General features: G+C 43.8%; 100 protein-coding genes and 2 tRNA genes (1 of these 102 running past the window's edge). 40 read left to right on the top strand and 62 right to left on the bottom strand.

The genetic code is table 11. The features are described from left to right. Positions 1-165 precede the first annotated feature (165 nt). From rlmF to AAEY80_RS05560, 3 genes are all read right to left on the bottom strand, one after another. On the bottom strand, positions 166-1,203 hold the full coding sequence (gene rlmF / locus AAEY80_RS05550; protein ID WP_101211925.1) for a 23S rRNA (adenine(1618)-N(6))-methyltransferase RlmF: 1,038 nt from the start codon (positions 1,201-1,203) through the stop codon (positions 166-168). Positions 1,204-1,268: 65 nt separating this feature from the next. Further along, a complete protein-coding gene (locus AAEY80_RS05555; protein ID WP_350588009.1) occupies positions 1,269-1,967 on the bottom strand; it encodes a LysE family translocator in 699 nt (232 codons plus the stop codon). Positions 1,968-2,021: 54 nt separating this feature from the next. Beyond that, a protein-coding gene (locus AAEY80_RS05560; protein WP_149038738.1) for an IS3 family transposase occupies positions 2,022-3,580 on the bottom strand; the annotation gives its coding sequence in 2 pieces (ribosomal slippage) (positions 2,022-3,115 and positions 3,115-3,580; 1,560 coding nt in all). A 239-nt stretch (positions 3,581-3,819) separates the two neighbouring features. Here AAEY80_RS05560 and AAEY80_RS05565 point away from each other — a divergent pair. Next, the gene (locus AAEY80_RS05565; protein WP_350588010.1) at positions 3,820-4,620 is read left to right on the top strand and encodes a crotonase/enoyl-CoA hydratase family protein; all 801 of its coding nucleotides are present in this window, start codon (positions 3,820-3,822) and stop codon (positions 4,618-4,620) included. A 97-nt stretch (positions 4,621-4,717) separates the two neighbouring features. On the opposite strand, the gene AAEY80_RS05570 is transcribed toward AAEY80_RS05565, so the two are convergent. Beyond that, positions 4,718-7,459: a TrlF family AAA-like ATPase gene (locus AAEY80_RS05570; RefSeq protein ID WP_350588012.1), complete on the bottom strand. Its 2,742-nt coding sequence runs from the start codon at positions 7,457-7,459 to the stop codon at positions 4,718-4,720. A gap of 202 nt (positions 7,460-7,661) precedes the next feature. After that, positions 7,662-8,159 (bottom strand): cupin domain-containing protein, encoded by a 498-nt coding sequence (locus AAEY80_RS05575; protein ID WP_350588013.1) that lies wholly within the window; start codon positions 8,157-8,159, stop codon positions 7,662-7,664. Positions 8,160-8,341: 182 nt separating this feature from the next. Between AAEY80_RS05575 and AAEY80_RS05580 the strand changes: the two genes are divergently transcribed. Beyond that, the gene (locus AAEY80_RS05580; protein WP_350588014.1) at positions 8,342-9,508 is read left to right on the top strand and encodes a MalY/PatB family protein; all 1,167 of its coding nucleotides are present in this window, start codon (positions 8,342-8,344) and stop codon (positions 9,506-9,508) included. A gap of 104 nt (positions 9,509-9,612) precedes the next feature. On the opposite strand, the gene AAEY80_RS05585 is transcribed toward AAEY80_RS05580, so the two are convergent. Continuing rightward, the gene (locus AAEY80_RS05585; RefSeq protein ID WP_350588015.1) at positions 9,613-10,452 is read right to left on the bottom strand and encodes a hypothetical protein; all 840 of its coding nucleotides are present in this window, start codon (positions 10,450-10,452) and stop codon (positions 9,613-9,615) included. 369 nt (positions 10,453-10,821) lie between these two features. Here AAEY80_RS05585 and AAEY80_RS05590 point away from each other — a divergent pair, with 369 nt between their 5' ends. The 3 genes from AAEY80_RS05590 (at position 10,822) to AAEY80_RS05600 (ending at position 14,088) form a co-directional block, all read left to right on the top strand. Then, entirely contained in the window at positions 10,822-11,991 is a 1,170-nt protein-coding gene (locus tag AAEY80_RS05590) for a MalY/PatB family protein (protein ID WP_350588016.1), read from the top strand. Between the two features lie 293 nt (positions 11,992-12,284). After that, complete coding sequence (locus AAEY80_RS05595; RefSeq protein WP_350588017.1) at positions 12,285-12,971, top strand: hypothetical protein; 687 nt, start codon at positions 12,285-12,287, stop codon at positions 12,969-12,971. Between the two features lie 193 nt (positions 12,972-13,164). Continuing rightward, positions 13,165-14,088 (top strand): DUF8370 family protein, encoded by a 924-nt coding sequence (locus AAEY80_RS05600; RefSeq protein ID WP_350588018.1) that lies wholly within the window; start codon positions 13,165-13,167, stop codon positions 14,086-14,088. 367 nt (positions 14,089-14,455) lie between these two features. Here AAEY80_RS05600 and AAEY80_RS05605 read toward each other — a convergent pair whose 3' ends face one another. The 3 genes from AAEY80_RS05605 to AAEY80_RS05615 form a co-directional block, all read right to left on the bottom strand. Then, a complete protein-coding gene (locus AAEY80_RS05605) occupies positions 14,456-16,021 on the bottom strand; it encodes an FGGY-family carbohydrate kinase (RefSeq protein ID WP_350588019.1) in 1,566 nt (521 codons plus the stop codon). Positions 16,022-16,053: 32 nt separating this feature from the next. Then, a complete protein-coding gene (locus AAEY80_RS05610) occupies positions 16,054-17,715 on the bottom strand; it encodes a glycerol-3-phosphate dehydrogenase/oxidase (protein ID WP_350588020.1) in 1,662 nt (553 codons plus the stop codon). A gap of 162 nt (positions 17,716-17,877) precedes the next feature. Next, positions 17,878-19,638 carry an FAD-binding oxidoreductase gene (locus tag AAEY80_RS05615; RefSeq protein ID WP_201616372.1) on the bottom strand — a complete coding sequence of 587 codons (1,761 nt, stop codon included), beginning with the start codon at positions 19,636-19,638 and terminating at the stop codon, positions 17,878-17,880. Positions 19,639-20,356: 718 nt separating this feature from the next. On the opposite strand from AAEY80_RS05615, the gene guaA reads away from it, so the two are divergent. Both guaA and AAEY80_RS05625 read left to right on the top strand, forming a co-directional pair. Continuing rightward, complete coding sequence (guaA, locus tag AAEY80_RS05620) at positions 20,357-21,976, top strand: glutamine-hydrolyzing GMP synthase (protein WP_350588021.1); 1,620 nt, start codon at positions 20,357-20,359, stop codon at positions 21,974-21,976. Between the two features lie 48 nt (positions 21,977-22,024). Continuing rightward, positions 22,025-23,011, top strand: coding sequence for a tetratricopeptide repeat protein (locus AAEY80_RS05625; protein ID WP_102076599.1), 987 nt, complete (start codon positions 22,025-22,027; stop codon positions 23,009-23,011). A 60-nt stretch (positions 23,012-23,071) separates the two neighbouring features. Here AAEY80_RS05625 and AAEY80_RS05630 read toward each other — a convergent pair whose 3' ends face one another. From AAEY80_RS05630 to AAEY80_RS05680, 11 genes are all read right to left on the bottom strand, one after another. Continuing rightward, a complete protein-coding gene (locus AAEY80_RS05630) occupies positions 23,072-23,878 on the bottom strand; it encodes a hypothetical protein (RefSeq protein WP_025652918.1) in 807 nt (268 codons plus the stop codon). Positions 23,879-23,886: 8 nt separating this feature from the next. Continuing rightward, positions 23,887-24,417, bottom strand: a complete 531-nt coding sequence (locus AAEY80_RS05635) for a hypothetical protein (RefSeq protein WP_025652919.1) — start codon at positions 24,415-24,417, stop codon at positions 23,887-23,889. Continuing rightward, positions 24,414-25,205 (bottom strand): TIGR04255 family protein, encoded by a 792-nt coding sequence (locus tag AAEY80_RS05640; RefSeq protein ID WP_025645354.1) that lies wholly within the window; start codon positions 25,203-25,205, stop codon positions 24,414-24,416. Before AAEY80_RS05640 ends, AAEY80_RS05635 begins: the two co-directional genes overlap by 4 nt. 164 nt (positions 25,206-25,369) lie before the next feature. Further along, complete coding sequence (locus AAEY80_RS05645) at positions 25,370-26,374, bottom strand: YhdH/YhfP family quinone oxidoreductase (protein ID WP_350588022.1); 1,005 nt, start codon at positions 26,372-26,374, stop codon at positions 25,370-25,372. A 55-nt stretch (positions 26,375-26,429) separates the two neighbouring features. Next, positions 26,430-27,410 (bottom strand): zinc-binding dehydrogenase, encoded by a 981-nt coding sequence (locus AAEY80_RS05650; RefSeq protein WP_350588023.1) that lies wholly within the window; start codon positions 27,408-27,410, stop codon positions 26,430-26,432. 275 nt (positions 27,411-27,685) lie between these two features. Continuing rightward, on the bottom strand, positions 27,686-28,663 hold the full coding sequence (locus tag AAEY80_RS05655) for a zinc-binding dehydrogenase (protein WP_201582655.1): 978 nt from the start codon (positions 28,661-28,663) through the stop codon (positions 27,686-27,688). Between the two features lie 57 nt (positions 28,664-28,720). Continuing rightward, the gene (locus AAEY80_RS05660; protein ID WP_350588024.1) at positions 28,721-29,662 is read right to left on the bottom strand and encodes an NADP-dependent oxidoreductase; all 942 of its coding nucleotides are present in this window, start codon (positions 29,660-29,662) and stop codon (positions 28,721-28,723) included. A gap of 142 nt (positions 29,663-29,804) precedes the next feature. Then, positions 29,805-30,482, bottom strand: a complete 678-nt coding sequence (locus AAEY80_RS05665; protein ID WP_201578142.1) for a GDYXXLXY domain-containing protein — start codon at positions 30,480-30,482, stop codon at positions 29,805-29,807. Further along, positions 30,479-31,669, bottom strand: a complete 1,191-nt coding sequence (locus AAEY80_RS05670; protein ID WP_201567410.1) for a DUF4401 domain-containing protein — start codon at positions 31,667-31,669, stop codon at positions 30,479-30,481. Before AAEY80_RS05670 ends, AAEY80_RS05665 begins: the two co-directional genes overlap by 4 nt. Then, positions 31,666-32,817 (bottom strand): DUF2157 domain-containing protein, encoded by a 1,152-nt coding sequence (locus AAEY80_RS05675; protein WP_350588025.1) that lies wholly within the window; start codon positions 32,815-32,817, stop codon positions 31,666-31,668. Before AAEY80_RS05675 ends, AAEY80_RS05670 begins: the two co-directional genes overlap by 4 nt. Before the next feature lie 94 nt (positions 32,818-32,911). After that, a complete protein-coding gene (locus AAEY80_RS05680) occupies positions 32,912-33,166 on the bottom strand; it encodes a DUF2798 domain-containing protein (protein WP_025652927.1) in 255 nt (84 codons plus the stop codon). A 280-nt stretch (positions 33,167-33,446) separates the two neighbouring features. Here AAEY80_RS05680 and AAEY80_RS05685 point away from each other — a divergent pair, with 280 nt between their 5' ends. Further along, positions 33,447-34,166, top strand: a complete 720-nt coding sequence (locus tag AAEY80_RS05685; RefSeq protein WP_350588026.1) for an aspartate/glutamate racemase family protein — start codon at positions 33,447-33,449, stop codon at positions 34,164-34,166. 43 nt (positions 34,167-34,209) lie between these two features. Here AAEY80_RS05685 and AAEY80_RS05690 read toward each other — a convergent pair whose 3' ends face one another. Then, positions 34,210-35,742 (bottom strand): MATE family efflux transporter, encoded by a 1,533-nt coding sequence (locus tag AAEY80_RS05690; protein ID WP_173239026.1) that lies wholly within the window; start codon positions 35,740-35,742, stop codon positions 34,210-34,212. A 588-nt stretch (positions 35,743-36,330) separates the two neighbouring features. Here AAEY80_RS05690 and AAEY80_RS05695 point away from each other — a divergent pair. Next, complete coding sequence (locus tag AAEY80_RS05695) at positions 36,331-37,278, top strand: alpha/beta hydrolase (RefSeq protein WP_201567404.1); 948 nt, start codon at positions 36,331-36,333, stop codon at positions 37,276-37,278. A gap of 100 nt (positions 37,279-37,378) precedes the next feature. On the opposite strand, the gene AAEY80_RS05700 is transcribed toward AAEY80_RS05695, so the two are convergent. Then, entirely contained in the window at positions 37,379-38,422 is a 1,044-nt protein-coding gene (locus AAEY80_RS05700; RefSeq protein ID WP_201567402.1) for an NAD(P)H-dependent flavin oxidoreductase, read from the bottom strand. A gap of 200 nt (positions 38,423-38,622) precedes the next feature. On the opposite strand from AAEY80_RS05700, the gene AAEY80_RS05705 reads away from it, so the two are divergent. Next, complete coding sequence (locus tag AAEY80_RS05705; RefSeq protein WP_201567400.1) at positions 38,623-39,813, top strand: ATP-binding protein; 1,191 nt, start codon at positions 38,623-38,625, stop codon at positions 39,811-39,813. Beyond that, positions 39,803-41,884, top strand: coding sequence for a MarR family transcriptional regulator (locus tag AAEY80_RS05710; RefSeq protein ID WP_201567398.1), 2,082 nt, complete (start codon positions 39,803-39,805; stop codon positions 41,882-41,884). The genes AAEY80_RS05705 and AAEY80_RS05710 overlap by 11 nt, the downstream gene beginning before the upstream one ends. 69 nt (positions 41,885-41,953) lie before the next feature. Here AAEY80_RS05710 and AAEY80_RS05715 read toward each other — a convergent pair whose 3' ends face one another. From AAEY80_RS05715 to AAEY80_RS05730, 4 genes are all read right to left on the bottom strand, one after another. After that, a complete protein-coding gene (locus tag AAEY80_RS05715; protein WP_201567396.1) occupies positions 41,954-42,331 on the bottom strand; it encodes a DsrE family protein in 378 nt (125 codons plus the stop codon). Positions 42,332-42,497: 166 nt separating this feature from the next. After that, a complete protein-coding gene (locus tag AAEY80_RS05720) occupies positions 42,498-43,040 on the bottom strand; it encodes an acyl-CoA thioesterase (protein WP_201567394.1) in 543 nt (180 codons plus the stop codon). Positions 43,041-43,101: 61 nt separating this feature from the next. Further along, positions 43,102-44,151, bottom strand: a complete 1,050-nt coding sequence (locus tag AAEY80_RS05725; protein WP_201567392.1) for a YheT family hydrolase — start codon at positions 44,149-44,151, stop codon at positions 43,102-43,104. 128 nt (positions 44,152-44,279) lie between these two features. Further along, a complete protein-coding gene (locus tag AAEY80_RS05730; protein ID WP_173239020.1) occupies positions 44,280-44,876 on the bottom strand; it encodes a YigZ family protein in 597 nt (198 codons plus the stop codon). Positions 44,877-45,122: 246 nt separating this feature from the next. Here AAEY80_RS05730 and AAEY80_RS05735 point away from each other — a divergent pair, with 246 nt between their 5' ends. Continuing rightward, positions 45,123-45,827 (top strand): pseudouridine synthase, encoded by a 705-nt coding sequence (locus tag AAEY80_RS05735; RefSeq protein WP_101211929.1) that lies wholly within the window; start codon positions 45,123-45,125, stop codon positions 45,825-45,827. 406 nt (positions 45,828-46,233) lie between these two features. Then, the gene (locus AAEY80_RS05740; RefSeq protein ID WP_350588027.1) at positions 46,234-47,298 is read left to right on the top strand and encodes a thioredoxin fold domain-containing protein; all 1,065 of its coding nucleotides are present in this window, start codon (positions 46,234-46,236) and stop codon (positions 47,296-47,298) included. A 137-nt stretch (positions 47,299-47,435) separates the two neighbouring features. On the opposite strand, the gene AAEY80_RS05745 is transcribed toward AAEY80_RS05740, so the two are convergent. Continuing rightward, entirely contained in the window at positions 47,436-48,257 is an 822-nt protein-coding gene (locus AAEY80_RS05745) for a PaaX family transcriptional regulator (RefSeq protein ID WP_201567390.1), read from the bottom strand. 70 nt (positions 48,258-48,327) lie between these two features. Here AAEY80_RS05745 and AAEY80_RS05750 point away from each other — a divergent pair, with 70 nt between their 5' ends. Next, on the top strand, positions 48,328-49,977 hold the full coding sequence (locus AAEY80_RS05750) for an isovaleryl-CoA dehydrogenase (protein ID WP_350588028.1): 1,650 nt from the start codon (positions 48,328-48,330) through the stop codon (positions 49,975-49,977). Between the two features lie 388 nt (positions 49,978-50,365). Here the strand turns inward: AAEY80_RS05750 and AAEY80_RS05755 are convergent, their stop codons facing one another. Then, on the bottom strand, positions 50,366-51,016 hold the full coding sequence (locus AAEY80_RS05755) for a DUF2939 domain-containing protein (protein ID WP_201616417.1): 651 nt from the start codon (positions 51,014-51,016) through the stop codon (positions 50,366-50,368). 427 nt (positions 51,017-51,443) lie between these two features. Between AAEY80_RS05755 and dnaJ the strand changes: the two genes are divergently transcribed. The 3 genes from dnaJ (at position 51,444) to AAEY80_RS05770 (ending at position 54,680) form a co-directional block, all read left to right on the top strand. After that, on the top strand, positions 51,444-52,580 hold the full coding sequence (dnaJ, locus tag AAEY80_RS05760) for a molecular chaperone DnaJ (protein WP_350588029.1): 1,137 nt from the start codon (positions 51,444-51,446) through the stop codon (positions 52,578-52,580). Between the two features lie 239 nt (positions 52,581-52,819). Further along, entirely contained in the window at positions 52,820-53,650 is an 831-nt protein-coding gene (gene dapB, locus AAEY80_RS05765) for a 4-hydroxy-tetrahydrodipicolinate reductase (protein WP_350588030.1), read from the top strand. Between the two features lie 103 nt (positions 53,651-53,753). After that, positions 53,754-54,680 carry a secretin GspD/PilQ domain-containing protein gene (locus AAEY80_RS05770; RefSeq protein WP_350588031.1) on the top strand — a complete coding sequence of 309 codons (927 nt, stop codon included), beginning with the start codon at positions 53,754-53,756 and terminating at the stop codon, positions 54,678-54,680. Between the two features lie 279 nt (positions 54,681-54,959). On the opposite strand, the gene AAEY80_RS05775 is transcribed toward AAEY80_RS05770, so the two are convergent. From AAEY80_RS05775 to erpA, 9 genes are all read right to left on the bottom strand, one after another. Beyond that, complete coding sequence (locus tag AAEY80_RS05775; protein ID WP_350588039.1) at positions 54,960-56,135, bottom strand: type III PLP-dependent enzyme; 1,176 nt, start codon at positions 56,133-56,135, stop codon at positions 54,960-54,962. Positions 56,136-56,245: 110 nt separating this feature from the next. Further along, entirely contained in the window at positions 56,246-56,800 is a 555-nt protein-coding gene (def, locus tag AAEY80_RS05780; protein ID WP_025652947.1) for a peptide deformylase, read from the bottom strand. A gap of 252 nt (positions 56,801-57,052) precedes the next feature. Then, positions 57,053-57,307, bottom strand: a complete 255-nt coding sequence (locus tag AAEY80_RS05785; RefSeq protein WP_025652624.1) for a GlsB/YeaQ/YmgE family stress response membrane protein — start codon at positions 57,305-57,307, stop codon at positions 57,053-57,055. A gap of 328 nt (positions 57,308-57,635) precedes the next feature. Beyond that, the gene (gene mpl / locus AAEY80_RS05790) at positions 57,636-59,129 is read right to left on the bottom strand and encodes a UDP-N-acetylmuramate:L-alanyl-gamma-D-glutamyl-meso-diaminopimelate ligase (RefSeq protein ID WP_173239016.1); all 1,494 of its coding nucleotides are present in this window, start codon (positions 59,127-59,129) and stop codon (positions 57,636-57,638) included. Positions 59,130-59,461: 332 nt separating this feature from the next. Further along, positions 59,462-60,091 (bottom strand): copper resistance protein NlpE N-terminal domain-containing protein, encoded by a 630-nt coding sequence (locus tag AAEY80_RS05795; protein ID WP_201567546.1) that lies wholly within the window; start codon positions 60,089-60,091, stop codon positions 59,462-59,464. Positions 60,092-60,654: 563 nt separating this feature from the next. Then, entirely contained in the window at positions 60,655-61,182 is a 528-nt protein-coding gene (locus AAEY80_RS05800) for a disulfide bond formation protein B (RefSeq protein ID WP_173239014.1), read from the bottom strand. A 342-nt stretch (positions 61,183-61,524) separates the two neighbouring features. Further along, positions 61,525-63,108 carry a glutamate--cysteine ligase gene (gene gshA, locus AAEY80_RS05805; protein ID WP_037025887.1) on the bottom strand — a complete coding sequence of 528 codons (1,584 nt, stop codon included), beginning with the start codon at positions 63,106-63,108 and terminating at the stop codon, positions 61,525-61,527. Positions 63,109-63,521: 413 nt separating this feature from the next. Continuing rightward, positions 63,522-63,878 (bottom strand): roadblock/LC7 domain-containing protein, encoded by a 357-nt coding sequence (locus AAEY80_RS05810; RefSeq protein ID WP_025652619.1) that lies wholly within the window; start codon positions 63,876-63,878, stop codon positions 63,522-63,524. Between the two features lie 305 nt (positions 63,879-64,183). Next, positions 64,184-64,564, bottom strand: a complete 381-nt coding sequence (erpA, locus tag AAEY80_RS05815) for an iron-sulfur cluster insertion protein ErpA (protein WP_025652618.1) — start codon at positions 64,562-64,564, stop codon at positions 64,184-64,186. A 418-nt stretch (positions 64,565-64,982) separates the two neighbouring features. Between erpA and AAEY80_RS05820 the strand changes: the two genes are divergently transcribed. Then, positions 64,983-67,010 carry an ABC-F family ATP-binding cassette domain-containing protein gene (locus AAEY80_RS05820; RefSeq protein ID WP_350588032.1) on the top strand — a complete coding sequence of 676 codons (2,028 nt, stop codon included), beginning with the start codon at positions 64,983-64,985 and terminating at the stop codon, positions 67,008-67,010. 87 nt (positions 67,011-67,097) lie between these two features. On the opposite strand, the gene AAEY80_RS05825 is transcribed toward AAEY80_RS05820, so the two are convergent. Then, complete coding sequence (locus AAEY80_RS05825; RefSeq protein WP_025652616.1) at positions 67,098-67,460, bottom strand: septal ring lytic transglycosylase RlpA family protein; 363 nt, start codon at positions 67,458-67,460, stop codon at positions 67,098-67,100. Positions 67,461-68,332: 872 nt separating this feature from the next. Between AAEY80_RS05825 and AAEY80_RS05830 the strand changes: the two genes are divergently transcribed. After that, positions 68,333-69,364, top strand: a complete 1,032-nt coding sequence (locus tag AAEY80_RS05830) for a DnaJ C-terminal domain-containing protein (RefSeq protein WP_201567540.1) — start codon at positions 68,333-68,335, stop codon at positions 69,362-69,364. Positions 69,365-69,475: 111 nt separating this feature from the next. Continuing rightward, complete coding sequence (locus tag AAEY80_RS05835; protein WP_025652614.1) at positions 69,476-69,802, top strand: chaperone modulator CbpM; 327 nt, start codon at positions 69,476-69,478, stop codon at positions 69,800-69,802. A 90-nt stretch (positions 69,803-69,892) separates the two neighbouring features. On the opposite strand, the gene sstT is transcribed toward AAEY80_RS05835, so the two are convergent. The 4 genes from sstT to AAEY80_RS05855 all read right to left on the bottom strand — a co-directional run bounded on the left by sstT (position 69,893) and on the right by AAEY80_RS05855 (position 74,817). After that, complete coding sequence (gene sstT, locus AAEY80_RS05840; RefSeq protein ID WP_101211375.1) at positions 69,893-71,095, bottom strand: serine/threonine transporter SstT; 1,203 nt, start codon at positions 71,093-71,095, stop codon at positions 69,893-69,895. 316 nt (positions 71,096-71,411) lie between these two features. After that, entirely contained in the window at positions 71,412-71,903 is a 492-nt protein-coding gene (locus AAEY80_RS05845; RefSeq protein WP_025652612.1) for a DNA polymerase III subunit chi, read from the bottom strand. Between the two features lie 49 nt (positions 71,904-71,952). Next, entirely contained in the window at positions 71,953-73,602 is a 1,650-nt protein-coding gene (locus tag AAEY80_RS05850; RefSeq protein WP_201567532.1) for a leucyl aminopeptidase, read from the bottom strand. A 609-nt stretch (positions 73,603-74,211) separates the two neighbouring features. Beyond that, positions 74,212-74,817 carry a cysteine hydrolase family protein gene (locus AAEY80_RS05855; protein WP_025652609.1) on the bottom strand — a complete coding sequence of 202 codons (606 nt, stop codon included), beginning with the start codon at positions 74,815-74,817 and terminating at the stop codon, positions 74,212-74,214. A gap of 544 nt (positions 74,818-75,361) precedes the next feature. Here AAEY80_RS05855 and AAEY80_RS05860 point away from each other — a divergent pair. Continuing rightward, complete coding sequence (locus tag AAEY80_RS05860; protein WP_201567530.1) at positions 75,362-76,642, top strand: LPS export ABC transporter permease LptF; 1,281 nt, start codon at positions 75,362-75,364, stop codon at positions 76,640-76,642. Beyond that, entirely contained in the window at positions 76,642-77,874 is a 1,233-nt protein-coding gene (gene lptG, locus AAEY80_RS05865; protein ID WP_201567528.1) for an LPS export ABC transporter permease LptG, read from the top strand. Before AAEY80_RS05860 ends, lptG begins: the two co-directional genes overlap by 1 nt. 121 nt (positions 77,875-77,995) lie before the next feature. On the opposite strand, the gene AAEY80_RS05870 is transcribed toward lptG, so the two are convergent. After that, positions 77,996-78,604 carry a class I SAM-dependent methyltransferase gene (locus AAEY80_RS05870; protein WP_101211381.1) on the bottom strand — a complete coding sequence of 203 codons (609 nt, stop codon included), beginning with the start codon at positions 78,602-78,604 and terminating at the stop codon, positions 77,996-77,998. Positions 78,605-78,712: 108 nt separating this feature from the next. Between AAEY80_RS05870 and AAEY80_RS05875 the strand changes: the two genes are divergently transcribed. Then, positions 78,713-78,943 carry a hypothetical protein gene (locus tag AAEY80_RS05875; protein WP_037031154.1) on the top strand — a complete coding sequence of 77 codons (231 nt, stop codon included), beginning with the start codon at positions 78,713-78,715 and terminating at the stop codon, positions 78,941-78,943. Positions 78,944-79,041: 98 nt separating this feature from the next. On the opposite strand, the gene AAEY80_RS05880 is transcribed toward AAEY80_RS05875, so the two are convergent. The 9 genes from AAEY80_RS05880 to recN form a co-directional block, all read right to left on the bottom strand. Then, complete coding sequence (locus AAEY80_RS05880; RefSeq protein ID WP_025652604.1) at positions 79,042-79,719, bottom strand: cupin domain-containing protein; 678 nt, start codon at positions 79,717-79,719, stop codon at positions 79,042-79,044. Between the two features lie 310 nt (positions 79,720-80,029). Beyond that, positions 80,030-80,767 (bottom strand): hypothetical protein, encoded by a 738-nt coding sequence (locus AAEY80_RS05885; RefSeq protein WP_025652603.1) that lies wholly within the window; start codon positions 80,765-80,767, stop codon positions 80,030-80,032. Between the two features lie 54 nt (positions 80,768-80,821). Further along, positions 80,822-81,760, bottom strand: coding sequence for a site-specific tyrosine recombinase XerD (xerD, locus tag AAEY80_RS05890; protein ID WP_037025884.1), 939 nt, complete (start codon positions 81,758-81,760; stop codon positions 80,822-80,824). 38 nt (positions 81,761-81,798) lie between these two features. Then, positions 81,799-83,019, bottom strand: coding sequence for a methyltransferase (locus AAEY80_RS05895; protein WP_201582613.1), 1,221 nt, complete (start codon positions 83,017-83,019; stop codon positions 81,799-81,801). Positions 83,020-83,130: 111 nt separating this feature from the next. Continuing rightward, positions 83,131-83,457, bottom strand: a complete 327-nt coding sequence (gene tusA / locus AAEY80_RS05900) for a sulfurtransferase TusA (RefSeq protein WP_201582612.1) — start codon at positions 83,455-83,457, stop codon at positions 83,131-83,133. Between the two features lie 82 nt (positions 83,458-83,539). Further along, complete coding sequence (locus tag AAEY80_RS05905) at positions 83,540-84,016, bottom strand: hypothetical protein (protein WP_025652599.1); 477 nt, start codon at positions 84,014-84,016, stop codon at positions 83,540-83,542. 78 nt (positions 84,017-84,094) lie between these two features. Then, the gene (gene ruvX / locus AAEY80_RS05910; protein WP_374189988.1) at positions 84,095-84,625 is read right to left on the bottom strand and encodes a Holliday junction resolvase RuvX; all 531 of its coding nucleotides are present in this window, start codon (positions 84,623-84,625) and stop codon (positions 84,095-84,097) included. 40 nt (positions 84,626-84,665) lie between these two features. Further along, positions 84,666-85,229, bottom strand: coding sequence for a YqgE/AlgH family protein (locus AAEY80_RS05915; RefSeq protein WP_025652597.1), 564 nt, complete (start codon positions 85,227-85,229; stop codon positions 84,666-84,668). Between the two features lie 267 nt (positions 85,230-85,496). Beyond that, complete coding sequence (recN, locus tag AAEY80_RS05920) at positions 85,497-87,185, bottom strand: DNA repair protein RecN (protein WP_201607559.1); 1,689 nt, start codon at positions 87,183-87,185, stop codon at positions 85,497-85,499. 629 nt (positions 87,186-87,814) lie between these two features. On the opposite strand from recN, the gene ppnP reads away from it, so the two are divergent. Together ppnP and rlmB are read left to right on the top strand one after the other, a co-directional pair. After that, on the top strand, positions 87,815-88,150 hold the full coding sequence (gene ppnP / locus AAEY80_RS05925) for a pyrimidine/purine nucleoside phosphorylase (RefSeq protein WP_010197725.1): 336 nt from the start codon (positions 87,815-87,817) through the stop codon (positions 88,148-88,150). A 200-nt stretch (positions 88,151-88,350) separates the two neighbouring features. Continuing rightward, on the top strand, positions 88,351-89,121 hold the full coding sequence (rlmB, locus tag AAEY80_RS05930) for a 23S rRNA (guanosine(2251)-2'-O)-methyltransferase RlmB (RefSeq protein ID WP_025652595.1): 771 nt from the start codon (positions 88,351-88,353) through the stop codon (positions 89,119-89,121). On the opposite strand, the gene coaE is transcribed toward rlmB, so the two are convergent. The 4 genes from coaE to pilB all read right to left on the bottom strand — a co-directional run bounded on the left by coaE (position 89,084) and on the right by pilB (position 93,945). Continuing rightward, positions 89,084-89,776: a dephospho-CoA kinase gene (coaE, locus tag AAEY80_RS05935; protein WP_025652594.1), complete on the bottom strand. Its 693-nt coding sequence runs from the start codon at positions 89,774-89,776 to the stop codon at positions 89,084-89,086. The genes rlmB and coaE overlap by 38 nt on opposite strands. Before the next feature lie 60 nt (positions 89,777-89,836). Further along, positions 89,837-90,736, bottom strand: a complete 900-nt coding sequence (locus AAEY80_RS05940; protein ID WP_025652593.1) for a prepilin peptidase — start codon at positions 90,734-90,736, stop codon at positions 89,837-89,839. Positions 90,737-90,761: 25 nt separating this feature from the next. Further along, a complete protein-coding gene (locus AAEY80_RS05945; RefSeq protein WP_025652592.1) occupies positions 90,762-91,985 on the bottom strand; it encodes a type II secretion system F family protein in 1,224 nt (407 codons plus the stop codon). Between the two features lie 250 nt (positions 91,986-92,235). After that, positions 92,236-93,945, bottom strand: coding sequence for a type IV-A pilus assembly ATPase PilB (gene pilB, locus AAEY80_RS05950; protein WP_025652591.1), 1,710 nt, complete (start codon positions 93,943-93,945; stop codon positions 92,236-92,238). 339 nt (positions 93,946-94,284) lie between these two features. On the opposite strand from pilB, the gene tpiA reads away from it, so the two are divergent. From tpiA to pnp, 14 genes are all read left to right on the top strand, one after another. Then, complete coding sequence (gene tpiA, locus AAEY80_RS05955; RefSeq protein ID WP_101211167.1) at positions 94,285-95,085, top strand: triose-phosphate isomerase; 801 nt, start codon at positions 94,285-94,287, stop codon at positions 95,083-95,085. Positions 95,086-95,308: 223 nt separating this feature from the next. Continuing rightward, entirely contained in the window at positions 95,309-95,617 is a 309-nt protein-coding gene (gene secG, locus AAEY80_RS05960) for a preprotein translocase subunit SecG (RefSeq protein WP_025652589.1), read from the top strand. A 215-nt stretch (positions 95,618-95,832) separates the two neighbouring features. After that, positions 95,833-95,917 (top strand) — tRNA-Leu (locus tag AAEY80_RS05965). Between the two features lie 124 nt (positions 95,918-96,041). After that, positions 96,042-96,118, top strand: a tRNA-Met gene (locus tag AAEY80_RS05970). A gap of 457 nt (positions 96,119-96,575) precedes the next feature. Next, positions 96,576-97,076 carry a ribosome maturation factor RimP gene (gene rimP / locus AAEY80_RS05975; RefSeq protein WP_025652588.1) on the top strand — a complete coding sequence of 167 codons (501 nt, stop codon included), beginning with the start codon at positions 96,576-96,578 and terminating at the stop codon, positions 97,074-97,076. A gap of 136 nt (positions 97,077-97,212) precedes the next feature. Continuing rightward, positions 97,213-98,697, top strand: a complete 1,485-nt coding sequence (gene nusA, locus AAEY80_RS05980) for a transcription termination factor NusA (RefSeq protein WP_025652586.1) — start codon at positions 97,213-97,215, stop codon at positions 98,695-98,697. A 166-nt stretch (positions 98,698-98,863) separates the two neighbouring features. Next, positions 98,864-101,584: a translation initiation factor IF-2 gene (gene infB, locus AAEY80_RS05985; RefSeq protein WP_350588033.1), complete on the top strand. Its 2,721-nt coding sequence runs from the start codon at positions 98,864-98,866 to the stop codon at positions 101,582-101,584. Between the two features lie 185 nt (positions 101,585-101,769). Beyond that, positions 101,770-102,183 (top strand): ribosome-binding factor A, encoded by a 414-nt coding sequence (locus AAEY80_RS05990; protein ID WP_025652584.1) that lies wholly within the window; start codon positions 101,770-101,772, stop codon positions 102,181-102,183. After that, positions 102,180-103,238, top strand: a complete 1,059-nt coding sequence (gene truB, locus AAEY80_RS05995) for a tRNA pseudouridine(55) synthase TruB (protein WP_025652583.1) — start codon at positions 102,180-102,182, stop codon at positions 103,236-103,238. Before AAEY80_RS05990 ends, truB begins: the two co-directional genes overlap by 4 nt. 408 nt (positions 103,239-103,646) lie before the next feature. Continuing rightward, positions 103,647-104,171 (top strand): type 1 glutamine amidotransferase domain-containing protein, encoded by a 525-nt coding sequence (locus tag AAEY80_RS06000; RefSeq protein ID WP_201566977.1) that lies wholly within the window; start codon positions 103,647-103,649, stop codon positions 104,169-104,171. 74 nt (positions 104,172-104,245) lie between these two features. Further along, complete coding sequence (locus tag AAEY80_RS06005) at positions 104,246-104,407, top strand: hypothetical protein (protein ID WP_156915649.1); 162 nt, start codon at positions 104,246-104,248, stop codon at positions 104,405-104,407. Positions 104,408-104,582: 175 nt separating this feature from the next. Then, on the top strand, positions 104,583-104,756 hold the full coding sequence (locus AAEY80_RS06010) for a hypothetical protein (RefSeq protein WP_198015448.1): 174 nt from the start codon (positions 104,583-104,585) through the stop codon (positions 104,754-104,756). A 405-nt stretch (positions 104,757-105,161) separates the two neighbouring features. Continuing rightward, positions 105,162-105,428, top strand: coding sequence for a 30S ribosomal protein S15 (gene rpsO, locus AAEY80_RS06015; protein ID WP_025652581.1), 267 nt, complete (start codon positions 105,162-105,164; stop codon positions 105,426-105,428). Between the two features lie 658 nt (positions 105,429-106,086). Continuing rightward, positions 106,087-108,207, top strand: a complete 2,121-nt coding sequence (gene pnp / locus AAEY80_RS06020; RefSeq protein ID WP_201632913.1) for a polyribonucleotide nucleotidyltransferase — start codon at positions 106,087-106,089, stop codon at positions 108,205-108,207. A gap of 583 nt (positions 108,208-108,790) precedes the next feature. On the opposite strand, the gene AAEY80_RS06025 is transcribed toward pnp, so the two are convergent. From AAEY80_RS06025 to AAEY80_RS06050, 6 genes are all read right to left on the bottom strand, one after another. Next, complete coding sequence (locus tag AAEY80_RS06025; RefSeq protein ID WP_350588034.1) at positions 108,791-109,435, bottom strand: hypothetical protein; 645 nt, start codon at positions 109,433-109,435, stop codon at positions 108,791-108,793. A gap of 200 nt (positions 109,436-109,635) precedes the next feature. Continuing rightward, positions 109,636-110,556 carry a haloalkane dehalogenase gene (locus AAEY80_RS06030; RefSeq protein ID WP_350588035.1) on the bottom strand — a complete coding sequence of 307 codons (921 nt, stop codon included), beginning with the start codon at positions 110,554-110,556 and terminating at the stop codon, positions 109,636-109,638. A gap of 139 nt (positions 110,557-110,695) precedes the next feature. Next, a complete protein-coding gene (locus AAEY80_RS06035; RefSeq protein WP_350588036.1) occupies positions 110,696-111,319 on the bottom strand; it encodes a hypothetical protein in 624 nt (207 codons plus the stop codon). Positions 111,320-111,347: 28 nt separating this feature from the next. Then, positions 111,348-111,917 carry a hypothetical protein gene (locus AAEY80_RS06040; RefSeq protein ID WP_350588037.1) on the bottom strand — a complete coding sequence of 190 codons (570 nt, stop codon included), beginning with the start codon at positions 111,915-111,917 and terminating at the stop codon, positions 111,348-111,350. Between the two features lie 145 nt (positions 111,918-112,062). Beyond that, positions 112,063-112,320: a YheV family putative zinc ribbon protein gene (locus AAEY80_RS06045; protein WP_025652575.1), complete on the bottom strand. Its 258-nt coding sequence runs from the start codon at positions 112,318-112,320 to the stop codon at positions 112,063-112,065. Next, positions 112,321-114,528, bottom strand: coding sequence for a M3 family metallopeptidase (locus AAEY80_RS06050; RefSeq protein WP_350588038.1), 2,208 nt, complete (start codon positions 114,526-114,528; stop codon positions 112,321-112,323). Positions 114,529-115,028: 500 nt separating this feature from the next. Here AAEY80_RS06050 and AAEY80_RS06055 point away from each other — a divergent pair, with 500 nt between their 5' ends. After that, positions 115,029-115,343, top strand: the 5' end (the start) of a protein-coding gene (locus tag AAEY80_RS06055; RefSeq protein ID WP_201566993.1) for an AOC03_06830 family ribosome hibernation factor. Its footprint extends 798 nt past the window's final position; only the first 315 of its 1,113 coding nucleotides appear in the window; the start codon lies at positions 115,029-115,031; the stop codon falls past the right edge of the window.

Below are 115,343 nucleotides of genomic sequence, written 5' to 3' on the forward strand. Positions count from 1 at the left end.
ATGGCTTTGATTCCTTGCAAATATAGACAGTATATAGCGTTAGACCCTACGCCAGCATGAATAATGTCCATTACACCTATTTTCTCAATAAAAAGCACCGCTCTGGGTTCCAGAGCGGTGCTTTTTTGTTTCACGTGAAACTTTAAGAATTAAAAACAGCAACTACTATTCTTCATCAGTGTTAAAACGCCATGCCAATATACGGGTGTTTTTCTGTCCTTGGCTCATCTCAATAATGCGCATCTGTGTGACATCAAGCTGCTTTAGCAATAGCTGTAAAGGTTTTACGTTTTCAGACTTCGAGACTAAGCTAGTAAACCAGCCAACATGCTCAGCGAAATCTTGGCTCTCTTTTATCATCTTAGTCAAAAAGGTAATCTCGCCACCTTCACTCCATAGCTCTTTATGCTGACCGCCGAAGTTTAGGTTTTGTGCCGCATTGCCAGATTTCGTTGAATGTCGGCTTACTTGCTCGTTTTCATTCTTGCCACGATGGCGTTGCAAATTATGCTGCTTGCGGGTATTGGATTCCATCGCTTCTTCTAGTGACGCATGGAATGGCGGGTTGCACACGACCACATCGAAGTAATCTTGACGACCGATGATACCTGCAAAAAACTTCTTCGGATTGGGTTGTAGTTTTACTTTCACTGCGCCTTTTAGCTTTGGATTGGCTTCACAAATCAATGCCGCGGTATTGACCGAAATAGGGTCGATATCGCTCGCGGTAAAGCGCCAACCGTAGCTTTGGCTGCCGATAATAGGGTAAATAGCACTGGCACCAGTACCAATATCTAAGGCATGGATTTCTTTACCCATCGGCGGTGTATTATCGTCATTCATGTGCGTGGTTTGCGCCAATAAGTCAGCGATGTAATGAATATAATCGGCACGCCCCGGAATCGGTGGACACAAATAACCTTCAGGAATGTCCCAAAATTTAACGCCATAATAATGGGCCAATAGCGCCTGATTAAGCACTCTTACCGCTTGATGATCAGAGAAGTTAATCGTTGGCTCGCCATTAGGATTGGTAATCGTATGCTTGGCAAGCTCAGGCAAAGCGCGGGTCAATACCGCAAAGTCATAGCGGCCTTGGTGCGGATTGCGTGGATGCAGCTGGCCTAATTTTTTGGCAGTCTCAGGTGATCTGTTTCTGTGATTGTTAGCGGTCGGGCGACGGTTCATAGGCTTACTGGTCATAGTATCGGGCTTTGATGTTTGAATATAATCAACCATTTTAGCAGATTTCGCGGCTAACGAATGTCTTATCGGCTACGTAAAATCAGGTTTAATCCCAATACGATCATCGCGGTACCTAAGACGCGGTCAATCCAATGCTCAAAGCGTTGAAAGCGACGATGTATCGCAGGAATGGAGAGTAACATCACTACGGTGCTAAACCATGCCATCTGTAAGACCATCATCCATACGCCATAAATGGAAAGCTGCCAAAGTGGTATATTAGGTGACAATACCAAGGTAAATATAGCGACAAAATAGACGGGCGCTTTTGGGTTAAATACATTACAAAAAAAGCCGCGACGTAGAATGGCGAAAGTTGAGTCGCTATTAATAGAAGGTTTTTTGGTAGAAGGCAGCGGTGTTTGCTCGGTAGACTTAGTGTTTGAAGTATCAATGCCTACATTTTCTGAAGCTGCTAAATCTAATGGTTTTTTCGGTTTGGCCTGAATGCCTTGCCACCCTAGATAAATCAGATAACCACCACCCAGCCATTTAATCGCTGTCAGTAACGGCTGCGAATGGGCGATGACCGTTGCCAAGCCCAGTACAGAATAGACAACGTGTATGCCTAGGCCAAGCGTGATGCCAAGACTACAAATCAGACCCGTACGCCGACCCTTTGACAAGGTTTGCTGCGAGACCAAAACGAAGTCAGGGCCGGGCGAGGCGGCTGCCAATAAGTGAACGCCTGTAATCAGCAAAAACCCATGCCAAAATTCCATAACACTCTCTAAAAAAGCGGAGTTTTTCAAGCTAGTTGTCACCATCAAGCCCAATTAAGCAGCTTGTAATCTCATCTTTTCTGGCTCTTTTGCAGGATTCAATGTCGTCGGACCCACAGGCTCGCAATCTCTCACCTCTTGACTGCCCCAACGTATTGGATTTTGAGCTTTAGCTTGCTGCATCGTCAGCTTACGTTTTGCCAGTATTTCCTTATCCTCACCCGTATGGCGCTGACTCGGCGTCACAAAGTTCAGCTGACTGTGTTTGTGCTCATTATTGTACCAGCGCGTGAAGCTCAGCACCCAGTCACGAGCCGCCTCTAAGCTTTTAAAGCCTTGGGTGGGCCAACTAGGACGATACTTGCACGTCTTAAACAAAGACTCTGCAAAGGGGTTGTCATTACTCACACGCGGTCTGCTATATGACGTCACAACGCCTAATTCATAGGCCTTCATCCTCATAGTTTGCGCCTTCATCGGTGCCCCATTGTCTGAGTGTAATACCACACCGCTATGTAGCGCCTTTTCACGGATGAGGGTACGCTCAAGCAGCTGAGCTGCTAATACTCCTGACTCACAATCATACACCTCCTGACCGACAATCTTACGGCTATAGACATCCTCTATCATGTACAGGTAATAGAACTGCCCCCGTACGGGACTTGGCAAATAAGTGATGTCCCAGCACAGCACCTGACCTGGAGCGGTCGCAGTAAAGGTTTGTGGTGCCTTTGATGCGCTAGGGGCTAAGCGACGACCTCGATGGTTGAGCTGATTATGCTGCTTAAGTAGTCGGTAAAAGGTAGACTCTGAGCCATGATATATGCCTTCATCAAGTAAGGTGGGTACGATTTGGGTGGGCGGTAGACTGGCAAAGCGGGGCTGATTGCAGACGGCTATAATGGCGGCTTGTTCCGCTACGCTCATCTTGTTAGCCGGTACAGGGCGGATAGCTTCAGCACGCTTATCTTGCTGCACTTGAGAATCTTTATACCAGCGCCGATAGGTACGCACGCTGATGCCAACCTCACAACAGGCAGGGTTGAGCCTAGCGCCTGCTTGGGTGGCGTCTTGTATCCATTCTATATATTGGATGCGCTCTGGGAGTGAGGTTAGTCGTCCTCGGGTTCGGTCTCCCAAAACGCATCCAGCTTTTTTCTGAGCACCAGTAAGGCGGCGGTCTCAGCCAAGGCTTTTTCTTTTCGAGCAAGCTCTCGGGTGAGTTGCTTAATCTGCTTGCGGTCTGTCTGCTGTTGACGCTTGTCTTTAAGGCTCTGTTGTTTGCTGCTGCTAAAGCCCTTAAGAGCGTCAGTGCGCCACGCTTTTATTTGCTCAACATAGAGACCTTTACTACGGCAGTATTCGCTAAGCTCGGTCTCGGATAAGCCGCCTGTTTCGATGACGGTGGCAAGTTTGGTCTCGCTTGACCAGTTATCAGGAGTACGTTTATTTGTCGGCATGGGCTGACCTTGTTCTCTGGCGTGATTGCGCCAATTATACAGGGTCTGAAGACCGATGCCTTCCTCTCTTGATACTTGAGCCACGCTTAGGTTTAATGGGGGTTGCAGTTTGCTGAGTATGGCTTGTTTACGTTCATTACTATATCTTGGCATGATTGGTCCTTGTGCCCCCCATTTGGATTAATATTTAGGGGTGACAACTATCCTGCCATAGGGGGAAAGTCAGAAGTTAAATAATAGTTGCACTTATCATAAATCAGGTCAATGTTTATTGATGCGTACTGTATTCGCAGCAGTTCTCTTGCTTGTTTTATAGCGTAGGGATGTCTATATTAAAAGTGCACTAATGACCATACTTGAGCCAATAATCCTCATTTAACAAGGACGAAATCATGACGACGGACAGTAATCATCCAGACAATCGAATCACTTATGAGATCCAAGACCATATTTGTCTGATTGGGATCAATCGAGAAAAAAAGCGCAACGCCTTTGACAGTCATACGATCAGACAGTTGTCTCAAGCGTTGACTCGCTACGAAGATGACGACCAGCTACGCTGCGCTTTGATATTTGCTCATGGTGATCATTTTACCGCGGGGCTCGATTTGGTCGAGCTACAAGACAAGCTAGACGAGGGTGTCTTTGAGTTTACTGACAACCAAATTGATCCATGGGGCATTGGTGGACGCTTGCGTACCAAACCTGTGGTGGTGGCGGTAAAAGGCACTTGCTTTACGGTGGCTATCGAGCTGATGCTCAATTGTGATGTGGTGATCGCCAGTGATAACTGTAACTTTGCCCAAATGGAAGTCCAGCGCGGCATCATGCCATTTGGCGGTGCAACGGTACGGTTTGTCGCGGCGGCAGGCTGGCAAAAAGCCATGCCATATCTACTCACAGGAAAAGCATTCGATGCGCAAACGGCTGATCGACTGAACTTGGTCAGTGAAGTGGTTCCCAATGGTAGTGAGTATGAGCGTGCGTTGACATTAGCAAAAGAAATCTGTCAGGCCGCACCGCTTGGTGTAAAAGGGGCAATCTCATCAGCCCAAGATGCGAGCCGCAATGGTGCTGCTAGTGCACTTGCTAATATCCATACCTATTTGCCGCCGCTCTTCAATTCAGAAGATGCCAAAGAGGGCATGATGGCGATGGTTGAGAGACGTGAGGCTGAGTTTAAGGGATGTTAAATATGAGGTTGTACTTTAGTAATTGATAGTTTTTTTACATCATTTAGATGACTATTTAATTTGTTTAAGCTTGTTGAGTAGTTATCTAATAAAATAATCAAATGCTGAACATACGGTTATACCGTTTTTGTAATGCTATCTTACCACCCTCCATTATTTCGCAAACATTTTCTCTAACATTTACTTCTTGTAGAGCTCCAGATGCATTTATATTGATCTGTCCTTTCTCCTCAAGTGCAACAACGTATTCAGAGTCTCCATTAACTACTATATTAGGATTGTGCGTTACAATGATTATCTGCCTTTCTTTCTTCGATTCATGAAGTTTCGAAACAAGCAAGCTTGAGATCAAACCATTATCAAGGTCATCCTCAGGTTGATCTAGAATCAGAGGCTCTGATCCATATGATAAAAGAAATGAAAGTATAGCAGAAGCTTTCTGACCAGCAGACCCATGAGCTACATCTTTAAACCTTCTTCCATCATGGAACTTTATTGTAAGATTATCTTCTGGAAACCAAGTTTGAATTGAGTCTTTAGTAGACGGATTTAGATTATTCAATAAATCTTTAAAACGCTTACTTAACCTTAAGTCAGATGCTTCATCTAAAGAGTCTGTTGTAAGAGACTTTTTGAGTGCATCCAAAATTGCAAATATATCTTCAATACTAGAGGTGTTCATTTTACCTATAGCTTCTAACTCTTCATTCAATTCATAAAGCATTCCTGATTTTTTATCAAAGTCATATATGTCTGAAACAAAAGTATTATCAGTTTTACCGATTATATCTCTAAATGTACTATCTAAATGATACCTATCACAAAGCGGGAGTATCTGAATTTGGATTGCATCGTTACCATTTATATATCTATTTAGAAATTCTATTCTGTTTTCTGTCAGTTCAATTCTTATATCGATGATTGATTGGTACGAATTTTGAATCTGACCGTTTACTTCCTGAATTCTTTTTTCAACTTGATTCAATGAGTCGATACTTTTCTCTAAAGACAACTTGGTATCTATTAAACTTTCATATTGATTAGAATTTTCTATACCTTGACTTATAAAGGTTTGACTAAGGTTTGTCTGAGCAGCTACAGCTGCCGATTTTTCAGATATGAAGTTACTTTGACTATAGCTTTTGTCGAAAGCGTCTAGCTGACTTTCTAAGGTGTAAATTTTATTTAGTATATCTTGTTTGAAAGTTTCTAACTGTTCTGAAAGAAGTTCCAAGTGATTAGCTATTTCAACTTCACTTTCTAATATAGGTTTAAACTCATTCAGGTTCAATTTAGGCGATTGCTCATCGATTAAATTAGTAAATAGATTAGAAAAATTTACGATACTACTTTGATATTCTGAAATAATCCTACTTTTGTTTGCATAGTTCTGATATTTGGTTAATACTTCTTGATGTGAAGAGTTTTCTAGAACAGATATTTTTTGCTCGATATCTGCCAACTGACCTACTAGAGTTGGCTTATGAGATATTTGAAGTTCTAGTTCTCTCTTTTGTGCGCATAATGAGTAATAACGACTGATTTCATCTCCCCATCGCATGTTCCATTCTTTATATTGTACACTCGAAGACTGATCTATTAAGTTGAGAAGCGCATTAGGGTTTTTTGCAAAATCATAGACCTGCTTTTGACTAAATATTTTTATTGGAAAACGAGAGTAAGCATCTCCATCTTCTACAATCCAGTCATCCTCTACCTTCTTTTTAATTTCTACTTTGGGATTAATCTGACTCCACTCAAGTGAATAAAGTGCTGAATCTTTATGATATAAGCATACAATATGAGTGTCTTCTAATAACACACCTTCTGAACCTTTTGTATTGCAAATCTTTATAAAGTTTTCAAAAGTTCTGCGAACTTCATTGTTAGGATTTAAGTTTTGAATATCACGAGCTCTATCCATACCTAATCTTATAAACTCTAATACTGAAGATTTGCCACTTCCTCTACCACCGATCAATGTATTCAGCCATGGGCTAAAAGATATTGTTAAAGGAGTAGAACGACCAGCATACTTTGTATTACGTATAGTGATTGATTGGAGCCTATTGTTTGAAGTTTGATTAGGGTTTTGGTTTTCAGAGTCTGAACGTATAATTGATGATTTATCATCTATTAAAGCAAGTCTCAAACCTTCTATAGAGGGAGTTGACATTTTGAACCAAGTAAAACCTTTGTTTATACGGTCAGGATGATGAGCATCTGAACCTATAACAGACGGTAGAACGATGTTTGTATTTATATATCTAGATAAAGGAGCTTCTTCTCGCTCTTGATCAGGAAAAATAATTTCAACTGCATCAGCTATTTCACATACCTGCTTTATTGTATGAGAAGAGCTTTGAGTGCAAATACCAGAATATAAATCGATATGAGCAGGAATAGCCAAGCCCCCTGCTTTCTTTATTTCTTTTATAATAAGTTCAGCACTGAGTTCAGCAACAGCATCACTATTACCTCGTGTACCTCTGAACCTTGAATGAGTAATAACTGCTTCTATATCTGATGATGTAAAGGATGGATCAAATATTCCAAGTACATGAATATTTGAATTCGCAGTAATTTCTACACCCGGAAATACATGTATTATCTTACCTTCATCTCTCAGTTCACTAGCAGCTTGTTTTAACAAATCTATCCAACTACCACTATTATGGTCAGTTACGGCCACACATTCTATTCCGTGTTCTATGAAACCTATTAACCAGTCTTTAGGTGTGATGTTTTTTAAATTTTTATCGCCTCCTCCATAATCGAAGGAAGCAGGAGTATGAGTATGAATATCAAATTTCCACCAACGGGCACCTACGACATCCATATCTTTTCCTTTCAATTAATATATGTGATATTGATTGCTTATTGACCTATAGTACATTATCCAATTAGACAAATGTTAAACTAAATAGCTGATATGAATTGAGCTAGAAATACAATTTCTTGTTCTTACAATAGATGAGCCACGCCTAGATAAGCAGATAATAGCGGATGGCAGGATTGGCTACTTTTCACCATTACACACCTCAAACCTCACCCAAATTCTCCAAATCCACATACTCTTTTTTACCATGAATCTTATACATCTTACGCTTGATCTCTGGATACAGGGTAATATCGATATCAGGTCGGCTGCCGCCCATTAGATAAGTGGCATCGGCATCGCTATCATTACGCATCGAATGCGCCGCGCCATGGGCAGGGAAGCCCACAAAATCTCCAGCACTTAGTTGATATTGCTCATCGCCGAAGCGCAGCGACAACTCACCTGACAGCACATAAATGAACTCATCGGACTCCTCATGATAGTGATGTGTCGTCGTCTCATCGCCTGCCTCTACCCGCACCAGATGCAAGCCAAATTTGGTCAGACCGACGATGTCACTGAGCGACACCGTATGGCGAATGGCGTGTTCATTGAACTGATGGACGTGTTTGGTCTCAGGTGTATTGACGATATCGGATTTTGTTAGGACGTAAGCGCGCGTATCCGTAGGCGGCTTTTGCTCTGGTGTGGTCATCATCTCTCTCCGTGATTGATATTTTGAGTGTACCTCACTATTTGCCACTAGTGCTAGGGGTTAAACCGCACAAAGGAGGCGCGATTTAAACATATAGCGACTTTCATTATTCCTCATAAAGCGATTGGTGCAAGCCCATTGATGTTGTACCCTAAGTCATTATTTTTTGATTAAGGAGAGGGTGGATGCAATACAACTTTGATGAGGTCATCGACAGACGGGGCACGGGATCATCCAAATGGCACTATAGCGATGACACGATTGCGCTATGGGTGGCGGATATGGATTTTAAGGCCGCACCGCCTATCTTAAACGCGATTGAGCAAGTCACGCAGCATGGCATATTGGGCTATACCAAACCCACAGCAGCATTGTATGACGCTATTATTGAGTGGCATAGCAGTCGCTATGACTTGCGATTGGATCACGAAAATATCCTATTCTCTCCCGGTGTGGTGCCAAGTTTGGCGCTAATGATGCATGTATTTACCGAAGTAGGGGAGGCAGTACTGGTCAATGATCCTATTTATGCGCCATTTATGAGTAAGGTTGAGCAAAATGGTCGCACGCTTGTGACCTCAGCGCTCAAAGAAGTGGACGGAAAATATCATTTGGATTTGGCTGATATCGAAGCCAAGATCATTGAGCATAAGGTTAAGCTTTATTTATTGTGCAATCCGCACAATCCGGGCGGGCGAGTGTGGACAGCTGATGAGCTTGAAGCGTTTCTTACGCTTTGCAAAAAGCACGATGTGGCGATTGTCAGTGATGAGATTCATCAAGACTTGACCTTGAGCGGTCATACATTCACGCCGTTTTTGACGCTGGCAACAGGTTATGAGCATAAGGTAGTCAGCCTAACCTCCATGACCAAGACCTTTAATATCGCTGGTATCAAAGGCTCGATGATCTTTGCTAAAGATAAAGGATTAATCCAAAAAATCAGCCAGCAGCAGCAGTTAAATGATGAGTACGAGCTCAATTTATTTGCTTATACGGCCATGCGTCATGCGTACGAGCAAGGTGGCGCATGGCTCACGCAAGCACTTGAATATATAGAGGCCAATATTGATTTCACAGTGCGCTTTTTAGCAGAGCACTTGCCTGAGATCAAGATCATGCGCCCAGAAGCATCGTATTTGATTTGGCTGGATTGTTCAGCGTATGGGCAAGAGGATCAAATGCTTTATGACACCTTGCGAGCTGCTAAAGTTGAGCTCAATGCGGGCATTAAATATGGTAATGAAGGACACCTGAAAATGCGTCTGAATGTGGCGTGTCCTAAAGAGCTGCTGACAGAAGGATTAAATCGTATTTATACCGCTTTGGGTAAAGACAGCAAGCATGGATAAGATTGATTTAAATTAGATAAGTGTAAATAGCAAAAACCCCGCGATGGCGGGGTTTTTATTGGCTTTGATTAAAGTAAATAATAGTCTCTACTTCTACAATCGGCTTACTGAGCGGGCTTGTAGTAGTCAACCATCATCGTACCCAACGTGCCGTTTTCATCAATCGTCACTATCCTGACCGTACCTGTCTGTGAAGCTGTACTAGAGCTGACTTGACCTGCGTTGCCCAAGACGATCTGATTGGCATTGGCAGCTTTTACCCCATTACCGATAGCGATGCTGTTTAAACCGCCCGCCATCGAGATATTACCAATCGCAATAGAAGATTCGCCTTGTGCCATGGCCGCCTCACCGACGGCGGTTGCACGCATACCACTGGCATTGGCTAAATGACCAAAGGCTTGTGCGCGTTCGGCGGTGGCTTTGGATTGCCAACCGATAGAGGTTGAGCCAAGACCTGCGGCGTTGGCTTCACCACCAACGGCGGTTGCGGAGTTTAGACCTGCATTGGCTTTGTTACCGACGGCGACGGTGTCGTTAGTGCCACCAGCCATGGCGGCTTCACCGACTGCGGTAGAGCGAACACCGCTAGCATTGGCTAAGTGACCAAAGGCTTGCGCGCGTTCGGCAGTGGCTTTTGACTGCCAACCGATAGAGGTTGAGCCTAGGCCTGCGGCATTGGCTTGACCACCGACAGCGGTTGCTGAGTTCAGACCTGCATTGGCCATATTACCGATAGCAACCGTGTCGTTAGTGCCGCTAGACATAGCACTATTGCCTAAAGTAATGGCAGTAGAGTTAGCGTTTGCCATCATTTGAGCGTTTGCAGTAACAGGTTGAGCCTCAGCGCCTGTGGTCATAGCTGTACATGCAGAGGTCGCGGCAACGGCGAGAGTAAGCACGCTCATTTTGAGTGCTGAATGTAGTGAAAAGTCCATTTTCATTGATAAATCCTTTTTAAAAGCCCAAAAGGCTAATTGGTTTGGTTTTGCTAGAGTTGATGTATATTTTAACGCTCGCACTATCAACGTACTCTGACGTAAACAACTGAAAACCATTCAGAGTTCGCAGTTTAAATGTAGCACTAATGGTGAAGGGCAATTCAACTATTGTTAGTATTATTCCTCCAAAGGTCGTTTAAGCCGATGGATAGATAATGACGGTTGAGTAAAGCTTAGATTTCTAAGGCGTGTCCTCATTTTTAGCTCATTTAGGCGCTTTCGTCCAGATTGAAGATAGGCCCTAATCATTTAAACAGTAAAGACAACGCTATTATCTAGACTTATAATAAGTGACCACTATCTTTTAGGAAAATGTCAGTGCTATACAACTTTGATGAAATAATCGACAGACGAGATACGGGATCGGTCAAATGGCATTACTTTGATGACACGATTCCGCTATGGGTCGCGGATATGGATTTTAAGGCTGCCGCGCCAATCTTAAACGCGGTTGAGCAAGTCGCACAGCATGGCATATTGGGCTATACCAAACCCACTGCGACCTTGTTTGATGCGATTATTAACTGGCATGGCAGTCGTTATAATTTACAGCTAGATAAAGAAAACATCTTGTTCTCGCCGGGTGTCGTGCCAAGCCTCGCGCTGATGATGCACATCTTTACCGAAGTAGGCGATGCGGTACTGGTCAATGATCCCATTTATACCCCATTTATGACTAAGGTGAAGCAAAATAATCGCACGCTAGTGATGTCGGCATTAAAGGAAATTGACGGTAAATATCAACTGGATTTGGACGATATCGAAGCTAAGATAATTGAGCATGACGTCAAGCTTTATCTACTCTGTAATCCGCACAATCCGGGCGGGCGGGTGTGGACGAGAGAGGAGCTTAAAGCGCTGCTTACGCTATGTAAAAAGCACAATGTAGCGATTGTCAGTGATGAAATTCATCAAGATTTAACCTTAAGTGGTTATACGTTTACGCCTTTGTTAAAGCTAGCAGAAGCCGAAGGATACGCGCATAAAGTGGTCAGCTTAACCTCCATGACTAAAACCTTTAATGTAGCGGGTATCAAAGGCTCGATGATCTTTGCTAAAGATGAAGCGTTACTGAAAAAAATCAGTCAGCAGCAGAATTTAAATGATGAATACGAGCTGAATTTATTTGCTTATACGGTGATGCAAAGTGCTTATGAAGAGGGCGGAGAGTGGCTAGAGCAGGTGCTGGCTTATATTGAAAAAAATATTGAGATCACGATAGATTTTTTAGCAGGGCATCTGCCGGATATCAAGGTGATGCGCCCTGAGGCGTCGTATTTGATTTGGCTTGATTGCTCGGCGTACGGTGAGGATAATCAGGCGCTTTATGACAAACTGCGCGACGCTAAAGTTGAGCTAAACGCGGGTATCAAATACGGTAATGAGGGACATCTGAAAATGCGTATTAATGTGGCGTGTCCTGAGGCGCTACTGCGTGAGGGGTTAAGTCGGGTTTATGCGGCTTTCAAAGGTAGGGTTTGATCTCAATACTTTCTGTATAAAACTTGGGCTTACATCAGCAACAGCGCAAAAGTAGGATTAACTAATATTTAGTGCCTTTATCTATCTACAGTTAAATTTGTCGACGGTTTAGAATAGCTTTAAGTTTATGAAGTTATTTAGCCCATCTAATTATTTATATTCTAATACTGATTGTTTCTATGTAAACAACTGATTATGAAAGATATTTTATATATTCTATTTGAAACTTCTGTATTTTCTAATTTTTGCTCTTTTACTCATCAACTGAATTCGCTCAGTTTTCTAATAGGATGGTGTCTTACTATAAAAAAGTACTTGACAATCGAAGTAAAAAATATTACATTGTAACAATAGAAAAAGCCCATGCACACTCCAACTTATCAGGGGAGAAGTGTACATGGGCTTTAGAGTCACTTGGAGGATATTTAAATGAACAAGTTCATACCACCTTTTTGTTTTACTGCGGAGCAGTGATGAATACTATACATGACGCTATAAACTTTGTCAAATCTCAGGCTGACTATCAGGACTCACGATCTTCTCATTTTGATTCACAAGGTGATGAGGTTAGAGCACGAGCCTATCAGTCTCGATCCCAAGAATTCTCTAATCTATTAAAGTTTATTGAAGAAAACTGTGAGAGCAACTCTGTCTCAAATTCAATATACATTACTCCAGAAGATCTCATAGGTCTTCCTGAAGAAGTCATAAAAGAACTTAATATTTCCGAATCGGATCGCCATGAATTTTTTATAATGAGAATTATAGAAAAGCTTGGTGGTGTCGCAAGCATTGATAAAATTATTATTGGCGCTTACAGGGATAGTAAAGAAATTCTTGAACGTCAAAAATTGAATGCAAAGCTCTATCGTATGTCATCTAAAGGTCTAATATATTCACATCCTAACAAGAAGGGTGTTTACAGCATAAAAGAGGTAAAGGGCGAACTGGAAGATTCAGATTGGCTAGAAGAGTTATAAGAATTAGCGACTTCGCGTCAGCAAAGTCGCTTAATACACAGACTAGTATATGTCGAGTAAACTAAAAGAGCAGTGTATTATCTCGGGGGAGAGATACGCTTATCTTAGTACAAATGTTTCGATAAAGCAATGATTAGCATTTGTATGTCTGTGTCAACAATGTGCTCGACACAACTGCATAGGAGTAAATTTTATGCAAAATAAAAGTAAGCTATTTAGTGAGTATTTCGGGTTAAAAGCGCCTGAAAATGGGTTTGAGTTCTTTGATTTAGATTTATATGAGGATACTAAGCTGTTTATAGATCCTTACTATTTATCTCGGATTAAGGATAGTAATTATGTATCAAGTATAAATAAAACCTTAAAAATTTTTATGCATGATCTATTACAGCTTGTAAGTAATAACCAAAGAGTAAAAGCTCATGATCTTTGCCCTCACTTTTCAGAGACTAAAGGAACAGGGATTGGTTATGCTAAAGGTAAAATTAGTGGGAGTGGAGCTGGTGAGGTCTTGTCCACTCACTTAGTAGATATAATGTTCGACTCCAAGGCTATAACCTCTAATAATGTGAAAAGTTTAGAAGAGTGTGCTGTAGTATGTGAGGGTATTGGAAAAGACAGGGCTTCTGATATTGTTTTAAGCGTAGGCAAGCTAGGTTTTATTGAGTTTACTCAAGCACAATGTCGGAAACATTCGGTTCCTATGAAATCAACACAGAAGAAACTGAGGTATTTTTGCCCATTAACAAAGCAGTGGCAAGCAGATTACTTTGATTTACCTCATGTTGTGAACTCTAGCTCTAGAGAAGAGCAGCATGTTATATTGATACCTGATAAAATTTTATCTACTACTGTAATATATGATCATAAGTATTTTATACGTCACGTTTTGATACCTTATTTTAAGAAAGATGCAATAAATCGAAACCTAAGCTGCGTCAAGACTCGTCAGAATGGTGATAAGTTTGTTACTAATGATGACTTGCTTACTTATCCTGAGTATAGTGCAATTGGCAAATTAGATATTAATGATTTCGTTGAATTACATCCTGAATCGTTTGAGCAGTTTAAAAGAATTTATGCGCCTTATCGTTACAGCCGATTGAAAGCTGCATAAGATTTTTCTAGATTTGATTTTAGAGATGGACTAAGTTATTGCTTAGTCCATTTTTTTTGAATGGAACTGTGATCCAATCTACAACCTAAACCTATTTGCCTTAATACTACTTTAAATTAACTATCAATAGTCGCCTTGAGGCGCGTTTTAGCCGTGACTGACGCGGTATCCTGTGCGACTAAGCGAGTTGCGGGCACTTGGCTGAGGGTAGTGTCGAGAATACAGGAATGCCATCAGCCATTAGTGCCCGCCACGCTTAGGGGTACAGATACAAGCAAAAGGCGCGATTAGCTCCCACAACATACCAACCAAAATCATCCCACCTTTTGACCACTCCTAATACGCCAACAATTTAAACTCGCGCAGACTACTTGGCGGGGTATCCTGTGATGTCTTGAATGCTTTGATATAAGGGTTTTAGGCGCTCGTACATCTTCAGATAGACTTCGTTATACAGACGCTTGTAGAGTTGCACGTTGGCTTCAATAGGTAAGAATTCGTCGCCTAAATGGGTCATAGCTTTGCTGGCTGCGGCGTGGTCAGGATAGACGCCGAGACCCACCGCGCAGTTGATGGCAGCGCCGAGGCCAGTAGCTTCAAAAGTGTGCGGGCGGTAGGCGGGCATGGCAAAGATGTCGGCGGTGAGCTGCATGGCGGCGTCACTTTGGGAGCCGCCGCCTGAGACGCGCAGGTGTTTGATGGGTTTGCCGGTACGTTTTTCGATGGTATCAAAGCCAAGTTTAAGCTCGTAAGCCAGCCCTTCTAAGATGGCGCGATAAATATGCGCGCGTGTATGCACATCACCAAAACCGATAAGTGCGCCTTTGCCTTCAAGCCCCGGATGACGGACACCGGGTGACCAATACGGCTGCATGATGAGTCCCATACAGCCGGCTGGAATGTCTTTGACGGCGGCATCGAGGAGTTTTTCGGTGTCGATACCTTGGGTTTTGGCGAGTTGTTGCTCGTAGTGGGCGAATTGTTCTTTAAACCAGCTGACCATCCAAAAGCCGCGATAAATCATGTACTCGTGGTTGTAGTAGTGCGGGGCGGCGGCGGTGTAGGCGGGCATGTGTTTGAGGATTTCGACGTAATCGGGGGAGATGGTATTGATAGTGGCGGTAGTGCCAAAGCTAAGACACGCGGTGTCGGCGGCAAGTCCCGCTGCGCCTAGGGCTTCGCAAGCTTTGTCACTGGCGGCGGCAATCATCGGTGTGCCTTTTAAGATACCCGTAGCTTTGGCTGCTGCCGCGCTAATTTGACCGAGCTTTCGCCCCGGCGGAATAATTTTGGGCATTTGCTCTGGTCGACAGCTGAATAAGCGCCACTTTAAATCTTTAGGTTTTAGCCATGCTTGCGCTTTGAAGTCATAAGGCAAGTAGCCAACCGAGTGCCCTGTCGAATCGGCAAGCTCTCCTGTGAGCTGATAAGTCAGGTAGGCAGAGAGATTGACATAGTGCGCAGTCTTTTTCCAGATTTCAGGCTCGTTTTGCGCGAGCCAATTACAGCGCGCTTTTTGCTGCGCTTCTTGCACCAGCTCGCCCATACCGATGATTTTGGTCAGCGGGTTTAAAAAACCAATGTCATGAGTTTCAGCGCGGCGCAAATCCATCCAGACGATAGCGGGGCGAAGCGGCTGTTTGTCTTTATCCAAACAAATCATCGTATAACGCTGAGTGGCGAGACTGACGCCGGCGATTTGCTCAGGTTTAATATCGCAGCTTTGCCAGAGTTGCTGGCAGGCCTCAGACAGCTTTTGCCAATAGTAGTCGGCGTGCTGCTCGGCATAATTGGGCTGCTCGGAGAAATACGGCTCGATAGGCACGCGCGCTTTAGCAATCTCAGTGCCAAATTGATCAAAGATAAGCGCTCTGACGCTTTGGGTACCATTATCAATGGCTAAGAAATAAATAGGGTCATCAAGGGTGGTCATAGTCGTCCTTAACTATGTGGTGATAAAAAATATTAAGCTGCAGGCAGATGATAATAATGCTGCCATAAGTCTTGATAGCGAGCGACTTCTTGCTGCCACTTTTGCTCATCCCAGCCAAGCTCTTGCTGACAAATTTGCTTCAGTCTGGCACTGATTAATGGCGTCATCGCACCATGCGGCAGTATCAACCCTAAGCGCGTACGACGCAGTAGTAGGTCATCCAAATGAATGACTTGCTCATAGCGTGCAGCAAAACGAATCTCCGCCCAAATGGTATTGCTGTCGGTGACATAAGCCAGATCGTCTTCATGGGCAAGTTCAAGCAACCTATCAAGTTGTAGACCGTAAAACCCTTGTAAGCGCTGTTGTAGAGATTTTGGTAAAGTGGCGAATTTAGGGTTGGTTGGGATTTGATTGCTAAAGACTTGGTCGCTGTCTAGGTTGTTGTTTTGAACAACTGACTCATCAAGGGCGAGCACTTCTTGACACTTTTTAAGGACATCAAGCGCAATGAGGCGAAAGGTCGTGAGCTTACCACCGCTGACGGTCACTAGGTTATTATCCAACCACACGCTATGATCGCGCTTTTCTTTGCTCGGACTGACGCGCTTACCGTCGCCACCTTCTGAAATCAGTGGACGCACGCCCGCCCACGTGCTGATGACATCCTCTCGATTGAGATCGGCATCATCAAACAGCGCATTGGTCGCCGCTAGTAGGTAATCGACCTCTTCGCTAGTAATACCGACCTCTTCATCGCCTAATGGTGGATGATCCAAATCGGTGGTGCCAAGGACGGTGCGGTTTTCCCACGGAAAGACGAACACCGCTCTTTTATCGACAGGGTGTAAAAAAGTATAGGCCTGATGAATAGGCAAGCGCTCTTGACTGACTACCAAATGACTGCCGCGTGAGGGACGGATCTGCTTATTAAAGGTTTGCTCCGTTTGCTTACTGGCTTGCATACGTAAGGTATCGGCCCAAGCACCTGTGGCACTGACGACGACTTTGGCGTGAACTTTATAGGTTTGATCTTTATTAGCAGATATAGAATCCGCCTCGGCGGTATCTTTAAGAGTTGCACCAACGACTAAGCCTTGCTCATTGGTGATAAGTGACTCCGCTTTTAGATAGTTAATCGCCTGCGCACCGTCATTGATTGCTTCGTCTAAAACGCGCATAACTAAGCGCGAATCATCGGTGACCGCATCGCTAAACTGGCTAGCCCCCAAAAACTTATCTTGCTTGATATGAGGATTAAGACGCAAAAAAGCGTCCTTTTTAAAGTAGGTAAAATAGCGCTTGCCTGCGAGCCTATCGTAGACACGAAGCAAAGTATTAAATATCCATGGCGGTGGGAACTTGCCTTTATAATGCGGCATGACGAAATGCATCTCGTTGACCAAACCGCCAGCCTCACTCAGCATGCGCTCACGTTCACGCACGCTAAGCAAAGTCGTTTTATAATCGCCTGAGGCAATATAGCGCAGCCCACCATGTACCATTTTACTAGAGCGGCTGGACGTGCCCCAAGCAAAGTCTTTTTGCTCGATAAGTAATACCGCCAAGCCGCGCCGCGCTGCTTCGCGGGCAATCCCAGCACCAGTAATACCGCCGCCAATAATGAGCATATCCCAAGGCTGCGTTTGAGATAAAGGTGCTAGGGCTTGCTGGCGTTGTTTGGTTTGGTTCATAGATGATTCATCTTAGTTATCCATTGATATGACATAGGCAGTTTTAAACAAAAAAGCGTCATGATTACGGTGTGCGACAGCAATATTTTTTCTTGCGTGCTGCGCCAGAAGAGGCTGCTTAAAAATATCGCTATAGTACTTATCATTCCTCTTTTTAAGCAATCACTCTTCGAGCAACACACCCGGATTCATACGCTGCTCAGGATCTAAGCTTTTGATCATATCGCTGGTGACTTGCAGACCAAGCTCGCCTTTTTCGGCAACGAGATAAGGCGCGTGATCACGGCCAACACCATGCTGATGCGATATTGTCGCTGTACCATTGGCCAAACTTAAACTGGCCGCCTTTTTAATTTTTTGCCAGCGTTTTAAGGTAGCAGCATGATCTTTTGCCGCTCTAAAAAAGTAAGTCGTATAAAGACTGGCACCTTGTTTATAAACGTGCGAGATATGAGTAAACGCCATGACGTCTTCGCCTTCATCTGCTAGCGAAGTTTTCACCGCATCCTGCATCTGTGCCATTTGCTCATCGATATTAATCCAGTTGGTCGCGGTCTCAAAGGTATCGACCATGATGCCTTTTTCCCACAGAGTGCCACGAAGATAAGGAAACTTAAAACGCCCGTGTGCCCAGATATTGCCCATGATATCGGTCAGCTTACCCGTGACACTGCCGTGCTGCTTTAATAATTTATTGAACTGGGTCAGCGCGAGTTTATTCTGCGCTTTATCGCCTGAGACGCCGTAAGTCAGCATGACTTTATCTGAGCTAAGCCCGCGCGCTTTTAGATAAGTGCTAATAGCCAAGAATTGACTAGGCGTAGTGCCCAGATGTAAGTGTGCATCGGTCTCGACTGCATTACTGAGACGTAGCATAGACAGACGAACATTGCTCTGCACCGCTTGTTTTAGTACGGCTTTACCTGCTGCCCAATTGGGTAAAAAGGCAACTTTAAATAGCTCTTGTTCCGGTTGTGACTGTACGCGCATTTTTACTGTCGTAAAGATGCCGGCGCGACCTTCGGTGCCCATCATCATCTCACGCAAATCAGGCCCTGCCGATGAAGCCGGAATATCAGCGATATTTAGCACACCTTGCGGCGTGACTAGCGTACCGCCCGCAAACATTTGCTCGATGCGCCCGTAGCCCAACGACTGCTGACCACTAGAGCGCGCGGCGATCCAACCGCCAAGGGTTGACAGCTCCCAAGACTGCGGATAATGTCCCAAGCGGTAGCCATGCTCGTCCAGTTGTTTCTCAACGGCTGGCCCTTGCGTACCCGCACCAAAGGTTGCGATTTGACTCTCATTATCTAAGTCCATCAGCTGATCCATCTTGCTCATAGCGACGGTCAATACGGGGCGCGAGCCCTTTTGTGGATTGATATGACCAACGACGGAAGTACCACCACCAAAAGGAATGACGATAAGATCATGCTCTTGGGCTAATTTAAGTAATTGCTCGACATCATCAGTCGATTCAGGGAAAGCGACACCATCAGGGAAGACTTCAAAGTCACCACCGTGCATAGCGATCCAATCGGGAAAACTTTGCCCACGGGCGTGTCTAAGTCTCACTTCGTTATCGACAGATACGGTATCAAGCTCAGTCATAGCAACAGGCAAGCGGGATTTGGGGACGGTTTTAAGTACTTGCTGCAAGCTGACAGACTTTAGCTTATTGGTTTTGCCGATGTGTGATTTGATTAATTTCGCACCGTGTGGTGAGACTTTTTTATTGATACTGACATTGCCCCAGCCATTCCAGCGCGTTTGCTCGATGGGTGTATTTAAGGAGGTATTATCTTTTGAGACGCTATCTACACTGATGTTATCGATATTTTTATTATCAGAATTTACGGCGATAGGTGCAGACTGGTCAGATTTAGGGCTTTTACGGATAAGGGATTTGATTTTGCTCATAGAAGTTTAGCCTTTCGATTTATTATATAGTCACATTTTATATAAATCGGATGCGAGGTCAGGCGCGCTCAGTCTACTATCCTGTAGACACTTCACTCGTCTTCCCTGTATCCAAATTATCCTGAACCGACTATCACTTTTATTTAGGTTTGGATTGAGATCTGGTGTTAATCATTAGAGCCAATATAACGATCGCTTAACGGCAGATAGTGAGCGACAGCTAGCGATGCTATAACCTACCTACTATCAAATCATTACAACGTCAACCTCGCTGACCATACTAATGTATAGCTTGTACTCGATTGCTTTGTATTAATATATATTGATATCATTTGCGAATGACTATATATCTACCGTGCTAACGTTAAACTGCTTATCATTTGAGCATATCACAATATAAACAAAACGTTTATACGTACTCGTCATTTGTATAATAAAAAATTATCATTTTTGTTAAACAGTCCTATTATTAGGACTTACTCGAATATAAATGTCATCTCCACCTAGCTATTTATTAAGAATTATTTATTGAGCTTGCTGTCTCTTTTTTCCCCACGCTTGCCTTCTGACATTCAAATAATCGTCAATATTCGCTAATAACGGGTCATCGCTATTGATAACTAGCAAAAATCGTCAATAATTAACCATCTAATAGCCAATAGAGGACGTAAACTTGTTAAAATAGGCCACCAATTTATTTATTGATGGACATCGATTTATGACCACTGCCGCTGCCACTCCTGCATTACCTACTATCAAGCAAGACCGTATCCTCATTCTCGATTTTGGCTCGCAGTACAGCCAGTTAATCGCTCGCCGTGTGCGCGATTCTGGCGTTTTCTGTGAGATGTTCCCTTACGACATCGACACTCAGCGTATCACGGATTTTGGTGCCAAAGGTGTCATCCTATCGGGTGGTCCTGAGAGCGTACACGCAGAGAATAGCCCACGTATCAACGATGCCGTGTTTGACTTGGGCGTGCCAGTATTGGGTATTTGCTACGGTATGCAGGCGATGGCGGATCGTTTCGGTGGGCAGGTTCATGCCAGTGATATTCATGAGTTTGGTGCGGCGACCATCGAAGTAAATGGTCACTCGCAGCTGACTGACGGTATCGAAGACAGCAAGACTGACGGCGCGGCTGCCAAGCTAAACGTTTGGATGAGCCATGGTGATAAAGTCATCGAAGCGCCTAAAGGCTTTGACATCGTTGCTAGTACGCCAAGCTGTCCGATTGCGATTATGGCCGATGATGCCAAACAGTACTATGGTCTACAGTTCCATCCTGAAGTGACGCACACTCTACAAGGTCAAGCGTTATTGGGTCGTTTCGTACATCAGATTTGCGACTGTGCGGGTGATTGGACGCCAGACAATATCGTCGATATGCGCGTGGCACAGTTAAAAGAGCAAATCGGTGACAAGCAAGTATTGCTTGGTCTATCAGGCGGCGTTGATAGCTCAGTGGTTGCGGCGCTATTGCATAAAGCGATTGGTGATCAGCTAACGTGTGTGTTCGTTGATAATGGTCTGCTACGTCTGCACGAAGGCGATCAAGTGATGCAAATCTTTGCTGAAAACATGGGTGTAAAAGTCATCCGTGTCGATGCCGAAGATTTATTCTTAAACGCCTTAGCAGGCGAGTCTGATCCAGAAGCCAAACGTAAAATCATCGGTAAAACCTTTATTGATGTCTTTGCCAATAGTGCGCGTGAAATCAGCGAGCAAAGCGACGGTAAAGTCATTGAGTTCTTGGCGCAGGGTACGATTTATCCTGATGTTATCGAATCAGCCAAGTCGCATCAAGGCAAGGCCCACGTGATTAAGAGCCATCACAACGTCGGCGGTTTGCCAGATGATTTGGCGTTTGAGTTGGTCGAGCCATTACGCGATTTGTTTAAAGATGAAGTGCGTAAACTTGGTATCACCTTGGGCCTGCCAGCAAAAATGATCTATCGTCATCCGTTCCCAGGTCCAGGTTTGGGCGTGCGTATCCTTGGCGAAGTCAAAAAAGAATATGCCGATATCTTACGCCTTGCCGATGCGATCTTTATGCAAGAGCTGGAGCGCTCAGGCTGGTATGACAAGACCGCGCAAGCATTTGCGGTATTCCAACCAATCAAATCGGTCGGCGTGGTTGGCGATGGTCGCCGCTATGCGTGGGTCATCGCGCTACGTGCCGTTGAAACTGTAGACTTTATGACCGCGCGCTTTGCCCATCTACCGTATGATTTGATCGAGACAGTATCGAATCGCATCATGAATGAAATCGCGGAAGTATCTCGCGTGACGTATGATGTGTCGAGTAAGCCGCCGGCGACGATTGAGTGGGAATAATTATTCATATGCTATGATTGTAATATCAACGCAAAGGAGTGATGGACTATGAAACTGGTTCATGTGGGACAAAACGAGTGGATGTTTGAAGATGACGTTAGCGATAAGTCGGCTGACAATAGATCAAATGCGCTTGGCGCTGGTAGAGCGCTTAATCTTAAAATAAAAGCCTTTGTAGATGCCGAGGTAAAAAGAGGTCGTGATATCAACGATATTATGAATGAAGTCATGACCAAATTTCAGCATGAAATTGTGCAAGACTTTGATGAGCAGCCGCCAACCTCATTCCAAGTGATACAGATGACGCTGGAGAAAGAAGGTTATGAAGTGGCTCGTGATATTGCTCAGTTTTTAGTATTAGAGAATATGAATGACCCTGATGCTTACTTTAACTTAGCATTTTTGTGTGAGCAGCATGATGACAGCTTTTTAGCACTATTGAGTAGCCGCGAATGTATGCGCCTATACTTAGAGTATTTCCCCAAAAACTTTAATTGGCAAAAAAGTAAGCTGCCATGGGGCATTATGGAGAACCGTCCCTTTTTGCGAGCGCTGTTTCAGCTGGCAAATGTCTATGCTGACAATATGAGCTTTGATGAAGCCTGCGAGCAGGGAGAAAGGCTGCTACAAGTTTGCCCTAATGACAACCTAGGTATGCGTGAAGCGCTGATAGAATGGTACATGTTTACCGAAGAGTATCAGAAAATAATTCGAATTTGCGACAACTATCCAGAGGATATGCTTGCAAATATCGCTTTCGGTAAGGTGCTGGCTTACTGTTATCAAGATAAATTAGATAAGGCTGAAAAAGAGTGGGATATCGCAAAAGATAACTTGCCTGAAGTGGCGCATGAAATTCTTAAAAAGCGTCATCCTAGACCACGCGGTATGGGTATCAATAGTTATGGTATCGAAATTGGTGGTAAAGAGCAGGCTTATCTCTACTGGCAAGATATGGGCGATTGGTGGGAAGAAAATACTACCGCTCAAACCCTGATTGAGAAAAAACGTGCTGAGAAAAAGAAGAAAAAATAATTTGATTTAGCGGCACTTCTCTTTAGTTAAAACACTCAACTTGGTTGGGTGTTTTTTTGTCTAAATTCCTGTATCAGGTGGTATAGGGTTATTTTCTTCGTACGAAAGATAGTCAAAATTGATACGTTGATATTGGCGTAAAGTACCTACAGAAATTTTAAATTCAGTGCCTACTTTAGGAACAGAGACGTCCATTCCTGCATCTTTTAATATATCGGCATATTCATTAAGTGCATCAGTAGCAGAAGCAATAGACTGATCATTAGAAGCTATACCTAACAAATTAACTGAATAAGTTTCTTCATCCTTAATATCTCGATTTGGATAAATCTCAACATATATACCAGTTAGATGTTCATTAGCTCGCTTAGCAATCTTTTTTCTTTTACCTTTCTTATCAGAAGACGCGATTAGCTGATCGAATTTAGTAGGTAATGCTGGTCTTTTATAACGACCAGCTAGCCAATCAATATACTGATTTAGATTCCCTTCTAAAAAGTTAATTGAAGAATCAGGTTTAAATTCTTCAAGAAGTGACTTTTTTATTTGAATTTTTTCGTGAGCTTTTAGCTCTAAAATAACCTTCTCATCAGAGCTGTTTGAGATGGCTTCTATATGCAATATTCTAGGATGACGATTATGGCTATACTGTTTATTAAACGCTTCAACTGATAAAAGCCGGACAATAGAGAGCTCGATGTATTCTTCTTGCGAGGAGGCAACGTCGCATGATTGTGAGGCAACAACCAACAAGTTGTTAGCAGATATAGTGAACGTACTATCTATATCACCTATTAGCTTTGCAACTGATTCAGGTTTGACAAAGCTGCCTTGTCGCCATCCTAATGCTTCGAGTATACGCTGCATTTAAACCTCTAAATCAAACCTACTTCAGGCGTCAGTGATTGATGAGTAAGACGTCGACCTGCAAAAATTATTTTTTCTCTATCAAGCTTTTCGTCTGTCAACATTTGCATCACGCTAGTAGAACCTAGGATAGGGGTAAACAGCTTTTCTTTATCAGTAGGAAGCTTGTTATAACTCCAGTCTTCTGCGATAACGCTTAACTCAAACACTCTTTGTCTATCTTTTTCTTTACTAATCCCTTGCTTCTCCCAGTTGTACAGTGTTTTTCTTGAGACACCAACAAGGTTAGCAAGCTCTTCATCACTCAAATCAAAATACTCTTTTATTGTCGAAAGCTGAGACTGGCGAGTATTGTACTTAACATTAATACTTGATCCGCTTGCTTGGCTCATTTTGTCAATTATATAACGACTGTTATCGTAACTGGTTGATTTCTTAAAAGCATAGGCTGGAGTAGTGGCAAGAATAGAAGCGCCTATAAAAGCGGTAGTAATATTCTTATTTATCCAGCTATTTGCTCCATAACTGTTTTGTCTCATTTCCATGCCTCCTTGGCTTGTTCTGTTGTTACATTCCAAAATGCTTTTCGACTGATTTTATGCATGTTTGATAGTTTACTAAGTATTAATCCTTTATTAAAATCTAGTGGACCGGACTCTTCTTCCTGAGCATTCCATACATGGTCGATATCCAATAGTAGTCTTTTGACAGGCTTATCAGAAGATTTTTCTATTGCAATGGGTAAATTCTCTGCATCAGGCCAAACTAAAACTTTATCCTCACCGTATATCGAACGAATAAAAATAGCCCCTTCTGTCGTTCTCCATAAAGTTTCATTAGTCTGTCTTAGTAAGCTCCCTGACAGTTTTAAATCATCGTTGTTGTATAGTCTAGGCTGAACAAAATCTTCTATTGAACCTTTGCCTTCAATGTTAAAAATGGTATCGCTATAACGTAAGCCAAGACCTAAACAGAGGCTTGGGTTAATAACATCTATGATAGTTTGTAATAAGAAATCACAGTTCTCTTCAAATCCATTAAAGCGTTCATATTCACTAGTCATAAACAATAAACGATTCTGGTTAACCGAAGCTGCGGTATGACTATTTTTAGAGATAAACTCCCAGTTGGCTTGAGCCTCTAAGCTTATACCGTTAGGCGACACCGTAATTTCTTGGGTCTCAGTGTTTCTTAGAATTGGTAGCTTATTTCTCAAAGCATCTTGAATCTTAGGTATGTATTCCTTTATACCTAGTATAGGAGAAAATCTAAATTCTGCTAATACAAAGACCAAAGGTTGATTCGATAACTTTTTATAGTCACACATGTTGAACTCTCAGTAAGCTGATAAGTCTATTTAAAGTTATTATATAATACACACTATGTGTAATTAGTTGTGTAATTTTTGGAAAACAGTTGAGAATTCCAAAAAAAGCAGCGCTCCAAAAAAGAGCACTGCCATTATATAAAAACTAAGTTCTAAGCCAAACCCTAACCCCGCACATTCACCACATAACGCCCAACTACCTTACTCGACATAAAGCGATCCAGATATTCTGGCGTTTGCTCAAGCGTAATCTCTTCGCCATAGCTCTCTAGATTAGGCAGTTTCATATCGGTGGCGACACGTTGCCAAATAGCTTCTTTATCAGCTAGCGGGATATAAACCGAGTCGACACCCAATAATGACACTGCTCTGGTGATAAATGGCATAACCGTCATCGAAAACTCCGCACCGCCCGCTAGGCCGCAACTGGTCACTGCGCCGCCCGCTTTGGTTTGCTTGAGCAAATTAGCTAGATAATCGCCACCGAGCGTATCAATGGCATTGGCCCACAGCTCACGACCGATAGGTTTGCTACCGATTTCATTGATCGTATCGCGATGACGGACTTCACTCGCGCCCAGCTCTTTTAGATAATCGCTTTGTTCTGGCTTACCTGAGAAAGCGATAACCTCGTAGCCCAATTGACTTAATATCGCGATACTGATACTACCGACGCCGCCCGTAGCGCCCGTGACCGCGACTGGGCCATCACTGGGTTTTGCGCCCATTTTTTCTAACTTTTGCACACTTAACGCTGCGGTGAGACCGCCCGTACCGTAAATCATCGCTTCTTTTAATGTCAGCGACGACGGGCAGGGGAGCGCCCAATCGGCAGGGATAGAAATCATCTGACCCAGACCGCCATCCGTATCCATACCCAAATCATAGCCAAATACCAATACTTCTTGCCCCGCGGTAAACGTACCTGATTTGTCACTGACCACGACGCCTGCCGCATCAATACCAGGGGTATGCGGATATTGTTTGGTAATTCTTTTATTGCCCGATGCCGACATGGCATCTTTGAAATTTAACGAGGAATAATGCACCTCGATCAACAGATCGTTCTCAGGTAAATCACTGACGTTACGTGTTTGAATGCTTTTATCGAACGTACCGTCGCTGGTTTCTTCGACGACTAAGGCTTTAAAGGTTTTGTTATTAGACATTGTCTGGATCCTCTTGTATTGCTCTTTTATTTGAGTGGATTTATAACGAACTATATTAAGGTTTTAACAATACTTTGCCCTTTTTGCCAGATTGCACCTTACCAGATACTGCTTCTTTAATATTATCCAGCGTATAGATGCCGCCTGTTGGTAGCTTTAACTTACCGCTAGCGGCGCGCTCGATAAGCTCTTTTATTAAACGGCTTTTATTATCTGCATCCATCTTTTGCATCAATGCACCGCCCCAAAATCCTTTGAGTGTCGCTTGCTTAAAGATGAGATGAGTCGGATTGAGCGCGAGTGGCTGACCAGACATCGCACCCACTGCTGCTATGATGCCGCCATGACCGAGCAAGCTTAGTAAGTCACCACCAGACTGACCGCCGACAGAGTCGACCGCACCGCTGATTTTTGCATCACCGATAATTTGACGGACTTGATCTTTCCAGTCATCATCATCGCTCACCACGTTGTTTTCGGTGATACCAATTTCGGTCAGCTCGTTTGCTGATTCTTTACTACGCACGACGTTGATGGTATTGATACCGCGCTCAGCTGCCAACATCGCAAGCGATTCACCAACTGCGCCATTGGCGGCATTTTGAATGACCCATTGACCTTTTTCTAGTTCTAAAAACTCAATGAGCATCAAGGCGCTCATCGGCATGGCAATAAGCTGCGCGGCCATTTCATCATCGATGGCGTCCGGTATAGGAATGACGCTACTGGCAGGCGCGGTGAAGTACTCGGCCCACGTGCCTTCGACACCGGTGACCACCACACGTTGACCCGCTTCCATACCTTTGACGCCATCGCCGATAGCATCAACAGTACCCACGGCTTCGCTACCAGCAAGTGCGGGCAGTTTTGGCTTGGTGCCATATTGGCCTTGGATAGTGATGAGGTCGTGGTTATGGATGGAGGATAAAATAGTCTTGATACGGACTTCGTTTTCTTTTGGCTCCGGCATTGGGCTGTCAATGATCGTTAGTACGTCTGACGGTTTGCCAAATTCGTTGTAGGTTACGCTGCGCATACTTATATCCTTTTTTATTGTTAGATAGCTATCGTTAATTATTAATCTTTAAATGATGGTGATTAATCACTCATCAACCTTAACAAGTAGGGCTTGATACCCGCAACCTGACTTTGGTAAATGAACGTTGCCCGCTGTTTATCAATATACTACTAGGTAAGTTATAAGCGGTAAGCTATAAAAAACTGTCATAAAAAATGGCAGCGCTCTCACTGTAAAGAACGCTGCCATTATCAATAAAAGTAAGGCTGGCTAAATGACAAGTTAACGACAGTTTAAGGTTTTAGCAGTACTTTACCTTTTTTGCCTGATTGCAATTCGCCATCGACTGCTTTGGTGATATCAGCCAAATCAAAAGTGGCCTCAACAGGTAGCTTTAATTTGCTATCGACCGCTCGTTCGATGAGTTCATTCACTAGGCGCTGCTTATGCTTCACGCTCATCTCTTGGCTGAGTTTGCTGCCCCAGAAGCCTTTCATGGTGGCTTGTTTAAAAATCATATCGGTAGGATTGATGGCCATGGGCTTACCTGACATCAGACCAAAAGAGGCCAAAGTACCATAGTGACCTAGCAAGGATAATAGCTCGCCACTGTTTTCACCGCCGACAGAATCAACCGCTGCACTGATTGCCTCATCACCGATGATATGACGGACTTGATCCTGCCAGTCTTCATCTGAGGTATTGATATTGTTTTTAATCCCCAATGCTTCCAATTCTTTTATTGCGTCACTATTGCGCACGACGTTAATGGTTTTGATACCGCGCGCCGCTGCCAGCATCGCAAGTGACTTGCCGACCGCGCCATTAGCAGCGTTATGGATGACCCACTGACCCGGTTGTAACTCTAGGAATTCAATCATCATTAGAGCGCTGAGCGGCATCGCGATAAGTTGCGCGGCCATCTCATCGTTCAGACTGTCGGGCACAGGAAATATCATGTTGGCTGAGGCGACGAAGTATTCCGCCCACGTCGCTTGTACGCTCGCCGCTGCCACACGCTGACCGACTTTTAAGCTTTTAACCTCACTGCCAACCGCATCGATAATGCCAACTGCCTCAGAGCCACCAATCGCTGGCAATTCTGGTTTAAAGCCATATTGACCGCGAATAGTGAGCAAGTCATGGTTATGAATAGAGGCGAGGATAGTTTTGACCCGTACCTCATTGGCTTTGGGTTCTGGAGTGGGACTGTCGCCTAAACTGAGGACTTCTGTTGGTTTGCCAAATTCGTTATAAGTTGCACTACGCATAATAAATCCTTTATTTATTGTTTATAAGTATTTTTAGATTAGTAACAGTTTGAAGGTTTAAACCTCAACCACCACCTTACCTACGGTACGATTGGTCTCGACTTGACGGTGTGCTTGTGCTAAATCGGTAAAGGCAAAGGTTTTGAATACGTGTGGTTTTAGTGTCCCTTTTTCCAGCATCTCTTTTAGCGTCTGCATATCATCGCCGTTTGAGGTCACGTTAAAAAACGCAATATCGATATCATGCTGCTTAGCATAGCTTTTTGCTTTATCGGAGAACTGCGGCGTCGGTAAAGAGATGATCGATTTACCATCCTTGGTGACTTGTAATGACTTCTCAAGCACGTCACCGCCAATAGCATCTAATACAAAATCTAGATCCGAGACCAGCTCTTCAAAATCCTGAGTTTCGTAATCGATATGCTCATCCGCACCTAACGATAATACAAAGTCTTTATTATCAGCAGAAGAGGTTGAGATAACGTAAGCGCCAATATCCTTGGCAATCTGTATCGCAAAGTGGCCAACCCCGCCAGAACCAGCATGAATGAGGACTTTATCACCCGCCTTTATCCTTGGGCTTAATACTTGTAGTGCGGTCAAAGCGGCGAGTGTGGTAGCGGCCGCTTCTGCAAAGGAAGTGCCATTAGGTATCTTGACTAAATGCTCAGCTGGCGCGGCAACATATTCGGCATAAGCATTGCCGTGACCAGGGAAATTGACGAGTCCGAAGACCTTGTCACCCACTTTAAAATTGGTAACGTCGTCTCCTATAGCAGTGACTACGCCTGCGATATCCCAACCTAAAATCAGCGGTCTGTCAGTGCCATAGACTTGATCGAGGAGCTTGGGCATCTCGCGTATTTTTACGTCGACGGGATTAATGCTAATAGCTTTGACTTCAATCAATAGCTCATTGGCTTTTGGCTTCGGCTTATCAACATTGCTCAAAATTAGGTTTTCAATACCGCCCGCTTTATGGAGAAGGTAGGCTTGCATAAGATGTTCCTTTATTATCGTTATAAGTAATAAAAATAAGTAGCAATTACCTTAGCAAATTGTCCTGAGGACTAACAAGGCAACTTTGGTTACCTGATGTTGTCACTGTTTGTAGGGATTAAACTTTGAGCATTTATTAGGTTTAATTATCAAAGGTTTTGTCATCATCAAAGACTTTTTCATTGTCAAAGCGATTAGTCTCGAAATTATTGGTCTCAAGGTCGTTAACTTCAGGCTTAATTACTTTAAACACTCCGTCCACCATATCTGTGAGTAGCGGTTCACCACTATCATTCACGCGAAACAAGCCATACTCTGCCACCTCAAACGCTTCAGCATGACCTTCTTGAAAGAAGAAAGCATTAGTCGCCAGCTTCAATTCGTTATTGCGCACGCGGTAGTAAAGCGCCATCTCATTAGCGGCTAAATCGCTCGGTATGACATTGACTAGACGGGTAAACGTACCGACGTTATTTTCATCCAAAGCGACAATGACGTAGCCTTCACTAGCGTTAATGTAGTATTCATTTTCTGGAAATTTTTCGTTTAATTCGTTGAGTACCTCACCTTCTAACGCATAGCGCAGGGTCATATAATCGCCTTGCATAAAGCCGCGCGGATCAACGGGCGCAAGCTCTAATAGCACGGTGTCGCCAGTAGCTAAATGGGTCTCAAACTTTGCGACATTAACGGTCATTATGACTAATATTATGATCAAACCCAGTAGCGCAACACCGATGGTAAATGTACGCTTTTGCCACCACGGTAGCGGCTTGGCTACAGACTTTTGCCCCAGCAATGGATTATTTATCTTGCTCATGACAAGCGCTCCTTCTCGTTAGCCACTGTCAGTGCTTCGCTACTCCTTTTACTAATCGCAAAATAACGTTTTATGAGTAACCAGCGCATCAATAGTAAACCGATACCGATGCTTAGCAGGGAGGCGGATTTGATCAATAAAGAGGTATCGAGCTGATAGTAATACCAAAATATATAGCCGACTAATGCTGTAATACCTAGCCCTAATAGCACGCGCTGACTGTTGGCAACCGCGATGACGATGATAAGGCTGGTCGTCAGCAATCCTGAGACATAGATCGACATAACGCCCAATATAGCAATGGCGAAAATAATGATGAACCCTGCTGCTGATAGCAGTTTGACTTGATAGCGCTTAAGGATAAGCAAAGCTGCATAAAGGCTGGCGAGCGTCAGTAAACCTTGTGCGAGGTAGTAGTTATAGCTAAAGGTGTCGCCATAACTATCAAGGCTGCCAAAGCTATCAGGGCTACCCCCATATTCAGCCGTGATAAAATACACCGAAACACTGAGCAACATCAAAGCGCTGGCGTAGGAGAGCGCTTTGCTAATATCCAAGGCCGCCGACCGCCATTTAACAGAAATGTGCTGTAATATTGAATAGCGCTGTAAGTTGGCAACGGCAGTCATAAGCGCCAGTAGCCCTAAGCTTAACTCGGGCAGGTGATAGAAGTTGAGTAGATAGATGACACAGCCCAGCGCTACCATAGCGCTTAATAGACGGTAAATAAAATTGGGCGTGACGATCGTCATAAATAGCTGTATAAGTAGCAAGATGACTACATTTACGGGTTGTTCAAGCTCATTAGTCAATAAGGCAAAGGCGATATACGCTTGACCAGCGACAGTAATCGCAAAGGCTAAGCTGTTCCAGAATGGGCTATGACGTAAATGGGCATTATAAAATAAAGACCAGCCAATAGCGCTCAATATGCTGCCAGTAAGCAATACTCCAATGATACTGTCAAAAATCTCAGTCTCAAATAATATCAACGTCAAAAACCCAATGAATAATAAACTGGCAAATATCCCACTAAAACCAAAAAGGATGTTGATAAACCAAGGGGTATGCTCTCCAGATTCAGTCTGGTTTAACAAGCTATCGTTCCCATTTTGCTTGTTAATTAATCCGTGCTGTTGTAATAGCAAAAGGCGACGACGTTGCTCATCGTTCATATCATTAGTCATAATTGCTCCCCTTTAACGATGGTATGGGGCACATTGTTTTCTTTTTTAAGACGTGCAACTTTGCGTAGCCAGACGACGGCATAGGAGCTCATACCGATCAGTACCAGCCCTAATAATAAAAAACCGCCAGCGTCAAAATCACTCAGCAGTGCTTTGCCTAAAATAAAGACAACAACCGCAATCACTGAGCCTGACAAGTAAGTCAACATCAGCAAATCAGTCGTACGCTTGCGGAAACGCCAATGCATAAATACACACCAACCTAGCCACAAGGAAACCGCGACTAAGAACAGCAGAATATTTTTATTATCAAAAAAGGTGCTTATCGTCAGATAAGTGATGGTATACGTACTGAGTAGACCGACGACATAGGTACTCCAATGTAGGCTGGATTTGGCGGCAGTGCTGGCAAGATTGAAGGTGTCTAATTTGCTATTGGTAGTGATATCAGTAGTAACGCTAGACAGGCTCAAGTCAGAAAGGCTTAAATTAGATGTCTTTAAATTAGAAAGTCCTGAACCACGTTTGTCTTCGAAGCAGATCAGCCATAAATAAAAAGCGATAAAATTAATGATAGTGATTGCAGTGAATTGCCAAAAATCTTGATAGTAGTAACCTATGCCAAAAAACAATGAGGTGTCGATATAAAATAAAGTTACAGCATTAATAAGCCCAAGCCACAGCAGCCAAAGCGCAGGGAAACGGGCGATGATGACCCAAGGCGTAATCAATACGGCCCAACCAAAGAACAGCTGCCACGTATCAGCGCCAGTCTGATACACCTGCCCAAACAGCGCTAATAAGCTACCGGTAATGATGCTAGCGATCAGCAATAACAACTGCCGAACAAAGGCAAAACGACGCCGAAAGGACAGCGCCACATACAGCGCGATAGTGATGACCAAAGCGCCTTCGACCAAAGCGAACTTGGCCAATTTGCCCATATATAGCCAGTTATAGGCAATAAAGAGCACAAGGGATAATACCAACGCTACCGCGCCGATAATCAATAGCGCTTTATCAAAAAACTGCAGCCATGTGCGCTTGCTGGGATAAACGTCTAAAAATAGTGCGGCGGTATCTGCCTTTTCTATGGGCAGTGTACCTTGGCTGAGCAACTGCTCGATTGTACGCCTTGATTGGGTCATAGCGCCCTCTATATAAAAATGGTATGGCTTATCTTAGCTGTTTTTATATGGTAGGGGTGGACTTAAGTTTTAAAATTCATCTTGCTCGTTTAATTCAATAAAACTCAATTCTACTCAACACATGCTCTTGCACTAGGTAGGCGCAGATATAAGCGCTGGGCCACGCAAAAATAAAGGCCAGCCCCCACGAGTGCAATAGCTCCGTAAAGAAACCATCTATAAAGCCTACTTTGACCAATATCAATGCCGTCGAGATAATGAGCGACATCATCAATGCCATGAGTCCAGTAAAAATTAGTCGATAGTACTTACGACGGGTACGTATCTTAAAGGTAGAGGTCTCTGCCATAATATTATGTAGTCCTACACAGTTAGCATCATGCTTAAATAGCTGAATCAGCATGATTTTTTGATGGAGTAAAGGGTTTTGTGCCACTTTATTAATTATTGGCGACTATCATATCGTGGGATGAGGCATTGGTAAAATCGTTATTACTCATCTTAAAGTTTGCCATATCTTAACGACTCTAGTTTTTTCTTGAGAAAGCATATTTTTGATAATTAGCATACTAAAGCCCGCTAGTTTTGCTAAGATAAAATCGATCACCACAAACCAATAAGGCAGTAAAATGACCGCTAAAAAGCAACGACACTCTCAACAAAAAACATTAGGCATCATCGGCGGTATGAGTTGGGAAAGTACCGAGAGCTATTATCGTCTGATTAATGAAGGGATAAAGGATAAGCTGAGCGGATTACATTCAGCAGATTTGCTCATACATAGCGTAGACTTTGGCCCCATTAATGAGCTGCAAGAGCAAGGAGCGTGGGAAGAGTTGGGCGTACTCATGGCTAATAGTGCCAAACGTTTACAAGCCGCAGATGCCCAAGGATTAATGATCGCCTCTAATACTATGCACAAGCTGTTTAATGCGGTGCAAGACGTGACCGACTTACCTTTGATTCATATCGCTGATGCCACTATTCAAGCAATTAAGGCGCAAGGTCTGACGAAAATTGCCTTACTGGGCACTCAGTTTACGATGACTGAGGATTTTTATAAGCAACGTTTGCTTGACGCAGGCTTACAAGTAGCGATACCAGAGAGTGATGCGCGTACAGAAGTGCATCGCATTATTAAGAACGAGCTTTGCGTAGGGGCATTCAAAGACAGCTCAAGAGCCTATTATATAAAGGTCATTGAGCAGTTAGCGGATGAAGGATGCGAAGGTGTGATTTTGGGCTGTACCGAGATTGGCTTGCTGATTAAACAAGCCGACAGCCCCATCCCTGTATTTGATACCACTGCTATTCATGCGGCAGCGGCAGTCAGGTTTTTACTTGGGTAATATTAAAGCCAGATCATCACTACTACGGTTTATTATGATTCGTTTAATCGCTACCCTGAAATTTTTGGCGCAAGCTTGCAACACTGAGTGAAGGTAAGCGCTTCCATGAAGTGGTCGGTGCCAGATCACGGCACGACGCCGAAGTGCCTATCTGAGCACGATAGCCCTCGCACCCTTGCGCGGCTTCTTCTTTTGACAAGTTTTCGCCTTTGCGCCAGCCACCGTATAGATATAATCCTGCCCCCATGACCGCGGTGGCTACCATACCTGCAGGGAATGATAACCAAAGCGCATCGGCACCCAGTAGTGGATACATGCCAAAAGCAAAACCAAGTCGCACAGGATACATCGAAATTACCATGACTAACAGTGGCCAGATCACATAGCCGTTGGCACGCATCGTGCCAAAGAACACTTGCGCTATCCCAAAAAAGAGAAAGCCCCACGTCGCCATGGTTTGGATATGCCGACCGACCGGCACCGCTGCACTGTCACTACCCAAAAACAAGCTTAAAATAGTTTTATCAAAAATAGTCAGTATCCCAATCATAGTGCCTGTCAATATCACGTTAAAGATAAGCCCCCAGCGGGTAATCCCTGCCACTCGGCTCCATTGATTGGCACCGATATTCTGAGCGACCATCGCACTAGCGGCGGCACTTAGCGCCATGGCGGGCATCTGCACGTAAGTCCAAAGTTGCTGGGTGGCGCTATAAGCAGCGGTCGTCTGTACGCCTTCGCGGTTGATGAGCGATAGCATGGTTAGCGCTGCCGTAGAGATGACGATCATCTGCAAACCCATCGGCAAGCCCTTGGAAAACATCGACTTTAAGATGCCAAGGTCTGCCCGCAAAAAGCGCAGCTCTGGCATACTGAGTGTCAGCACCGAACCACGCCAGTACATAGTGACGACCATACCGATAAGCGCTAACGTATTAGCAACTGCCGTTGCAACGGCTGAGCCAAAGATACCCCATTCAGGAAAAGGGCCTAAACCCAAAATAAGCGTCGGCGTCAAAATCAGATCAATCACGACCGACATCGCGATAAACCAAAGCGGCGTGGTGGAATCCCCCGTACCGCGCAGTGCCATCATCATCAGCGTAAAGGTTAGGGTGACGGGCATCGCAATAAAGATCATCCGCAGATAAGTCAAAGCAAGCTCAAAAGCAGTTGGCGGCGTACCGAGCAGATCGAGTAGCGTTGGGGCAAATATCCAGCCTATTGCTGATAACAATATACTGATTGGAATAATGCTCCCTAGCGCCGTCCCCATGGTACGCTTAACCTTAACGTCATCGTTTTGACCCATGGCTTGACCAATAAAAATAGTGGCCGCCATACCGAAACCAAACACGAATGAAATCATGATAAACATTAAGATATTGCCGTTCGCCGTTGCGGCAAGTGCCTCTTCCCCCAAAAACCGGCCGACCCAAACAGCATTGATCGAGCCGTTTAATGACTGTAGTGCCGAGGAGCCAAGGGTTGGCAAGGCAAACAGCAGCATGGTTTTGGCAATCGACCCCTCGGTAAGGTCACGCGATTTGTCAGTGGAAGTAATAGTGTCGCTCAATGTGCATCCTTTTGCGCCATCCAAATGGGCTTCGGTTGATGGTAAAAAAGAGTCCTAACAGAAGATTAAGTAGCTAATCTAATAGTAGGGTCTGTTGAACATTCAAATGTGGCACTGGCAGTGGTTATTTTTTAGACAATACGCAGTGAAATTTTTGACGCCTAGTCATTCTAGGTTAGATAATTTAGCCATGTATTGGCAAAAAATAGCCCTGCCCTGAAAGGCTGATACTAAAATCACCCCAAACGTTGTTGTAAACCTAGCTAAGGTCTCGACATTATTGTCGGTTTACGCCTGATTTGATAAAAGGTTTGGGACGATTTTAGCAATCAGCAGTCCTGATATTTGAATGTTCAACAGACCCTAATGAAATAAACGTTAATGTAATAAAAACGCTCATTATAAATGACAATGTGTGTGGCATCTTGATTAGAAAGGTAATCAGGGAAGCGGTAGTCTTGTTTATCAAATGCAAAGGGATAATGTTTTGACTGCAAAGTTATCAATTAAAAAATATAAGCATAAGTTTGCCGTTAGAATCATGGTCTACAAGACACTTTCATATTACCTCTTAATAAGGATGTTTCGATGCTATTAAAACGCTTAGGCCTTGCCGCTCTATTCAGTCTATCAGTGGTGGGTTGTACGACTGCCCCCAATTCTTTAGCGGTCAATACCACGCAAAAAATTATCCAGTATGAGCGCAATAAGTCAGATTTAGAAGTCAAATCGTTGACCCTAGCTTCTGGCGACAAAATGGTTTATGCCGAAAACGCGAATGTGACGGGCGAGCCGTTACTATTGATTCATGGCTTTGGCGGTAATAAAGATAACTTTACGCGCATCGCCAGTCAGCTAGAGGGCTATCATCTGATCATTCCTGATCTGCTGGGCTTTGGTGAGTCTAGCAAGCCTATGACCGCAGATTATCGCTCGGAGGCGCAGGCCACGCGTTTGCATGAGTTGCTGCAAGCCAAAGGTGTCGCGTCAAACATTCATGTCGGTGGCAATTCGATGGGCGGGGCGATCAGTGTCGCTTATGCGGCAAAGTACCCTAAAGACGTCAAAAGTCTATGGTTAGTGGACACAGCAGGGTTTTGGTCAGCAGGTATTTCTAAATCGCTAGAAGGCGCGACTTTAGAGAACAATCCGCTACTGGTCAATAACAAAGAAGACTTCTACAAAATGTTTGATTTTGTGATGTATAAGCCGCCTTACTTGCCTAAGTCTGTCAAAGCAGTATTTGCCCAAGAACGTATCGCTAATAAAGAGCTACACGCCAAAATCCTTGAGCAAATCGTCACAGATAGTGTCGAGGAACGTGCCAAAGTCATCGCGCAATATAATATTCCGACGCTAGTGGTTTGGGGTGATAAAGATCAAGTCATTAAGCCTGAAACGGTCAAGGTGATAAAAGAAATCATCCCACAATCACAGATTATTATGATGCCAGAAGTCGGTCATGTACCGATGGTCGAAGCGCTTGACCAAACAGCGGATGATTATAAAGCGTTTCGAAAAGGACTAAAGAAGTAGTTGTTTAGGTCAAAAATACTTGTTCTAAACCAAAAAAGAAACATCAGGTAGACTGGTGTTTCTTTTTTTTGGTTAGAATATTGTTTCTACATCAAGAAAACTAACACTCTTTTACCAGCCGCTCTAATAATTCAATCGTCCGTTCTTGTCTGACCAAAGCCACGCCTTGCCCTGCCCATAGAGACTGATATTCTGCATCTAGGTTTTGTTTCGCATGTGCACGTAAAACTTTGGTCATTGCATTTAATTGAGGGTAGGGCGGTAGTTCATACGCGCTTTCAAATTGAGCGAAGTCACGCAAATAATCGTTCAATAAACCGCGAGCCTGCTTACCTGAGAATAGTTGTGTTAAGCGCGTCTCGCTACTGCGTTTATTCTCGCTAGCGTCGAGCAATGCTTGTTTATAAGTGTCATTGATACCACATGTATCGGTGGTCAAAAACGCCGTGCCGATTTGCGCCAGTTCGGCACCGGCTGTTTGAATTGCTTTGATCGCTTGTCCCGTCATAATGCCACCAGCCGCAATTAAAGGAATATCGGTGCAGGCACGCGTTTGACTTATTAGCGTCAATAATCCCAATGGATCGTTTTCACTTTGCGGCAACCAACCACCGCGATGCCCACCAGCCTCCACCCCTTGCACACATACCGCATCGACGCCAATCTCTGCCCATGCTTTCGCTTCCAATGGGTGATTGGCAGTACCGATGACACGTGTGCCTAAATCTTTTAAGCCTTGCACTTGCTCGGCGCTAATAATGCCAAAGGTAAAACTAGCGACAGGGACAGGATTGTCATAGAGCACTTTTAGCTGCTCTGCAAAGTTTGGCGCGGGGCGGTCAGGTAGCGCCATGTCTATATTGTTTTCTTGATAATAATCACTTAGCCAAGCAGGAATTGCGCTATCCAACGTAGTAGAATCATGCTCAGACAACACCATTAGATTGACCATAAAGGGGCGGTCGGTCAGCGATTTAAGGCTATTAATGTGATCATGCAAAACATCTGGTGCGGTCGTCCCACTCCCTAACGACCCCAGTCCACCAAAGTTACTGACAGTTGCTGCCAGCTCAGGGGTGGTTGCGCCTGCCATCGGTGCTTGCACGATGGGATGGATCAGATTAAGGGTATTCATTAAGGTCATGACTGGCGTCCTTTTTGTTTTGTTAGGTTTTTTATCTCACTTACTTTAACAGAGGTAAGCAATGAGTATGTTGGATAGTGTTTATTTAGTTGCTGAATAGGGTGATGGATTTTGACTACGATTTTGTAGTTAAAATATTTGACTACGATTTTGTAGTTAAGTATTATGACTATAAAATCGTAGTCATAATTGGATGAGAGATGAGCACAGGAAACATAGCGACAGGCGATAATTACTTTCCAAGACCTGCTGATGAAAAAAAACTATGGAGACACTTGTCAGATGGTGCTCATGTTTTATTGCTTGCACCTAGACGGGTGGGAAAGTCTTCACTGATTACTCATATTAAAGATCAGCCTAAATTAGGATACGCTGTTATATATGTTTTCGTACAAGCTTGTGATAACGAGCAGAGTTTTTATCAAAAAATGTTACGTGAAATATATAAGTCCAATCACATAAAAAAATCTGACAAGATAAAGGGCAAACTTGTAGAGTGGGCAAAAAGCATAAATTTTAGCCTATCAGTTAGTCCAGCAAATATTGAAGTTGGGATGAGTAAAGAACAGAGCGTTACCAAAATCATTACTCATGAGATGATTCGAGATGTATTGTATGAGAGTCTGAAATTGAGTGAAGAGACTATCATTATTGCGATTGATGAATTCCCTGATGTACTAGAAAAGATATTTAATGAACAGGGCAAAAAAGGTGTAGAGCAGTTTTTATCTGGTATTCGTGCACTATGTCAAGACCCTGAGTTCAACGAGAAAGTTCAGTTTATCTTAACAGGGTCAATAGGGTTAGACACATTAGCAGAAAAGTTGGCAGTTACTGACTTGATTAATATGCTAGTGACTATGAGTGTTCGTCCTTTTAAAGATAACCGAGCCATAGAGTTTATAGAATTTTATATTAAAAAGCATTGTCCAGAAATTGTTCTAGACAAAGAGACTAAGCAAACTATCATTGATGAAGTGAGTTGGAATATGCCCTATTATTTAGGGTTAGTATGTGAACAGCTTATTGAAATTTTTGATGAAGAAGAACGCCAAATCGAACATAGCGATGTAAAAGTAGCTATCGATAATTTGTTTAGTCCAGCAATGAAAACCGTCTTTTCTCATTGGCGTGATAGATTAAACCGACTAGAAAAAATTGAGCGTTCTTATGCCCAACAAGTTCTAGACTTGGTAAGCCAAGTAAATAACAGTGTGGTTTATGGCGAGTTATTTAACCTATCACAGCAGGCTGACTTTAAAGACCAAGTGGATAGTAGGTATGTCATTAACTGCCTGCTACACGATGGTTACCTCTATCAACCTGATGATAGTACCTATCAATTTACCTCTCCTCTCCTAAAACGCTGGTGGATTCGTTATGGAAAATAATACGAAAAGTCATTCAGTCTTACTTTATAACACGCAAAATATAGATGCCCAGCTGTTAAAAGCAGGTTTTAGCATACGTAAAAAAGAGTATCAGCGAATTTGGAAAGATATTCAAAAAGGGTCAATGGCGAAGCCCGAGACACATTATCTTATCCAAGGTGTACGTGGCGCTGGCAAGACAACACTGTTATCACGCCTAGCAAATGAAGTGGGTGAAGATGAAGAGTTAAATAGCTGGTTAATTCCTATTCTACTCAATGAAGAAGAGTATGGCATCTTGTCACTATTCACTTTTTGGTTACGTATTACTGAAAAGCTTGCAGAGCAAAGTGCTGATATATACACGGAACTATTTGAGCAAGTCTCAAGTTTAGATGACAGTGCCGAAATTGCTTGGGAATTGATACAAAGCCATTTAGTTAAAAATAAGCAAAAAATAATCGTCTTCGTTGATAATTTAGGAGAGTTATTTAAAGATTTTGATGACATTGAACATGCACAGCTTCGTGAAGTACTGAGTTTACATCCACACATTCGTCTAATTGGTGGTTCCAGTCAGTTGCTGGAAGCACATTTTGACGGTGCAGCGCCCTTTTATCAATTCTTTAAATTGGTTAATTTAAAACCAATCAGTGAAGACGAAATGCACGAGTTGTTACGCTCTCTGGCGAAACAAACTGGTGAAGAAGCAGTGAAAACGATTGAAGAAATCATTACTGAGCATCCTGAACGTATAGAAGCAGTCAGGCGCTTAACGGATGGTGTACCGCGTACCATTGTTTTGCTATTTCAAATTATTATGGAAGGGGCAAAAGAGAGTAGCTATGCTTATTTAGAAGAAACCATAGATAAAACGACACCTTTATATAAACATCGGATGGATGATTTATCACGGCAGCAAAAAGCGATTGTACATGTGATAGCGATGAATTGGGATGCGATGAGCACCAAAGAAATTGCGGAACAAACGCGCTTACCGAGTAAGACAGTATCCGCACAACTGGTCAAACTTCAAAAGCAGTGGATAATTGATAAAGTTGAAACGGATACTAAAAATCACCTGTATATAGTTAAAGAGCGTTTTTTTAATATTTGGTATTTGATGCGCTATGGCAATCAGAATGACAAGCGTCGTGTGTTATGGCTTACAAGATTTTTAGAGAGTTGGTATGGTGATAAAAACTTATCAAATATATTAGTAGAAGTATCATACAAATTATCAACTCAAGCTGATAATAGAGCTAGTCATATGCTTCTAGATGCACTATTAGCATCTGAGAAAATAGATAATAACATCAAAAAAATAATGGCTTTAAGTCAATCTAAAAATGTTAAGTCAATAGATTTTCATGATACGGATGCAGAGTATGAAGAACTTATACAGAATATAAAAAGGCTCACAGATCAGGGAGAAGATAGAAAGCTATTCGACTTGTTGGAAGAAAATTTAGATAAACTAACTATATTAGAGTATTTAGTGTATTCACATAATTTGTTCGTATTGGATTCAATATACTTTGATTCATTAAATATAATTTTAAGATTATTCACTGAAAAAAATACTGGGTTCATTGAAGGTATACACATATTTGAAACTGTTTTCCACTTCTCTCTTAATGGATATAAGAAGGAGTTATTCCAAGTTATGAAAAATAGTAACTTTGATGAAGGTGCTTCTTGGGAGAACTTACCTTTTATGAGTTTATATAGTATTTATTGCTTATGGAACAATGAGCTTGAGAAGTTTATAGAAGTTATAGATAAAGTCTTTGTAAAACAATTACTAAGCCAACCACCGATGTCAAAAGTAGAATTATCTGAGGATATGATAAGGATTACTTTTTTTGAAGATATTCTTTTATTTCTTTTAGCTAAAAATCAATATGAAACTATTCTGAACATATTAGATAAATTTGGAATAAAAGAGTATTTCAAACCTATTTACTACGCTACAGTTTCATTACTCAAAGACGAACGTCAGCAAGAGTATTTACGTATGGGACCAGAGCTAAAAGGGACTGTAGATGAGATCTTACAAAAGGTCGAAGAGTATCGCGTTAATTACGCTTAGATAAAACAAAGGTCATAACTCAGTTTTAGAGACTAAGTTATGACCTTTTTAATTATTGAGATTTAAGCATCAATTCAACTGCAACGACCCTTTCGCATGCATCAGCAGCTCAACCACATCATCACCGCTAATCACTTCGAAGCGCTTATCGATAGCGGATTCTTCGACACCATTATGTTTCATGCAAGCGCCGCAAACTAGCACGTTACCGCCTTTTTCGATAAAGGCTTCTAGCAATTCGCCCACAGGTTCAAATGGTGCGCCAATATTGACGTTATCTAAAGCGTTGGGTAATGCCAAATGTACCGCATCTACCATCAATATCACGGATGCAGAGTGACCTTTTTTAAGTGCCACGCCTGCCATGGTAAAGGCTAAGGTAATTTTACTTGGGTTTGAGTCACTATTATCAAATAGCGTACCGACATAATCCGTATTATTAACCATATTATTCTCCTTATAAGTTATTTTGACTATTGAACAGACTACTATCCTAGCATTTATTATTCTTTTTTATATAATGTATTGTTATAGAATAGTCGTTATAAGGTTTCTAGAAACTTATAAGTAAGTTACTCCGCTCTCAACTGTCTAACTTTTTCGACGTAGATACCTAACCCACTGGCGGCCACGGACGGTCACCATCACTCTCAATCCACTCTGCCACATAACCAGTCGGTGGCAATTTTAAGTCTGCTTTACCTAGTCCTTCTAACACCCGTGCAGTATCTACCACTCTACCACCTTCCGTGACGCCAGTTCTTAGCAGCATAGACGAGCATGGCTTGCCCTTTACCCACATAGAATGCTCCAGATATATCCAGCGCTCGTCTATACCGACGATATGCGTCCTAATTGTGATTTTGTCCAACAGACGAATACGTTTACGGTACTGAATCGTGCTGCCAGCCACTACCATACCCCAACGCTGTTTGAGCAATAAACGCCCAAGACCAGTACGGATAATAAAATCAGTACGTCCTATATCATAGACGGTTAATGCCCGACCATTATTCATCTCTAGCATAGGATCGAGATCCGTGAGGCTACAACGAACCATCACTTCACTAGTCTGCGCCAGATCTAAAGACCGACCTTTTTTGTTCGCGATAACCGCACTCACGATAGATTTGCTATAGCGTAGAAAAGGATACATAGAACAGTCTCAAAAGTTGAACAATAGTATTTAGCGTGCCAAAGTCTCATTTACTAGAGTATCATTTATTATTAAAAGGCACGCCAATAGAGTGAAAGTAAGCGCTGACGGTCTCAGGTATCCAATTAATATCAAATCTTGATTTTTTATAAAGATGGGTAGATTTATCTTTATCTGAACGATATCGCAAATAACCGATATGCCCGCCATGATCGGTGTCGATGAGAGTGACGCTGTCAGAGACATCATTTGGCGTCGCGGTAAAGCCAATAAAAGGGTCGTCTTTGGCACTGATTAATAATAAAGGCTTGGTCACATTGATCAAGTATGGAAGGGCAGAGGACGCTTGGTAATAGTGATTGTTGGAGCGGTAGCCATGACGCGGTGCGGTAAAGATGTCATCAAAGTCGCTGATACGATTGACCGCTTTGATGGCATCGATTTCTTCTTTGGTGATGTCGTTTGCCAGTGCTTTTTTGATGATAGGATTGAGTAGATATGGTGTATAAATACGATGGCTCAAAAAGCTGTGCATATTGAGCGCCGCCGATGACATATCGACAGGTGCAGAGATGACCGCAGCACCCTTGCAGATGGCTTTATCCCCATATTCGCCCATGTATTTTGCCAAGGCATTGCCACCTAGTGACACCCCAGCCGCATAAATATTGGCATATCGCTCGCTGAGATTTTGTAGCGCGTGATGCACTTCATCGGTGTCACCGGCATTATAAAAGACTCGACCATTAGCAGGAATACCGCCACAACTGCGAAAGTGCGCCACCACAAAGTGCCAGCCTTGCGCGTGCATTTGATACGCCAAAACCCGCGCATAATGACTGTCGCTACTGCCTTCCATACCATGAAACAAGACGATTAAAGGTGTTTGTTCACGCTCATCATTTTCGATTGCTTTTATAGGGTGCGCATCATAAAAGTCATAAGCAATATCAGTCTCACCTAGAGAGTCTTGCATCACCATCCGACGATACGTCGGTGCTGCTGGTGCAAAAAACTTGGGCAAGATACTTTGCAGATGCGGGTTAGAGAGCCAAAATGGCGGCTTAAAAGGCGTGGGGTTGAAATGGTCGGGGAGGTTGTAGGTTTGCATGGCGTGATCTTATCGTTAGTGTTGAGAGTAAGCGTATAATACCGATAGATATATTGAAAACCAAAGACTTTCAGTGAACGCATGGTTACTCAAATTTTTGATGGCTTTTTGATGGTTTGAGGTTGAATTCATGTTTCATCCAATACCCGCCCATCCATCGCAAGGCGTTCTTTTAAAGTCTCAATATCTGCCTCAGCAAGCGTCACGGTCAAGGTGACTTGCTTACTGTAAGCGACCTCATCAATACGACCGTTTAGACTCTCAACCACATAGCGGCATTGCGCTTCGGTCGCAAATTCTGCGAGTATTTGCACTCGGCTCATGGCTACATAAGGGCTTAAAATCATCTGGTCGACCGCCGCTTGCGCAGAACCTGCATAGGCACGGGTCAGACCGCCAGCGCCCAGTTTAATCCCGCCAAAATAACGCACCACAATGATGATGACGTTGCCAATAGATTTGTGTTGTAAGACATTTAATATCGGACGTCCTGCGGTACCACTCGGCTCGCCATCGTCGTCAAATCCAGCGCTGGTGGTATTATCAGGGTCACCAATGATATAGGCCCAGCAGTAGTGACGGGCATCGGCATATTTCTCACGTAGTTGTTCCACGTGAAACATTGCTTGCTCACGTGAGTGCACCGGATACGCATAAGCGATAAAATCAGATTTTTTGATTTCTAGGCGGGCAGTGACGGCACGTTTTAGCGTTTGATAGCTCATATTTCATCAGGTCTAGGTAGGATATGGTAAACTTGTCTAACTTTCACTGTTGTCCATATTTGGCGCAGTGTTCATTTAATTTTTCATTATAGTACCATTTCTCACGCTTAAAGATAACGAGCGAGTCGCGCCTAAGTGCTAATCTAGTAGCCTTGGCGCGGCGGATAGAATTAGCGATTTCGTTAAGTTCATTCCGTTAGCGGCAGAGTTGGGAGTGGTAACATAACACTGATGGTAGTCAATCGTATGCGTTTAGATAAATTTATTAGTAAGGCCACTGAGCTGTCGCGCAAAGAATCCAAAAAGATTATGCACGCGGGTGAAATCACGGTCAATGATCAGATAATCAAAGATCCTGGCGTCCATGTCGATATCGTCAACGATGATGTCATGTGGGCAGGCGAGCCACTATCGGTCGCGGCGGGCAATCGCTATATACTCCTGCATAAGCCTGAAGGTTTTGAATGTACCTTAAAAGTTAAAGAACATCCTATCGTCACCGAGCTGATTTCGGTACCAGAGCTTGGCAGCTTACGTATTGCGGGTCGCCTCGATGTCGATACGACTGGTGCGTTGCTCATCAGTGATGATGGCAAATGGTTGCACCGTGTCACCAGCCCTAAACATGCCCATGCCAAGATTTATGAGCTGACCTTGGCTGAAGCGATGGACAGCGACGCTCAAGCCAATGCTGTTAAAAAAGTGGCTGAAGGTATCTTATTAGAAGGCGAACATGAAGAAACCAAGCCTGCGGTTCTTGAGTTCATCGATGAGACTCATGCGCGTTTAACTTTAGAGCAGGGCAAGTATCACCAAGTAAAACGTATGATGGGTTATTTTGGTAATAGAGTGACTGAGCTGCATCGCGCCAGTATTGGTCATATCACTTTAGACGGTTTGGAAAAAGGCGATAGTCGCTTCTTAACCGAAGAAGAAGTCGCCAAATTCTAAATTTTCGCCTTATTGAACCCTAAAATAATTTGTGAAAATAAGATTTAACATGAGCAGCCACTATTAAAGTGCGCTGCTTTTTGCTGCCTGTTATGTCTGTCTGCTATCGTCAATACTGAATAAAATAGATAAAAGATATAACGCACGAAGCTGGTACAAATTTCTTGGGCTTGCTGTGCCTACGCCGACAGACCCTAACTTATCTATATTTGTATTGCCTGTCTCTTAAAGCTCAGTAGCAATTTTGCAAATTTGGCCTTTTAATCGCTGTCAAAGTTAGCGCATATGCTAAAGTCCCGTTATCTTTTTAATCTATTTTTTTGCATAATGAAGTGGATGCTTGTTAGAGAAACTTGCCGAACACGTCTGTTAAAACACTTCTTTTATAACAAATAGGACTGTCTCCGTGAAACAACTTGTATTAAAGTCTGCTGGTTTGATGAGCGCGATACTATTGGCGACGACAGCCTGTGCCCAGCCGAGTGCCACTGATGCCATTAATAACAAACTCAGCTCAAGCGTGCAAACCACGCCAGCCGCTGGTACGGTAGGCCAGTCGGTGGACAAGCGCTTACGCCAGTTACTAACGCAAGCAGGGATTAAGACACAGATAACCTCGATTGTGCCTTCTAAGTTGCCTAATATGTATCAAGTCAACCTAGTAGGGCAGCTACCACTGCATATCACTAAGGATGGCAATTATGTCATCCAAGGCGAGCTACAGAAAAACCCCAGCAAGCGGGTCGTGACAAAAACGCCAGTCCGTAGTAATCGTGACCAAATAGGCAAGCCGGTCAGTGCTACCGTCAAGTCATCGCTACTCGCCAATATGAGTGCGCTGAAAAATATGAGCGCTAAAACACCTTTCTTTTATACGGCAGTGCCGGGCGTTATCTGGGGAGCAACGTTAGAAGGGGTGCCTTTCTTGCTATCGGACGATGCGCAATACATCACTGACAGTGAGATATCCGTCATCGAAAACGGTCAATTTATCGGACTTGATGAAGCGTTTGAAATGCGCAAAAATCAATCAGTATTCGTGGCTTTAGATGAGTCGCAATTGATTACTTATCCCGCTATCAGCGCAGAAAAAGCCATTATTTATGTGACTACCGATGTCAATTGCCCTTATTGCCGTAAGCTACATCAACAATTTCCTATGCTCAATACCAAAGGTGTCACAGTAAAAACCATCGCTTATCCGATATATGAACAGTCACCTGCGCAAATGCGTGCCATTTGGTGCCAAGCTGATAAGGACAGCCGCCGCAAAGCCCTTGATAAAGCCATGTTAATTGGGAAAATGACGCCAGCCGCTGCCAGCTGTAATGTTGATTACGTGACGCCCAATCGCGAAAAAGCGGCGGGACTGGCAGTGATGGCCACGCCTGCTATTTATCGTGAAGATGGCGTCCTCTATCAAGCGAGCTTTGAGAGTCCAGAGTTTTTAGAATTTCTAGGTATTAAATAACCTTTGGGCATTAAATAATTTATCGTCTGTCCACTATAAAACTGCCACAAAATCAAACTCGCCAGCCATACTCATGTATCGCGTACACTCGGCTGGCTTGTCTCGATTTTAAAATATCACTTTTAAAACGACCCTTTTCATAAATTACTTTCCTTAAAAAACGCATACCACAGGCGGCGACCTTCATTATTGAAGCGTCTGACGGTAGCAAAGAACTGTTGCCGTTCGGTCTCATTGACCAGCGGTGCGGGCAGCAGCGGATCAAAAATTACGCTGCGGATACCGGCATCACCGAGCAGATAGACGTCACGCAAGGCAGCCTCACGTGGTAGCTTATCTTTGGTGGCCAACCAGTCATTCAATCGTTGTGAGATTTCTTTATAGCTTGCTTCCAGCTGCATATCAGACCAAAGTGATAAGGCTTTTTCCTGTCGAACGCTATCAAAGACGCTGGCTTTAAAAACGGCAGCTTCCTCTCCCAAGCCGAGATCTAACAGTCGTGCGCGTACGGTATCGACGCCGCCCGATAGATTGTTGGGGCGCAGATAAAGACCGGTATCTAGCTCTCGAAAGCCTAACAAGGAGAGCGCGCGTGCACGGGCACGGAGCACTTTACGGTCGCTACGTGGTAGACCGCCCGTGGTAACGGCGATCCATGTGCTGTCCCATTCTGTCACACGTTGATCCACCGTAGACCATGCCGCTACATCAGCACCCAGTTTTTGCCCTTTAGCACCCAATCGATAAATAGCAGCATCGACTGCCTCGACCAGCCCTGCTTGCGTCAACCGCGCCATGGTCACGCGCACGCTATTTTCGGTCATATCAAATAGTGCACCTGCGCGAACGGCCTCAGCAACCGTCAAGGTTTTCCCATCCGCCACAGTTAGCAGTCGCAGCACAAGAAGGCGCGGCGTTGGCCAAGATGTATTACAGTTTTTGACAAAATATGATTCCATATGTAATATTAACATCGTACTATAGAGAGGACAAGGCAAGACGGCCTATCAAACAAGGATGTTGTCAACGATGAACCAATTCAATACACATGAGGTGTGCAATCAGCCGGTTGCGCTAGAAAATTATAATGCATGGCAGACAGACATAGCCCTGATGGAAGCGGTTGCTCGCGAGGGCGGATTATGGGCGCAGGATCATCTGAGTGCCTTTGGCGCTCGTACTGGTGGTGATTTGATTGATAGTGGTTTTGCCGCCAATGAAAATCCTCCTAAACTTCGCGCTTTTGACCGCTATGGTCGTCGTATAGACGAGGTCGAATTTCATCCTGCCTATCATGAGTTGATGGCAGCTGGGATAGAATATGGCATGAGTAGCTTTGCTTGGCGCCATGAAAATCGTGATGGGGCGCATGTGGCACGGGCAGCGGTAATGTATCTTGGCTCGCAGGCGGATGCGGGTTTTGGTTGCCCAATGTCGATGACTTATGCAGCGATTCCTGCGCTACGCCATGCACCGGCACTGGCAGAAAAATGGTTGCCCAAGCTTCTATCAGCGGAATATGATCCACGTAGCCTGCCAATGGAACAAAAAACAGGCTGTACTATCGGTATGGGCATGACCGAAAAACAAGGCGGCTCAGACCTACGGCGCAATACCACCAGAGCGCTTCGCCAAGAAGATGGAAGCTATGAGATCATCGGTCATAAATGGTTTTTTTCAGCGCCAATGTGTGATGCGCATTTGGTGCTGGCACAGACCGAAGGCGGTCTTAGCTGTTTCTTAGTACCGCGCTTTTTGCCCGATGGCACGCGCAACGCGGTTCGAATACAACGATTAAAGGATAAGCTGGGCGATTGGTCCAATGCTTCATCCGAGGTCGAGTTCCAAGGCGCGTTTGGTGAATTGGTTGGTATAGAAGGGCGCGGCATCGTTACCATTTTAGAGATGGTGGCGTTAACCCGATTGGATTGTATGATTGGCTCTTCAGCACAAATGCGCCAAGCCGTTGTGCAGGCGATTCATCATACTAGCAAGCGCGAGGCTTTTGGCAAACTGCTGGTTGACCAGCCCCTGATGCGCAATGTGTTGGCTGATTTGGCTTTGGAGTCAGAAGCCGCCATCGCTCTGACCATGCGCGTTGCTCGTGCGGTTGAAATGAGTGGCAAAGACCCACATGAGACTGCATTGGCACGCATTGCGACTGCCATTGGCAAGTACTGGATATGCAAGCGCACCCCCGTATTGGTGAATGAAGCGCAGGAGTGTTTGGGCGGTATCGGCTATGTGGAAGAAAATATCCTGCCGCGCCTTTATCGGCAAGCGCCATTGAATTCTATCTGGGAGGGCAGTGGCAATGTGCAGTGCCTCGATGTATTACGCGCCTTACGCAAAGAGCCGGAAACGCGCGACGCTCTATTTGCCGAATTGCAGAATGCTGCTGGTAAGAATGCCCATTACGATGCCGAACTCAAATGCTTGGCGCAACGCTTCGACGATATCGAGACGCTTGAGTTCCGAAGTCGTTATGTGATTGAGCGCTTGGCATTGATGCTGCAGGCGTCGATTTTTCTGCTGAGTGATCATACAGACATCGCGACGGAATTCTGCCGTTCGCGCATTGCAGGCGAACACGGATTGACCTTTGGTACTTTGAGCCCCGATGCGCCAGTAGCGCAATTGATTGAACGTGCTGCTGGTGCGACAATAGCGGCACAATAAATCGTCCTGCTATTAGGCCTAAGAAGATATCACGTTTATCGTATGACTTTGGGCGGTATTCCTACCGCCTGTAATTCGATGAGCAGATCAGTAAGAGAAATCTTAGGCAACAGTAGCTTGGGAAATAATGGATCGCGTCGTGCAATTTACAATTTTGAGAACGCTGATTATAGTTGAATCATTATAAAAAACCAATACAGTGCTGCTGGGATGAATTTTGCGCAGCCTCTGTCAGCGTAGACACAGCAAGCAGGTAAAATTTATCCCAGTAGCACTGGCAATATTAGCGTGTCGATTTTATTTCAAATTGACTATATTTAGAGGTTTCAGAAGTAGAATAAGTTAAAACGCTCTATAGAAAAATTCCCCAATAGCCATTCACATTATGTTATGGCAAGACGATATCAACGATTTTCCAATCAATCAAACCGTTGCGCTGCATCTCTACAGTGAGCGGGTAGCCTTTAACTTGACCGCTGATAGTGAAGCAATTGATACCGCAATAGCTCAATGTTGGCTTATCACTGTCTGAGCCTTGGGCGACCTGCTGCTCAAGTTCCGCTGCTTGTTTTTTCATGATTTGCTGCATCTGGTTTTGAACCACCGCATTGACATCGCCGCGCTGGATAATCAAATTTTGAATCAGGTTTTTAAGATCGACTTGATTGCTGGCGATAGCCCATGCAGCGGCCAGCTCTTTGGTCGCGCTGTTGGCTTGCCCTTGAGTGTTGATAATTTTTTCGATATTTTGCGGGGTGATTGCACCAGCGACTGCCTGTGTGATGAAGCCATTTGCCGCCTCAGTCAAAGGCGCACCACCCAACTCAGCAACCAATGGATAATGGGTCATGGTATTGGCAAATTGATCGGTCAATTGCGTTTGGATACTTGGACGCAGCTGTTCGTAATCAATGGCGGCAGCGATAGCAGCACCGTCTTTGGCATCATAAGCGTTTTTGAGCTGATAAGCGCTGTAATAAGGCGAGCCGCCATAGACCGCGACTGCAATGACGATCAATAAAACAATCAGCTTTTTCATAAAAATTGCTACCTTAGCGCAAACGGAATGGCGGTAAATCTCAAAAATAGGATTTAAAACCCCATTAATATGGCGCTAAATATTAGCATGGCCAGCCTTGATAAAGGTATAAAAACCTTTGCTCAATTCTTAATAAAACCTTTTTTAACAGGCTTAAAACTTCATGAGTCAGAATTTCAGCATCCAAGCGCTTGATAAATCATCTTGGCATCTCCATAAATAGCGCAAACTTTTAATAATTGATTTGGCTAAGCAGCATCCCGCCGTATTCGCTTATAAGATTCATAATATTATCGCCTCCGTATTCGCAGTCTGCCATGTTTCATGTGAAACCTTTAAGGACAACTGCGTATAAAAACAAGGTGATAATTGATTAGGGTTGATGAATCGACCAGCCGGCGGCACTGTAAAGACGATAGGAGAGCCCATGAGTAAGCGCGATTTTTATGAAGTATTAGGTGTCAGCAAGACCGCTGACAGCAAGGAAATTAAGCGAGCCTACCGCAAGCTGGCCATGAAATACCATCCAGATCGTAACTCCGATGACCCTGATGCCGAAGACAAGTTTAAAGAAGCGTCAATGGCTTATGAAGTATTGAGCGACGCAGAAAAGCGTTCAGCTTATGACCGTATGGGTCACTCTGCCTTTGAAAATGGCATGGGCGGTGGCGGCTTCGGCGGTGCTGGCGGTGGCAACTTCCAAGACATCTTTGGCGATATCTTTGGCAACTTTGGCGATATCTTTGGTCAATCACGTGGCGGCGGCGGTGGGCGTTCACGTCGCGGCTCGGACTTGCGTTATGTGATTGAGCTGACTTTAGAAGAAGCGGTACGCGGCTGCAAAAAAGAAATCAGCTTTACCGCACCTGCGCCGTGCGAGACTTGTGATGGTAAGGGCGCAAAAGACGCCTCTGATGTCGTGACGTGTCAGATGTGTCATGGTCAGGGCCAAGTGCGTATGCAGCAAGGCTTTTTTGCCGTGCAGCAAGCTTGCCCACAGTGTGGCGGCTCTGGTAAACAGATTAAAAACCCTTGCCCTGACTGTCATGGTAATGGCGTCAAAGACAAATCACGCACGCTAGAAGTATCTATCCCAGCGGGCGTCGATGATGGTGATCGCGTGCGTTTAGCGGGTGAAGGTGAAGCGGGCGGCGCAGGTGTACAAAACGGCGATCTATACGTCGAAGTACGCGTCAAACCGCACAACGTCTTTACCCGTCAAGGTGCCGATCTCTATATGGACGTGCCAGTTAGCATCACCGATGCAGCACTGGGTAAAGAAGTTGAAATCCCAACGCTAGATGGCAAAGTCAAAATCAAGGTCGCCGAAGGTACGCAAAGTGGTAAGTTGCTGCGTGTGCGCGGCAAGGGCGTGACGCCTGTACGCACGACGATGAAAGGGGATTTGATCTGCCGTGTGGTCATCGAGACGCCAGTGAATTTGACACGTGAGCAAAAAGAGCTACTACGCGAATTCCAAGATACACTTGATGGTGATAGCAAACATCAACAGTCGCCACATAAAAAGTCATTCTTCAAAAAGATTGGTGAGTTGTTTGACTAAAACGTCTGATTGCTGAATCGCTATATGTAAAGCAAGTAGTTGACACAGCATAAGATTAGACAGGATAAGCATTTCAAATAAGTGGTTAAGTTAGCCTAGAGGTTTCACATGAAACCTCTAGGCTTTTTTATTGAGTGTATCAAAGACAATTGATACATTGATACATTGATATTTGCTAAACTTGCGATAAATATTATGCAAAATCCCTTTATTAAAAATAAAATATTTAGGACAGAGATATGAGTCAACAAGTAAAAAACCAAGCTATTAAAGTCGGTGTCATCGGTGCCGGTGGGCGTATGGGGCGTATGCTTATTGAAGCGGTACAGGACAACTCGCAAACTGCGCTTAACGCTGCGATTGAACGTCAAGGTTCAAGCCTTGTCGGTGCAGATGCGGGCGAAGTTGCAGCGACTGGTCGTTTAGATGTACAGATTGTCGATGATTTAAAAACAGTCATTAATGACATCGATGTGCTGATTGATTTTAGCTTGCCAGATGCCACTGAGCAAAATATGCAAATCTGTGCAGCGCATAAGGTGGCGATGGTGATTGGCACTACAGGATTCAATGAGCAGCAAGAGAAAGTCTTGGCAAAAGCGAGTGAGCAAGTTGCTATCGTTTATGCGGGTAACTATTCAACAGGCGTTAATTTGTCATTAAAGTTGCTCGGCATGGCAGCCAAAGCCTTTGGCACTGATGCGGATGTAGAGGTCATCGAGGCGCATCATAAGCACAAAATCGATGCCCCATCAGGCACCGCTTATATGATGGCAGAGGCCGTCGCAGAGGCTCGCGGACAGAACTTAAAGGACGTCGCTGTCTATGGTCGCGAAGGGCAAACAGGCGAGCGCGAAGCGGGTAGCATTGGTATTCATGCGATACGGGGCGGTGAAATCATCGGCGATCATACCGTGATGTTTATTGCAGATGGTGAAGTGGTTGAGATTACCCATCGTGCGCGCGCGCGTATGACTTTTGCCGCTGGTGCGGTACGTGCGGCAACTTGGGTAATTAAGCAGGAAGTCGGGCAATATAATATGCAGGATGTTTTAGGCTTAAATGACTAAGGCTTAAATACCTCATACTTAAATGACTAAGGGTTTTTGCTGATGGTTTGGTCGCTGCTAAGTATGGCTTTTGATAGCGTTTAACTATTGTTAGAGGTCAATTATGAATAAGTTGAGCGAACATTTAAGAGAGAGTTTTGGTCGGGTAGTGGCTATACTTAACATTGTTAAAAATATAAAAACTGCCAAAGCCATAAGTTATAAGCGTCCGATAGCATTTACTTTAAGTTTAACGGTACTGCCGATAGTCGTACAAGCAGCTACTTTTCAAACCTACGTCATCCATACCTATGGTGGTGATGCACTGTTGCCCGCGGTACGCCAGCAATTGAATAATAGTCGCGATGGCGGTACGGTGTCTACTTATCAGGATAAGCTGGTATTGCATACCACCGCCGCTAATTATCAAGCTGTTCAGCAATTACTGAGTCAAATTGACGGTCAACCACAGGCGTTGATCGTTGCTGTGCGTGTTGGTAATAATACTGATTCTCAAAGTAATATTCAGCAAGGTCAGGTTATTATTAGCAATCGCGGTATTGAGGGTTCAGGGATAATTAATCAGCGCAATAGTCAGCAGCAAGGCAATAATTTATATCAAGTACAAACGCTATCTGGTAGTGCCGCGAGCATTAGTACAGGCACGCTCTATGCGCTGACTCAAACCTATCATGCCACTACGTATCCAACTTATAATCGACCATCGGGGCAGATTATTATTCAGCAGCAAGTATTACTGCCAACGACGCAAGGCATTGCTGTGACGCCACGGCTACTACCAAACGGGCAAGTCGAAGTGCAGTTATCACAAGTTGATGAGCAGCTCGTGCGTTCTCATTCGTCTTATAAGCAAAATAGTTATAATGCTATTCAAGGTCAGCGCTTAAATAGTACCATTGTCGTACCACGTGGACAGTGGGTGACGATCGGTCAGATTTCACAGAATAATCAAACCCAACGCTCAAGCTATGGCAGTAATCGCACTGTTAATAACACTAATAGTATGCCTATCTCGCTGTTAGTGCAGTAGTTAGTATTACATCGTTCCTTGTTATTCAAGGAGTTATAGTTGATCTATTTTTTAAAAGAATACAGTGCTGCTGGGACTAATTTTTTGTAGCCTCTGTCTGCGTAGGCACAGCAAGCAAGAAAAATTTGTCCCAGTAGCGCGTTATAACATCTGTGCTTCTTTTATTTAGAAATGATTATAATGATGGGCGGCATAGATGATAGATGAAAAAGCATAAAAAAGCGCGGCACTGCTAATCACAGTACCGCGCTTTTCTTATTGCTGAGCATTCACTGAGAATTAATCAATATAAACCACTTCTAACGGTGGAAAACCATTGAACTCGACCGATGAATACGAGTTGGTATACGCACCCGTGGTTAACCAAAAGATTTTATCGCCAATTTCTAGCTCTTCTGGTAATTGATAACCTGCTTCTTCATACATGATATCGGTTGAGTCACAGGTTGGACCGGCCAATACGACCGTACCTTCGCTGGTTGAGGTTTCCATCTTAGGCGTATAAACTGGATATTTAATCGCTTCACCCAAGGTTTCAATTAAGCCTTGGAACAAACCCACATCAGTATAGACCCAACGCGTCAAGTCAGTATGCGACTTACGCGAAATGAGCACCACGTCACTGACCAATACCCCTGAACCACCGACCAATGAGCGACCGGGTTCTAGGATAATCTCCGGCATATCTTCCTCATCATAATCATCCGTCAAATAACGAGTGATTTCTTCAGCGTAAACTTTTACGGGATTCACTTCACTAATATAATTGGCTGGAAAACCGCCGCCTAAGTTGATCATTTGCAGCTTAATATCTTCTTCGTTTTTCATCCAGTCAAACATATATTTAACCTTGGCTAAGGCATCATCCCAAGCGGCAACATCTTTTTGCTGGCTACCCACATGGAACGAGATGCCATAAGGCACCAGACCCAAATCACGGGCTTGAATCAACAGCTCAATTGCCATGTTTGGATGGCAACCAAACTTACGAGACAATGGCCACTCAGCGGTCTCAGAGCCTTGTACCAAGATACGCACAAATATTTTTGAACCAGGAGCGTGTTTGGCAATATTTTTTAGATCGGCTTCTGAGTCGGTCGCATACAAATCAATGCCTTTCTCAAAAGCATATTTGACGTGCTCGGCTTTTTTGATGGTGTTGCCATAAGAAATACGCGATGGCTCAACGCCGCAGTCAAGGACACGATCAAGCTCATAAATGGACGCACAATCAAAGTTTGAGCCCAGTTCAGCCAATAGATTAATGACTTCGACAGCAGGGCTGGCTTTCATCGCATAATGCAACTTGGCATTGGGGAAAAAGCCAACCATTTCATGATATTTGGTTTTGATACGACTCAGGTCCACCACTAAAAATGGGGTTTCGCGACCTTCGGCAGCTTTGGTGAATTTCTGCCAGCCGGCAGGGTCAAAATATTGGTCAATTTTGATCATGGTCATGGTGGGGAACCTTAAGTTAACACAGGATAGGGTGAATAATAAAAACCAATGCATGCTTGAGATAATCGGACAATAGGTCCTGAATTAACTATAAATGCATCCAATTAAGAGTTGGTGGTTTGCGGCTGCTTTTCAGAGGCTGGCTCACCTTGCTTTTCACGTATTTTGAGCACTTTACGAACTTTATCACGTGCCCGCGTTTGCTTAAGACGTGATAAATAATCGACGAATATGACCCCATTTAGATGATCCATCTCATGCTGGATACAGACGGCAAGTAGGCCTTCGACTTCTTCATCGATCTTTTCGCCGTTCTCATCTAAGGCTTCAATGCGCACTTTATTAGGGCGTTCAACTTTATCATAGACCTCAGGGACTGACAAACAACCTTCTTCGTACGGTTGCTTTTCTTCTACCAATGGCGTGACTTTTGGGTTAATAAAAACCTTTGGATCGTTTTTATCTTCTGACAAATCGATAACGATGAGCTGAATATGACGATCGACTTGACTGGCAGCCAGACCAATACCTTGGGCGTCATACATGGTCTCAATCATATCAGCGATCAAGGTTTTGATTTCAGCAGTGACTTCCTTGACAGGCTTCGCAATCGTGCGTAAGCGCGGGTCTGGATAGCTTAAGATAGGGAGTAAAGCCATAACGCTCACCTCAATGATAAGGACAAAATAGGGTTGATATTATAAGATAAATGGGGACAAAAGTAATGCTTATCAATACTTTCGCGCAACTATTACTTTTTAGCATAGTAAAAACCAAGATAGTTACTTTTATTAGGGTCATAAAAAAGCCCTGCAAATAGCAAGGCTTTTCGATTGGTCTCGGTTAAACGCTCGTTGGTTCAACTCAAGTGGTTTTGCTCACTTTGTCTGACCAAACTGTTTAATTAGAGGTTATACACCACGTTTGCTCATGATCATCTCATAGATGAAGAGCAAGATAATGGCACCGATTACTGAGAATATTAGACCAGTAAAGCCACCATCAGCATTTATGCCGATAACGCTAGCAATGACACCACCCAATAAAGCACCAACGATACCCAAGACAATGGTCATAATCCAACCCATAGGGTCGCTACCTGGCTTAATTGCTCGTGCTAATAGACCAGCGACCAAACCTACGATAATCATCCAAATAAAGCCCATTTCATTCTCCTAATTTATTGTAATTTAAATGTATTATTAATTATTGATGGCTTTGATAAATACATTGTAAGGACTCTATAGGAATAAGAGTAAGCACAAAATGTTACCAGTGTACGGGCTATGTGAGAAAAAACCTCGAATTGCTATCGCACAGGTGCAATAGGTAAACGAAAGGTTAAAAAGGTAGCAATGTCGCTAATATTTGAATATTCAACAGACCCTAGTCTGAGTTGATTATAATTTATAAAAGATGAGCATAAAAATAGCGCCGTTTATGATTAATAAGCGACGCTATCATTCTGACAGTAGTTTTGATTGGTCGGTTGAACTATTGCTCGCGCAAGGCCGTTAATAGGCGCTGATGAATATTCTCAAAGCCGCCATTAGACATAATGACAATCGCATCACCAGCTTTTGCATGGCTAGTGATATGTTCAATAATAGCATCGACGCTAGAGAGTACCTGTTGGTTGTCGATATTAGGATTGGCAGTATTGGCATTGTCGATGACGTCTTTTAGACCCCATTCGAGACCAGTAGGCTCATACCAAAGTGTATAGTCGGCAAGGGCGGCAGACTCAGCCAAACTGTCTTGATGAATGCCCATTTTCATGGTGTTACTACGTGGCTCAATGATTGCCCAAATGCGTCTATCAGCCAGTTTCTTTTTGGCACCATCCAACGTGGTGGTGATGGCAGTCGGATGATGGGCAAAGTCATCAAACACTAAAATATTATTTACATCACCGATGAGTTCCATACGACGCTTGATACCAGCAAATGCTGATAACGCTGCGCAAGCAGTTTTGACATCAACGCCAACATTATAGGCAGCGGCGACAGCAACCAGTGCATTATTGACGTTGTGAATACCGCTCATCGACCAATCGATGAGCGCTGTGGCTTCTTTATCAGCTGCGAAACTAACCTTGAATTGACCGCCGTCTTTGCTAATAAGTTCGGCTTGCCAGTCGCTACTGTTTTTTAGAGTCGTATTATTGTCGCCGTCATTAGCATTAGCCTCTGTTGAGTCAATCACTGCCGTGCGCCAAATAGGCGTCCAAACGCCTTTTGCTAAGGTATCTTCTAGGCTAATAGTTGCTGCCGGCATGATAATTTTACCCGTGCTCGGAATCATGCGTACCATGTGATGGAACTGGGTCTGGATAGCATCGAGATCTGCAAAAATATCAGCATGATCAAATTCAAGGTTGTTTAAAATAGCGGTACGCGGGCGATAATGAACGAATTTTGAACGCTTATCAAAAAATGCCGAATCATACTCATCAGCTTCAATCACGAAATAGCCAGTTTTTTCTGCTGCATCATTGGTTTTTTCAGCACCCAAATAGCTGCTATGTGCAAAAACTTGCTGCAAATGCTCGTCAGTGGTATCGACTAGCGGCACACCACCAATCAAAAACCCCGCATCAATACCTGCATAATGCAGTATCCAGGCAAGCATGGTCGTCGTCGTGGTTTTACCATGAGTACCAGCAACGGCGATGACGTGACGCGACTGCAACACTTTTTCAGACAAAAATTGTGGCCCTGAAGTATAGCGTAGACCTGTGTCTAGCATATATTCGATGACATCCATCCCGCGCTTCATGGCGTTACCAACGACGACTAAATCTGGCGCTGGCTGCAAGTGCTCTATCAGATAGCCTTGCTCAATCGTCACGCCCGCATCTTCAAGTTGGGTAGACATCGGTGGATAGACATTGGCATCTGAGCCCGTGACCGTATGTCCAAGCTCGCGTGCCAATAAGGCCAATGAGCCCATAAAAGTACCACAAATACCAAGAATATGAATATGCATAGACGTTCCGTACGAGCTTGAATAAGAAAATGAAATTGTAGAGTTATCCGAAAAGGTAGCAACATCAAAGCGCTGCGTATTTTAGGACGTACCCAACCTATTGGTCACGAGTGCTGGCTATATCAGAGCATTGATAAATGGTTACGGCGCAAACCTCGCTTGCTATACTAAACGACCTATTTGCGCTCGGTTGTTCTATAGCCAGCAGGCACTTATTGTAAAGTAAACACTGTTGGATGACCAATAAAAAACGCCCAATAGATAGGCGTTATGCGACTGCTTATTTGGCATCATTAGATTGAGTGTATTCAATCTTTTATACTGCTGCACTTTTATCTGCGTGACAAGGTATAGTCGCCGTTGGGATTTTTGTACTCATCCATCATCACCAGATGGTTGTCTTGGATATGATAGGTTTCGATATGCTTACTTTCATAAACAATCGTAATTGTATCATTGTCTTGGCGATAAATACCCGACTCGAGCAATGGCTGGCGCGGCGGCTCAGCACTATTATAGAGGCTGGTTTTTAACACTGAACCATCGGCGAATAAGTTCAGAGTAATATCGATATTGTCGCAAGATGCGCAAGGAACCATACCACCATAATCGCCCATTAACGTAGCCTGTAATGCACTATTATCATTTGGCTCTGAGATCATGGGTGAGTGACGTGTATGCGTGTCATCATCGGGTTGGGCGGCGTTAATGAGCGATTGACCTGTATCTGCATTGGCCGATATATCAGTATCCGTTTGCTGATTGTCTTGCGCAGCATCTTGCAGAGCAGCGTTTTCCGTATTATCGACGGGGGCAACTTTAGTGCTTATGCCTTTATTGGTCGTCGACGAAGAGCTGTCGCAACCAATAAGCAGTAAGCAGATAGGCACGGCTAATAAGGGTCGACGAGCGCGTCTTATGATATTAGAACTGGTAGAAAAAATAGACGTAAGATATATCATGGCATACCAAAAACAGTTTTTAAATAGATTCTAGAAACGTTACGAGTATTGTCAATTATGACCGAGCCAGCGCGATCGCCGAAGCTCAATGGCTGTTATCAGAGATAAAAGCGGACGAGCTTACTGAGTCCGTATTAGGCGTCTGACGGCATTGTTTTATCGGTTGGTATCGATTAATAATAAGGCTGAGCTATAGATATTGAACATTGTGCTTGTTCATTAATGGCTAGTAGCTAATGGCTGGTAGCTAATGGTTGATAGTTAACGAATGTATAATTAAAACACATCATTATACCAGTTAAGTATACAAGCTGTCTCACCATACCAAAGCTCAAAGATATCTATGTGGACTTTTTGTTATAATCAACTCGATGGGAGAACAGATAGGGTAGCACTTATAACGACACTTATAATAAATAATAGCGATTCAATAACAGCAATAAATACAGCGCATAAAAAAGAAAGCGCATAAAAAAATGGCAAATCCCTTTATGTTAGAGATTTGCCATTGTATAAAAGTATAAAGCGTTATCTTGCTTGGTAGTTAGCCGCGCCGATTGCTGTTAAGCACGACGAATAGGGGTAGCAGGGCGTACGATGCGCCATAATATTATTACATGCACTATCAATAGAATGCTAAAAAGAATCAGTGATTGCTCAGGAATACTCAAGCCCATAAATCGCCAAGCAATCTCAGCACACTCACCAGAACCAGCAAACACTTCATTCAAGACTTGCTTCATTGGTAAGGTGTCGAGCCAATAGTCTAATCCCGGACCACAAGAAGGGACTTGGTCAGCGGGCAAGTGTTGTAACCAGACATGACGCGCAGCAACCGCAGTAGCCCAGCCGATACCTGCCAAGCTACCAAGCCATAATATAAGTCTTACCACTTTAGATTTCGGATTAAACAGTGCTGCTATTAAGGCAAAGCCACCCATAACCATCAGGCCGATACGCTGAAAAATACAAAGTGGGCAAGGTGATAGACCCAGATGGCGCTGTAAATAAAACAGCGCAAAGCTCATTCCTATCACTGCCATTAATACCAAAAAGACTTGCAAGTTACGGTAGGTGGTTAGCTTTAGCATTGGTCAAATACTCTTATAAAATAATCAATAAAACACTAGGGCGTGTTGAACATTCACAAATAGGCACTGCTGATTGCTAAAATGGTTTCATACAAGGCGCAAGTCGACGATAATGTTAACACCTTAGCTAGACTTGCAACGCAGTATGGGGCGATTTTAGCATCAGCCTGTAGGGACAGGACTGTTTTTTGCCGCTTCTGTGTTAAAAATAGACGTTTAGAAAGACTAAACTTAAGATTTTTAACGTTGAATCGCCTAAAGAATAGTCTCTGTCAGTGCCATGGTCGAATGTTCAACACGCCCTATAAACAATAAAATACCATGAACAATAGAAAACGTTAATTAGCGATACTGTTGTAAGAAGTCCATAAAGTCTTCGGTCTCGGCGGCTTCAATTTCTGCTTGCTGAAGTATTGATTTTTCAGCCAATACTTCATATTTGGCTTGGTTGTTGGGGCTAAGAGTTTGTTGCAAGAGAGAATCACGATGCTGCTGCGCTAAGGTAAAGCCCAGCTGCCATAAACTGCCTAAACGTTTGCTATCAGAGTTTACTTGCGCCGATATGGTCGATTCAGAATGTCCCGCTTTGCCTTGCATCAATGCTACCGCCGCACGGTAGTCATTACCACCATAGTGCGCATCGAGTAGGGCGGCTAGAGGTTGCATACGATCTAGGTGTATCAACATCCAGCTTTCTAGTGATTGCTCCGCACCATTATTAATGATGTGCAAATTGTCACGGCGACCTTCATTGACCACGCGCTCAAGATTGATGGCCAGCGCTTCTTCTTCCTCAGGCATCAATTCAGGCGAATCATTTAGCAAGCAATAAAGCGCCATCACTTCTAAAAAACAAGCGCTCGATAGACGGATACCGATATCGCTATAAGGATCGAGATCAATAGCGCGGAACTCAACGTAAGCGATGCCGCGACGCTCCAGCGCTTCGGTAGGCGTCTCGCCACTCATCGCAATTTGTTTGGGGCGGATAGGGCTATAGTATTCATTTTCTATTTGTAGAATATGGTTATTGATCTGGATAGGATGACCCTCAGCATCATCCAAACCAAGCTTTTCAAAGCTCTCGTGCGGCGTTTGAATCGCGCGGCGTAGGCCAGCGACATACTCTGGTAGATAGTTATAGCGAATATCTAGCTGCTCTTGCACACTATTGGTATAGCCAAGCTTGCCCATACGTAGGCTGGTCGCTGCAGGCTTGTAATAAGTTGAATCGTTGAGCAGCTCTAAATCGTGCTCGCGTCCTGCTATAAAACAAGGACAGACACTGGGACTGGCACCTAGCAAATAAAGCACCAGACTGGTCAGGCGCTTAAAGTTGCGAATCAGACCTAGGTACTTCTCATTCTTAAATTCTGTCAACGTTTGGCTTTGCGCAGCTGGTACTTTTGCTTGCCACGCTTCGAATAGGTTGTCACCGAAAGATAAGTTGTAATGCAAACCAGCAATCGTCTGCATGCGGCGACCATAACGAATACCCAGACCACTACGATATAACGTTTTTAGCTTACCCGTGTTAGAGCTACCATAATCCGCCAAAGGGATGTCTTCGTCTTTGGATGACAGCATGCATGGCATCGATAGTGGCCACATGAGCTCACCTTCAGGCATACCTTGGTACACTAAAAGATGGAGCTGACGCAGCATATTTAGCGTCTCTTTGGGGCTGGTTTTTGGGTCAGTGATGAGCTCAAGCAAGCTCTCAGAATAATCGGTTGTAATAAAGGGATGCGTGAGCTTGGAGCCAAGTTTGATTGGGTGCGGCGTTTGCGCCAAATAGCCATCGGGCTTGACGCGCAGACCTTCTTTTTCGATACCGCGCAGCATACCCGCTAAGTGCTGGGTATCAAACCAATTAGGGATTTCAAAACTAACAAAGCTAGGCGCAAAATTACTCATAATAGTCATCTATTGTTATTTGTTATGGCGGCTCAAAACACGACAGGTGTATGACCATAAAAGAGGTAGGTATTTAGATTAATAATGACGTCAGTTTAGCTCAAAGCCACCCTGAAAACCACGGACAATTACAAATACAATAAGCTTTGCTTAAAGTCGGTCGATGACTATTTGGCTAATAAACTTGGCGTATTTACGTCGGTATTACACGTTTTATAGTTACTCATGAATACTTTAGGTCAGTAAGTGATTGTTGTCTATATCATTGATAATAAAAAATTTATTGCCAAAAACAAGGGATTGGCTAAACTAAAAAAAGCACCTACCAAGTGGGTAGATGCTTTAGAACGCTACGAGTAATCAAGCTCAGTGCGGGTATTGTCACGAGCAAATGATTGAGTTATAACGGGCTCATTACTGACTTAAGTAAAATCTAATTCAGTTTCAAAGCTTTTTAGGTTATGACGTGCCATCGCTAGGTTTGACTTTTGACGATCAAGCACAAGATATAAGAACAAGTTGTCGTTGCGTACTAATGGACGTAGCAAGTGATACTGCTTGCTTAGGGTAATCAGGATATCTTCGATGCTCTCATTCAGACCTAGTGCTGCGGCAACCTTACGTTTAGAGCGCAATACTTCCGTGTTACCAGCAGCGGCAAGCTCAAGATCGATGCCAGAACCAAGCGTGGCCATTGCAAGACCAGATTCGCTGTCTACTAGCGCGGCTGCAATAAAGCCGTCGATGTCATTTAGTGCGTCAAGTGTTAATTTAGCCATTGGTCATGTACCTTAATTGTTTGGGATATAAAGAGAGTTTCTCAAAAATGTCATCAATTAATAGCTTCGATTAATCAGCTTACATTCGAATTGATTAATATAGCTACTCAAACTGTGGTGATATTTAAGCATATCCTTATAATAAAACAATAAAAAACCGACCAAATAGGCTTTTAGTCGGATTATCGGCGCGCAATATAATATTAAGTATACAACCGTACACTTAATTTATCACAATAGTTTTCTATTTATTTAGCATTGATTAATAATAGTTATCAATCAAAAGCCTAAATCCACTATTTAACTTAGATGGAAAATGACGAGCCGCAACCACAAGTAGTCGTGGCGTTCGGGTTGGTGACGATAAAGCGCGCGCCTTCTAGTCCTTCGGTATAATCAACGGTAGAGCCTTGCAGATACTGATAGCTTAAAGAGTCTACCACTAGAGTGACGTCGCCATTGTCAAAGTTGGCATCGTCCTCATTTAGGTCATTGGCAAAGTTAAAGCCGTAAGAAAAACCTGAGCAGCCGCCGCCAGTCACATAGACGCGCAGCATAAGATCGCTGTCACCTTCTTCTTCGCGCAAGCGCCGCACTTTTTGTGCTGCACTGTCGGTTAGGCTTAATACGGTAGGATCTACCGGCTGGCTTGAGCTTGGATTAAATTGGTTGGCTGATTCGTTCATATCTACCTCAGTTGCTAGGATCAAATGCGGTCGTCGTCCTGTTTGGGTTTGCAGCTGATATCGTTGCAAATAAAGATACGCGCGGCGTTTGATTCAATTGGGTGCTGTCGTTATAGCAATGTCATTTGGTTATTATAAGGTTGGTAGTTGCGCCATCACAACCCTTTAGTTGTCTGCAGGCATTACGCTTTTGGCAGTATATCATAATGGGGGTCACGATTAGTTTGTCAAGAGGGATCATCATCCATACGGGTTTTAAGACTGGCTTTTTTAGCACAATAACTGCTTGGTTTTGAAATAGTTATTTAATCGTTTGCCTATGGGGCAAGCGTTTGAAATAATAGCCGCCAGTTAACATGCCAGATGTGTGTTTTTTATTGCCTTATATTTTATATTACTGTTGAGATGAAGAAATTATATGATCGAATTTAAAGACGTTGGTGTTCGCCGTGATGGTCGTGAGTTGTTTGCAGGGGCAAGCTTCCAGCTACATCCGGGCCACAAAGTTGGCTTAACGGGCAATAACGGCACTGGTAAATCGACTTTGTTTGCCTTATTACTGACGCGAATGGGCACAGGCGATACCGAGGTTACCCTTGATAGGGGCGAAGTGAGCATTCCTGATAGCTGGCATGTGGCGCATATGGCGCAGGAAGTGGGTGCGAGTGCACAAACGGCGATTGATTATGTGTTAAGTGGTGACGAGCAGTGGTATGAGATTAACGCGGCTTTAAATGATTTGAGCAGTGTCAGTGATGAGCAGATTGGGGTGTTGCATCAGCAGTTTGATGAGATCGATGGCTATCGTACACCGACTAAAGCCGCGCAAATCATGGCGGGTCTTGGTTTTAATACCAATCAGCATGAGCTGCCCGTAGAAGGGTTTTCGGGTGGTTGGCGTATGCGTTTAAACCTCGCCAAAACCTTGATGAGCCGTGCTGACTTAATGCTACTCGATGAGCCAACCAACCATTTGGACTTGGATGCCATTCTGTGGCTTGAGACTTGGATTAATGCCTTTACCGGTCTGGTCATCGTGATCTCACATGACCAAACCTTCTTAGACAATACTGTCGGTCATATCTTGCACGTTGAGCAGCAAAAAATCACCCTTTATACGGGTAACTATCAGCAGTTTATCCGTACTCGTCATGAGCGTATGGCGCAGCAGCAGCAAGCGTTTGAAAAGCAAGAAGCGACTAAGGCACATTTGGATGACTTTATTCGTCGCTTCCGTGCCAAGGCCAGTAAGGCCAAACAAGCACAGAGCCGTATCAAGCAGCTTGAGCGCATGGCAGAGCTATCACCAATGATGGCAGACAACCCGTTTTCGTTCCGCTTTTATGAGCCAGCGAATATGAGCTCGCCATTGATTGAGCTAACCGATGCCGATATTGGTTATAGCGATACGCCCCTACTTTATAATGCCAATGTGCAAGTGACCCCTGATACCCGTATCGGGCTGCTTGGGATGAATGGCGCGGGTAAATCGACGTTGGTTAAAGCCCTAGTCGGTGAGCTTAGTGTATTAAAAGGCAGTTACAAGGTTTCAGATACGCTGAAGCTTGGCTACTTTAATCAGCATCAAATGGATATCCTTGACCCTAAGGCAACCCCAATCGAGATGTTACGTCGCCTAGCAGGTAAAACGTCTGATGCGATGCTGCGCTCGTTTTTAGGTAGCTTTGATTTCCGTGGCGACCGTATCGATACCATCAGTGAGCTATTCTCTGGTGGTGAGCGTGCGCGCTTAACGTTAGCTTTGATAGTTTGGCAACGTCCGAATGTCCTTGTACTCGATGAGCCAACCAACCATTTAGACTTACAAATGCGCCAAGCGTTGACCATCGCCTTACAAGGGTTTGAAGGGGCAGTAGTACTGGTGTCGCATGATCGCGAGTTGATTGCCAACGTCTGTGATGAGCTGTACTTAGTCCATGATGGTCAAATCGATGAGTTCGATGGTGACATCAGCGACTATGGTAAGTGGCTGGCAGAAAAGCGCAAGCAAGAGAATTCAACAGACAAAAGCAGCAGTAAGAAAAAGAATAAAAAAGCGAATAAGAAGTTTGTTTCACGTGAAACAGCTGAAGGAGTATCCAACAATTCTTCCTCTACTAGCAAAGCACCGGCAAAAAACGAAGCTGTTCAACCAACGCTTAGTAAAGATGCGCTGCGCAAAATGGCCGCTGAACAACGTAAATTGACCGCGCCGATTCGTCGTGATATTGAAAATACCGAAAAGGCATTGGCCAAAATTGATGAGCAGCTAGTGGCTCTAGAAGAAAAGCTGGCTAATACTCAGCTATATGAAGAAAGCCGTAAGTCTGATTTATTGGTTTTGCTCAATGAACAAACAGCGCTACAGCAGCAGCACAGCGACAATGAAGAGAAACTATTGCTGTCTATGACGACGCTAGAGGAAATGGAAGCTGGTTTTGAATAAATAGGTTTCATGATGAGTGAAGTGGTTATTCACTGATAATAACAAGCATAAAAAAAGGGAGAGCGTTAGCTCTCCCTTTTTATTACATTATTGCAGACGGTATTTACCATCACCATAAGAGAGTATTTTCATTGTGGTCGTACAAAGCTCGCAGTTTATTTGACTAGCAGCAGCTTTAGATAAATCAAGAATGCGTCCTCGAATGAAAGGCCCTCTATCCGTAATTTTTACGATCACGCTCTGCTTGGTCTTTTTATTGGTCACTTGTACCTTCGTACCGAATGGCAAGGTTTTATGCGCAGCGGTCAAAGAGTTCATGTTAAAGATACTGCCACTGGCTGTACGCTTACCGTGAAACTTACTACCGTAATAGCTGGTATTACCAGCGAACACTGTGGTACTTAACAGTAGTGATAAAGTGATAACTAAAGACTTGATGAAATAAGACATTTAATACCTTTAAGCGATTTATAAAATAGACAGGTAGGCTTGCCTATATCGTCCATACTCCCTATGAGCATGAACACTATATCCATTTTAACGTACATAGCTTGTCATATCCTTACTGCTCTGTAAAAGAACGCTAGAGGTCAAATATTTCCATAGTAATAATCAACTAATGACCAGTAAAAATGTAGAATAAAGCATTGATTTAAAAGAAAAATTAATTGCTCTTAGACGAGGTTAGGAGCAGTTTAAACAAGGTTTTTGTAAGGCTCAGCCCTTATAAAAGGTGCTTGCAACGGCATTTTGAATCAGTATGTTAGTGTGATTTAACGCGGTCATATTTGGAATAAAAAATTGAGTAAAAAATAATGTAAATAAAACTTGCTATATTATTACTATTTTGTAAGGTGTAAGAAGTCGGGTATTATCAAAAGTATCTAGCAATAATATTTTCATCGTTTTGATTAAACGGTTTTTGAATTTTGTAATACCAAGTGTTTACCAGTGCAATGCTTTGAAAAAACATATTCTGCCGTCTAAAAGTAAGTAGACAGATAAAGCCTCACTGGTAGTGAGCCATAAAAGCATGTAAACCAAATTGACATTACGCCAACAGTTGTCAAAGAAAAATGATGCCAGAATCATAGTGATAAACGCTAATACAGTGACACACATCAATATAGTGACACATGCGAATAATGAGGGATTAGGTCATTCAGATAACCCAACGTCGAGCCTCGCTTGTCATCATTACTGTATTACTAATACTCCCTTATTAATGGCAGCAGCAAGCGAAAAAATGAAATATTGACTCATTATCCCCATATTATGTATTAACTGAATAATTAGAAATATATACGATAAGGAAAAACAATATGGCAGAAAAAAACTATTACGACATTTTAGGGGTCAAAAAAGACGCCTCAGACGCTGATATCAAGAAAAAATACCGTAAGCTCGTTCGTCAATTTCATCCAGATGTCAGTGACGATCCGGACGCGGATAACAAGATTGCTGAAATCAATAACGCTTACGAAACCATTCGAGATAAAGACAAGCGTGCTGAATATGACGCGATGCTAAACAACCCGTTTGCTGGTCAAGCTGGCACTGGCGGTTTTGGTGGCTTCGGCGGTCAATCAGCAGGCGCTGGGCAGGATGGCTTTCGCTGGGAAGATATCAAAGACCAGTTTGGTGATGGCGCAGCCTACGGCGATGGTGGCTTTCGCTTCGATGATATATTCTCGGCATTTGGTCGCGGCGCACGTGGCTCAACCAATGGGCAGACAGGTAGCCGCTCTCAAAGTGCTGGCTTCGATCAATTTGGTGGTGGTTTTGGCGCACAAGATAGCAAGGGTCAAGACCAACATGCAGAAATTACCGTTGATTTGTCTTCGGTATATAGCGGTGATGACTATAGTATTAAGCTAAACGTCCCTGTGCGTCAGCCCAACGGCAGCGTCGATTATGACAATAAAACCCTAAAAATTAAAATCCCCAAAGGTATCACTGATGGCAAGCAAATTCGCTTAACAGGACAAGGTGCTGCTGGCGGTGGTAGTGGTAAAAATGGCGATTTATTCTTAAAAGTTAAGATTCGCCATGCAGCCAATATCCGTATCGAAGGCGCGAATGTTTATCAGACAGTAAACATAGCGCCATGGGAAGCGGCATTGGGTGAAAAAATCAATCTAACTACACCAGCAGGTACGCTTGGTGTGACGATTCCTAAAAACAGTAAATCTGGTAGCAACTTACGCTTAAAAGGTAAGGGTATCCCTGCTAAGCAAGCGGGTGATTTATACTTAACCTTAAACATCGTCAACCCTGAGATTAGCAGCGAGGCTGCAACCCAAGCTTACGAGCAGTTAAAGCAAGCCTTTGCTGATACCGCTATTGAGCGTTAAATAGAATGTTAAATAGAGTGTTAATAACAATGGCTCATTACTGCAATAAGCAACAACGAACAGAGATGAATACGATAACGATGAAATAAAGAGCATACGAGGATAATAATTATGAAAAACTCGCCTGAATTTACCGACATTATCATGAGCTTAGATGAGCTGGTATCCGCCTGTGGTCAAGAGCGCCAATGGGTCATCGAACTGATTGAAGAAAACATCATTGAGTATGATGTGCCAGAGCATCAGCAATTTACCGGTTATCAGCTGACGACTGTGCGCCGTGCTTCGCGTCTAAGTCGCGACTTTGAAGCCAGCGTACCAGCGATTGGCTTGATACTGGAGCTATTAGACGAGGTGGAACAACTACGTCAACTAAAACGTCAGATAGATCTACAGACGCCAGTCATTGAAGTGGATATTGAACACTTGAAGCAGTAGTAAACAGCAGACAATAAAAAGGGCCTCACTGATTAAATGAGGCCCTTTTCTGTTTGTGGTTCTTAATTTATCAATCTGAATATCTATCAATTAACGCGAATATTTAGGATCAGCTGCTGCGGTAAATAGTACGTCAGTCGATGAGTTCAGTGCTGTTTCTGCAGAGTCTTGAATAACACCGATGATAAAGCCAATTGCCACCACTTGCATGGCGATTTCGTTTGGAATACTAAACAAGCTCGCCGCCAATGGAATCAGTAACAATGAACCACCAGCGACACCAGACGCACCGCAAGCACTAATGGTTGCCACCAGACTGAGTAGCAGCGCTGAAGCGAACGTCACTTCGATACCCAAGGTATGAGCTGCAGCCAGCGTTAAGACGTTAATCGTAATCGCCGCGCCTGCCATATTAATGGTCGCGCCCAGTGGAATCGTTACTGAATAAGTGTCTTCATGCAGACCCAGTTTACGTGCAAGGTTCATATTGACGGGAATATTGGCCGCCGAACTACGGGTAAAGAAGGCGGTAATACCAGATTCGCGCAGGCAAGTGAATACCAGTGGGTAAGGGTTTTTGCCCGTCTTAATCAGCACGATAATGGGGTTGGCGACCAAGGCGATAAATAGCATACAACCGACCAGTACCATTAAGATACGCGCATAACCCGCTAATGCACCAAAGCCTGTCTCCGCGACGGTATTGGCAACTAGACCTAAGATACCAAAGGGCGCTAGAGCAATGACCCATTTCACGACTTGTGAGATAGCATCCGCAAAATCACCGACGACAGTACGAGCCGTATCACTGGCTTGACGCAGCGCAAAGCCAATGATGATTGCCCACGCTAATATACCGATATAGTTGGCTTCAGCGATGGCGTTGATAGGGTTGGCAACCAAATTCATCAGCAAATTGGTCAATACCTCTTTGAGGTTCGCCGGTGGTACTTGCTCGATAGTAGCATTCACTAACGTCAGCTCGGTCGGGAATAAGAAGCTTGCGCCCACCGCAGTGAGGGCGGCCAAAAAAGTGCCGAACATATACATAATGAGCACGGGCTTGACGAAGACTTCATTGCCACTACGATGCTGACTAATCGCTGCGATGACCAAAATAAATACCAGTATCGGCGCCACCGCTTTTAGTGCACCCACAAATAGCGTACCCAATAAGCCTAGTGCTATACCGGTATCTGGTGCCAACCAACCAATTAATACCCCTAATATTAAACCAATAATAATGAGCGGCACCAGCCCTATACGCTGGTACATCGCAATCAATGAACGCATCTATACAACCTCGAGTTAGTCGATATGGTCGAAGCATTTGTAAATGGTTACGGCGTTACCCTCGCTTCCTGTACCTAAGTGTACGATTTGCGCTCGGTTGCCTTGTAGCCACTTAAAACAGTTTCGACGATAAATAAGACATTTATAATGAAAACGGAAAACTAATCGAAGGATGGTAGCATTTTTTAAGATAAGCGCCTACCTTTAACCCATACCTGTCTAAGCAGATAGGAGGGCGTATAGAGCTAAGAGCATAGCGTTGTATGAGGAAGATGGAAGCATTTTTATCGTGAAAAAATAAAAGAGATATTAGAGGTTAGACTTTAAAATGAGTCAGCTCATAGCCTAATTGTTGATAGTGCTTATATTTGTCACGACCTTGTTGCACACTCGTCGCGTCAGGTTTAATCAGCTCAAGAATACGGGTAGGCTGAGCATTACTGGTCGCTTGCATAAAGGTATTCACAGGCTGTGCCGTTGTATTAATGACGATACCATTGAAATCTGCTGGCATATAGCTGCCAAGCAGAACAGGCGCTAACTGTTCATTGGTAGCAACCTCAGTGTTATCGCTTTTAGCATTAGCACTTTCATCACTTTTAGCGAACAGGCGTTGATGCGGTATAAAACTCGTCGCCTCTTGTGCCCATAGTGCTTCATCAAGCGAGGATGATAATTCATCGTCTTTTTCAATAAGAATTAGCAACGACTGATTGCTTTTATTGAGCGCCGTTTGGGTCAACTGACAAATAAAGCCCAAGAAATCTTGGGCTTTACTGTCGCTTAATACATAAAAGCTAACTTTCATAAACTGATTTTCATAAAGTAGTTTTCATAAGTTGGTTTTCGTCAACGGATTAGACCATATTCGCGCTGTTTTTTAAGTATTGCATAAATAGCGGTACAGGGCGACCAGTGGCTGCTTTATCTTTACCCGAGTTCCATGCCGTGCCAGCGATGTCTAGATGTGCCCATGCTTGACCTTCTTCGACGAAGCGCGACAAGAAGCATGCAGCAGTCACTGCACCTGCACCTTTACCACCGATGTTTTGCATATCTGCGATAGGCGAGTCGATTAATGACTGATATTCATCATCCAACGGCATATGCCAAATGAGATCACCAGATAGGTTACTGGCATTTTCTAAATCAAACAAGACATCTTCATCATTACTGAATACAGCTGAGCGTACATGACCTAAAGCAACGACACAAGCACCCGTCAATGTGGCCACATCGATAATGGCTTTTGGCTGATAGCGTTGCACATAGCATAAAGTATCTGCCAGTACTAATCGACCTTCCGCATCGGTATTTAAAATTTCAACCGATTTGCCGTTCATGGCTTTTACGATATCACCTGGGCGCGTTGCATCACCTGATGGCATGTTTTCCGCACAGGCGAGCGCACCCACAACGTTAATCGGTAGACGCGCTTCACATAGCGCTTTAATCGTACCGAGTACCGACGCTGAACCACCCATATCAAATTTCATCTCATCCATCGCCGCACCGGGCTTGATTGAGATACCACCTGAGTCAAAGGTTACGCCTTTACCGACCAATACGATAGGTGCGTCATCATTGGCAGCTTGCATGTCATCGTTGTTTTTAGCGGCTTTTTTGTTAGCCGCTTTGGTTGGTAGTTTATCCGCCAAAGCTTTGAGACCGCCCGTTACTTTTGCGCTGCTAAGGGTAGATTTACCAGTGTTGGCACTGAATTTTGACTTGCCATAGTATTCCATGATGACCAGCTTACCTTCTTTAGCAGAGCCTTGTGCCACAGCTAAGAAGCAACCCATGCCTAGCGCTGACATTTCTTCTTCACCCAATACCGTAACTTTTAATAAGTCAGGATAGGTTTTTGCCAACGCTTCTGCTTGCTCTGCCATATAGGCAGGGAAGCAGATATTGCCAGGTTCGTTAGCCACGTCGCGAGTCAAACTTTGACCGGCAAAAACTGACTGAGCAAAGTCCAATGCTGGCTGTAGTGATTCATCAGCAACTAAATAGATATCGGTTAATTCTGGGGTACTTTGCTCAGATTTATATTTATCAAAACGATAAGTCGCTGCCAACAAGTTAAGCGCGAATTGACCAAACTGGTTTTCTTCCAGCGCGTCACCTAAGGCAACAGTAATAGAGGCTACCCGTTTTTGTGTGCTGCTATAGATGGTTTTGGTGATTTTTTGCAGGATGGTATTGTTGAGTTTATCAACGTTACCGACACCGACCAACAATAGCTGGACAGGGTTTTGCTTGGTGGTTTTTTTATCACCCGCTAAGGCATAGTCGATAACCGTTTCACCAACTTTACCGTTGAAGTGAGAGACTTCAATCAATTGCTCAATACGAGCGCTATAGTCTGCCAACACTGATTCAGCAAGGATGTTCTTTTTATCATCCACTAAGACTACCAAACAGGCTTCGTCTTTGCTTTTGGCTTCTTTTTTTAGAATTTTTTGAGTATGAGTTTTTGGTAGGTGCTGAGATAATTTAATATTCATATAGTTATCCTTATTAGAGTTATAAATTTAGAAGTATAGTCAATCCTCTATAAATCAGCTACGGCGTTAGGCTCGCTCAGTCTACTATTTGTAGTACTTTCACTCGCCTTCCTTGTATCTAAATTATAGTGAACCGACTATACAAATAAGTGATGAAGATAATATCGGCATTTTGCTACTTTCATAGCACATCGCTATTTTTAAAATAAAATTGTCAATGATGACTTTTCGTCATTGATCTTATATTGACCTTATGCAAAAAACTGGTCAATCAAAATAACGAACGTCAGTTAGGGTGTTGTTGTCCGCGATGAAACGGATTAGCCCATTGATTATTATTGTAGTGTAGCATATCAGCTAATTGCTGCGCAGTTGGCAAGGGTTAGGTAATGTTTTCTTATTTTTTTGCTGCACTATCTTACTAGGGCATATAGAATATTCGACTACGCCGTCATCAATAATTGACACTGAATCGGATGTAGGCAATCGTCATGCTATTGCTAGTATGACGATTAGACAGGGTAAAAAAGCAATGTAAATAGTGCTCTCACTATACTGTAACTTAGCGGTTTGCTACTTATCTGATCTATTGGTCAGTCATTAATAGAATTAATGGTTAACCAAATCGTCAGTCGTTACCAAGGCTGCAAATCTATCTTGCAGCGCTGCCATAGCCGTATCATGCATCACTTCCGCGCTAATTGTCTCTCTTTTATAATCAGGCAGCGCGCGCGTGGCACAAGCATCATGACAAACAAAATTATCAAAGCCTAGATCAAATGCCGCTCTGACGCTAGAGCTGACACACATATGGCTCATAAAGCCCGCAAAAATCACCTGCTGCTTACCGCTAGCAGAGATAAGCGCCTGTAGCTGAGTATCATAAAAGGCATTAGGATGCTTTTTGGTAATAATTTTTTCACCGTCTAGCGGTTTTAGACCGTCAACGATCTCGACGTTGGTGGATAACGGGTCAAAGACCTTGCCATTGTCTTCGCCGTGGTGAGCGATATGAAAAATAGGGATGTCTTGCTTACGAGCTTTATCAAGCAAGCGCTGCGCATTTGCAAGCGCCCTGCTGCCCGCCTGACCTAACGGCATAGCGCCATCAATATATTCGTTCTGATAATCAATAAAGACAACTGCGCAATTTGACCAATCAAGGGTATCAAATTGACCGCCAGCCAGCTCAAGTAGGGTAGAGGGAGTAGACATTATATTTATGCTCCAATGGGTGTGATACATGTATGAGTTTTGACAATCAATCAGTCTAGCAATTAATCTTGCTCATATTGGCGACTTGATACGAATGACAAACAAACCTTTCCAAAAATAAAAATACCGTTTAATTAAACTGACGTAAGCCCGCGTCCAGAGAAGTCTTGGTCTTTTGTGTTTATTGACTGCTGGATACGGCTCATTGGCTATTGGCAACGTCTACCAATGTTTATCAATATCTATTAGTGATGAACCACGTGTCGCCAGTAAGGGTTGGGTGATTTTTTAGCACACATTTCACAGCCATTTTTTATCAAAATATGCTAGCATTAGCGGTTATCTTTATCGCTTATATTGATAGGTTCTGACTTATAAGTGGTACCGTTACGTTTATATTTATTTAAGTGTTGGTTTGCTTATATATTGGGGTCGCCTTACGTTGGTAGCGCCTCCTATTACGCTTGCCTCTGTTACCCAGCACGCGATACATCGTCCGCATATTCATTATTAAAGAGTACCTATTGTGATATTACGCCGCTACATGACCCAACAAGTTGCCTCAACCACCGCTTTGGTATTGGGGTTTTTGGTGGTGATGATGCTTGGCGGTCGCCTGATACGTTACTTTGGTATTGCGGCTGAAGGTAATCTGGACGTCAGCTTATTATTTACCATTATTGGTTATAACTTACCGTACTTTTTAGAGCTGATCTTACCGTTGGCATTTTTTATCGCCTTAATGCTAGTGTTTGGGCGTTTATATGTCGATCAAGAAATGGCAGTTATCAATGCCAGTGGTGTCTCGCGTGGTAAGCTGGCTCGGCTGATGACGCCATTAATATTGGCCTTATTCGTTGGTGAGGCAGCATTGTCAGTGGTCGGTAAGCCGTGGGGTGTGCGCTCATCTGAGGCGGTGTGGCAGCAGCAGGCCTTTACCAGCGCCTTTGATTTGATTCGCCCCAATGAGTTTATCAGTAGTGGCAATTATCATCTGTATGTCGGCAGTCTTAGCGACGATAAAAAACAGCTGCAAGATGTGATACTCATTCAGTCTGAGCCAGAAGCAAAAGGCAGCAGCAAAAAAGCCGCCGCGATGGATGTTGATAATAAGATTGATCCTGCCACCGCAGAACAACTAGACATTCCAGATGTGCCGCAAGCGCTGATAAGCAAAAGCAATAAAAATATCACTAAAGACACCATTACTTTGGCCAAAAGAGCCGAACAAGTGCAGACGGGCGACAAGGGTGTGACCCAATTGGATTTATTCCAAGGTCGGCGTTACGAAGTCGGCGCGGGCAGTCTCAAGTATAACCAAGTCGGCTTTGATCGCTACCGCATTACCTTGACGGAATCGGCACAAGAAGTCATCACCGAAGACAATATCGAAACCCAAGCAATTGGCCCCTTATGGCAAGCGGCAAGCGGCAGTGCTCAACTCGGTGGTGAGAGTGCGCTGCGTGCAGCACAAAGTGAGATTGGCTACCGTTTTGCTCTGCCGTGGCTGATGATTATCGCGCCGATGCTCGCCGTCCCACTGGCGCAAGTACGTCCGCGTCAAGGACGTTGGCTGCGTTTGTTTCCTGCCATCTTGTTATTCGTCAGCTGTGCTTTAGGTATTATCTCGCTAAAGAGTGCAGTGAGCAAAGGCACGGTTAGCGTCTGGGCTTATACTTGGCTCATCCTAGGATTTATGGCATTGGCGCTCTATATGAATTGGGGCAGTCGGGTGCAGCATCGTCTGCGCTTTCGCTTAAAAAGCCATACGCCGGTCGCGTTGATTGAGACTCAAAGCAATGGCTCACAAGGAGGGCAGTCTTAATGCGCTCTTTATTTTCTAAATCTCAGGCATCTCGCTCACCAAACTTTACAGCTCAACTCGCCAAAAAGCCTGATACCTTAACCGTGCTCAGCCGTTACGTAAAATTGAATGCCTTGTTGGCCATTATCGGCGCAGTCATCGGTTTGTGGGCGCTACAAATTATTTTTTCTTATTTGTCAGAGCTGGATTCGTTAGACGAGAGCTATACGATGGGCGAGGCGATTAAGTATATCTTTTATCGCTCGCCTTACTTTTTAGAAGAGTTTATACCGACTGGCGCTCTACTCGGTGCGGTCGTTGGACTAGGGTTGCTAGCGAATAAAAGTGAGCTGGTCGTCATGCGTGCCGCTGGGGTCAGCGTCTATCGTATCGTTGGCTGGGTATTGCAGCCTGCTCTGATTTTTGTGTTACTCGCTTTGCTCATCAACCAGTTTGTCTTGCCGCATTCCAACCAATTGGCGCAAGAAATTAACGATGAAGACAACAGCTCATTGATTACCTCGGTACGTGGTTATTGGACGGTGCAGCCACGCTTTGAGAGTTCGGGGACTGGTAATACAAAGCCAGATGGCAGTGATATTCTGTATATTGATTATGCTGATGTAGAAGGGAATATTGGCACCGTTAAGCGTTGGCATTTGGACAATAATGGCAACTTACAAACGGCTGTCCATGCTGAGGGCGGACAATATACGGGTCGCGAGCCGATAAGTACGAATACCGCCAGCGACAAGCCCAGCGAGCAATATCGCTATGAGTGGCAGCTCAACAACATGACCAAGCTCAGTATCAATCAAGGCTTTGAGAGTAGCCAAGCCACCTCGCCGTCGGATACCTTAAGCCTGCCTTTCGCTCCCGAATCGGTCTATTTGTTGACCCGTGATGCCGAAGATTTATCGCTGACTCAGCTTTACGATCACCGCCAGTTTATGCGCCAACAAGGCCAACGTTCTTTGAATCATGAGCTGGCATTTTGGCAAAAGCTGCTGTCACCGCTGTCGATATTGTCGCTGGTGATTGTCGCTTGTTCATTCGTCTTTGGCTCATTGCGCACCCATAGCTTGGGCTTGCGTATCGTCGTGGCATTATTATTTGGCTTGCTGTTTAGTTATCTTCAGGATTTGGTTGGCTTCATCTCACTAGCCACTGGATTTTCGCCGCTACTGATGGTGATATTACCAATTATTGCCAGTGCGGCATTGGGTGGGTATTTACTTAAGCGGCAAATGTAATCCTACAAATGTAATTTTAAAAATATAACGTCAAAAATACAGTTCTAAGAATTTAGCCATAAAAAATCCCGCTAACACATCATCATGCTAGCGGGATTTTTTGTTTGTTTTACTCTGGCAGTTAATCTTTGGTCGCCATGGTAATCGTATAGGTCTTACCTTGCTTGACCTTGTCGCTATTGCCGAATACTTCGGTAAACGAACGCTTCACGAATTGGCGCAAACCATTGATTGTCACCACATAAAAACGTCCACCTTGACGCATGCGTGCATAGGCATCGAGGAAATATAGATAATGCTGCTCTTTACCTACCTTCGCTGGTAAGTTCGACATCACCAAGCTAAAGTCTTTGTCCTTTGCCACATGGTTAAAGCCATTCGATAAATGCACATCGACATTTTTTAGACCATTCTTCTCACAATTAAGGCGGGCATATTCTACTGCCATAAAGTCTTTATCAATCAACGTATGCAGACCATTCGGACATTCACGCGCCGCCGTCATGCCAAGCACGCCATAGCCACAGCCCAAATCGATCGAATCATCATCCGCTTCAAAGTCCACATAATCAAGCAGCATCAAGCTACCATCATCGAGCTTTTGCGGTGAAAAAATACCCCACGTCGTCGCAAAATCAAACGGCTTGCCCAGCACATCTTGGCGAAAGTTAATATCTTCGCGCCAGTGTCGAGCATTTTTCAATAATTCAGCAGAGGGTTTATGACTCATAGGATTCTCGGATATTGGATAAATAAAATGGGGGTGCGCTGCTCAATCAGACAACTTGCCAATCATGACGCGCTTTATTGAGGCTATTGTAACGACAAAAGGGCAGGTTTGCAGCTATCGATTGATAGAATTATATCGTGGGAAGTCGTTATTGCAAAAGTTGTGATGGGAGCTGATCGCGCCTTCTGCTTGTATCTGTACCTCCGAGCGGGGCGGTCACTATTGGCTGATGGTATTCCTGCTCAGCGATACTACCCTCAGCCAAGTGACGCAGCCCGCTCAGATGCACAGGATACCGCGACAGTCACGGCTAAAAAACCTAGTTTGATTCAGGTTTAGATTGTTGTTGAGATAACAAGTTATTATAGGTAGGCTGTGCCATGCGCACCTTAATCAAGATAATATCAAACATCGGTGCGCGAGGCGCACCCTACGGCTCATTGAGCATCAATCCCAATGATTTGTGATAAATGTCCAGTTTTTAGATACACCGTGGCGCCATTTGCTCCTGCTGTTATTTGCGATGTCGCATCGACGGGCAGACGTATCCAACCACCGCTCTGATAGGTTTGTCCAGCGTCTATCAGCGTACCCTCTAGCACCAATATCTCAGCACCTCCTGCGATGGCATCTGCAAACAATACCTCACCTACATTGATACGTTGCAAGCTCACTTCTTCTCTTATATCTGAGTATAAATGACAAATCTCACGACCGCCTTGTGCTTGCCAGTTAGCTGCATCGTTGGTATTGATAGCGACATGCTCAGTCTCGTCGACTGTCATCTGCCAAAGTTTAACAAAAATAATAGCACCTTCATGACTATAAGGCTGGTGCCCTGAGGTCGGTGGGTTGCGTAAATACCAACCAGCAGGATAATGGTTGTTATCAGCTGAAAAAGTGCCTGATAGTACCAAAATCTCCTCGCCACCTGGGTGCAGGTGATGCGGAAAATTTGACTCAGGGGCATAGCGTACGATACTGGTCGCACGCGCTTTTTCAGCACCAACGCGGTCAAGCATCACGCGCTCGACGCCGTTTTGTGGTGACTGAACCCATTGATAGTGTTCAGCTGCTAAGGCAGCACGGCAGGAGAAATCTGCATTGATGAGCATAATGTAACTTCTCATTAATTATGATATTGCTTGGAATTATCCTCTGATTTTTCAAAATAGACAAACCAGATAAACCTATTATCAACGTAAGTATTTATCATTAAAAAGCTTATTGTGTCTAGCGCTGTTGCTCTTGCGTCGGGATACCGCTACCGAATTTGCGAAAATGCGAATTCCCTTGAGCTCGGACGAAGCAGTACTTCGTTATTTCCTCGCTCAGGTTAAACCGCACCGCAAGTCAAAGCGTTGTATGATTACGAAATTTGAAGAGGATTAGGGTGTGCCTATCGAGCCACAGATAAGATAATACTTAATTAAAACTTTTATTACTAATATGGCAAATATAGCAACGTATGCCATCTGACATCATTTCTAGACTATAATTCACAGTTCTGAACATTGGAGGTTGTAGTTCAACAGGCACGATAATAAAGGTAGAATCGTAATCAGCTATAGCCTCCATATTAACGTTGAGAGGTAGAAGGATGTTTAAAACATGTAAAGCTGCAAATGCTTCAAGTAAATTTCCTAAATTAGCTTGGTTAAATTTTTCGTATCTTTGATGCTTTACACCGTTATATTCGCGCCACCAACTGCTCAATCTTTCACGATTTTTCATAGATTGAACATCTTCATCCATTTTTACTTCCCCTGTTTTCTTACTTTTTTCTTCTATTTCTATTTCATGATTATAAAACATATTTTCAAAAGGCTTAAACAGCAGACTTTCACCAGTGATATTTAAAGTAACAGCAGTATTTCTCACCTCGGGAAAGTGGTCAAATAACATATCCATATTTCTACTAATACTAGAGCTTTTAGACTTACCTTTATTAATAAATTTATATATTTGCTCAAAGACGCTCTCTGTTTCAACACAGATAGCGAAATACAACTGCATGTTTTTAAGTGAGTAAGTATGAAAATTCGATTGAGTTATAGCAACGTAATCACTTATTTCTATGAGAGACTTTTCTAAGGATAAATAGTGTAGCCAAAATGGATTCAAATGATTGAGTTTCGTACTACCGCTTACTTTTTCCTTCATGTTTTATTCCATATAAAATTAATAACTATTAAAAATAATTTTTTATTTGAAACTTTAACCTCTCGGATGATGCTCCGCATGCAGCTTCTGCAATCTCGCCGTCGCCACATGGGTATAAATCTGCGTGGTAGATAAGTCACTATGCCCAAGCAACAACTGTACGCTACGCAAGTCCGCACCATGATTTAGCAAATGCGTGGCGAAAGCGTGGCGTAGGGTATGCGGCGATAGCTCTTTATCTATACTGGCAATTTTGGCGTACTTCTTTAATAAATACCAAAAGTTCTGCCGCGTCATATAGCCGCCTTGTGCGGTCAAAAACACCGCTTGGCAATTCCCCGATTTCAGGTGAGCAATCAAATCACCACGAGCATGCGTTAGATAATCTTCCAGCGCATCCGCTGCATATTCACCTAATGGAACCAATCGGGTTTTATTACCTTTACCGGTGATTTGTAGCCAGCCTGAATTTAGATTCACTTGTTCCAGTGACAGATTAATCAACTCACTGACCCGTAGACCGCAGGCATAGAGCACTTCTAGCATGGCTTTATCACGCAGTCCGAGCGCCGTGCTGGTATCAGGAGATGCTAGGAGATTATCAACATCGCCCTCGCTCAAATCCTTTGGTAATGGACGCCCAAGCTTTGGACTTTTAATACGCTCACAAGGGTTGTCTTCACGCAGGTTGCTAGCAATCATCCATAGATAAAACTGACGCAAGCTTGAGAGCATACGCGCTTGAGTACGTGGCGTTTTGCCGTCTTGGGTAAGCGTTGATAAGCAGTGCAGCACATCGTCGGGTTGCCAGCGTGTTAGAGCGATAGGATTGGTCAGCTCGCAAGAGCGCAGGTCGCGCACATAGGCATTACGCGTCCGCGTGGCTAGACCACGAGCCAGCATCGCTTGACGAAACTCGGTGATATAAGTAGGTTCATCATCAACGGCTAGCGCTTTAGGTTGGCGCTGTTGTACAGCACGGTCGCGGCTCATAATTTGATACTCAATGATTAATTATCAATTATTAAAGATTAGGCAGGTACTAAACACCATAATGAGGTAATTTCCGCACTACGCGCCGCATAGAGAGGATCAGTATCATCTTGGCTGCGACCATGCTTAGGTTTTGTATCGAGGCGGTATTTTACTTTTAAATCGCTATCTGCAAACCAACCTAATAATTCCTCACGAGTACGCAGCTGCAAATGCTCAGCCAAATCTGACAGAATTAACCAGACTTCTCCTTGCTCAGCTAAATGAGTTTTCGCGCTCTGCAAAAACCCACGCAGCATGGTGCTATTGGCATCATAAACAGCGTACTCTAAAGGCGAGCTAGGCTTGGCAGGTAACCAAGGCGGATTACAGACAATTAAATTAGCGAGTGGCGCATCAGTCGGATACAAATCAGCTTGCTGCAACTGTACGTTAGTGAGTTTTAATCGCGTAAAATTTTCGCTAGCGCAGGCTAAAGCCCGTGGATTTAAATCGGTGGCAATCACATGATTTACACCGCGCTGCGCTAAGATAATGGCAAGCAAGCCTGTGCCTGTGCCGATGTCATAAGCGATCTCATGAATGGTCGGCAGCGTCGCATCGAGCAGTAGCTGCACATACTCATGGCGGGTTGGTGCAAAAACGCCATAATGCGGGTAAATCGATAGACTTAAGCTTTCAACTGGCACGCCTTTTTCGCGCCACTGCGCTGCACCTAACGCCCCTTGCAAGTCACGAAATGAAAGTACACATGATTCATCAGCCGCGTTGTCTAACTGGCCAAAAGCTGCTGTACAGGCCGCGCTGACATCAGGGGCGCGACGCAGATGGCTGACATAATTGGCATCAAGCTCTAGTAGCAAGCGACTTAATATACGCGCACGCTGTGCTTGCATTTGCCGTTGTTGATAAAACAAGTTAGGTAGTTCTTTAGAGTTGACCGAATCAGACTCTGCGTTAGACTTAGCAGATTTATTAGCCGCTTTCTTTATTTTGCGCTGCTCAGAGCGCTCATTGGTACGCTCGATACGTCGGTTGAGCGCTTGTAGCAATTGCTTGGCATTATGAAAGTCACCGCGCCACAGCAGTGACGTGCCTTCGCAAGCCAAGCGGTACGCCTCATCAGCGGTTGTTTTGTCATCGACCAATACAATACGCGCAGGCGCTGCATGATTGCTCTCCGATAACCAGCGGGCACGACGTAAGGTTTCATTGCCATTTTCGTGCCACTGTACGTACTGCTGTTGGGTTGCTAACACGTTATCTACCTTTAATTTGTGAATGATATGTTTTGTACAAAGCAAAGATATCTTTGTGTTTTTGATGCTCTTAAATTATTAGTGCAAGGTCAACCGCATGCGTTCAAGCTTTCAAGCGCTCTTTTTCTTCACCAAATAACGATAAAGCGTGGCGCTGATAGGCGCGTTATTATCGTCAGCAACTGTGATTTCATCAGAATCGACATTTAAAGGTACATTTTCAGCAAGGGTTTCTTGCTGGACAAGCTCATGCCCTAAATGACGGCAAAAATTAGGAATATCGCGAGTGGTTGCAGGGTCAGTGGCGAGTATCTCAATCACCGCGCCGGCTTCGGCTTTACGAATGATTCGATGCAGCATCATCACTGGCTCAGGGCAAATAAGCCCTTGGGTATCTAGATAATGTTGAATCGTGCTATCAGATATTGAAGTAGTCATAGTCGTCGTTTTAAATTAATAAAGTATGGTTAAAAAAGTTCTTTGCTAGCTATTGCTTAGTGTTATTTTCTGTTCAGCTGTTTTACACTTCTTCGGCGATTTCGGCTTCCTCAGCGTCTAAAAAGTTAAAAAAACGCTTAAAGCTCACCTTAAACAAAAATGCCACGCCAAGCCAGCAGGACAGCCCTAACCAAGCGGTATCGGCAAATAATAGCCCGCCAAGTAATATCACCGTGGATACGCCAATACTCATGGCAATCATCGACGGTTGGTTTAAGCGATAACGATAAATAACCAACGCATCGTAAATGGTAATGGGAATGGTCAACGCCACTAAAACGTAGGGCAAGTTATAGAAGAGTTGATAAAGCAGCTGATTGTCATGAAAGGCTTTGATACTGGCAATGGTACCAAAGACCATAAAGGCGAAGATAGCGGCATAAATAAGATAAATCGCTATTTGATTCGCTCGCTGAGCGCCTTTGATACGAGCAATCGCAAGCGGCGCAAAGCCATGTTGCGATTTGTTTTGCAGAGACTGGTCTGAAACAGTGGTCATAATAATCAGGCATTTATCCGTGTAGAGTGACGATATGTCAAAAATTAGCGCTATTGTAACAGCAAGCTAGTCGCTAATTTAGTCTGCTTTGATGGCATCGATGGCGATACTGCTACTGGGATCAGCAAAATAAGTCGACATCAGGATACAAGCAGAGATGTCATCGATGGGGTCGCGCTCATGCTTAATCCAGCCATTATCCCACGCGATCTCACGCGCCGCCACTGAAGTTAGGCGTTCATCGCAGAGGCTTACTACAACTGGCAGGTGCTGTTCCATGACTCGATGCGCTAGGCGACGGGCAAATTTGTGCGCGCGCTTCGACAGCATTGAGCTGCTACCATCCATATTAAGCGGCAACCCCACCACCACTTTTGTCACGCCCCATACCTTGATAATACCCAGTAGATTATCCCAATCAGGCTGGCCATTATTCATCGCTAAGATATCAAAAGCACGCGCGGTTTCGGTGATAGTGTTACCTAGCGCCATGCCCATTTTTTTGACGCCATAATCAAGCGCCAAAATAAGATGCGGCTTAATAACTGGTTCCACCATAGTCGTATCGGCAGTTTCGATTTCAGTGCTAGTTTCAGACTCTACCATCATTATGCATACTTCCTATTTTCATACTTATTGAGCTTCTGACTCAAGCGTGACCAATATCGCTACTTAAATAGTCAAAATTAACCCCAATCTTATCGGCAGCGATTTGCCAGCGTTCTTCAAATGGCGTATTAAACAATAAATTCAGATCAGCAGGACAGACGAGCCAGTCGCCACTAGCAAGCTCTTGGTCGAGTTGTTTTTTGCCCCAGCTGGCATGACCTAAGCACAGCTGATAATGACCAACGCCTTGACCGGCGGCGATACGCTTCAAGATATCTTGACTGGTAGTGATACAGACGTTTTCTGAGATGGCAAAAGACGATGCCCATTCTGGTTGACCTGTATGCAGGACAAAGCCGACCTCGGGATACATTGGACCACCTTCTAATGCCACATCTTCCATCACTTGCGGATCGGTGACTTCAATGTCTAAATCCTCTAGTAGTTTGCCCACGCGCGACTGCTCTAATGGACGATTGACCATCAGACCGAGGGCGCCATGTTTGTCATGACGACAGATATAAATCAGCGCCTGCTCAAACCGTGGGTCTGACAGCTCGGGTGCCGCGATTAAGAAATGATGGGTCAAATTGGCTTTAGACATAGCAACAAACGCAACCTAATAATAAAGGTGAAATAATAGAGAAGACACACCACTATATGGTGATAATGAGGGGGAAATCAACCGAGGCCAACAATCGCCATACGTTAGCCAGCAGTTATCTTTTTATAAATGATGGATACTTATAATCAAAATATCCTAAAAACGCTATGGTATTGCTGATATCAATTTTTTGCAGCCTCTGTCTGCGTAGGCACAGTAAGCAAGAAAAATTGATATCAGCAGTGCGCGATGTATCGATATGACTTTTCACTGACTATATTTTACATCAGACAATAGACTACGGGCATGATCACGGGTGACGTCAGTGATGGTCACACCGCCCGACATACGAGCCAACTCATCGACTTGCGCGCTGTCAGTCAATATTAACAGCTCACTTTCAGTCTGTTCGTCATGGTGTTTTTGTACCAAGATATGCTGATGCGCTTGCGCTGCGACTTGCGCCTGATGGGTAATGGCAAGTAGTTGCTGCGTCTGCCCAAGCTCGCGTAAGAGCTCACCGACCACTTGTGCGGTGCCGCCACTGATACCAACATCGACTTCATCAAATACCAACATTGGCTTAGCGGCATTATTATCGGCATTGGTCGCTTGCAATACTTGCATGACCAGCGCCATCCGCGACAGCTCACCGCCTGAGGCAATCTTATGTAGCGGCTGCATCGGCATACCAACGTTGGCACTAAACAATAAATCAATATCATAGCAGCCTTGCGCACTATATTGGCTTGGATCGGTCTTCTTAGTAAAGACAAAATCGCAGCGGGCGTTGGGCAGGGCAAGCGGTTTTAATTGCTTAATCAGCTGCTTACTGACAGTTGGTGCCGCTTTTGTTCTTTCTTTATTTAGTTGGGTTGCTAGCGTCAGATACTCTTGCCATGCTTGTTCAATTTGCGCTGCCATGGCATCACTGCTTGGTTCGTTTTCCAGTTGCTCTAATTGCGCTTCCCAGCCTTTGGCCTCATCGATTAAGTCGCTCGCTGGCAAGCTATGCTTACGTGACAAGCGGTGTCCAAGACTGATTAAATTGTCTAATGCTTGCAAGCGCTCTGGGTCAGGCAGTTGTTGCTCGGCATAATCTGAGAGTAGAGCGGTCACCTCAGTGATTTGCTGCTGTGCTAAATGTAGCTGCTCGGAAGCTTGCTCAAAGGTTTGACTAACCCCCAGCTGATGATCACAGAGCTTGATGGCCTGTCCTAATAAGGTCATGACGTCAGGCTCATCGGTATCATTGTCGAGTAGATGAAGACCGTGACTGGCCTCTTGCATTAACGCTTCGATATTAGACAGCTCTTCGTGCTCCGCTTCGACTTCCGCATAATCAACCGCCAGTAATGGGGCAATATCAGCCAGCTGACTTTGCAATAGTTGGATTCTATCTTGACGCTGAGCTTCGCGGCTGGCAATGTCATCCGCACGGCGTTTAAGCTGCTGATAAGCTTGATAGCTGCTAGCCGTTTGTGCCGCTAGTGGCGTGATTTGTGCCATCTCATCGAGCCATTGCACCACAAACTGCGGCTTAAGCAACGCTTGCTGAGCATGTTGGCTATGGATATTAACCAGTAATGCACCCAAACTTTTAAGCTCTGCCAAGCTCACTGGCGTGCCATTGAGCCATGCTTTGGAGCGCCCTGTGTTGCTCAATTGACGACGAATCAATACTTCCGGCTCTTCTAGCGCTCGCTCATTTTTGGCAAACCATTCAGCAACAACATTGTTATTTTCCACATCGAACTGCGCATAAATATCCGCATTTGCAGCGCCATGTCTGACCATCGCACTGTCTGCACGCTCGCCTGCACATAAGGATAGCGCATCTAGTAATAGCGACTTACCAGCCCCTGTCTCACCAGTAATGACATTAAAGCCTTCAGCCACACTCAGCTCATGCTGAGCAATCAATGCAAACTGATGTAAAGTTAATGATACAAGCATCAACGCCTCTCATGACAGACAATCAACCTCACATAAAAGCATGGGAGGTCATATCTAAAATAGGGTAAATAAAGAAGTAAAATGGTAGGGGTAATAGTACTAAATAGACAATAGCCATTGGTAAATAGTATGGTGTCAAACGCTATTAAATACAAATTTTAAAGTCGTCAAATACTGCGAACTAACTAGGAAAGACTATCATAAAAATTCAATAAGCCTATGATAAAAAAGCAGTTAACCGTCTTAATAATCGCCTTAATAGCTATCATAAGCGTGATAATGAGCGACTGTCATAATAAGTTGTTATCATTAAACAGCAATCGTCATAATGGGGCGCAACGTATATACACTATAGGCATCAGTCGATGGCTGCAAAGCGAATGGTTAAGAATTATTCAGCCTAAAAACGCAACAAAATTTTCATTGGTCCTGTAACAAACTTTATAGATATAATGTGGTAGCATAATCTCACATAATGATAAACTCTTACCACTAGATTTTTAGCCATTGTGCGACATAGCGTGTTTTTACTATAGTGCAAAATGCGTAGTACAACCTAGGTAGAGTAAGCAGTTCAATACGTTACTTATTTTTTAGTTTGGCAATAATTATTTGATAAGGAAGCCACTATGACAGCGGCGCAATTTACCAGTGTGACAGTCAATGCCCAAGCCACGATATCTTATGATGGTCGTTGCTCAAGCCATACCATTATGTTCGAGGATGGTCGGCACAAAACATTAGGTGTGATTTTACCTTGCGACAATTTGGTCGAGCATTATCACTTCAGTACCAATACCTCCGAGCGTATCGAAATTATCAGCGGCGAGTGTGAAGTCAAAATAAATGGTGATGAAGAGTTCAGCTACTATCGCGCGGGACAATCATTCGTCGTTGAAGGCAACAGTGGCTTTAACTTACGCACAGAGGAAATCGTGCAGTATATCTGTCATTTAGAAGGTTGATACTATTACCAGTTAAAGGTTCCAAAAGACAGTTTATAGCGGCTTAGCCCTCAAAAAGAAATAAATCTTGCGATAAGGTTTATTTCTTTTTTTTGGTGACATTATTTTGTTTAAGCCCTTGATTAATTGCTACAATTATTGTCATATCTCCCTTTTCTATCGCAGTGTGCGATAGCCACCTTATAACCGGCAGTCCTATTATGGCAAAACCCATTTATTTCTATGGCATTCATGCTATTGATGCGTTACTCGAACATCGTCCTCTTGATGGCCTTAGCTTGTTTGTACAGCAAGGGCGCGAGAGCGACAGTCATGTCAAAGCGATTATGGCGCAGGCAGCAGATAATGGCATCAGCATTCAACCGACGCAAAAAGACAAGCTCACGCAACTGTGTGGTAGCCCGCAGCATCAAGGTGTGGTGCTGAATGCACGACCGTTAGGTTTCGCTGATGAAGGCTTGCTTGATATTATCATCGGCCGTGAACAGTGTCTGCTATTGGTTTTGGATCAAATCACCGATGCGCATAACTTTGGTGCGTGCTTGCGTACCGCCGTTGCCATGGGTGTTGATGCGGTGGTTTGTCCAAAACATCATGCGGCGAGCCTCACGCCTACGGTTGCGAAAGTGTCGGTAGGGGCGGCAGAGATGATGCCTATTGTTAGCGTTACCAATTTGGCACGCACGCTGACGCAAATCAAAAATGCCGGCGTCTTTGTATTCGGTACAGCACTCAATGCAGAGGCGAAGCCGATACATGAGGCAGACTTGACAGGTAAAACAGCTATTATTATGGGGTCAGAAGGAGAGGGCATGCGCCGCCTGACGACGGAGAGCTGTGATGAGCTGGTTTATATTCCGATGTCAGGCAATGAGCATGGCAACTTACAAAGCTTAAATGTAAGCGTTGCCACGGGCATGGCGCTATATGAAGTTAATCGGCAGCGTACTTTAGCTGCTGGGCAAGCGTAAGATAGCTCTGATGTAGTGGCTCTAATTTTAGGTAGAGATCAGCCAAATTACCATCATTAAGTACGACATCATCAGCGTGCTGATTCCGCTCTTCGCGGCTTAGCTGATTGACCATGATGGCTTTAATCTTTTGTACGCTTTGTTCATCTCGCTGGCTGGCACGGGTCAGCTGGGTGTCCACCGCCGCATCCATGACCAAAATACGCTGGCATAAATTGGCCAGCCCTGCTTCCGCCGCTTCGATGAGTAGTGGCGCTGACAACACCACATAAGGTGAGGTGCTTTCGGCCAGCTGTAGTTTTGCCGCCTCACGTATCGCTGGATGGGTAATCGCTTCTAGCTCAATCAGTGCTTCTGGATAAGTAAAAACATGCGTTCTTACCGCTGCCCGATCCATATCTCCTTTTTCATTCACTACCCAATCACCAAACTTCTTCTGGATTTTGCGTAGCGTTGCGCTGCCTTTGGCAACGACTTGATGGGCAATGACATCGGCATCAATAATATCAATGCCTTGCTCAGCGAACCAATCACTGGCGGCAGATTTACCACTACCGATGCCCCCGGTTAGACCTACTACTAGCGTCTTGCTTTTCTTTTGCAGGCTTTGTGGTTGATGAGAATAAGGCGAAGCTGTTGTGGCATATTTTGACATAATAATGACTTATCTAACGGATAGAATGGCAGTAATAAACTGAGAAAATAGTTTGTGACCCTAAGTATACATGCCCAAGTACCAACTGACGATATCTGAGCCATATAATAAAGCAACAATACCAGCCACTGCGATATAAGGACCAAAGGCAAAAGGCTTACTCTCACCTTGTTTTTTCATCAAAATCAGGCCAACGATTGAGCCGAGTAGGGAAGACAATAAAATAATTAATGGTAACATCATGGGCCCAAGCCAAGCACCCAGTACTGCTAGGAGCTTAAAGTCACCTTGTCCCATGCCATGTTTTTTGGTGATAAGGAAGAATACTTTGACCACTATCCATAATGATAAAAACCCAAACAACAAGCCCCAAATAGACTGAGTTGGTGAGACGAACCAGCTTTGTGAATTGACGGCCAATCCTAAACCCGCTAACGGAAAGGTTAGGCGATCTGGCAGTAGCTGGGTATCAAAATCGATACCCGTTAATGCCACTAGCGTCCATACTAAAACTAAGGCGGACAACCCAGCGGCACTGACCCCAAACTGATAGATGACCAGTATGGATAACAAGGCAGTGACGAGCTCAACCAAAGGATAACGCAGACCGATAGCAGCATTACAGTTTGAGCAGCGCCCACGTAACAGCAGCCAGCTTATTAAGGGTACGTTCTCATACCACTTTATTTTGTGCGCGCAGTGAGGGCAGCGCGACGCTGGTCGACTCAACGTAATAGGGGTATCCGCTGCGACGATATCGGTCAGTGGTATGGTATGCTCTTGCGGCATGTCTGCTTGCTGCGCCATAAATTGACTACATTCTTGACGCCAGCTATAGACCATCATCAGCGGCATACGGTGAATCACCACATTTAAAAAACTGCCCACACAAAGGCCCAACAGACCAAATACGACTAACGCTACCGTCATATTACTTTGTAATAATTCTATAAATTGCATTAAATCGCTGTCCTTTCCGTCATCTTTAACCTACCACTGAGCCCATTTGGAAGATTGGCAAATACATCGCAATCACCAAGCCACCGACCAAAACCCCCAACACAGCCATAATCATAGGCTCCATCAGACTGGTCAAGCCGTCGACCGCATTGTCGACTTCGTTTTCGTAATAGACCGCTACTTTATCTAGCATTTCTTCTAAGCTACCAGACTCTTCACCGATACCAACCATTTGAATGGCCATACTTGGAAATAGATTGGTAGAGCGTATCGAAAACTGCAATTGTTGACCAGTAGATACGTCATTTTTGATTTGCTGCGTCGCATTATAAAACACGACGTTATTAGTGGCGCCAGCAGTCGAATCTAGGGCGTCGATAAGGGGTACACCAGCGGCAAAGGTGGTAGATAAGGTACGAGCGAAACGCGCGATAATGGCTTGATAAGCAATATTGCCAAATATTGGTATTTTTAATACGGCACGGTCTAAAAAGTCTCGGAATTTCTTAGAGCGTTTTTTGGCTTCTGAAAAACCAATAATCGCCCCACCAATGAGAATAATCAAAATAAACCACCACGCCTGCATCCATTCAGACATGCCAACGACCATTTGGGTAAAGGCAGGGAGCTCTGCGCCAAAAGATTCAAATAAGTCTGAGAATACAGGGACTACTTTGATAAGCAGAATCATGGTAACGATAACAGCGACGACAATAACCGCGATAGGATATTTTACCGCTTTTTTAATTTTGGCTTTTAATAATTCGCTTTTTTCTTTATAAGTGGCAACCCGCTCCAGCATGGTCTCAAGCGCACCTGATTGCTCGCCAGAGTCGACGAGCGAGCAAAACAGATCATCAAAATAGCGTGGGTGTTTACGCAAGGCTGAGGCAAAAGTCCCACCGGCTTCGATATCGGCTTTTATTTGCAAAACCAGTTCTTTCATACTGGGATTATCCAATGAGTCCGCGACAATCTCAAAGGACTGGGTCAATGGCACGCCCGCTTTCATCATGGTTGCCAATTGACGGGCAAAGATGGCAATATCAATAGGTTTGATGGGTTTTTTGAAGGTGTAGAGGGGCTTGGGCTTTTTCTTGATACCTTTGACGGTGATGCCTTGTTTGCGCAGAGTAGCTTTTGCCAGCTCTAGGCTACGACTGGTGGTTTCGCCCTTTACTTTTTGTCCGCGTCGATTTACCCCGTCATAGACAAAGTCTAACAGCATGTCGGTCTTCGCTTTTGCCATGTTACTACCCTCAAGATTTGTCTAATATAGATATTGCAAAGAAATACAACGATGCCTAACTTATTACACAAAGATGGCATACTTTATTTTAACGTAAAAAACCAGTATAACTCTGTTTTATTTTTAAGTACATCTGAGTAAGTATTATTGCTGGTTTATAAAAATAACGCCATTCGAAGTCAAGACTATTTAAAAGCAATGCTATCAATGCCTAGAGAGTAGAAATAATAAGGCGATTTAGCGTTCATCATTATTCAGAGGTAACGCGCATCATTTCTTGAATACTGGTCACGCCTTGTAAAACTTTTAACACCCCAGAGCGGCGCAAGTCTCGAAAGCCATTTTTGAGAGCCGCATCTTTGATATCAATTGCGTTGCCATCTTCCATGATAATCCGAGAAATATCAGGGCTGACTTTCATCACCTCGTAGATACCTACACGGCCTTTATAACCTTCGCGGCATTCGTTACAGCCTACGGGTTCATAGATGACATTGTCTGGGTTGTCTAAATCGGTGTCAGTAAAGCCAAGCTCAAGCAAGCTTTGCCGTGGCACGTTGATGGGTTTTTTACAGTTTTTACATAAGCGCCGTGCTAGGCGCTGGGCGATAACCAAGTTCACTGACGTGGCAATGTTAAAGGAAGCCACACCCATGTTGCGTAGGCGGGTCAAGGTCTCTGGTGCTGAGTTGGTATGCAGGGTCGAAAGCACCATATGGCCGGTTTGCGCAGCCTTAATGGCAATCTCTGCCGTTTCAAGGTCACGAATCTCACCCACCATTACGATGTCAGGATCTTGACGTAAGAATGACTTTAGCGCATTGGCGAAAGTCAGCCCCACTTTAGCATTCACGTTGACCTGATTAATGCCTTCGAGGTTAATCTCGACCGGATCTTCGGCAGTGGAGATGTTCGTTGCGCCTGTGTTCAAAATGTTAATGCCGGTATAGAGTGACACCGTTTTACCAGAACCAGTCGGACCAGTAATCAGTAGCATACCTTGCGGTTTATGCAACGCTTCCAAAAACATGTCTTGTTGGTCAGGCTCATAACCAAGAGCCTCGATACCGAGCATGGCGGATGACGGGTCCAAAATACGCAATACAAGCTTTTCACCAAACAAGGTCGGTAATGAGTTGACCCGGAAATCGATGGCTTTATTTTTAGATATTTTGAGCTTAATGCGCCCATCTTGTGGTATGCGGCGTTCTGAGATGTCCATCTGTGACATCACCTTTAGCCGCGCTGCAATTTTGCTAGCGAGCTGTACTGGCGGGTTGGCCATTTTTTGCATGACACCGTCGACACGGAAGCGAACACGAAAGCTTTTTTCATACGGTTCAAAATGCAAATCTGAGGCGCCCATACGAATGGCGTCGACCAGCATTTTATTGACAAACTTTACGACAGGCGCTTCATCGATATTATCGCTAAGCTTGGTTTCACCTTCCTCTTCTTCACCGTCTTCAAAGCCAATATTTAAGTCACTGTCAGAAAAACTATCAAAACTTTGCATGGTATCGGCATACAGACTCTCGATACGTCTTTTTAGCTTATCTTCTTCGACGACGACGGTTTCAATAGAGAGGCGAGAGTTAAAGGCAATCGCATCAATGGCGTCTATACGTGTTGGATCGCTTAAAGCAACAAATAAGCGCTGCCCACGCTTAAAGAGGGGAAGGGCGTGAAACTTGCGTACAATTTTTTCATCGACCAAATCTTTTGGAATGACATCTGCACTGATTGCGTCAAGATCAAAGAGCGGATCGCCAAAAGCCTGTGACAGCATTTGTGCCAGTTGATAAGCATTGGCTAATTTATTGTCTACCAAATAAGGTACGAGCCCGATTTGCTGTTGCTGCGATTCTGTCTGCGCAGTTTTCATATGCGCTTCGCTTACGATACCTTCGCTAATCAGCTGCTGGGCTAAACCACCGTATTTATTGGCTGTGATAGACATAATGACCTCTCTTTGATATCGAATGTTTTGCTAAAACCCGCTTGCTAAGTATTTGAGTATTTGAGTATTTAAGTATTGATGGTTTTCATGAGTAGCTCTTAATCATTAATTATCATCAATGTTGGTTAAAGTCGTTTGAGATAAGTAGTTTTAAGCGGCTGTTATTTTTTAGTATTCATAGTAGTGACTGTATTTTTTTAAGCTTTATATAGGGTATGCCACTATATATAAGCCATTTTGCTTCAGCTCGCACTATACTATAGCACTTGTGAAATATTTGTTATACTGGCGCGCATATGAGCCGAATTGGCAGGAATACATGAGACAAGGTAGATGAGTATGCAAGCTTGGGTAATTGGCAATTGGAAGCAAAATCCAGCAACGAGCCACGACGTCAATGCGCTACTAGATGACTTATTAACTGCCGTTGATACCGAAGAGCAAGTGGTCAAAAATAGCTGCAGGTTAATGGTGGCACCCAGTTGTATTCACTTGGCTGCTGTCAGCGTCCGCTTAAAAGATACCTCAGTGCTGTGTGCAGCGCAAGATATTAGTGCGCATAGTGCAAACACTGGTGCGTATACGGGGGATTGTTCCGCGCAGCAAGTGGTTGATGCTGGCGCAACTTGGACGATACTTGGTCACTCTGAACGCCGTCAATACCATCAAGAGTCTCATGAGTGCTTGCTGCAAAAGCTGACTCATGCGCTGACGCAAAATTTGGGCGTGGTATTTTGTATTGGTGAGACCCAAGCACAATATGATGATAAGCAGACGCTGCCAGTCATTGATACGCAGTTGTCAGTTATCAAAGACTTGCTAGCGCAACAGCCCGAGCTTACTGCCTCATTGTCTGAGCGCTTAATCATTGCCTACGAGCCAGTATGGGCGATTGGGACGGGTAAAGTGCCAACCGTGGCAGAGGTGAGCGCCACGCATCAACATATTAAGCAGACGGTTGCAGGCTTCGCTGATTCATTGGACACGATGACCGTACTATATGGTGGTAGTGTTAATGTCGATAACGCCGATAGTTTTGCGGCAGACCCTATGATAGATGGCGCATTAGTCGGCGGCGCGTCATTAAAAGCAGAAAGTTTTTTAGCGATTGCCGAGGCCTTTAGCCGTGCTATGGCTTAATAAAATTAAATAAAACATCCATTTAACAAATATTGAATGGCCACCTTATTCAAAAAATGTCTTTATCAGTTGGCAAAAGTGGGTTTAACAGTGCCCTTGCAATCGTGTACAATGCGCCTTATTTATATAATCGATTTGGCGTCATTACACGCTAAGCGCTATTATTAACCCCTACGATTTATTTTTCGTTATCAGTCGTCATTACGCGGCAAAAGAGGCCACCATGTTTACGTTTATATTAGCCCTGCACATTATCGTGGCAATTGCCATGATTGGCTTGATTTTGATACAGCATGGCAAAGGGGCAGACGCTGGGGCTTCTTTTGGCGCTGGTTCCTCAGGTACCGTATTTGGCGCTGCTGGGACCGCAAACTTTTTGACGCGTGCGACGGCAGTGTTAACCGTGATATTTTTTATCACCAGTATGACGCTGGCTGTACATGCGCGTAAGCAGGCAGAAGATCAGTTTCGTTTAGATGCGCCCGTGTCAGCACCACAAACGCCGCGCCCGTTAACGCAAAATCCTCAGTAGTTATTTTTTTAAAACGCTATCTCTAGAAACGGTATCTTTAATAACTGTTTTTTAGTATTCATTTTTAATCATTGTCTTTTAATGAAGGCAGCGCTTGCTATTTTAAGGCGTTAGATTTACAATGCTTTTTCTGTTTTTACAGTCTGATTCTATTGATGCCTACCTTAAGCATCTATTACGATAGATTAGACAGCAAAAGTAAAGCAGTGAAAAATGCGATTGTGGTGGAATTGGTAGACACGCCATCTTGAGGGGGTGGTGGCGCAAGCTGTGGGGGTTCAAGTCCCCCCAATCGCACCAAGTTTTATGGACGCTGCATAGCGTCAGGTTGGATTTTTTGGTAGCAAACGTTTAATTTAGACTTTATTTAAAATAAACGTTGACACTTCTACAAAACTTCCCTATAATATGCGTTCTAGATTGATGCGGGGTGGAGCAGTCTGGTAGCTCGTCGGGCTCATAACCCGAAGGTCGTTGGTTCAAATCCAGCCCCCGCTACCACTTTTTATACTGATGTTTTGTACACTAAATTTGTCAGTAACGATTAGCCCACCATTATGCTTGTGGGTTTTTTTGTATCTGCTGCTCGGTGTTATCGCGGTATCTATCCTACTTATGCTAAGCTCTAAGCCTATAGAATACGATACTATTCGTTACTGGGCGTCACTTGCTGCTACCAGCGCGATGATTCGTAAGCACACTATCTTTTATTCCTCACTCTTTTATCGATAGTACTGCTTTATGAATAATAAAAGCATTGTTTGGCTGAGCTTGATGTTTTCTATGCTCATCCTTATATAAACCACAAACATCTTAATAGATGTTTGTGGTTTAACATAATGACCGTGACTTATATTCATTAATAATAAATCAATATTCGTTAATAATAAATCAAAGTTGATACAGTTACGGTTTACTCAATAAGATAGATAAGTGAATAGGAAAATATAAATAGATTATGAAGCTTTCGACCAAAGTTACAGAACTGACCAAGATTATTGCCCCCGCCGTTGCTGCTTGTGATGTGGCATTATGGGGCATTGAATTTGCACCGCAAGGCAATCGCTCTTTATTACGTATTTATATTGAAGCTTTGCCAGAAGAGCAAGCCCAAGATAAGCAAGTAACCATTGAGAACTGTGCGGCAGTGAATCACCAAGTAAGCGGTATTCTTGAAGTGCATGACCCTATTGCTGGTGAGTACATTTTAGAAGTGTCATCACCTGGCTTTGACCGTGCGTTCTTCTCAGATGAGCAGATGCATGGCTATGTGGGTCAAACAGTGAGCTTGCGTTTGATACAAGCCATTGGTGAAGGCGATCAAAAACGCCGCAAAGCAACAGGTACTTTAGACAGTATCGATGAGACGTCTCTAAAGCTGACATCTGCTGATGGTGAGCAGTTCGAAATTGCTCTGAGTAATATTGATAAAGCCCACTTGATTTATGAAGATGTCTAATTGCAATATTCAATGGTAATGTAGTATTAATCCATATTTTGACCCCTAAATAGCGTATAACTGACGGTGACAATACAACGTCAATATGCCAATTATAAAATTTAAGTCAATTATAAAATGATAGGACAGGTATAGCATGAGTCGTGAAATCTTAATGGTAGTAGAAACTGTCAGTAATGAAAAGGGCTTAAATCCTGAAGATATCTTTGAAGCGATAGAAGACGCTTTGGTGGTATCGACTAAGAAAAAAGTATATACCGAACAGCCAGAAGTGGCGGTGCGGGTATCAATCGATCGTGCAACTGGCGATTATGATACGTACCGTTATTGGACAGTGGTTGCCGATGAAGACCATGAAATGCCAGCCTGTCAGCTGGCTATTACCGATCTTGATCAAGAAGAATGGTCAATTGGGGATATCAAAGAAGAGCAGATTGAGTCGATTGAATTTGGTCGTATTGCTGCCACCCAAGCCAAGCAAGTTATCATCCAAAAAATTCGTGAAGCTGAGCGTGCGCTAGTAGCAGACGCTTTCGAGCCACGTGTTGGTGAGATGATGTATGGCGAAGTCAAAAAACAGACACGCGATGGCTATATTATTGATCTAGGGGATAATGCTGAAGGCTATCTGTCACGTGATCAAATGCTGCCCCGTGAGCAATTACGTGCAAAATCTCGTATCAATGCCATTTTATATCATGTCAACCGCGAAAATCGCGGTGCACAGTTGCTTTTATCACGTACCCATCCCGAAATGCTCTCAGCTTTGATGCAAAAAGAAGTGCCTGAGATTGCCGAACAAATTATTGAAATTCGTAACGTCGCTCGTTTGCCGGGTACTCGTGCTAAAATAGCGGTCAAAACCAACGATCATCGTATTGATCCGGTTGGCGCTTGTATTGGTATGCGTGGTACGCGTATCCAAGCGGTTCAGCAAGAGCTTGATGGTGAGCGTATTGATGTGGTGGTTTGGTCAGATGATCCAGCCCAATTTATCATCAGCTCTTTAGAGCCTGCGGATGTTAGTAGTATCATCCTAGATGAAGACATGCAGACCGCTGATATCATCTTTAGCACCAACGATCAGTTAGCGCGCGCCATTGGCTCACAAGGTCAAAACGTCCGTCTGGCCTCTGAGCTAACGGGTTATAAGCTCAATATGATGCTAGAAGAAGAGTATCAGCAGCGCCAACAAAACGAATCAAAAGCGTTCATCGAGTTATTTTATGAGCGCTTAGAAGTTGATAAAGATTTGGCCCAAGCGCTCGTCGATATTGGTTTTACCAGTATTGAAGAAGTGGCTTACGTACCGGTCGAAACCTTCTATGACATCGAAGGTCTCGACGACGAAGCGATCGACATGATTCAAGAACGTGCTAAAGAAGTCGTCATCGCTGATGAGCTGGTTAAACAACAGAACATGAAAGAGCCAAGTCAAGAACTGCAAGATCTTGAAGGAATGACGGTCAGTTGGGCTTATAAAATGGCACAAAAAGACATCATTACCGTTGATGACTTGGCAGAACAAGCCGTCTTCGATTTAGAAGATATCGAAGGATTAGATACCGAAACCGCAGGAAAACTCATCATGAAAGCTCGGGAATCTTGGTTCAATGAATAAGCGGTAACTGCATATCGCTGTCTTTTAGTGATATGCTATCGATAATAAAGTGCTGGTATTTATGTCGCATCATCAAATGCAACACAACCATCAGCCTTAACCCAATCATTTGTAGCCAACAACTGAATTGAACATATAGCAAATAATAGACAGTAGGTGATAATAAATGGCAGATAAGACCGTCAAAGAACTGGCAGATATGGTAGGCAAAACCGCAAGTGCTGTACAACAGCAACTGGTGGACGCTGGGCTGCCTGCTCGCGCAGAGGGTGACCTAGTCACCGAGCTTGAGCAAGAGAAGTTGGTGACGTATTTAAAGCAAAGTCATGGTCAGCAAGAAAAGCGTCGTATTAGTCTCAAGTCTAAAACAACGAGCACTGCGCGTGTGACCGGCTCTTCAGGTAAATCGAAGAGTGTCAATGTGGAAGTGCGTAAAAAGAAAGTGTTCGAGAAGCCTGATCCAGAAAAAATGGCTGAAGAATTGGCTGCGCGTGAGCAAGCGATGATCGAATCGCAAGAGCGTGCTGCTAAAGATGCTGAAGAGCGTGCGGCGACTAAGAAAAAAGCCGAAGAACGTCAAGCGGCAACCTTAGCGGCAATGCGTGCAAGCTTAGGCTCTAGCAAAAAGTCAGACGATAAGAATGACGATATTTCTACTTCAGTGGTTGTGAAGAAGGGTGGCAAGGCGACTGTAGAAGTCAAGCCGAAAGAGCAACCGAAGAAAAAAGTCGCGGCGACGAAACCAAAAGTTGAAACCGCCGCTGAGCGTAAAGCTCGCGAAGTACGCGAAAAAGAAGAAAATCGTCTACGCGAAATCGAGACAGAAACACGCCGTGTCCAAGCGGAAGAAGCGCAGAAGCGTACACTTGAGCAAATGCGTAAAATGGCTGGTAAATATACGGACCAGCCTGCTGCGGAAGTTCGTAAAGATGAGCCACTAGCCGAAGGTTTGGTCGGTGATGCACTAGAAGAATCATTCGAAAAAGAACGTCGCGAAATCAAGCGCGGTACTAGTAGTACTAGTGCCCGTGGTCGTGGTCGTCGTAAGAATCAAGACGAGCGTGAAATGAAAAACCGCAAAAACGGTTTACGTTCAACGCAAGCGTCACAGCATAAGTTTGAAAAGCCTGTCGAAAAAATCGTTTATGATGTCGAGATCAGTGAGCAAATTACCGTCGCAGATCTTGCCCAACGTATGGCAGTTAAAGCTCGTGAAGTCACTAAATTACTCATGAAAATGGGTGAAATAGCTCGTGAGTCAGATACCATTGATCAAGCGACAGCCAGTCTAATCGTTGAAGAGATGGGTCATAACCCTGTACCAGTCAGCGACACCAAGGTTGAAGACGATTTACAAGTTGCAGTCAATGAGCGCAGCAGTAACGTACAAACGCGTCCACCAGTTGTCACTATTATGGGCCACGTCGATCATGGTAAAACGTCTCTACTAGATAAAATTCGTGAGACTAAAGTTGCCACAGGTGAAGCTGGCGGTATTACTCAGCATATCGGTGCTTACCACGTTAAAACCGATCGTGGTGTGATTACTTTCTTAGATACTCCAGGTCACGCAGCCTTTAGTGCAATGCGTTCACGTGGTGCGCAAGCGACAGATATCGTCGTAATCGTTGTCGCTGCTGATGATGGTATGATGCCTCAAACAGAAGAAGCAATTGATCATGCACGCGCCGCTGGCACACCGATTATCGTTGCTATCAACAAAATGGATAAGCCAAGCGCTGATCCTGATCGTGTCCTTAATGAATTGACTGCTAAAGAAGTCGTTTCAGAAGAGTGGGGTGGTGATACACCAATGGCGCGTATCTCAGCCAAAACCGGTGATGGTATTGATGGGCTATTAGAGCTTATTAGCTTACAAGCAGAACTAATGGAGCTAGAAGCACCGTTAGATGGTGCTGCGCAAGGTGTGGTGATTGAATCAAGACTTGAAAAAGGTCGTGGTCCTGTTGTTAGTGTCCTCGTCAAAAAAGGCACACTAAAGCAAGGCGACTTGGTCTTAGCGGGCGAGTATTATGGTAAAGTCCGTGCGATGACTGATGAACATGGTCAACGTATCCAGTCAGCTGGCCCTTCTATTCCAGTAGAGATCTTAGGCTTGCCTGAAACGCCGGCTGCTGGTAGCGAATTCTTAGTCGTCACTGATGAGAAAAAAGCCCGTGAAGTCGCTGATTTCAGAACCAATCGTGAGCGTCAGCTTGAACGTCAGAACGCCATGCGCTTAGAAAGCATGTTCGATCAGATGGAACAAGGCGATGTGTCATTCTTGAACATCGTACTTAAGACCGATGTCCGTGGTTCGCTTGAAGCGTTACTATCGGCATTGAATGAGCTGTCTACTGATGAAGTAAAAGTCAGAGTCATTAGCTCAGGTGTCGGTCCCATCTCTGAGTCTGATGTTACGCTTGCCGAATCTAGCGAAGCGGTACTGTTAGGCTTCAACGTTCGTGCAGATGCGACCGCACGCCGTAAAGCAGACGCCGCTAACATGGATATTCGTTATTATAGCGTTATCTATGGCTTGATTGACGATGTGAAAGCAGCCATGAGTGGCATGCTTGCGCCTGAACATCGCGAGAAAATCTTGGGTGTTGCTGATGTTCGTGAAGTATTCCGCTCTAGTAAGTTCGGTGCAGCTGCCGGTTGTATGGTGGTTGAAGGCACGATCTATCGCAACAAGCCTATCCGCGTATTGCGTGATGACCAAGTTATCTTTACCGGTCAATTGCAATCGTTACGTCGCTATAAAGAAGACGTCAACGAAGTACGCACTGGTATGGAATGTGGTCTAGCGGTTCGTGGCTATGATGTCGAAGCTGGTGATAAGATCGAAGTCTTTGAAATCCAAGAGTTCGAACGTACTATCTAAGCCTTCTTGTAGCATTGCATTATATGTGCTGAGCAAGTTAAGCTTAGACTACCGTAATAACGATATGCTTAGGCCTAACAGGTACATCCTGCTAGGCCTTTTTTGACAAATATCAGTTCTTCAGCTTATTCGTAAGCCAATATAGCAACCAATAAAAAAAGCTATTTTAAAAACAAGGTAATAACATGAACCAACGTTTACAACGCTTAGCGGATCAAATCCAGCGTGAGCTTGCCGTTCTTATTCGCGACGCAGTCAATGACCCACGTCTGACGGGTTTTGTCACCATCTCTAGTGTCAAGGTCAGCCCAGACTTAGGGTATGCGGACGTCTATGTCACTATCATGGAGCCAGAGCTTAATGATGCGATGACCAAAACCAACCACGAAGAAAGCATCAAGGTACTGAATAAAGCCGCCGGTTTTTTGCGTACCGAATTGAGCCATAGCCTCAAGACTCGTACCACGCCGCGTCTGCGCTTTCATTATGATGAAGTAACGGCTCGTGGCAACTATATGATGGACTTAATCAGTCAAGCGGTTATCAAAACTGAGCAGAATGAAGATGAAGTCGATAGTAAAGAAAATGATGACTCATGACAATGACTAGTCAAAAGACAACGGATAAACAAAAGGTCTCCGGCGTTATCTTAATTGATAAGCCGCAGGGTATGACCTCACAGCAAGTGGTCTCAAAAGTGAAGTATTTGCTTAAGTCTCCTATCCATGACAGCAAAAAAGCAGGTCATACGGGTACGCTTGATCCAATGGCTACCGGTCTCTTGCCTATTTGCATGGGTGAGGCCACAAAGTTTAGCCATTATCAGCTTGATGCTGACAAATCCTATCAAGCGACGATACTGTTTGGTAGTCAGACAGATACCGGTGATGCAGATGGTCAAATCGTTGCACAGGCGGCTATTCCAATATTTGATGAAGCGCTATTAAAAGACGTTGCCCAGCAGTTTTTAGGCGCTCAGCAACAAATTCCACCAATGTATTCGGCCTTAAAGAAAGACGGTAAAAAACTCTACGAATACGCCCGTGCGGGTATCGAAGTCGATAGACCACCAAGAGATATCGTGATCAAAGCAATCGAGTTAAAAGCTATTGATAATGAGCAGGTTCAATTGACGGTGACTTGTACCAAAGGTACTTACGTGCGTGTATTGGCAGAAGATATTGCCAAGGTAATGGGTACATTAGGACATTTAATCGCACTGCGCCGTACGCAGGTTGGCAAGTTTGGTATAGCTGAAGCGACTTCTTTATCAGCGTTAGAGGCGCTATCGTTAGATAAGCGGCAGGCACAAATCCTTCCGATCGATGCGTGTGTTGATATAAAGGCTGAGCTTACATTAAGCGCCGAACAGTATGCCCGTGTCCATATGGGGCAACGCTTGAATGTCTTTGAGCAGCTTACTGATAATTTGCGTGATTATATTTCAACCAGTATTAGCCATCAGCCTTCTGTGTCAGCAAGCAATGCTACCCAATTAGATAGTGAGGTTATTAATAGTGACGATGAACAGCAACCATTAGCCCATGAGATATCAGTTGATATACGCTTGCTAGATGAGCATGGGCAGTTTATTGGCTTGGGTGCTGTTAGTCTTAATGGTCGACTACAACCTAAAAAGTTAATTCAGCGTTAGAATCTTCTTTGCTAAGCTCATCATTGTTCGTACGTTTCGTATGACTGTAAGCCCATGAATCCTCCTAAAACTTACTAACAGTTTACACTAATCACATATCCTCACATTTTATTGCAGGTTTCACCTATGGTGAGACCTGTTTTTTTTGTACAGTAGATACACCAGCTAGGAAAGACTGGATCAAAAATAAACTGGAAAAACAATATAACAATAAAAAATAAGAATAAAAAGTATGTAGAAAGGACATTCTTTAATAAGAAAAAATATGTCAGAGGATGACTATTATTAATGCAAAAATCATTTATCAAATCATAATAAACAACAAAAATTATCGCGCAATAATAAATTCGATTATAAAAACTCAAATGTAAATAAACAGAAACAAGTATAGACAGAAAAGGAAATATTATGAAAACGATCGCTTTTTTACTACACAATAATTTTGAGCAAGCAGAATACGAAGACGTTAATAACCAGCTGAAAGACAAAGGTTACAAGACCCTTCTGATCACTACTAATGAAGATAAAGAAGTGCAAGCTATGCAGCAAGATGTAAATAAAGGTGATACCTTTACTGCTGATATCTTCGTAAAAGATGCAAATGTTTCCGATTATGATGCATTGGTATTACCAGGTGGTACGGTCAATGCGGATACCATTCGCGGTAATAAAGAAGCCCATGATATTATCAATGCTATCAATGATGCAGGTAAACCATTAGCTGTGATATGCCACGCTCCTTGGGCGCTTATCAACATGGGCATTGCTAAAGGCAAAACACTAACAGCCTATCATACGCTGCAAACCGATCTAGAAAATGCTGGTGCGACGTACGTCGACAAGACTGTACAAGTCGATGGCAATTTAATTACTTCGCGTAATCCAGACGATATCAGTAACTTTGTCGATGCTATCGATAAAGCATTGTCTTAAATTTTGCTTCATTTATTCAAAGATGAAAAATTAAAAATTCTCAACTATTTATAATTACAATTAAGGAAAATATTATGTCTAACTCTAACCCAAATGATGCTGAACTTGAGCAACAACGTGCTGAATCGGCAACCGCCGCTCTTAAGAGCCAAACTGAAAACAACCATACCGAAGAATCAGAAGCGGCCGCTGATCGCATCGCTGATAATTTAGAGAATGCAAAAAAAGATAAATAAAAAGGCTCTGCGTTATGTAGCGGTCTACGCTATTTAATGTAAGCATTATTTTATATAAACATTATTTCGTTGAGTCTTTACGCATTGATTCGAATATTCATAAGTTTGAATGCTAATAAGTATGAACGGTGCGGTAAAGAGTTCACTTAATGAAAATGCTAATCTAGGAGTCATTATGAGTAATTCATCAAAAAACATGGATTCACAAGAACAAGAGATTGAAAAGCTAGCAGAAGATATCAACCCTAGCGAAGATGCTAGCCCTGATAGCTTAGCAGAAGCCACTACAGCCCCTCTTGCTGATGACGAGCTAGGTGGAAATGCAAACGAAGATGACGTGAAAAAGTAAGTCATTAGACTTTTCTAACAATTTATCAGGATCTTGCAAAATTATAGCTGTTATATAAGATTTCTGAATCGATGAATTCTATCGGCATAAAACTATTATGAAAAACTGCTGCTAGTTCAGCAGTTTTTTGTTATAATTGCCGTCACATTTAATAATGCTTTTAGATTAAGCCGATTATTTAGCTCACTGCTCGAAGCAGATTAATGAGTTGAGTGAATTTTTGCTGATATCTGGCTTATTTTTAAATGGTTTTATCATACATTGGGCTTGTCGTACACTAGGTCAACTCTAGTAATGCAGGGTTGTCCTGAATGGCGCACAAGTTACTTTATTTACTATTCTATTGCTTGTAAGATGGCTTAATTTGAGTACATCTTGGAGCTTTTAGCATTGCCGGAGATATTTATGCTAACTAATACCGATCGTGAACAAATCATTTCTCAGTACCAGCGCGGCGAAAACGATACTGGTTCTCCAGAAGTTCAAGTAGCTTTGTTGAGCGCACGTATCAACGATTTGCAGAACCATTTTAAAGCGCACAAAGCTGACCATCATAGCCGTCGCGGTCTTATCCGTATGGTTAACACGCGCCGTAAATTGCTTGATTACCTAAAAGGTAAAGATCTTGGTCGTTATACCACCCTTATTAGCCAGTTAGGTCTACGTCGTTAATTTAACGACAATAGTACGAGTGGTCGCTAAAATAACAGATGCCATCTTATGGCGCTATTTCAGATTTTTTGCTAAACCGCTTGGAACTTGCTTGTTGCTATCGATAAAATAGATTTTCTCTAAAACGGTGTGGAATAGTTTCACGCCGTTTTTTTATGCTTGTTAGTATGGATGATCGCGCTCGAGTGTTTAGATGATATAACGCTACCATATTTTGCAAAAATAACCGTTAATTTAATATCTAATATAGGCCATCATTCAGGGCGATTTATAGACAATGGCTCTGTTTTGCAATTAATTGGTCAATGCCTATAAATCACTGTAAAATAATGTCTTGTGAGCTTTATAGCATTGCTACTATTCGTCACAGTAGAGCAGTAAAGAGATAGTGAATACCATATATGTATGGTTTCTACTGGGCACAAGCTTTAGCCGTATGGGCAAAAAACCGAATTTGAACAACTAAAAATATGTAATAGTACGATGTCTACTATAGACAAATGCGTAAGATAAGTAGGTGACACTATCAGCCTGAGCAATAATACTTGTAGAAAAAAGACTTGTTGATCAGTAGCTAGATAAAAAGAATTTTAATGACAGATATCAGCGTGTTTATAACGTTGATGTTATTTTCGTCAGTCAACATTAGGAAGATTATATGACAATGTTTAACACTATTAAGCGTGAATTCCAGTACGGCAACCAGCAGGTTGTTATCGAAACTGGTCGCGTAGCACGTCAAGCAAACTCTATTTTGGTTCACATGGGCGGCGTTACCGTACTAGTAGCAGCAGTGGTAAAGTCTGACCCTAAAGAAGGTCAAAACTTCTTTCCATTGACCGTGAACTATCAAGAAAAAATGTATGCTGCTGGTAAAATTCCAGGCGCTTATGGCAAACGCGAAGGTCGTGCAAGCGAAAATGAAACGTTAACGTCACGCTTGATTGATCGTCCGATTCGTCCGCTATTCCCTGAAGGTTATGTCAACGAAATTCAAATTACCGCAACGGTTATTTCATCAGATAAGACTCAATCTGCCGATATTGCAGCCCTCATTGGTGCTTCAGCCGCATTGGCGATCTCTGATGCGCCATTCAATGGCCCTGTCGCTGCGGCCCGTGTTGGCTTTATTAACGGCGAATACGTACTAAACCCAACGCTTGAACAACTCAAAGAAAGTGATCTGGATTTAGTAGTTGCTGGTACTAAATCTGCGGTACTAATGGTTGAATCTGAAGCAGCAGAGCTGTCTGAAGATCAGATGCTAGGCGCGGTATTATACGGTCATGAGCAACAACAAATCGTTATTGATAACATCGCCTCTATGGCGGAAGAAATCGGTACGGCTAAGCAGCAGTACGTCGCCCCTGTACGTGATGCAGCGTTAGAGAGCAGTATGAAAGAGCAGTTCGGCGAGCAAGTGGCTGATGCTTATACCATTACTGATAAGCAAGAGCGTTATACTAAACTTGATGACATTAAGCAATCCATTATCGATGCACTTGCTGGTGATGCGGAATCTGAAAATTATGCTGATACCGTTTCTGAATTAAAAGAAATCTATAACGATCTTAAATATCGTACGGTTCGTGACAATATCTTGTCAGGTAAGCCGCGTATTGATGGTCGTGACCTTGAGACCGTTCGTGCGCTTGACGTGCAAGTTGGCGTACTACCATATACGCATGGTTCAGCGCTATTTACTCGCGGTGAGACCCAAGCATTGGTTACTACGACTTTAGGTAACAGCCGTGATGTCAATATGATTGACTCATTAGCGGGCACTATCCGTGATCATTTCATGCTGCATTATAACTTCCCGCATTTCTCTGTTGGTGAAACGGGTCGTGAAGGTATTCCAAAACGTCGTGAAATCGGTCATGGTCGTCTAGCACGCCGCGGTGTACAAGCGATGCTACCGGACAGCGAACGCTTCCCGTACGTCATCCGTGTGGTATCAGAGATTACTGAATCGAACGGCTCTTCTTCTATGGCCTCTGTCTGTGGTGCCAGCTTGGCATTGATGGATGCAGGCGTACCGATTAAAGCACCAGTTGCTGGTATCGCGATGGGTCTCGTAAAAGAAGGCGAGCGTTTCGCTGTATTGTCAGATATCTTAGGTGATGAAGATCATCTTGGCGATATGGACTTTAAAGTGGCTGGTTCTAAAGACGGTATCACTGCACTGCAGATGGATATCAAAATCGAAGGGATTACTCCTGACATCATGGAGCAAGCGCTAAAGCAAGCCCATGCCGGTCGTATCCATATCCTAGACGCGATGAATGAAGTATTGCCAGAGAGCCGTACTGAAATTAACGCCCATGCCCCTAACTATGCGGTTATCGAAATCAATCCGGACAAAATCCGTGACGTCATCGGTAAAGGCGGCGCGATGATTCGTCAGCTAACTGAAGAAACTGGTGCCGTTATCGATATCGATGATGGTGGTACGATTCGTATCTTTGGTGAAAACAAAGCAGCAACCAAAGCCGCTATCGGTAAAATCGAAGCATTGACTGCTGAAGTTGAAGTCGGTAAAACTTACGAAGGTACCGTTGCTCGTATCGTTGATTTCGGTGCATTCGTAAATGTCTTGCCAAATACTGATGGCCTCGTACATATCTCACAAATCGCAGAAGAGCGCGTAGAGAATGTCTCTGACTATCTTAAAGAAGGTCAAACCGTTAAGGTACTCGTACAAGACGTGGATAACCGTGGTCGCATTAAGTTGACTATGAAAGGCGTTGAGCAGGGTTCAACCTCAACTGCTGAATAAGTATTTTTTTGGTTGATGTCGCTTAGTACAATTTTGAAAACCGCTCTGATTTATTCAGAGCGGTTTTTTTTGTGGCTAAATAATTATTAAATAATCATTTCCATTTGTGTCAGGTTGAATATTGCTATCTCTATCCAATCTATAGTCAAAATATCCTAAAAGCGCGACGGTATTGCTGATATCAGTTTTTTGTAGTCTCTGTCTGCGCAGCCACAGCGAGCAAGGAAAATGTCTATCAGCAGTGCGTGATATATCGATATTACTCTTTACTCGCTACATTTAATGACATTGCCTTTTAATAAAATCATACCTAAGCAACGGACAATAAAAAATCCAACGCCAAACGCTTATAGTAGACGTTCAACATTGGATTAATAAAATTCTAGACTAGGGCGTATCTTCAATTCAAGCGCTTGTATCTAAATGGCCTAAAAATAGCTAAATTTTGCCAAACATCGTCAAATAGCTGATTAATATCTCGATATTATTTGCGCTATTTTCCTCGTTTAACGGCAATTTATTTCATTTTTATGACCATTTTTGAAATGAGGACACGCCCTAACTGGCTAATTAGCCAGAGTAATCATTCCTGATCCAACTTGTCAATCATACCTTGGTATTTCTCTTTTTTTGCAGCGATTTTTTTGCGTCTCTCTTCAGCAGTCGCGACTAAATTTTTTGCGACGTCTAAGCTCTTATCAAAGGCCGCTAATTCAAGATCTACCGCATTCAACAGTTTACCAAGCATCATAGCCGTTGCTTTTTCAGAGACATCGTGAGTCATCCCACTAGCGTCAGAGGTAAAGTCATCTTTGAGTTTTGAGGCCCATTGGTAAATACCTGCCATAGTAATGCCAGATTTATCCTCTTGGTCAGCGCCGTCTTCTTTACTAGCTTTATCTTTTTTGCTGGACTTGCCGTCTTTAACCGTTTCATCGTCTTCATTTGACTTAGACTCTTTATCAGCGCTGCTAGCCTTGTCTTTTTTGTCAGATTTCTGCTCTTTTTCAGAATCTTTATTCTTACTTGATTTCTCTGACTTGTCCTTTTTAGCAGCACTGTCCTCTGTACCTTCTTCGTAGTCATGCTCAGTGTTGTACTCTTCAAAGTCGCCGTCCTCAAATACCACGGTATCATCTTTGACCACTTCTACGCCAGTAACGGCTTTGTTGCCTGTAGAGTTTTTCTTATTTCCAGCATTACTATTTTTTGCATCATTGTTTGACATGATTTATTATCCCTATTTGTATTTTGAGTAAAAAGTATTTGTAGTAGACACTCATAAATACTAAGCCAAGGCTGTTTTTTAATCAATATACGGATATAAATCTACTGTTTAATGTCTACAGGAAAACACATGTCATGTTATAAACGCTTAAATAGTCACACTAATGTTGTAGGCGATAACGAAGAAAATACCAAATTTTATTAATAATTGCTGAGAGGATTATCAGCAATAAACTCAACCAGCAGCTCTGCTACTTTTCCCCCTTGATCTTCTTGCAAAAAATGACCAGCGTTATTAACTGTGGTATGGTTTTGACCTTTCGTTCCCGGTATCAGCTTTTGCATGATTCGATCGCCACCAGCCGTGACAGGATCAGAATCACTAAACAGCGTAATAAATGGCTTCGTCCATTGGCTGAGCTTACCCCAAGCCGCCCGATTATTCTCTGAGGCAGGATCATCTGGCGTGGTGGGGACAAGAAGCGGAAACTGTCTAGCGCCTTCTTTGTATGACTCATCAGGGAAAGGGGCGTTGTACGCATCGATAACCGCCTGCGATAGCTTGGTAGTGGTGCCGCTCTTAATGATGCCTCCGACATGAAACTGTGGGGTGTCCTGTGAGAATTGCTGCCACTGGCGAAAGCTCTCTCCGGGATTATGATCCCCAGTGGGCAACATAGTATTGCCAGCTGCTACTCGAGAAAATTTCTCGGGATTATCAGCGACTAGGCGCAGACCGATGAGGCCGCCCCAATCTTGACAAAAAAGCGTGATGTTTGTTAAGTCTAATTGATCAAGCAGCGATTGCATCCAGTCGACATGGCGCTGGTAAGTATAGTCAGTACGTGCCGCTGGCTTGTCCGAGCGTCCAAAACCAGGTAGGTCTGGAGCAATAACGCGATATCCTACGGCGGTCAATATCGGTATCATTTTGCGATAAAGATAACACCACGAAGGCTCGCCATGTAGCAACAGTATAGGCTCAGCGTCTTTTGGACCTTCATCGAGGTAATGTACGCGCAGTTCACCGCCTTCACCATCATCAACCATGAGATAGTTCGGCGCAAAATCGTAATCGAGTAGGTTGGCAAAGTATGAATCGGGGGTTCTAAGCGTTTTCATAGGGTATCCTTATCCTGATGATAAATAATCGTGCATTTGCAAACAGCCGATGCCAATTTAGCATAGCACTGACGCCACTATCTGTTGCATATCTTTTGAGTACTATGGCGTCCTATAAACACACTCTACAAATCGCCAATTAGCTTACGATATCAATGCTCTTAGGCACATGTACGTCAATACGTAGCTTAGGTAGATCTTGTAGTTGCTGCCTCAGTAAAGGCAAGATATCGAGATACCAGTCTAATGGCAGTGAGTTTGCGACGTTGGGTTCATTGAGGGACAAGCTACCAGCTGAAAAGTTCTTAGATAAAGGTTCGTTAGATGAATTACTTATATTACTACGTAGCCGATTATCGATAAGTGGGCGAGCGAGTAGGGCAGCTCTGCGGATACCATGATAGCGAACAAGGGGGATAAGCTGGTGATGTAAGTCGATTAGAGCGTCAGTAAGCCAGCGTGTGCGTGTCGGATGATAAGGATGATCTGAGATAACAAGGTTGGCAATATAACTGGGTTGATTGCCATTACTGCTGATGCCAAGGCCAGCCTGCTCACGTGTACGCTTATGCAATAAACAGCTACCAGCACTTAAACTACCGTCACGACACGCGCGATAATAACGTTGATAGTTATCAGGGAATAACGTTTTAGCTCGAGTAAGAATAGGGTCGAGTAGTGTACCAGCAGTATTAACCGGTAAGATAAGCAGCTGGGCACTGCTATTTAAAATAGGGGCGTGCGTCAATTGTAAATTCGCCATAGTCAGCCCCTTTAAAAAAATTATGTATTCATTCTACTTTAGTCTGTCCGGCGTTTTCTGCTTCTAATTGGGCGATTTGTTGTTCAATCAGCGCAATTTGCTCTTCTTTCATCTTAGTCAGCTTTTTATTCATTGCCAGTTGCTCAGCCGCCAGTTTTTCTTGGGCAGCAAAGCGTTTGCGCTCATCTGCTAAGCGATCAATCTCTTCTTTGGCCAAGCTATCGGTTTTTGGTAAAGGGGCGTTTAAGATAGCAGCGGGCTTCGGCACTTGAATGGTCGAGTCAGTGCGCGTATCAGCATCGTCAGAATTTTGATCAATGACAGCATTTTCATTCTGTATAGCGTCATCATTATTGGCCTCACTGAGGACGTTTTCTACTGGCATAGTAGCGGACGGCTCAGGTCCTGTTTGCTCAGGGATTGACGGTGAGCTGCTATCAGTTTTACTTGTTTCAGGCACAGATTGTGCCCAAACTAAATAGCCGATAGTAATAAATAGCAATACTAATATAATCGCCATCCAGATTTTACGACGTGATTTAGCGGCTTTCACTTTTGCACGTTTGCTTAATAAAGGATGCTGTTTTTTATTTTTCATACTACGGTCAATTTATGTCAAAGATATAAGTAGTCATACTATAGCAAACTCAAAATAAAAAGCCTATCTATTGCTAGATAGGCTTAAAATACTGTTAAATGATAAAGCACTTAAAAGCTTTTAGATATGACTATTATTTGTTTGCTTAAGTTTTAAACTTTACCGTACCACTGGTACCTGTAGACATCGCATCACGAGCGAGCTGGTCTTCAGCATGATTTTTGGCACTGATGGCATCAGGGTCAGGGCGATGCTCTGTATGACCACACTGGGTACATTCGATATACTCGTCTGGTGCAGGCGTGACAATATTGACTTGTACCACCGCATCCAGCGCCTGACATTTCGGACAGCGAACACCCGCTAAAAAACGCCGCTTTGGACGTGACGATTGATAACGCATTTAAATCACCTCGCGATTGCTTTGAGCATTGGCGGCATCGATATTTTTAACATCGCTAAAGCCACTGTGACGCAATAAGGCATCGATGCTGGCACTGCGACCACGGAAGTTTTCAAAGTTGGTCTTGGCGGGAAAACTACCACCAACCGACAAGATACTCTCGCGGAAAGCTTTACCAGTGACAGGGTTAAAAATACCCTCTTCTTCAAACTTACTAAAAGCGTCTGCAGAGAGCAGCTCTGCCCATTTATAAGAGTAATAACCTGCCGCATAGCCTCCCGCAAAGATATGGCTAAAACCATTGGCAAAGCGGTTATAGTCAGGCGTTTGCATGATAGCAATGTCGCTACGCACGGTATTTAATGTTGCTAAGATACCGTTATAATCAAGCGCTGGCGTCTGTGCATGAATTAATAAATCAAAAAGCGCGAACTCGATTTGACGCAAGGTTTGCATGCCGCTTTGGAAGTTCTTCGCTGCCAATAATGCTGCGAGCTTATCTTTAGGCAGCGGCTCACCAGTCTCGACATGGCTACTAATCAGCGCAATCCCTTCGGCATCCCACGCCCAGTTTTCCATAAATTGGCTCGGCAGCTCGACCGCATCCCACTCGACACCATTGACGCCAGCGACATCGCCCACTGTTACTTGGGTTAAGAGATGATGTAGCCCATGACCAAACTCATGGAACAAGGTCAGCACTTCATCATGAGTCAATAAGCTCGGTTTGCCATCGAGGGCAGGCGTGAAGTTACCGACCATAAAGCAAACCGGTAGCTGTTGATGGTCTTGCTCATCATAAGTATAACGCGACTGAAAACCACTCATCCAAGCACCGCCGCGCTTACCACTGCGGGCAAATAAGTCAAAATAAAAGCCACCAAGCAAGTTATCGTCAGCATCAAACAGTTGGTAGAAGCTTACATAGTCGTGCCAGCGCGATACGGATGTGCTTTCACTGTCTGTCTTATCACTATTTTGCTCTTGGACTTTGATACCGTATAAACGCTCAACGATGGCAAATAAGCCGTTAATGACTTTTAGTAATGGGAAGTATGGACGTATCTCTTCTTGCGATAAACTAAATTCGCTTTGTTTTACTTTTTCAGCGATATAGGCACTGTCCCATGGCTGCAAATCATCAATACCATAATCTCGTGCATATTTTTGTAATTGTGCTAAATCCTGCTTAGCGGTTGGGGTCGCTTGCGTGGCCAAATCGCGTAAGAAGGTTTCAACTTCCGTTACGCTATCTGCCATTTTGGTCGATAGCGAAACTTCTGCATAATTATCAAAACCTAATAGCTTGGCTTTTTGCTCACGTAATTGTAGGATTTGACCCATGATATCGGCGTTATTCAGCGATGCGCCTTTGCTATCGGTGTGCTCATCAAATTCAGAGGCGCGGGTGACATAAGCGCGATACAGCGTCTCACGCAGACTGCGATCGTCCGCATGAGTCATAATGGCAAGGTAAACAGGAATATTTAAACTTGCCACATAGTAAGGCGTCGGCAAAGTATCGATATCCGCTTGGGTGAGGGCACCGCTGGCAAGTTCGTGGGTTTTATATTGCTCACCTGCATCGGCCAATAGGCCCAGCCCACTGTCTGTCAAGCCCGCCAATTGCGCTGACTCTAATGGCAATGCATAGGCTTGCGTCGCGTCTAATATATGGTCTGAAAAGGTCGCCGACAGTGTTGACAGCTCACTTTGAATAGCTGCAAATTGTTCTTGCTCAGCTTTAGGTAGCGCCACGCCTGACATCTCAAAGCTTCTAAGCGCCAACTCAATAGCACGAGCGCGTGCAGGCTCAAGCGCGGCAAAGAACGTCTTGTCATTCACAATGGCTTGGTAGCGGTTAAATAATGGCTGATGCTGCCCTACACGAGTGCCATAAGCAGACAGCTTAGGCAACAGCTCATGATGAACATGGCGAATCTCATCATTGCTCATCACGCTATTGAGGTGTGACAAAATGCCCCAACTGCGATCCAAAGCCAGATTGATATGATCAAAGTTCATCACATCACTCAGAGCTTGCTCAGCAGTGATATCAGACGCATTAGTATCATTTTGCGTCGTTGCGGACAGCGTATCCAAAAAGGCATTGGCATCATCAATAGCGCTCATGACTTGGCTTTGTAGTGCACTTGGAGAAACGTTGTCAAAATCGACAAGGTGTAAATCTGGAGAAAGGGTAGTCATAAAAGTATCCGGTATCTGATATTAGTGAATGAATTATTATTGGCTAAATAGGGTTTGGTATAAGTGATTTGCTTGATATAACCGACTGAGTATAAAAGGCAATCAGCTACTTATTTATTTTGCGGTCTTATACCTATATTACATAAAAGATGGGTTCATTTAGTGAAAATGCAACCTACTCACTGACAATACATAAAGTAAAGTGAGGAGATGAACGATATCAAATATATTTAAATGGGATAAACCTGCTTTTTATAACAACGTAGATTGTTTTACTTACAAAGCGCTATCATTTGCTTGCAAATTGACCCTACAGCAAGTGAAGTTTGACTGTTAGCATCAAGGGAATGGAATAAAAATATCAAGCCCTACTGATAACAAGTCCTACTGATAAATAATTTACAGAGAAAATGAATCACAGAAAAAATTACAATGTTGAATGTGACTAATAAGAAGCAAATGATAAAAAGTAACTAATAATAAAACAAGGAGCAATATTTATGAAAGCGACTCTCAAAAGTTTACGCGAAACCAAGGCTAATCCTGCGGTCAGTATTTTTGTTAAAACTCACCGCGAACATCCTGATAATGACAAAGATCCTATCGCCCTTAAAAACCAGTTAAAAGTTGTCGAAGAGCGTCTCACCAAAGAGTACGATAAGCGCACAGCAACGACTATTTTGGACAACATTCACGCCAAAACTAATGAGCTAAACCATAATTATAACCTTGATACTTTAGCGATATTTGCCAGCGTTGATGACGTACAAGTAATTCGTATGCCGATTGATACGACCGAACGCGTGGTCATTTCA

The sequence above is a fragment of the Psychrobacter sp. 78a-MNA-CIBAN-0178 genome, from assembly GCF_040309625.1.
In the GTDB taxonomy this organism is placed as follows: domain Bacteria; phylum Pseudomonadota; class Gammaproteobacteria; order Pseudomonadales; family Moraxellaceae; genus Psychrobacter; species Psychrobacter okhotskensis.

Excerpts from the sequence above, each read along its gene's own strand:
- rlmF (WP_101211925.1), bottom strand. The coding sequence starts at position 1,203 with ATGACCAGTAAGCCTATGAACCGTCGCCCGACCGCTAACAATCACAGA.
- AAEY80_RS05555 (WP_350588009.1), bottom strand. The coding sequence starts at position 1,967 with ATGGAATTTTGGCATGGGTTTTTGCTGATTACAGGCGTTCACTTATTG.
- AAEY80_RS05565 (WP_350588010.1), top strand. The coding sequence starts at position 3,820 with ATGACGACGGACAGTAATCATCCAGACAATCGAATCACTTATGAGATC.
- AAEY80_RS05570 (WP_350588012.1), bottom strand. The coding sequence starts at position 7,459 with ATGGATGTCGTAGGTGCCCGTTGGTGGAAATTTGATATTCATACTCAT.
- AAEY80_RS05575 (WP_350588013.1), bottom strand. The coding sequence starts at position 8,159 with ATGATGACCACACCAGAGCAAAAGCCGCCTACGGATACGCGCGCTTAC.
- AAEY80_RS05580 (WP_350588014.1), top strand. The coding sequence starts at position 8,342 with ATGCAATACAACTTTGATGAGGTCATCGACAGACGGGGCACGGGATCA.
- AAEY80_RS05585 (WP_350588015.1), bottom strand. The coding sequence starts at position 10,452 with ATGAAAATGGACTTTTCACTACATTCAGCACTCAAAATGAGCGTGCTT.
- AAEY80_RS05590 (WP_350588016.1), top strand. The coding sequence starts at position 10,822 with ATGTCAGTGCTATACAACTTTGATGAAATAATCGACAGACGAGATACG.
- AAEY80_RS05600 (WP_350588018.1), top strand. The coding sequence starts at position 13,165 with ATGCAAAATAAAAGTAAGCTATTTAGTGAGTATTTCGGGTTAAAAGCG.
- AAEY80_RS05605 (WP_350588019.1), bottom strand. The coding sequence starts at position 16,021 with ATGACCACCCTTGATGACCCTATTTATTTCTTAGCCATTGATAATGGT.
- AAEY80_RS05610 (WP_350588020.1), bottom strand. The coding sequence starts at position 17,715 with ATGAACCAAACCAAACAACGCCAGCAAGCCCTAGCACCTTTATCTCAA.
- AAEY80_RS05615 (WP_201616372.1), bottom strand. The coding sequence starts at position 19,638 with ATGAGCAAAATCAAATCCCTTATCCGTAAAAGCCCTAAATCTGACCAG.
- guaA (WP_350588021.1), top strand. The coding sequence starts at position 20,357 with ATGACCACTGCCGCTGCCACTCCTGCATTACCTACTATCAAGCAAGAC.
- AAEY80_RS05625 (WP_102076599.1), top strand. The coding sequence starts at position 22,025 with ATGAAACTGGTTCATGTGGGACAAAACGAGTGGATGTTTGAAGATGAC.
- AAEY80_RS05630 (WP_025652918.1), bottom strand. The coding sequence starts at position 23,878 with ATGCAGCGTATACTCGAAGCATTAGGATGGCGACAAGGCAGCTTTGTC.
- AAEY80_RS05635 (WP_025652919.1), bottom strand. The coding sequence starts at position 24,417 with ATGAGACAAAACAGTTATGGAGCAAATAGCTGGATAAATAAGAATATT.
- AAEY80_RS05640 (WP_025645354.1), bottom strand. The coding sequence starts at position 25,205 with ATGTGTGACTATAAAAAGTTATCGAATCAACCTTTGGTCTTTGTATTA.
- AAEY80_RS05645 (WP_350588022.1), bottom strand. The coding sequence starts at position 26,374 with ATGTCTAATAACAAAACCTTTAAAGCCTTAGTCGTCGAAGAAACCAGC.
- AAEY80_RS05650 (WP_350588023.1), bottom strand. The coding sequence starts at position 27,410 with ATGCGCAGCGTAACCTACAACGAATTTGGCAAACCGTCAGACGTACTA.
- AAEY80_RS05655 (WP_201582655.1), bottom strand. The coding sequence starts at position 28,663 with ATGCGTAGTGCAACTTATAACGAATTTGGCAAACCAACAGAAGTCCTC.
- AAEY80_RS05660 (WP_350588024.1), bottom strand. The coding sequence starts at position 29,662 with ATGCAAGCCTACCTTCTCCATAAAGCGGGCGGTATTGAAAACCTAATT.
- AAEY80_RS05665 (WP_201578142.1), bottom strand. The coding sequence starts at position 30,482 with ATGAGCAAGATAAATAATCCATTGCTGGGGCAAAAGTCTGTAGCCAAG.
- AAEY80_RS05670 (WP_201567410.1), bottom strand. The coding sequence starts at position 31,669 with ATGACTAATGATATGAACGATGAGCAACGTCGTCGCCTTTTGCTATTA.
- AAEY80_RS05675 (WP_350588025.1), bottom strand. The coding sequence starts at position 32,817 with ATGACCCAATCAAGGCGTACAATCGAGCAGTTGCTCAGCCAAGGTACA.
- AAEY80_RS05680 (WP_025652927.1), bottom strand. The coding sequence starts at position 33,166 with ATGGCAGAGACCTCTACCTTTAAGATACGTACCCGTCGTAAGTACTAT.
- AAEY80_RS05685 (WP_350588026.1), top strand. The coding sequence starts at position 33,447 with ATGACCGCTAAAAAGCAACGACACTCTCAACAAAAAACATTAGGCATC.
- AAEY80_RS05695 (WP_201567404.1), top strand. The coding sequence starts at position 36,331 with ATGCTATTAAAACGCTTAGGCCTTGCCGCTCTATTCAGTCTATCAGTG.
- AAEY80_RS05700 (WP_201567402.1), bottom strand. The coding sequence starts at position 38,422 with ATGACCTTAATGAATACCCTTAATCTGATCCATCCCATCGTGCAAGCA.
- AAEY80_RS05705 (WP_201567400.1), top strand. The coding sequence starts at position 38,623 with ATGAGCACAGGAAACATAGCGACAGGCGATAATTACTTTCCAAGACCT.
- AAEY80_RS05710 (WP_201567398.1), top strand. The coding sequence starts at position 39,803 with ATGGAAAATAATACGAAAAGTCATTCAGTCTTACTTTATAACACGCAA.
- AAEY80_RS05715 (WP_201567396.1), bottom strand. The coding sequence starts at position 42,331 with ATGGTTAATAATACGGATTATGTCGGTACGCTATTTGATAATAGTGAC.
- AAEY80_RS05720 (WP_201567394.1), bottom strand. The coding sequence starts at position 43,040 with ATGTATCCTTTTCTACGCTATAGCAAATCTATCGTGAGTGCGGTTATC.
- AAEY80_RS05725 (WP_201567392.1), bottom strand. The coding sequence starts at position 44,151 with ATGCAAACCTACAACCTCCCCGACCATTTCAACCCCACGCCTTTTAAG.
- AAEY80_RS05730 (WP_173239020.1), bottom strand. The coding sequence starts at position 44,876 with ATGAGCTATCAAACGCTAAAACGTGCCGTCACTGCCCGCCTAGAAATC.
- AAEY80_RS05735 (WP_101211929.1), top strand. The coding sequence starts at position 45,123 with ATGCGTTTAGATAAATTTATTAGTAAGGCCACTGAGCTGTCGCGCAAA.
- AAEY80_RS05745 (WP_201567390.1), bottom strand. The coding sequence starts at position 48,257 with ATGGAATCATATTTTGTCAAAAACTGTAATACATCTTGGCCAACGCCG.
- AAEY80_RS05750 (WP_350588028.1), top strand. The coding sequence starts at position 48,328 with ATGAACCAATTCAATACACATGAGGTGTGCAATCAGCCGGTTGCGCTA.
- AAEY80_RS05755 (WP_201616417.1), bottom strand. The coding sequence starts at position 51,016 with ATGAAAAAGCTGATTGTTTTATTGATCGTCATTGCAGTCGCGGTCTAT.
- dnaJ (WP_350588029.1), top strand. The coding sequence starts at position 51,444 with ATGAGTAAGCGCGATTTTTATGAAGTATTAGGTGTCAGCAAGACCGCT.
- dapB (WP_350588030.1), top strand. The coding sequence starts at position 52,820 with ATGAGTCAACAAGTAAAAAACCAAGCTATTAAAGTCGGTGTCATCGGT.
- AAEY80_RS05770 (WP_350588031.1), top strand. The coding sequence starts at position 53,754 with ATGAATAAGTTGAGCGAACATTTAAGAGAGAGTTTTGGTCGGGTAGTG.
- AAEY80_RS05775 (WP_350588039.1), bottom strand. The coding sequence starts at position 56,135 with ATGATCAAAATTGACCAATATTTTGACCCTGCCGGCTGGCAGAAATTC.
- def (WP_025652947.1), bottom strand. The coding sequence starts at position 56,800 with ATGGCTTTACTCCCTATCTTAAGCTATCCAGACCCGCGCTTACGCACG.
- AAEY80_RS05785 (WP_025652624.1), bottom strand. The coding sequence starts at position 57,307 with ATGGGCTTTATTTGGATGATTATCGTAGGTTTGGTCGCTGGTCTATTA.
- mpl (WP_173239016.1), bottom strand. The coding sequence starts at position 59,129 with ATGCATATTCATATTCTTGGTATTTGTGGTACTTTTATGGGCTCATTG.
- AAEY80_RS05795 (WP_201567546.1), bottom strand. The coding sequence starts at position 60,091 with ATGATATATCTTACGTCTATTTTTTCTACCAGTTCTAATATCATAAGA.
- AAEY80_RS05800 (WP_173239014.1), bottom strand. The coding sequence starts at position 61,182 with ATGCTAAAGCTAACCACCTACCGTAACTTGCAAGTCTTTTTGGTATTA.
- gshA (WP_037025887.1), bottom strand. The coding sequence starts at position 63,108 with ATGACTATTATGAGTAATTTTGCGCCTAGCTTTGTTAGTTTTGAAATC.
- AAEY80_RS05810 (WP_025652619.1), bottom strand. The coding sequence starts at position 63,878 with ATGGCTAAATTAACACTTGACGCACTAAATGACATCGACGGCTTTATT.
- erpA (WP_025652618.1), bottom strand. The coding sequence starts at position 64,564 with ATGAACGAATCAGCCAACCAATTTAATCCAAGCTCAAGCCAGCCGGTA.
- AAEY80_RS05820 (WP_350588032.1), top strand. The coding sequence starts at position 64,983 with ATGATCGAATTTAAAGACGTTGGTGTTCGCCGTGATGGTCGTGAGTTG.
- AAEY80_RS05825 (WP_025652616.1), bottom strand. The coding sequence starts at position 67,460 with ATGTCTTATTTCATCAAGTCTTTAGTTATCACTTTATCACTACTGTTA.
- AAEY80_RS05830 (WP_201567540.1), top strand. The coding sequence starts at position 68,333 with ATGGCAGAAAAAAACTATTACGACATTTTAGGGGTCAAAAAAGACGCC.
- AAEY80_RS05835 (WP_025652614.1), top strand. The coding sequence starts at position 69,476 with ATGAAAAACTCGCCTGAATTTACCGACATTATCATGAGCTTAGATGAG.
- sstT (WP_101211375.1), bottom strand. The coding sequence starts at position 71,095 with ATGCGTTCATTGATTGCGATGTACCAGCGTATAGGGCTGGTGCCGCTC.
- AAEY80_RS05845 (WP_025652612.1), bottom strand. The coding sequence starts at position 71,903 with ATGAAAGTTAGCTTTTATGTATTAAGCGACAGTAAAGCCCAAGATTTC.
- AAEY80_RS05850 (WP_201567532.1), bottom strand. The coding sequence starts at position 73,602 with ATGAATATTAAATTATCTCAGCACCTACCAAAAACTCATACTCAAAAA.
- AAEY80_RS05855 (WP_025652609.1), bottom strand. The coding sequence starts at position 74,817 with ATGTCTACTCCCTCTACCCTACTTGAGCTGGCTGGCGGTCAATTTGAT.
- AAEY80_RS05860 (WP_201567530.1), top strand. The coding sequence starts at position 75,362 with ATGACCCAACAAGTTGCCTCAACCACCGCTTTGGTATTGGGGTTTTTG.
- lptG (WP_201567528.1), top strand. The coding sequence starts at position 76,642 with ATGCGCTCTTTATTTTCTAAATCTCAGGCATCTCGCTCACCAAACTTT.
- AAEY80_RS05870 (WP_101211381.1), bottom strand. The coding sequence starts at position 78,604 with ATGAGTCATAAACCCTCTGCTGAATTATTGAAAAATGCTCGACACTGG.
- AAEY80_RS05880 (WP_025652604.1), bottom strand. The coding sequence starts at position 79,719 with ATGCTCATCAATGCAGATTTCTCCTGCCGTGCTGCCTTAGCAGCTGAA.
- AAEY80_RS05885 (WP_025652603.1), bottom strand. The coding sequence starts at position 80,767 with ATGAAGGAAAAAGTAAGCGGTAGTACGAAACTCAATCATTTGAATCCA.
- xerD (WP_037025884.1), bottom strand. The coding sequence starts at position 81,760 with ATGAGCCGCGACCGTGCTGTACAACAGCGCCAACCTAAAGCGCTAGCC.
- tusA (WP_201582612.1), bottom strand. The coding sequence starts at position 83,457 with ATGACTACTTCAATATCTGATAGCACGATTCAACATTATCTAGATACC.
- AAEY80_RS05905 (WP_025652599.1), bottom strand. The coding sequence starts at position 84,016 with ATGACCACTGTTTCAGACCAGTCTCTGCAAAACAAATCGCAACATGGC.
- ruvX (WP_374189988.1), bottom strand. The coding sequence starts at position 84,625 with ATGATGGTAGAGTCTGAAACTAGCACTGAAATCGAAACTGCCGATACG.
- AAEY80_RS05915 (WP_025652597.1), bottom strand. The coding sequence starts at position 85,229 with ATGTCTAAAGCCAATTTGACCCATCATTTCTTAATCGCGGCACCCGAG.
- recN (WP_201607559.1), bottom strand. The coding sequence starts at position 87,185 with ATGCTTGTATCATTAACTTTACATCAGTTTGCATTGATTGCTCAGCAT.
- ppnP (WP_010197725.1), top strand. The coding sequence starts at position 87,815 with ATGACAGCGGCGCAATTTACCAGTGTGACAGTCAATGCCCAAGCCACG.
- rlmB (WP_025652595.1), top strand. The coding sequence starts at position 88,351 with ATGGCAAAACCCATTTATTTCTATGGCATTCATGCTATTGATGCGTTA.
- coaE (WP_025652594.1), bottom strand. The coding sequence starts at position 89,776 with ATGTCAAAATATGCCACAACAGCTTCGCCTTATTCTCATCAACCACAA.
- AAEY80_RS05940 (WP_025652593.1), bottom strand. The coding sequence starts at position 90,736 with ATGCAATTTATAGAATTATTACAAAGTAATATGACGGTAGCGTTAGTC.
- AAEY80_RS05945 (WP_025652592.1), bottom strand. The coding sequence starts at position 91,985 with ATGGCAAAAGCGAAGACCGACATGCTGTTAGACTTTGTCTATGACGGG.
- pilB (WP_025652591.1), bottom strand. The coding sequence starts at position 93,945 with ATGTCTATCACAGCCAATAAATACGGTGGTTTAGCCCAGCAGCTGATT.
- tpiA (WP_101211167.1), top strand. The coding sequence starts at position 94,285 with ATGCAAGCTTGGGTAATTGGCAATTGGAAGCAAAATCCAGCAACGAGC.
- secG (WP_025652589.1), top strand. The coding sequence starts at position 95,309 with ATGTTTACGTTTATATTAGCCCTGCACATTATCGTGGCAATTGCCATG.
- rimP (WP_025652588.1), top strand. The coding sequence starts at position 96,576 with ATGAAGCTTTCGACCAAAGTTACAGAACTGACCAAGATTATTGCCCCC.
- nusA (WP_025652586.1), top strand. The coding sequence starts at position 97,213 with ATGAGTCGTGAAATCTTAATGGTAGTAGAAACTGTCAGTAATGAAAAG.
- infB (WP_350588033.1), top strand. The coding sequence starts at position 98,864 with ATGGCAGATAAGACCGTCAAAGAACTGGCAGATATGGTAGGCAAAACC.
- AAEY80_RS05990 (WP_025652584.1), top strand. The coding sequence starts at position 101,770 with ATGAACCAACGTTTACAACGCTTAGCGGATCAAATCCAGCGTGAGCTT.
- truB (WP_025652583.1), top strand. The coding sequence starts at position 102,180 with ATGACAATGACTAGTCAAAAGACAACGGATAAACAAAAGGTCTCCGGC.
- AAEY80_RS06000 (WP_201566977.1), top strand. The coding sequence starts at position 103,647 with ATGAAAACGATCGCTTTTTTACTACACAATAATTTTGAGCAAGCAGAA.
- AAEY80_RS06005 (WP_156915649.1), top strand. The coding sequence starts at position 104,246 with ATGTCTAACTCTAACCCAAATGATGCTGAACTTGAGCAACAACGTGCT.
- AAEY80_RS06010 (WP_198015448.1), top strand. The coding sequence starts at position 104,583 with ATGAGTAATTCATCAAAAAACATGGATTCACAAGAACAAGAGATTGAA.
- rpsO (WP_025652581.1), top strand. The coding sequence starts at position 105,162 with ATGCTAACTAATACCGATCGTGAACAAATCATTTCTCAGTACCAGCGC.
- pnp (WP_201632913.1), top strand. The coding sequence starts at position 106,087 with ATGACAATGTTTAACACTATTAAGCGTGAATTCCAGTACGGCAACCAG.
- AAEY80_RS06025 (WP_350588034.1), bottom strand. The coding sequence starts at position 109,435 with ATGTCAAACAATGATGCAAAAAATAGTAATGCTGGAAATAAGAAAAAC.
- AAEY80_RS06030 (WP_350588035.1), bottom strand. The coding sequence starts at position 110,556 with ATGAAAACGCTTAGAACCCCCGATTCATACTTTGCCAACCTACTCGAT.
- AAEY80_RS06035 (WP_350588036.1), bottom strand. The coding sequence starts at position 111,319 with ATGGCGAATTTACAATTGACGCACGCCCCTATTTTAAATAGCAGTGCC.
- AAEY80_RS06040 (WP_350588037.1), bottom strand. The coding sequence starts at position 111,917 with ATGAAAAATAAAAAACAGCATCCTTTATTAAGCAAACGTGCAAAAGTG.
- AAEY80_RS06045 (WP_025652575.1), bottom strand. The coding sequence starts at position 112,320 with ATGCGTTATCAATCGTCACGTCCAAAGCGGCGTTTTTTAGCGGGTGTT.
- AAEY80_RS06050 (WP_350588038.1), bottom strand. The coding sequence starts at position 114,528 with ATGACTACCCTTTCTCCAGATTTACACCTTGTCGATTTTGACAACGTT.